The organism is Thermoprotei archaeon, assembly GCA_038881895.1.
Lineage (GTDB): Archaea > Thermoproteota > Thermoprotei > Gearchaeales > WAQG01 > JAVZOV01.
On record JAVZOV010000001.1, the window covers coordinates 346,029 to 461,371 of the forward strand.

At 35.8% G+C, this 115,343-nt stretch carries 107 protein-coding genes, 2 tRNA genes and 2 pseudogenes (1 of these 111 only partly in view); 54 read left to right on the top strand and 57 right to left on the bottom strand.

From position 1 onward, the window contains the following. Together QW128_01810 and QW128_01815 are read right to left on the bottom strand one after the other, a co-directional pair. Window positions 1-149, bottom strand: the beginning of a protein-coding gene (locus QW128_01810) for an IS607 family transposase (protein MEM3832323.1). 463 nt of this gene lie to the left of the window's left edge; only the first 149 of its 612 coding nucleotides appear in the window; it begins with the start codon at window positions 147-149; its stop codon lies beyond the left edge, outside the window. Window positions 150-229: 80 nt separating this feature from the next. Further along, window positions 230-305 (bottom strand) — tRNA-Gln (locus QW128_01815). Between the two features lie 195 nt (window positions 306-500). On the opposite strand from QW128_01815, the gene QW128_01820 reads away from it, so the two are divergent. After that, the gene (locus QW128_01820; GenBank protein ID MEM3832324.1) at window positions 501-1,367 is read left to right on the top strand and encodes an EamA family transporter; all 867 of its coding nucleotides are present in this window, start codon (window positions 501-503) and stop codon (window positions 1,365-1,367) included. A 122-nt stretch (window positions 1,368-1,489) separates the two neighbouring features. Continuing rightward, window positions 1,490-2,725: a threonine ammonia-lyase gene (gene ilvA, locus QW128_01825; protein ID MEM3832325.1), complete on the top strand. Its 1,236-nt coding sequence runs from the start codon at window positions 1,490-1,492 to the stop codon at window positions 2,723-2,725. Here ilvA and QW128_01830 read toward each other — a convergent pair. Next, on the bottom strand, window positions 2,722-2,958 hold the full coding sequence (locus QW128_01830) for an Lrp/AsnC ligand binding domain-containing protein (GenBank protein MEM3832326.1): 237 nt from the start codon (window positions 2,956-2,958) through the stop codon (window positions 2,722-2,724). The two genes, ilvA and QW128_01830, sit on opposite strands and share 4 nt — an antisense overlap. 305 nt (window positions 2,959-3,263) lie before the next feature. Beyond that, entirely contained in the window at window positions 3,264-3,485 is a 222-nt protein-coding gene (locus QW128_01835; protein MEM3832327.1) for a hypothetical protein, read from the bottom strand. 87 nt (window positions 3,486-3,572) lie between these two features. Here QW128_01835 and QW128_01840 point away from each other — a divergent pair, with 87 nt between their 5' ends. Together QW128_01840 and QW128_01845 are read left to right on the top strand one after the other, a co-directional pair. Continuing rightward, a complete protein-coding gene (locus QW128_01840; protein ID MEM3832328.1) occupies window positions 3,573-3,758 on the top strand; it encodes a helix-turn-helix domain-containing protein in 186 nt (61 codons plus the stop codon). Then, the gene (locus QW128_01845) at window positions 3,725-4,939 is read left to right on the top strand and encodes a transposase (GenBank protein ID MEM3832329.1); all 1,215 of its coding nucleotides are present in this window, start codon (window positions 3,725-3,727) and stop codon (window positions 4,937-4,939) included. The genes QW128_01840 and QW128_01845 overlap by 34 nt, the downstream gene beginning before the upstream one ends. Window positions 4,940-5,050: 111 nt before the next feature. Here QW128_01845 and QW128_01850 read toward each other — a convergent pair whose 3' ends face one another. After that, complete coding sequence (locus QW128_01850) at window positions 5,051-5,179, bottom strand: hypothetical protein (GenBank protein MEM3832330.1); 129 nt, start codon at window positions 5,177-5,179, stop codon at window positions 5,051-5,053. Window positions 5,180-5,606: 427 nt separating this feature from the next. Between QW128_01850 and QW128_01855 the strand changes: the two genes are divergently transcribed. The 3 genes from QW128_01855 to thiI all read left to right on the top strand — a co-directional run bounded on the left by QW128_01855 (window position 5,607) and on the right by thiI (window position 10,782). Further along, entirely contained in the window at window positions 5,607-8,180 is a 2,574-nt protein-coding gene (locus QW128_01855) for a hypothetical protein (protein ID MEM3832331.1), read from the top strand. Between the two features lie 100 nt (window positions 8,181-8,280). Continuing rightward, a complete protein-coding gene (locus QW128_01860) occupies window positions 8,281-9,504 on the top strand; it encodes a hypothetical protein (protein MEM3832332.1) in 1,224 nt (407 codons plus the stop codon). Window positions 9,505-9,582: 78 nt separating this feature from the next. Further along, entirely contained in the window at window positions 9,583-10,782 is a 1,200-nt protein-coding gene (thiI, locus tag QW128_01865) for a tRNA uracil 4-sulfurtransferase ThiI (protein MEM3832333.1), read from the top strand. 277 nt (window positions 10,783-11,059) lie between these two features. Here thiI and QW128_01870 read toward each other — a convergent pair whose 3' ends face one another. Beyond that, window positions 11,060-11,650, bottom strand: coding sequence for a GNAT family N-acetyltransferase (locus QW128_01870; GenBank protein MEM3832334.1), 591 nt, complete (start codon window positions 11,648-11,650; stop codon window positions 11,060-11,062). Between the two features lie 224 nt (window positions 11,651-11,874). On the opposite strand from QW128_01870, the gene QW128_01875 reads away from it, so the two are divergent. Then, window positions 11,875-12,780: a carbohydrate kinase family protein gene (locus QW128_01875; protein MEM3832335.1), complete on the top strand. Its 906-nt coding sequence runs from the start codon at window positions 11,875-11,877 to the stop codon at window positions 12,778-12,780. A gap of 14 nt (window positions 12,781-12,794) precedes the next feature. Here QW128_01875 and QW128_01880 read toward each other — a convergent pair whose 3' ends face one another. Together QW128_01880 and QW128_01885 are read right to left on the bottom strand one after the other, a co-directional pair. Then, window positions 12,795-13,373, bottom strand: coding sequence for a nucleoside-diphosphate kinase (locus QW128_01880; GenBank protein MEM3832336.1), 579 nt, complete (start codon window positions 13,371-13,373; stop codon window positions 12,795-12,797). Window positions 13,374-13,390: 17 nt separating this feature from the next. Further along, a complete protein-coding gene (locus tag QW128_01885) occupies window positions 13,391-14,119 on the bottom strand; it encodes an endonuclease (protein ID MEM3832337.1) in 729 nt (242 codons plus the stop codon). 136 nt (window positions 14,120-14,255) lie between these two features. Between QW128_01885 and QW128_01890 the strand changes: the two genes are divergently transcribed. Beyond that, window positions 14,256-15,296: a deoxyhypusine synthase gene (locus QW128_01890; protein ID MEM3832338.1), complete on the top strand. Its 1,041-nt coding sequence runs from the start codon at window positions 14,256-14,258 to the stop codon at window positions 15,294-15,296. A 253-nt stretch (window positions 15,297-15,549) separates the two neighbouring features. Here the strand turns inward: QW128_01890 and uppS are convergent, their stop codons facing one another. Continuing rightward, on the bottom strand, window positions 15,550-16,332 hold the full coding sequence (uppS, locus tag QW128_01895) for a polyprenyl diphosphate synthase (GenBank protein MEM3832339.1): 783 nt from the start codon (window positions 16,330-16,332) through the stop codon (window positions 15,550-15,552). 226 nt (window positions 16,333-16,558) lie between these two features. Between uppS and QW128_01900 the strand changes: the two genes are divergently transcribed. Together QW128_01900 and QW128_01905 are read left to right on the top strand one after the other, a co-directional pair. Beyond that, on the top strand, window positions 16,559-19,357 hold the full coding sequence (locus tag QW128_01900; protein MEM3832340.1) for a DEAD/DEAH box helicase: 2,799 nt from the start codon (window positions 16,559-16,561) through the stop codon (window positions 19,355-19,357). Window positions 19,358-19,385: 28 nt separating this feature from the next. Beyond that, window positions 19,386-20,198: a stage II sporulation protein M gene (locus QW128_01905; protein ID MEM3832341.1), complete on the top strand. Its 813-nt coding sequence runs from the start codon at window positions 19,386-19,388 to the stop codon at window positions 20,196-20,198. Here the strand turns inward: QW128_01905 and QW128_01910 are convergent. The 3 genes from QW128_01910 to QW128_01920 all read right to left on the bottom strand — a co-directional run bounded on the left by QW128_01910 (window position 20,178) and on the right by QW128_01920 (window position 22,843). Further along, window positions 20,178-20,867 (bottom strand): RDD family protein, encoded by a 690-nt coding sequence (locus QW128_01910; protein ID MEM3832342.1) that lies wholly within the window; start codon window positions 20,865-20,867, stop codon window positions 20,178-20,180. The two genes, QW128_01905 and QW128_01910, sit on opposite strands and share 21 nt — an antisense overlap. Window positions 20,868-20,902: 35 nt before the next feature. After that, on the bottom strand, window positions 20,903-21,727 hold the full coding sequence (locus QW128_01915; GenBank protein MEM3832343.1) for an Mrp/NBP35 family ATP-binding protein: 825 nt from the start codon (window positions 21,725-21,727) through the stop codon (window positions 20,903-20,905). Between the two features lie 99 nt (window positions 21,728-21,826). Further along, the gene (locus tag QW128_01920; protein MEM3832344.1) at window positions 21,827-22,843 is read right to left on the bottom strand and encodes a Gfo/Idh/MocA family oxidoreductase; all 1,017 of its coding nucleotides are present in this window, start codon (window positions 22,841-22,843) and stop codon (window positions 21,827-21,829) included. Window positions 22,844-22,930: 87 nt separating this feature from the next. On the opposite strand from QW128_01920, the gene QW128_01925 reads away from it, so the two are divergent. Both QW128_01925 and QW128_01930 read left to right on the top strand, forming a co-directional pair. Next, the gene (locus tag QW128_01925; protein MEM3832345.1) at window positions 22,931-23,737 is read left to right on the top strand and encodes a helix-turn-helix domain-containing protein; all 807 of its coding nucleotides are present in this window, start codon (window positions 22,931-22,933) and stop codon (window positions 23,735-23,737) included. Continuing rightward, window positions 23,734-24,816: a DUF354 domain-containing protein gene (locus QW128_01930; GenBank protein ID MEM3832346.1), complete on the top strand. Its 1,083-nt coding sequence runs from the start codon at window positions 23,734-23,736 to the stop codon at window positions 24,814-24,816. Before QW128_01925 ends, QW128_01930 begins: the two co-directional genes overlap by 4 nt. Before the next feature lie 87 nt (window positions 24,817-24,903). Here the strand turns inward: QW128_01930 and QW128_01935 are convergent, their stop codons facing one another. Beyond that, window positions 24,904-25,143 carry a hypothetical protein gene (locus tag QW128_01935; GenBank protein ID MEM3832347.1) on the bottom strand — a complete coding sequence of 80 codons (240 nt, stop codon included), beginning with the start codon at window positions 25,141-25,143 and terminating at the stop codon, window positions 24,904-24,906. Further along, on the bottom strand, window positions 25,144-26,145 hold the full coding sequence (locus QW128_01940) for a hypothetical protein (GenBank protein MEM3832348.1): 1,002 nt from the start codon (window positions 26,143-26,145) through the stop codon (window positions 25,144-25,146). It lies immediately after the preceding gene. A 121-nt stretch (window positions 26,146-26,266) separates the two neighbouring features. On the opposite strand from QW128_01940, the gene mptA reads away from it, so the two are divergent. After that, window positions 26,267-27,184 carry a GTP cyclohydrolase MptA gene (gene mptA / locus QW128_01945; protein MEM3832349.1) on the top strand — a complete coding sequence of 306 codons (918 nt, stop codon included), beginning with the start codon at window positions 26,267-26,269 and terminating at the stop codon, window positions 27,182-27,184. Here the strand turns inward: mptA and QW128_01950 are convergent. Together QW128_01950 and QW128_01955 are read right to left on the bottom strand one after the other, a co-directional pair. Further along, window positions 27,179-28,180: a hypothetical protein gene (locus QW128_01950; protein ID MEM3832350.1), complete on the bottom strand. Its 1,002-nt coding sequence runs from the start codon at window positions 28,178-28,180 to the stop codon at window positions 27,179-27,181. The genes mptA and QW128_01950 overlap by 6 nt on opposite strands. A gap of 158 nt (window positions 28,181-28,338) precedes the next feature. Continuing rightward, complete coding sequence (locus tag QW128_01955; GenBank protein MEM3832351.1) at window positions 28,339-29,955, bottom strand: dihydropteroate synthase-like protein; 1,617 nt, start codon at window positions 29,953-29,955, stop codon at window positions 28,339-28,341. Between the two features lie 99 nt (window positions 29,956-30,054). On the opposite strand from QW128_01955, the gene QW128_01960 reads away from it, so the two are divergent. After that, window positions 30,055-31,257 carry a radical SAM protein gene (locus QW128_01960; GenBank protein MEM3832352.1) on the top strand — a complete coding sequence of 401 codons (1,203 nt, stop codon included), beginning with the start codon at window positions 30,055-30,057 and terminating at the stop codon, window positions 31,255-31,257. A 426-nt stretch (window positions 31,258-31,683) separates the two neighbouring features. Here QW128_01960 and QW128_01965 read toward each other — a convergent pair whose 3' ends face one another. From QW128_01965 to glyS, 5 genes are all read right to left on the bottom strand, one after another. Then, entirely contained in the window at window positions 31,684-31,917 is a 234-nt protein-coding gene (locus QW128_01965; protein MEM3832353.1) for a hypothetical protein, read from the bottom strand. 66 nt (window positions 31,918-31,983) lie between these two features. Next, window positions 31,984-33,393, bottom strand: a complete 1,410-nt coding sequence (truD, locus tag QW128_01970) for a tRNA pseudouridine(13) synthase TruD (GenBank protein MEM3832354.1) — start codon at window positions 33,391-33,393, stop codon at window positions 31,984-31,986. A gap of 24 nt (window positions 33,394-33,417) precedes the next feature. Continuing rightward, window positions 33,418-34,101: an HAD family hydrolase gene (locus QW128_01975; GenBank protein MEM3832355.1), complete on the bottom strand. Its 684-nt coding sequence runs from the start codon at window positions 34,099-34,101 to the stop codon at window positions 33,418-33,420. Further along, window positions 34,098-35,132, bottom strand: coding sequence for an SIS domain-containing protein (locus QW128_01980; protein ID MEM3832356.1), 1,035 nt, complete (start codon window positions 35,130-35,132; stop codon window positions 34,098-34,100). Before QW128_01980 ends, QW128_01975 begins: the two co-directional genes overlap by 4 nt. 201 nt (window positions 35,133-35,333) lie before the next feature. After that, the gene (gene glyS / locus QW128_01985; protein MEM3832357.1) at window positions 35,334-37,058 is read right to left on the bottom strand and encodes a glycine--tRNA ligase; all 1,725 of its coding nucleotides are present in this window, start codon (window positions 37,056-37,058) and stop codon (window positions 35,334-35,336) included. Window positions 37,059-37,196: 138 nt separating this feature from the next. Here glyS and QW128_01990 point away from each other — a divergent pair, with 138 nt between their 5' ends. The 6 genes from QW128_01990 (at window position 37,197) to QW128_02015 (ending at window position 43,874) form a co-directional block, all read left to right on the top strand. Then, complete coding sequence (locus tag QW128_01990) at window positions 37,197-38,957, top strand: hypothetical protein (protein ID MEM3832358.1); 1,761 nt, start codon at window positions 37,197-37,199, stop codon at window positions 38,955-38,957. A gap of 14 nt (window positions 38,958-38,971) precedes the next feature. Next, window positions 38,972-39,859 carry an agmatinase gene (speB, locus tag QW128_01995; protein ID MEM3832359.1) on the top strand — a complete coding sequence of 296 codons (888 nt, stop codon included), beginning with the start codon at window positions 38,972-38,974 and terminating at the stop codon, window positions 39,857-39,859. Between the two features lie 380 nt (window positions 39,860-40,239). After that, the gene (locus QW128_02000; protein ID MEM3832360.1) at window positions 40,240-40,596 is read left to right on the top strand and encodes a hypothetical protein; all 357 of its coding nucleotides are present in this window, start codon (window positions 40,240-40,242) and stop codon (window positions 40,594-40,596) included. 125 nt (window positions 40,597-40,721) lie between these two features. After that, window positions 40,722-42,440, top strand: a complete 1,719-nt coding sequence (locus QW128_02005) for a radical SAM protein (GenBank protein ID MEM3832361.1) — start codon at window positions 40,722-40,724, stop codon at window positions 42,438-42,440. Between the two features lie 470 nt (window positions 42,441-42,910). Continuing rightward, window positions 42,911-43,543: an IS607 family transposase gene (locus QW128_02010; GenBank protein ID MEM3832362.1), complete on the top strand. Its 633-nt coding sequence runs from the start codon at window positions 42,911-42,913 to the stop codon at window positions 43,541-43,543. 257 nt (window positions 43,544-43,800) lie between these two features. Further along, window positions 43,801-43,874 (top strand) — tRNA-Ala (locus QW128_02015). A gap of 91 nt (window positions 43,875-43,965) precedes the next feature. On the opposite strand, the gene QW128_02020 is transcribed toward QW128_02015, so the two are convergent. Beyond that, on the bottom strand, window positions 43,966-45,072 hold the full coding sequence (locus QW128_02020) for a multicopper oxidase domain-containing protein (GenBank protein ID MEM3832363.1): 1,107 nt from the start codon (window positions 45,070-45,072) through the stop codon (window positions 43,966-43,968). A gap of 270 nt (window positions 45,073-45,342) precedes the next feature. Here QW128_02020 and QW128_02025 point away from each other — a divergent pair, with 270 nt between their 5' ends. Further along, a complete protein-coding gene (locus QW128_02025) occupies window positions 45,343-45,528 on the top strand; it encodes a helix-turn-helix domain-containing protein (protein MEM3832364.1) in 186 nt (61 codons plus the stop codon). Further along, on the top strand, window positions 45,495-46,649 hold the full coding sequence (locus QW128_02030; GenBank protein MEM3832365.1) for a transposase: 1,155 nt from the start codon (window positions 45,495-45,497) through the stop codon (window positions 46,647-46,649). Before QW128_02025 ends, QW128_02030 begins: the two co-directional genes overlap by 34 nt. Before the next feature lie 58 nt (window positions 46,650-46,707). Here the strand turns inward: QW128_02030 and QW128_02035 are convergent, their stop codons facing one another. From QW128_02035 to QW128_02055, 5 genes are all read right to left on the bottom strand, one after another. Next, a complete protein-coding gene (locus tag QW128_02035; GenBank protein MEM3832366.1) occupies window positions 46,708-47,118 on the bottom strand; it encodes a threonyl-tRNA synthetase editing domain-containing protein in 411 nt (136 codons plus the stop codon). A gap of 70 nt (window positions 47,119-47,188) precedes the next feature. Continuing rightward, window positions 47,189-48,133, bottom strand: coding sequence for a D-2-hydroxyacid dehydrogenase (locus QW128_02040; protein ID MEM3832367.1), 945 nt, complete (start codon window positions 48,131-48,133; stop codon window positions 47,189-47,191). An 82-nt stretch (window positions 48,134-48,215) separates the two neighbouring features. Beyond that, window positions 48,216-48,806: a hypothetical protein gene (locus QW128_02045; protein ID MEM3832368.1), complete on the bottom strand. Its 591-nt coding sequence runs from the start codon at window positions 48,804-48,806 to the stop codon at window positions 48,216-48,218. A gap of 396 nt (window positions 48,807-49,202) precedes the next feature. Then, window positions 49,203-49,475 (bottom strand): hypothetical protein, encoded by a 273-nt coding sequence (locus tag QW128_02050; protein MEM3832369.1) that lies wholly within the window; start codon window positions 49,473-49,475, stop codon window positions 49,203-49,205. 297 nt (window positions 49,476-49,772) lie between these two features. Continuing rightward, window positions 49,773-50,702, bottom strand: a complete 930-nt coding sequence (locus tag QW128_02055) for a thiamine-phosphate synthase family protein (protein ID MEM3832370.1) — start codon at window positions 50,700-50,702, stop codon at window positions 49,773-49,775. 106 nt (window positions 50,703-50,808) lie between these two features. Here QW128_02055 and QW128_02060 point away from each other — a divergent pair, with 106 nt between their 5' ends. The 4 genes from QW128_02060 to QW128_02075 are packed head-to-tail and all read left to right on the top strand — an operon-like array spanning window position 50,809 to window position 54,358. Continuing rightward, a complete protein-coding gene (locus QW128_02060) occupies window positions 50,809-52,173 on the top strand; it encodes a bifunctional hydroxymethylpyrimidine kinase/phosphomethylpyrimidine kinase (GenBank protein ID MEM3832371.1) in 1,365 nt (454 codons plus the stop codon). Window positions 52,174-52,178: 5 nt separating this feature from the next. Then, window positions 52,179-53,264, top strand: a complete 1,086-nt coding sequence (locus tag QW128_02065) for an AIR synthase family protein (protein MEM3832372.1) — start codon at window positions 52,179-52,181, stop codon at window positions 53,262-53,264. 4 nt (window positions 53,265-53,268) lie between these two features. Beyond that, the gene (thiW, locus tag QW128_02070; GenBank protein ID MEM3832373.1) at window positions 53,269-53,814 is read left to right on the top strand and encodes an energy coupling factor transporter S component ThiW; all 546 of its coding nucleotides are present in this window, start codon (window positions 53,269-53,271) and stop codon (window positions 53,812-53,814) included. Next, window positions 53,801-54,358: a hypothetical protein gene (locus QW128_02075; GenBank protein MEM3832374.1), complete on the top strand. Its 558-nt coding sequence runs from the start codon at window positions 53,801-53,803 to the stop codon at window positions 54,356-54,358. The genes thiW and QW128_02075 overlap by 14 nt, the downstream gene beginning before the upstream one ends. Window positions 54,359-54,430: 72 nt before the next feature. Here QW128_02075 and QW128_02080 read toward each other — a convergent pair whose 3' ends face one another. Beyond that, window positions 54,431-54,748: a hypothetical protein gene (locus QW128_02080; GenBank protein MEM3832375.1), complete on the bottom strand. Its 318-nt coding sequence runs from the start codon at window positions 54,746-54,748 to the stop codon at window positions 54,431-54,433. 192 nt (window positions 54,749-54,940) lie between these two features. Here QW128_02080 and QW128_02085 point away from each other — a divergent pair, with 192 nt between their 5' ends. From QW128_02085 to QW128_02105, 5 genes are all read left to right on the top strand, one after another. Then, complete coding sequence (locus QW128_02085) at window positions 54,941-55,612, top strand: isoprenylcysteine carboxylmethyltransferase family protein (protein MEM3832376.1); 672 nt, start codon at window positions 54,941-54,943, stop codon at window positions 55,610-55,612. Window positions 55,613-55,963: 351 nt separating this feature from the next. After that, on the top strand, window positions 55,964-56,872 hold the full coding sequence (locus QW128_02090; protein ID MEM3832377.1) for an ABC transporter ATP-binding protein: 909 nt from the start codon (window positions 55,964-55,966) through the stop codon (window positions 56,870-56,872). Beyond that, on the top strand, window positions 56,869-58,314 hold the full coding sequence (locus QW128_02095) for an ABC transporter permease subunit (GenBank protein MEM3832378.1): 1,446 nt from the start codon (window positions 56,869-56,871) through the stop codon (window positions 58,312-58,314). The genes QW128_02090 and QW128_02095 overlap by 4 nt, the downstream gene beginning before the upstream one ends. Before the next feature lie 134 nt (window positions 58,315-58,448). Beyond that, window positions 58,449-59,693 (top strand): ATP-binding protein, encoded by a 1,245-nt coding sequence (locus tag QW128_02100; GenBank protein ID MEM3832379.1) that lies wholly within the window; start codon window positions 58,449-58,451, stop codon window positions 59,691-59,693. Between the two features lie 133 nt (window positions 59,694-59,826). Then, window positions 59,827-61,671: an aldehyde ferredoxin oxidoreductase family protein gene (locus tag QW128_02105; GenBank protein ID MEM3832380.1), complete on the top strand. Its 1,845-nt coding sequence runs from the start codon at window positions 59,827-59,829 to the stop codon at window positions 61,669-61,671. A gap of 170 nt (window positions 61,672-61,841) precedes the next feature. Here QW128_02105 and QW128_02110 read toward each other — a convergent pair whose 3' ends face one another. Then, window positions 61,842-62,228, bottom strand: coding sequence for a hypothetical protein (locus tag QW128_02110; protein MEM3832381.1), 387 nt, complete (start codon window positions 62,226-62,228; stop codon window positions 61,842-61,844). A gap of 1 nt (window position 62,229) precedes the next feature. Continuing rightward, a complete protein-coding gene (locus QW128_02115; GenBank protein ID MEM3832382.1) occupies window positions 62,230-64,047 on the bottom strand; it encodes a GMC family oxidoreductase N-terminal domain-containing protein in 1,818 nt (605 codons plus the stop codon). 102 nt (window positions 64,048-64,149) lie between these two features. On the opposite strand from QW128_02115, the gene nucS reads away from it, so the two are divergent. Then, on the top strand, window positions 64,150-64,851 hold the full coding sequence (gene nucS / locus QW128_02120; GenBank protein MEM3832383.1) for an endonuclease NucS: 702 nt from the start codon (window positions 64,150-64,152) through the stop codon (window positions 64,849-64,851). A gap of 13 nt (window positions 64,852-64,864) precedes the next feature. Here nucS and QW128_02125 read toward each other — a convergent pair. Then, window positions 64,865-65,074: pseudogene (locus QW128_02125) on the bottom strand (hypothetical protein). A 497-nt stretch (window positions 65,075-65,571) separates the two neighbouring features. On the opposite strand from QW128_02125, the gene QW128_02130 reads away from it, so the two are divergent. Continuing rightward, complete coding sequence (locus QW128_02130; GenBank protein MEM3832384.1) at window positions 65,572-66,159, top strand: peroxiredoxin; 588 nt, start codon at window positions 65,572-65,574, stop codon at window positions 66,157-66,159. A gap of 55 nt (window positions 66,160-66,214) precedes the next feature. Here the strand turns inward: QW128_02130 and QW128_02135 are convergent, their stop codons facing one another. After that, complete coding sequence (locus QW128_02135; protein MEM3832385.1) at window positions 66,215-66,451, bottom strand: hypothetical protein; 237 nt, start codon at window positions 66,449-66,451, stop codon at window positions 66,215-66,217. Window positions 66,452-66,532: 81 nt separating this feature from the next. Here QW128_02135 and QW128_02140 point away from each other — a divergent pair, with 81 nt between their 5' ends. Together QW128_02140 and QW128_02145 are read left to right on the top strand one after the other, a co-directional pair. Next, window positions 66,533-66,697, top strand: coding sequence for a hypothetical protein (locus QW128_02140; GenBank protein MEM3832386.1), 165 nt, complete (start codon window positions 66,533-66,535; stop codon window positions 66,695-66,697). 139 nt (window positions 66,698-66,836) lie between these two features. Beyond that, window positions 66,837-67,283 carry an MBL fold metallo-hydrolase gene (locus QW128_02145; GenBank protein ID MEM3832387.1) on the top strand — a complete coding sequence of 149 codons (447 nt, stop codon included), beginning with the start codon at window positions 66,837-66,839 and terminating at the stop codon, window positions 67,281-67,283. A 154-nt stretch (window positions 67,284-67,437) separates the two neighbouring features. On the opposite strand, the gene QW128_02150 is transcribed toward QW128_02145, so the two are convergent. Beyond that, the gene (locus QW128_02150) at window positions 67,438-68,460 is read right to left on the bottom strand and encodes a zinc-dependent alcohol dehydrogenase family protein (GenBank protein MEM3832388.1); all 1,023 of its coding nucleotides are present in this window, start codon (window positions 68,458-68,460) and stop codon (window positions 67,438-67,440) included. 66 nt (window positions 68,461-68,526) lie between these two features. Between QW128_02150 and QW128_02155 the strand changes: the two genes are divergently transcribed. After that, window positions 68,527-70,104 (top strand): NAD(P)H-hydrate dehydratase, encoded by a 1,578-nt coding sequence (locus tag QW128_02155; GenBank protein MEM3832389.1) that lies wholly within the window; start codon window positions 68,527-68,529, stop codon window positions 70,102-70,104. Between the two features lie 170 nt (window positions 70,105-70,274). Here QW128_02155 and QW128_02160 read toward each other — a convergent pair whose 3' ends face one another. The 4 genes from QW128_02160 to QW128_02175 all read right to left on the bottom strand — a co-directional run bounded on the left by QW128_02160 (window position 70,275) and on the right by QW128_02175 (window position 74,629). Continuing rightward, window positions 70,275-71,567, bottom strand: a complete 1,293-nt coding sequence (locus QW128_02160) for a nodulation protein NfeD (GenBank protein MEM3832390.1) — start codon at window positions 71,565-71,567, stop codon at window positions 70,275-70,277. A 106-nt stretch (window positions 71,568-71,673) separates the two neighbouring features. Next, on the bottom strand, window positions 71,674-72,495 hold the full coding sequence (locus QW128_02165; protein ID MEM3832391.1) for a slipin family protein: 822 nt from the start codon (window positions 72,493-72,495) through the stop codon (window positions 71,674-71,676). A 345-nt stretch (window positions 72,496-72,840) separates the two neighbouring features. Then, window positions 72,841-74,043: a transposase gene (locus tag QW128_02170; GenBank protein ID MEM3832392.1), complete on the bottom strand. Its 1,203-nt coding sequence runs from the start codon at window positions 74,041-74,043 to the stop codon at window positions 72,841-72,843. Beyond that, window positions 74,021-74,629 (bottom strand): IS607 family transposase, encoded by a 609-nt coding sequence (locus tag QW128_02175; GenBank protein MEM3832393.1) that lies wholly within the window; start codon window positions 74,627-74,629, stop codon window positions 74,021-74,023. The genes QW128_02170 and QW128_02175 overlap by 23 nt, the downstream gene beginning before the upstream one ends. A gap of 136 nt (window positions 74,630-74,765) precedes the next feature. Between QW128_02175 and QW128_02180 the strand changes: the two genes are divergently transcribed. From QW128_02180 to QW128_02215, 8 genes are all read left to right on the top strand, one after another. Continuing rightward, window positions 74,766-75,635 (top strand): radical SAM protein, encoded by an 870-nt coding sequence (locus QW128_02180; GenBank protein MEM3832394.1) that lies wholly within the window; start codon window positions 74,766-74,768, stop codon window positions 75,633-75,635. Between the two features lie 260 nt (window positions 75,636-75,895). Then, window positions 75,896-76,048 carry a hypothetical protein gene (locus QW128_02185; protein ID MEM3832395.1) on the top strand — a complete coding sequence of 51 codons (153 nt, stop codon included), beginning with the start codon at window positions 75,896-75,898 and terminating at the stop codon, window positions 76,046-76,048. A gap of 690 nt (window positions 76,049-76,738) precedes the next feature. Then, a complete protein-coding gene (locus QW128_02190) occupies window positions 76,739-78,463 on the top strand; it encodes an alkaline phosphatase family protein (protein ID MEM3832396.1) in 1,725 nt (574 codons plus the stop codon). Window positions 78,464-78,590: 127 nt separating this feature from the next. Then, window positions 78,591-79,217: a superoxide dismutase gene (locus QW128_02195; GenBank protein ID MEM3832397.1), complete on the top strand. Its 627-nt coding sequence runs from the start codon at window positions 78,591-78,593 to the stop codon at window positions 79,215-79,217. A 261-nt stretch (window positions 79,218-79,478) separates the two neighbouring features. After that, complete coding sequence (locus QW128_02200) at window positions 79,479-80,951, top strand: DUF87 domain-containing protein (protein MEM3832398.1); 1,473 nt, start codon at window positions 79,479-79,481, stop codon at window positions 80,949-80,951. A 5-nt stretch (window positions 80,952-80,956) separates the two neighbouring features. Further along, window positions 80,957-82,141, top strand: coding sequence for a DNA double-strand break repair nuclease NurA (locus tag QW128_02205; protein MEM3832399.1), 1,185 nt, complete (start codon window positions 80,957-80,959; stop codon window positions 82,139-82,141). A gap of 302 nt (window positions 82,142-82,443) precedes the next feature. Further along, the gene (locus QW128_02210) at window positions 82,444-83,919 is read left to right on the top strand and encodes an Nramp family divalent metal transporter (GenBank protein ID MEM3832400.1); all 1,476 of its coding nucleotides are present in this window, start codon (window positions 82,444-82,446) and stop codon (window positions 83,917-83,919) included. A 98-nt stretch (window positions 83,920-84,017) separates the two neighbouring features. Beyond that, on the top strand, window positions 84,018-84,626 hold the full coding sequence (locus QW128_02215) for a VTT domain-containing protein (protein ID MEM3832401.1): 609 nt from the start codon (window positions 84,018-84,020) through the stop codon (window positions 84,624-84,626). A 53-nt stretch (window positions 84,627-84,679) separates the two neighbouring features. Here QW128_02215 and QW128_02220 read toward each other — a convergent pair whose 3' ends face one another. The 10 genes from QW128_02220 to QW128_02265 all read right to left on the bottom strand — a co-directional run bounded on the left by QW128_02220 (window position 84,680) and on the right by QW128_02265 (window position 94,427). Further along, window positions 84,680-85,783 (bottom strand): M28 family peptidase, encoded by a 1,104-nt coding sequence (locus QW128_02220; protein ID MEM3832402.1) that lies wholly within the window; start codon window positions 85,781-85,783, stop codon window positions 84,680-84,682. Between the two features lie 253 nt (window positions 85,784-86,036). Then, entirely contained in the window at window positions 86,037-86,741 is a 705-nt protein-coding gene (locus QW128_02225) for a fibrillarin-like rRNA/tRNA 2'-O-methyltransferase (GenBank protein ID MEM3832403.1), read from the bottom strand. 13 nt (window positions 86,742-86,754) lie between these two features. Then, window positions 86,755-87,987 carry a C/D box methylation guide ribonucleoprotein complex aNOP56 subunit gene (locus QW128_02230; GenBank protein MEM3832404.1) on the bottom strand — a complete coding sequence of 411 codons (1,233 nt, stop codon included), beginning with the start codon at window positions 87,985-87,987 and terminating at the stop codon, window positions 86,755-86,757. A gap of 95 nt (window positions 87,988-88,082) precedes the next feature. After that, window positions 88,083-88,847 (bottom strand): ABC transporter permease subunit, encoded by a 765-nt coding sequence (locus tag QW128_02235; GenBank protein ID MEM3832405.1) that lies wholly within the window; start codon window positions 88,845-88,847, stop codon window positions 88,083-88,085. Beyond that, window positions 88,822-89,544 (bottom strand): ABC transporter ATP-binding protein, encoded by a 723-nt coding sequence (locus QW128_02240; protein MEM3832406.1) that lies wholly within the window; start codon window positions 89,542-89,544, stop codon window positions 88,822-88,824. Before QW128_02240 ends, QW128_02235 begins: the two co-directional genes overlap by 26 nt. After that, window positions 89,541-90,506, bottom strand: a complete 966-nt coding sequence (locus tag QW128_02245; GenBank protein ID MEM3832407.1) for a MetQ/NlpA family ABC transporter substrate-binding protein — start codon at window positions 90,504-90,506, stop codon at window positions 89,541-89,543. Before QW128_02245 ends, QW128_02240 begins: the two co-directional genes overlap by 4 nt. A 194-nt stretch (window positions 90,507-90,700) precedes the next feature. Beyond that, a complete protein-coding gene (locus QW128_02250; GenBank protein MEM3832408.1) occupies window positions 90,701-91,477 on the bottom strand; it encodes a helix-turn-helix domain-containing protein in 777 nt (258 codons plus the stop codon). Window positions 91,478-91,488: 11 nt separating this feature from the next. After that, complete coding sequence (locus QW128_02255) at window positions 91,489-92,940, bottom strand: menaquinone biosynthesis decarboxylase (protein MEM3832409.1); 1,452 nt, start codon at window positions 92,938-92,940, stop codon at window positions 91,489-91,491. Window positions 92,941-93,171: 231 nt separating this feature from the next. Further along, a complete protein-coding gene (locus QW128_02260) occupies window positions 93,172-94,320 on the bottom strand; it encodes a transposase (protein ID MEM3832410.1) in 1,149 nt (382 codons plus the stop codon). Continuing rightward, window positions 94,302-94,427 carry an antitoxin VapB family protein gene (locus tag QW128_02265; GenBank protein MEM3832411.1) on the bottom strand — a complete coding sequence of 42 codons (126 nt, stop codon included), beginning with the start codon at window positions 94,425-94,427 and terminating at the stop codon, window positions 94,302-94,304. Before QW128_02265 ends, QW128_02260 begins: the two co-directional genes overlap by 19 nt. Before the next feature lie 230 nt (window positions 94,428-94,657). Between QW128_02265 and QW128_02270 the strand changes: the two genes are divergently transcribed. After that, window positions 94,658-95,815 carry a nucleotide sugar dehydrogenase gene (locus QW128_02270; protein ID MEM3832412.1) on the top strand — a complete coding sequence of 386 codons (1,158 nt, stop codon included), beginning with the start codon at window positions 94,658-94,660 and terminating at the stop codon, window positions 95,813-95,815. A gap of 559 nt (window positions 95,816-96,374) precedes the next feature. Then, entirely contained in the window at window positions 96,375-97,049 is a 675-nt protein-coding gene (locus QW128_02275) for a metal-dependent hydrolase (GenBank protein ID MEM3832413.1), read from the top strand. A gap of 407 nt (window positions 97,050-97,456) precedes the next feature. On the opposite strand, the gene QW128_02280 is transcribed toward QW128_02275, so the two are convergent. Together QW128_02280 and hypF are read right to left on the bottom strand one after the other, a co-directional pair. Then, the gene (locus QW128_02280; GenBank protein MEM3832414.1) at window positions 97,457-98,464 is read right to left on the bottom strand and encodes a transposase; all 1,008 of its coding nucleotides are present in this window, start codon (window positions 98,462-98,464) and stop codon (window positions 97,457-97,459) included. 299 nt (window positions 98,465-98,763) lie between these two features. Continuing rightward, window positions 98,764-100,986 carry a carbamoyltransferase HypF gene (gene hypF, locus QW128_02285; GenBank protein ID MEM3832415.1) on the bottom strand — a complete coding sequence of 741 codons (2,223 nt, stop codon included), beginning with the start codon at window positions 100,984-100,986 and terminating at the stop codon, window positions 98,764-98,766. 1,167 nt (window positions 100,987-102,153) lie between these two features. On the opposite strand from hypF, the gene QW128_02290 reads away from it, so the two are divergent. Continuing rightward, a complete protein-coding gene (locus tag QW128_02290) occupies window positions 102,154-102,492 on the top strand; it encodes a thiamine pyrophosphate-binding protein (GenBank protein MEM3832416.1) in 339 nt (112 codons plus the stop codon). On the opposite strand, the gene QW128_02295 is transcribed toward QW128_02290, so the two are convergent. Further along, a complete protein-coding gene (locus QW128_02295; protein ID MEM3832417.1) occupies window positions 102,489-103,676 on the bottom strand; it encodes a zinc ribbon domain-containing protein in 1,188 nt (395 codons plus the stop codon). The two genes, QW128_02290 and QW128_02295, sit on opposite strands and share 4 nt — an antisense overlap. A 49-nt stretch (window positions 103,677-103,725) precedes the next feature. Then, window positions 103,726-103,917 (bottom strand): annotated as a pseudogene (locus QW128_02300) (helix-turn-helix domain-containing protein). A 105-nt stretch (window positions 103,918-104,022) separates the two neighbouring features. Here QW128_02300 and QW128_02305 point away from each other — a divergent pair. Then, window positions 104,023-104,325, top strand: a complete 303-nt coding sequence (locus tag QW128_02305) for a thiamine pyrophosphate-dependent enzyme (GenBank protein ID MEM3832418.1) — start codon at window positions 104,023-104,025, stop codon at window positions 104,323-104,325. Window positions 104,326-104,349: 24 nt separating this feature from the next. On the opposite strand, the gene QW128_02310 is transcribed toward QW128_02305, so the two are convergent. The 5 genes from QW128_02310 to QW128_02330 all read right to left on the bottom strand — a co-directional run bounded on the left by QW128_02310 (window position 104,350) and on the right by QW128_02330 (window position 109,343). After that, on the bottom strand, window positions 104,350-104,625 hold the full coding sequence (locus QW128_02310; GenBank protein MEM3832419.1) for a hypothetical protein: 276 nt from the start codon (window positions 104,623-104,625) through the stop codon (window positions 104,350-104,352). A 152-nt stretch (window positions 104,626-104,777) separates the two neighbouring features. Further along, on the bottom strand, window positions 104,778-105,206 hold the full coding sequence (locus tag QW128_02315; GenBank protein ID MEM3832420.1) for an SCP2 sterol-binding domain-containing protein: 429 nt from the start codon (window positions 105,204-105,206) through the stop codon (window positions 104,778-104,780). Window position 105,207: 1 nt separating this feature from the next. Then, window positions 105,208-106,230: an alcohol dehydrogenase catalytic domain-containing protein gene (locus tag QW128_02320; GenBank protein MEM3832421.1), complete on the bottom strand. Its 1,023-nt coding sequence runs from the start codon at window positions 106,228-106,230 to the stop codon at window positions 105,208-105,210. Window positions 106,231-106,336: 106 nt separating this feature from the next. After that, the gene (locus QW128_02325; protein MEM3832422.1) at window positions 106,337-108,397 is read right to left on the bottom strand and encodes a dehydrogenase E1 component subunit alpha/beta; all 2,061 of its coding nucleotides are present in this window, start codon (window positions 108,395-108,397) and stop codon (window positions 106,337-106,339) included. Between the two features lie 196 nt (window positions 108,398-108,593). Next, window positions 108,594-109,343 carry a hypothetical protein gene (locus QW128_02330; GenBank protein MEM3832423.1) on the bottom strand — a complete coding sequence of 250 codons (750 nt, stop codon included), beginning with the start codon at window positions 109,341-109,343 and terminating at the stop codon, window positions 108,594-108,596. A gap of 207 nt (window positions 109,344-109,550) precedes the next feature. On the opposite strand from QW128_02330, the gene QW128_02335 reads away from it, so the two are divergent. The 5 genes from QW128_02335 to QW128_02355 all read left to right on the top strand — a co-directional run bounded on the left by QW128_02335 (window position 109,551) and on the right by QW128_02355 (window position 113,107). Continuing rightward, entirely contained in the window at window positions 109,551-110,087 is a 537-nt protein-coding gene (locus tag QW128_02335; GenBank protein MEM3832424.1) for a hypothetical protein, read from the top strand. Window positions 110,088-110,097: 10 nt separating this feature from the next. After that, a complete protein-coding gene (locus QW128_02340) occupies window positions 110,098-110,376 on the top strand; it encodes a winged helix-turn-helix domain-containing protein (protein MEM3832425.1) in 279 nt (92 codons plus the stop codon). Between the two features lie 141 nt (window positions 110,377-110,517). Then, window positions 110,518-111,552, top strand: coding sequence for a zinc-binding dehydrogenase (locus QW128_02345; protein MEM3832426.1), 1,035 nt, complete (start codon window positions 110,518-110,520; stop codon window positions 111,550-111,552). Next, window positions 111,553-112,176, top strand: coding sequence for a CPBP family intramembrane glutamic endopeptidase (locus tag QW128_02350; GenBank protein ID MEM3832427.1), 624 nt, complete (start codon window positions 111,553-111,555; stop codon window positions 112,174-112,176). 13 nt (window positions 112,177-112,189) lie between these two features. Beyond that, a complete protein-coding gene (locus QW128_02355; GenBank protein ID MEM3832428.1) occupies window positions 112,190-113,107 on the top strand; it encodes a prenyltransferase in 918 nt (305 codons plus the stop codon). 32 nt (window positions 113,108-113,139) lie between these two features. Here the strand turns inward: QW128_02355 and QW128_02360 are convergent, their stop codons facing one another. Then, complete coding sequence (locus QW128_02360) at window positions 113,140-115,113, bottom strand: metallophosphoesterase (GenBank protein MEM3832429.1); 1,974 nt, start codon at window positions 115,111-115,113, stop codon at window positions 113,140-113,142. Between the last annotated feature and the right edge of the window lie 230 nt (window positions 115,114-115,343).

Sequence of the window (115,343 nt, forward strand, 5' to 3'; positions counted from 1 at the left end):
TTTATTTCGCCTTCAGGTACTCTCCTCCTACCCCCAGGCGTCCTCATACACCTAATTAATCCTTGCTTATCCCAAATCTGAAGTCGTCTAACGCTAACACCAAGAATTCTACTGGCTTCCTTCATCGTATAATGCTTCTCTACACTCATCAAAATAAATATCCATGAACGTCTATAAAAATCTATCTATTTGGAAGCTGCTGTCCAACCCCTAAGATAAGAAAGTTTGTTGGTAGCCCGGGTGGGATTCGAACCCACGTCACCGGGTCCAGAGCCCGGGATCCTTGACCGCTAGACGACCGGGCTATTTATACATATTATTTTAGACTAAATAAACTCTACTACGATTACTCACATAAATCCGAAGGATCCTCCAACTTTAGCCAGAAGAGCGCCAAGATTTTATGCAGATCACTGATGAAAACCCTTATTAAGCTTTCCAACACTTTTCTTGAGCAAATCTTATATTTTCTTTTTGTAATATTTGTTGAGGTGATTTTGTTGGATCGTTATGCTTTGTTATTGCTTGTGACCTGTAATTTATTATGGGCTACCAATAATATTGTTGGTAGGCTACTTTCAGGTTATATGGATCCTTTTAGTATAACTGTTTTCAGATGGACTCTTGCCGCAATCTTTTATCCTTTAGTTTTTGGTCCCAGCATTGTGTTTAAATCTTTTAAGTATGCTGGTTTGAAGTCTATGGTTTTAGGTCTAGTGGGTTTTACGGGTTTTAATTTTGTGTTCTATTGGGCACTATCCATGACAAGCGCATCCCTTGTTGGTTTTGCGTATGGCATTACCCCTGTAATAATCATGGCCTTAAGTTTTGTTGTGGAATCCTTGAGACCCTCAAGACTCCAATTCACTGGCAGCTTATTATCTGTTCTTGGTGCCTTTTTACTATTTTATTGGAGAGGACTTAGGCTTGGTAGTTTTAACGATACGTTGGGGTTGATTGGCGGTGTCACCACTGGTTTTCTCTGGGCTCTATACACTGTCCTTCAGAATAAGTTTTATCCCAATTCTGATAGAGCGTCCCTCACGTATTCATCACTCATCCTCTCAATACCTTTTACGCTCTTGTTCTCATATCCATGGCTTTCAAATCTTAATTTGATTTCTATGAAACTAGGAGTTATTCTCGCTCTTTTCTGGATAGCCATTGCTCCCGGCGTACTGGGATACTATATGTGGAATAAAGCAACATCAATCATCGGTTCAAACGCTACTGCCCCATATTCAAATTTGCTCCCTCTATTTGTAGCTTTACTAGGTTATACTTTACTAAGAGAACCTTTAACATTGGGTGACGTAATCGGAGGAATTTTAATAGTAACCGGTTCGACCATAGCTGTGATCAAATAGTACCAAGATCTTGTCACACTCCATGGCTAATAATGTTTTTATGGACTTGCTCTACGTTATTGTAGCATGAATGCTTGCGATTAATTATTTAGGGAGGATTTTAATATTAAGTGTGATGCTTAATGAAATGGACTGATATTGGTAAGGAGGTTCAACGCGCTGAGGTTGTGCTTAAAAACATTGTTTATAAGACCCCGCTTGATAAGTCGAATACTTTAAGCAGAATGACCGGTGGTGAAGTATACTTAAAATTGGAGAACCTTCAAAAAACCGGTGCTTTCAAAGTACGTGGTGCATATTATAAGATTCATAAACTTAGCCCCGAAGAGAAAGCTAGGGGTGTTATTGCGGCATCTGCAGGTAATCATGCTCAAGGAGTCGCTTATGCCTCAACAATGGCAGGCATCAAATCCACGATCGTTATGCCGGTCACAACGCCCCCCTCAAAAATCAATGCCACGAAATCTTACGGTGCAGAAGTAGTGCTCCACGGCGCAATTTATGATGAATCTTATAGAAAAGCTTTGGAAATTGCTGACAAAACTGGTTCAGTGTTCATACATCCGTTCGATGATCCCTACGTAATAGCAGGCAATGGAACAATAGGATTAGAAATAATCCATGATCTACCAGACGTTGATGTGATAATTGTTCCAGTCGGTGGTGGAGGACTAATCTCAGGCATCGCATCAATAATCAAGAGCCTAAGGAAAAACGTGAAAATCATCGGAGTAGAACCGGAATCCGCACCAAAATTCACGGCATCACTAAAAGAAGGTCACGTTGTAGAAGTAAAGACAAAACAATCACTAGCCGATGGACTTCTCACAAAGAAACCGGGAAACTTGACATTCGAGATAGTTTCAGAAATAGTTGACGACATCGTTACCGTTAGCGAAGATGAAATAGCCATGAGCATGGTACTCCTCATGGAAAGAGCAAAAACAGTGACGGAAGGCGCGGGAGCGTCATCGGTCGCAGCACTGCTCAACAACAAAATAAACGTAAAGAGCAAGAAAGTCGTCGCTTTGATAAGCGGCGGAAACGCAGACCTGACAACACTCTACAAAGTTATAATGCGAGGACTCGCACAAATGAAACGAATCACAACAATCAAATGCATACTACCAGACATGCCCGGCACATTAAAAAACGTAGTGGAGATCATAGCATCGGAAAGAGGAAACATAATAGACATCTTCCACAGCAGAATAGACCCACAACTAGAACCCGTATCAGCAGAAGTCCAACTACTAATAGAAATACCAGAACCAGAAACAATAAACAGAATAGAAGAAAAAATACGCTCCCTAGGATACTCAGTAAGCCACCCCACAACCAAAACCAAAAATCACTAATACTTCTCAATAATCACCGACGTAGAAGTTTTTATAACACCAGACACAGAAGGAATATACTCTCTAATTATCCTCGAAAGCTCCGCAAAATCCTTAGCCTCAACCCTAACAACTATATCATACTCCCCCGTCACAGCAAAAACCTCCATCACATTAGGAAACCTCTTTATATCCATCCCAACCCTATCAATCTTACCAGGCTCCACACTCACAAACACAAAAGCCTCAACCATCCACCCCACCACATAAGAATACTACACACCAGATAATAGCATTAACGCTTACATCAAAACAACGACAAGAAAGCCTAAAACTTTTTCTGGGATGAACTGTTGAAATGTTTAAATATTCGATAATCGTATCCACGTTTGAGCGCATCACTAAGTTGTCCCTAAGCTACACGCTTCACTGGGTTTAACGATAGCTAAGTATACTTTTCTCGTTGACATCTACACCAATTAAGCCTGAAGTTTTTCTTTCTTCAATGCATTTCCTGAAAGTAACGTGGAGATAGTATTCATCATTTGACTTTACGAGCCTAGAGCCTTCCTGCAAAACTTGAAACCAAAGCAATGAGATCCTCTACAAGCTCTCGATAAGCATCTTTAGGCTCGTCACCGTTAGCAACTTCAATTTTTACATTATGAGAAGCGAAATAACGCTCCAAGTACTTGAAGCCGAATCTTGCAAGCCTATCCTTGAAAGCTATTATGATAATTCCTACCTTCCTTTTCTCAACCATGTCAAAAATTTTGTTCATGAACTCTCTATTTTCGTTAAGCCCGCCGTGGTCAGCAGTTTTGGAATAGATAGGTTTAAATATTTGTTTAACTCTATTAACTCTTTGATGAAAGAAGAACTACTTAGACCAAAGGATGTCGCAAAGATATTCGGTATCTCAGTTAAAACGCTCTGGAAGTGGCAGAGGAAAGGCATTATTAGAGCAGTTAGGCTCCCAACTGGTAAGCTCCGCTACCCGAGGAGCGAGGTTGAGAGATTATGGAAGCAATTAAAAGCTACAGGATCCCAGTAGAAGCTCCAAAAGATTTAATCGAAGAATACTTCAAAGCTAAGCGGAAGGCTTTAGATGTAATCTTCTCACACGTTAAAATTTCCAAGAAGGCTCACCTTAACTTGAAAGCTGAGGATAGGAGAGAGCTTAGGGATGAACTGCTACGAGAGTGGAGATACTCCAAACACTACGTTGATTCAGCAATGAACTCCGTTATCGGATTGATTAAGGGCTGGATAACATTATATAATAGGGGGAGGGCGAAGGAGCCTCCTGAGATAACTAAGAGGACAGTCTATATTAAAAGCACGCTCTTCAGCTTCAGAGATGGTATACTGAGGGTAAGCATTGAACCGAACAAACGTTATCTTGAGGTTGACTTGAGTGAGTGTTCGTGGATCCCAAGAGACTTTGATAAAGTCGGTGGACTACTTATGACTGAGAAGGAGTTGATAATTACAGTTAAGAAGAGGGTTGAGCTCAAGGCTGATGAGTGGGCATCATTTGACGTTAACTTAACGAACGTGACGGCGTTCATAGGTGGCGAGATCAAGCGCTATGACTTAAGAGAGCTCTACCACATCCACAGAACCTATGAAACTAAGCGGCAGAGGATACAAAAGTTATCTAAGATTAAGCCCAACACATCAAAGATGCTCCTCAAGAAGTACTCTAGACGTGAGGAGAATAGGGCTAAAGACTTCATGCACAAACTAACCACGCAGGTTGCAGGGGAGCTCAAGGAGAAGAACTGCGGAGCAATACTTGAAAACCTGAAAGGTGTAAAGGGGCGAATCCTCAACGGCTCAAGGAAAAATAACAGAAAGCTCTCAAAGTGGAACGCAAGGACGTTTCAGTTTATGCTTGAATACAAGCTTAAATGGCTTAATTTACCAACAAAATACGTTAACCCAGCCAACTCATCTAAAACCTGCCCAGCCTGCTCTGGAAGCATGGCTTCCTATCTGGGCAGGATAATGAAGTGCGAAGAATGCGGGTTAACAATGGATAGAGATGTTGTAGCGGTGTTGAACCTTCAGATGCGGGGAATTGGGTTCTCCCCGAGAGCCCTCAACGAATTAATCGAGAGGGAAGGGTTAAGTAGGAATAAAAGCAACAATTCACTATATTCCTACTTAACTCAGAACCCTGTTACATCCTCCAAGACTGCAATAACTTCACATCCGTTCGACCTTGCATAATCTGGTAAACTTTGCTTCTGCCTCTCTAAATCCCCTTTCTGTTCCTGATCATGAGAGGAAACTCTAGCATAAATCACAGCTTTTTAGACATGTTTGGTTTAACAATGCCCATCAAACGTTCAACTTCACTCTCAGGTATCCTTCTCCTATCACCAACAGTTCTAACAACTTTAACCTTACCTTGTCTATCCCATTTTCTAAGCGTATTAGGATGAATACCAGCAACCTCTCAATCGTCATGTAAATAAGTGTTAAGAAATGTTACATAAAGTTATCCATTCAGGAACTGCTGCGGAACCCTTAATTTATTAAAACAAAAACCAAAAGAACAATAAACCAACAAAAACCTTAAAACAAAAATCCTCCAACCCCAACCACGAAGAACACCAAAAACAAAAAGAGAAACACACAAACAACCATACAACCTTTAGAACACCAAACCAACCCCCAACATCCCCACAAAAAAACAAACCAAATCAAAAGATAAAACATTCCCCATAAAACAAGAAAAAACACACAAAACATACACAAAAACAGACAATCCATACATAAAAAATACATAAAACAACCAATGAACATAACATTCTAAAAAACCGAATCTCAAAAAAACCTAAATATTTATAAACCTGTACGCACAAGAAATTTTGCCTTAGAGGTGAAAAAACCTATGAAAACAAATAAGAAAATAACAAGCCAAATACTAACCACACTACTAATACTTATAACAATACTACCAGCACTCTCCACAACACTATCAAAAATACCAGTGCCAGTATACGCATCAACCGGAGCACCATTACTAGGAGTAGTTAATAACACATCATCTTTCCCAAGTCTGACTATATCAAACGTCACTATAGCTAGTTTTAATGTTTCACTGAAACTTGATAGTATCACCGCAGATAAAGTTGATAATAAACCTCTAACAAAAGCAAAATATTTCGCAATAATCTTTTATAGGAATACTAGTCTTGTCACGTTTTCAGGTGCACAATTTTCTCTTGTGATAAGCAAGGATGGTTACTCACAATTAAGTAGCGATGATAAAGTATACGCAGGTCCATTTAATGTTGCCGATTTAAACACAAACAAAACTATAATAGTTAACACGCCACTAGGATCTGAAAAATTTTACACGTATTATGGTACTGTTAGTGGTACTACTTACAAATTATTAATCGGTCCTATTTCAATCTTCGTGTCAAAAGATTACAAGTATATTAAAATCTTCGATGGCTCATCAACGTCCGTAGCTGTAAGCGCACAGATCGTAGACATTCTCTCAACATTGTTCATAACACCATCAAAAGGTGGTGCAGGAACACCAGTCACGGTAAAGGGCGTAGCATTCCCTCCAAACTCCATTATAGAACTAAACTATACGAGTCCCGATGCCATAAAAGGAAGGATAGCTTACGTCACAACTAATAGCAGCGGAATGTTCACTTACGGACCATTCCCAATAGCAGATTTGAAAGGAAAATTTGTGAGCAATTCCACCACCGTTCCATCTGATTCTATAACTATAGGAGCAAATGGAACAATGGCCACTGTTCCTTTCACTGAATATCAGAGAGCGTTCGTTAAATTCAGAAGTTGGGATCAAACAATGACTAGACAGATTGATTCCGCAACAACGCCATATTATGGCAATGGTACTGTTACTCACCTCAAAGCCCTAGTGTTTGGAAAGATTGTCGTTTCTGGTAAGTACTTCTATGCTAATAGTCCTGTGAAGTTATATGTAGGAACTACGCTCCTTGCGAGCGCAAACACTAATGGCACTGGTTTCTTTAACGTAACGTTCACAGTCCCAGAACTACCGAGTGGTCCTGCTATGGTTAAAGTCCTCGATGGTAATAATGTTCTATACTACTTTAATCTTACTATTCTACCAACGTTGATACTCTCACCGTATAAAGGCCCAGTCGGTACTACTGTCACAGCAACTGCGTACGGATTCCCAGCAAACAGTGCTATCTATCTGTATTGGGAGAATGTTACATATGGTACGCTAGAGTATAAGTGGCTTTTCAATGCGACCACAGGTGCTAATGGGAAATTCAACGTCACGGTAACGTTTACTGTGCCTCATACTTACGGTGGCCCTCACAGTGTGAACGCTACTAGTAGTTATCAAGGGACTAATTCAACAACACTTACAGGTGTTATTGCTAGTGCAGTGTTCACTGTTACGCCGAAGTTAAAAATAATGTCGGACGGTCTCAGTAATACTGGTGCTGTGCATACTATTGCTGGTTCTGGTCTTGATCCCACAGTGAAATTTGCTCTTCTGGTCGATAATTCTCTAATGAACGTTGTTAAGGCTAATGGTACTGGTGATCTTTTGGTCCCGTTCACTGATGCTGGTTTTAGGCCTGGTTTGCATGTTGTATCGGTGATGGATTGGAATGTGACGGGAAGTCCAAGCTTCTTTGCTAATGCAACGTTCTGGGTAACTCCTAGCGGTGATGTAATCTATGGTAGTTTAGTGGATATTCTTGCGCAGTTATCTAGTGCTAATGCTGTTTTGACTAGTGTTGCAGGTGACGTTGCTACTGTAAAGACTAATGTCGGTGCGATAAGCGTTAAGGTTGACAACTTAATGGCGCTGTTATCTAAAGTTAACGCCACTGTAACGAGCGTTGCAGGTGACGTTGCTACCATAAAGACTGACGTTGGAACTATAAAGGCTAATGTTAACGACTTAATGGCACTGTTATCTAGTGTTAACGCCACTGTAACTAGTGTTGCAGGTGACGTTGGTAGTGTGAAGGGTACTGTTGCTACTATAAATACTAGGGTTGGGACGATAATGAGTACTGTGAATGATGTTGCGTTCTTACTGAATGCTGTGAATGCTAAGGTTGTCTCCATCGATGGTTCTGTTGCCACTATAAAGACTGACGTTGGAACTATAAAGGCTACGCTGCCTGCCTTGAACGCTAGTATTGTTGCTGTTGGCAATAATGTCGTTGCTATAAAGACTAGCGTTGGGACGATACAGGGCACTGTGACTGATGTGAAGAACGGTGTTGCTACTATACAGACTGACGTTGGAACTATAAAGGCTGATGTGAGCAGTATAAAGGGTGGCGTGAGTGGTCTTAAGACAAGTGTTGATAATGTTGGTTCTGTTGCTAGCGGTGTAAGTTCTACTGCTCAAACTACGATGTGGCTTGTTGTAATAACGTTCTTAGTGTCTCTAGTGTCTCTAGTGTTCATATTTAGGAGAAGGTAAGAGAGTTGTTTTCTGTAAAAAATAAAAATTCTTTTTTTCCTTTTCCTTTTAACGTAAAGTTAATTAATGTAAGGGCAGTATTCGTTGTTTGGTGTTTGTTGTGAGGTTAGCTAGGTTTATCGGTTTGGTTTTGCTGGTTGTTCTTCTTGTTTCATTTGTTCCCGGTGTGTTTGGTTATTCCGATGTTGATGGTTTGATTGTTAGGGTTAATTATGTTCTTTCTCGCGTGAGGAACCTTGTTGTGAGTGGGAGGGTTGCTGGTGTTGCTGGCATTGATGTTGTTGATGTTATGCTTGAGAATGCTACTTCTCTGTATTTGAGGGGTGTTGGTTTTGTTATGAATGGTAGTTATGATTTGGGTTTGAGGTATTTGGTTGCTGCTTATGATTTGGGTTTGGAGGCGTGGAATTATAGTGTGAGGTTGGTTTATGATTATTTGAGTGTTAGGGTTGGTGTTGGTGTTTATTTGGTGAATGTGTTGAGTGTTTGGGTTGCTAATGCTTCTGTTGTGATGGAGGGTGTTGGTTTTGCTTCTGTTGTTCATAATCTTACTGTTGCTCGTGGTTATGTTGAGAGAGCCGTCGTTGAGTTTGGTCTGTTTTCTTTTTCCAATATGAACTCTAGTGATCATCTCGCTAGTGCTCTCTTGGATTTGGCTTATGGTTTTGGTGTTTTGAATTCTTTGGTTATTGTAACTCCTAGTATTGTTGGTGGTTTTGTTGATGGTTTGAGGTATAATGCGAGTGTTATCTTGAGTGGTTTTGAGTTTGATGTTGAGAAGGTTAGGGATTATGTGGGTCTTACGTTTTCTGGTGTTGATTCTTTGTTGGATGATGCTAGGAGGGAGTTTTCTGCTGGCGATGTTGCTTATAGGAGTGTTCGTGTGGGTAATGTTTCGACGTGGGGTAATTATATTGTTGCTGTTATGAAGTATCGTTCTGTGATTGGCCGTGTTAATGAGGGTGAGGTTTTGCTTAGGTCTTTGTTGGCTGAGAATGCTAGTAGTATGATCAGGAGCGTTAGGGCTGTTCTTGGTCGTGCTTATGCTGTTCCTGGTGTTTCGGTTTCTGATTTGGATGCTGTGAAGAATGAGTTGAATTTGTTGGAGGGTAGGTTGAGGTCTGCTGTGAGTATTGATGATTATATTGTTGTGATTCTTAGTGCTCGTAAGCTTGAGGATCGTGTGGATAAGATTGTTTTACAGGCTTCTCAGGTTGTGAAGACTGATATTGGTAATGTTGTTTTGTTTGCTTTGTCTGTTTTTGTTGTTGTTCTTATTTTATTAACTTTGGTTGTTGTTAGTTATAGGTTTAAGAAGTATTGAATGTGGTTTTTGGTTGTTTTGTGGGATGATTTCTGAGTGGGTAGGTTTATGTTTTAGTTGTTTTGTTTTTGTTATGGTATGTTTGATGTGATTACTGTGCATTATAGTGAGGTTGGGCTTAAGCGTGGTAGGCGTGGTTATTTTGAGCGTGTGTTGGTGAATAATCTTAGGAGGAGTCTTAGTGGATTATCTTATAAGTGTATTAGGCGTGTTCTGGGTAGGATTCTTGTGGAGGTTGATGGTAGTGATATTGGGTTATATCGTGATGTGGTTTCTAGGGTGTTTGGTGTTAGGTGGTTTGCGTTTGCTAGGTCTGTGGTTCCGAGGGATTTTGATGTGCTTGTGGATGCTGTTGTTGATGAACTTCGTTCTTTGTCGTTTTCTACTTTTAGGGTTGATGCTACGCGTGCTGATAAGAGTTTTCCTTATACTTCGATGGATGTTAATAGGATGGTTGGTTCTGTTGTTTCTGAGAGGCTTAAGGGTAAAGTTTCTATGGAGAATCCTGATGTGACTGTCTATATTGAGATTTTGGATGATCGTTTTCTTGTGTATTTTAGGAGGTTTGAGGGGCCTGGTGGTCTTCCTGTGGGTACTGGTGGTAGGGTTTTGCATTTGTTTTCTGGTGGTATTGATTCACCTGTTGCAGCGTGGCTCTTGATGAAGCGTGGTGTGTTGGTGGATTATGTTCATTTCTATGCTGTGAGGGATGCTGAAGAGTCCCGGGCTTCTAAGGTTGGTGAGTTATTGCGTTTTCTTACGTATTTTTCTTATAGGTCGAGGGTTTTTTATGTTCCGTTTCATATTTTTCATCTTGTTGCAGCTGCTCGTCTGGATCCTAGGATGGAGACTGTTGTTTTTCGAAGGTTTATGATGAGGGTTGCAGAGTTTTTAGCACGTAAGTATGGTTATGATGCTATCTCTACTGGTGAAAGCTTGGCGCAGGTTGCTTCTCAGACTATGCAGAACGTGGTCTCTATATCGTATGGGTTAGGTTTTCAGGTTCTCAGGCCTTTGTTAACGTACGATAAGGAGGAGATTATAAATTTGGCGAAGCGTATTGGTACATATGAGCTTTCGCTTAAGGAGTGTAAGGACGCGTGCTCTATTATTTCGCCACATCCCAGAACTAACGTAAAACCTGAGGAAGTGATCAATGCAGAAACTGAGATTGATATGGATCATTTGATAAAAAGGACCTTGAACGAAACTGTGATTGTTGAATATAAATTCTCTCATGGAGAAATTAGAGAACAAAAGTATGAACGCTTAGAGTGAAGTTTCGATAATAATTTCTTGTCTAATGTTTTTTAGTTTTGTATTTTTATTGTAGTGTTTTTGTTTTATCTGATTGAGTGAATCGGTGTTTGATGATATTTCTTGAATTGTTAATAAGGAGCAAGAGATTTTGAGGATGCGAAGGCTGAGAACTAAGCTTATGTTGATGAGAGTATTGGTTCTGTATCTAAAAAGTGGAATTGAGTTGTTGCAATTCTGATTGTTTAAATCGTTTTATAGTTTTGTTAATAATTAAGTGCAAATTTTTTGTGGTTTGTTATTCTTCGTATAGGTATGGGTATCCTGGGCAGAATTTGGTGCGGATTTTTTGTCCTTCTATGAATTGTGGCCATGTTGCTTCTTCTGATAATGGTTTGAAGAGTAGGTATGCGTTTATTTCGCGTCCTTCGAACTGTTGTTTTATTCCTGTGTATTTGATTCCTGTCGGTTTTGTGTCTGCTATCATGAATCCTAGTTTCATGAATTGGGAGACTTGTAGCCATGGGAGCCAGTCATCGAGCGCTACGAGCGAAATTCCTTGTGGGTTGTATTTTTTGTATTCGTTGATGCACATTTCTAATAATTTTTGTCCTATGTCTTGGTTTCTGTATTCTTTGCTGATCCACATGCAGTTTATGAAGATTGCTTGTTCGCCTTTTATGGGGAATGGTGCATGTTCTATTGGTACGCATTCTACCTGTGCTACTGGCGTTTCTTTGTCGAACGCCATGAATTTCCTGAACCATCTTTTTGATACTGTTCTCAGGTATGCTTTTCTGCTTTTTACATTTACTATTCCTGATTTTGGGAGACAGAAATATAGTAGTTCTCTATTTCCTTCTTTCACTAGGTTTTTTATCTTTATCATTGTATTACCATATTATAAGTCTGAAGTGAATAATTTAAATGTATTGTATCGTTTATGGGTTGTTAATTAGTTTGTTCTCATAATTATTTTTAGCGTAAAATTATATAATCATATTACAATAGTTATTTAATATTTTGTAGTATCGTGTTTGTTGCGATGATTATGAAGTGCTCGTTTTTGTTGGATGTTAGGTTTATATGTTAAAATGTTCTTTCTTTTGTGTGTTGCCTGAAGTAGTAACTGTAGGACATATTTTGATGGATATTCAGATTAGTGTGGATGATTTTGCTCAGCCTGATAGGGAGGGTGTTGTTAGAAGTATTAAGTATGGTGGTGGTGGGTCTGCTGCGAATGTGGCTGTTGGTACTTCTAGGTTAGGCATAAGGTCTGGTTATATTGGGAAGGTAGGTATGGATTCTTTTGGAAGTACGCTTCTTGAGGAGATCAGGCGTGATGGTGTTGATGTGAGTAGGGTTAAGATTGATTTTGATGGTTCTACTGGGTTTACGATAATAATTGTGAATAAGGATGGTCAGGTTGTTATGTATGGATTTGAGGGTGTTAGTGATAAGTTGATGCCTGATGAGCTCGATGTTCAGTATATAGGTTCTGCTGAGCATTTGCATATAACTGGTTTGCGTCTTAGTACTGCTGTAAAGGCTGCTAAGGTTGCTAAGAAGGCTGGTGTTGTTGTTTCGTTTGATCCTGGTCGTTTGGTGTCGATGATTGGTATGGAGAAGCTTAAGCCTTTGTTGAGGTTGTGTGATATTTTGCTTTTGAATTCTTTTGAGGCTGGGAGTCTTACTAATACTAGTGATCCTCGTGAGGCTGCGATTATACTGAATAAGGTTGTTCCTGTTGTTATTGTGAAGATGGGTGATAAGGGTGTTTATGTGAAGAATGGTGATAATGAGTTTTCTATTCCAGCTCATAAGGTTAAGGTTGTTGATACTACTGGTGCTGGTGACGCATTCTCTGCAGGGTTCATTACTGGTTTGTTGGAGGGGAAGGATTTGAGGGATTCTGTTAGTTTTGCGAATGCTGTTGCTGCTTTGAAGATAACTAAAATGGGTGCTCGCGCACTACCTACGAGAAGGGAAGTTGAGCAATTTATAAAGCATTTACAGTGAGTTTGGTTTTTGAGTTAACTGTATATGATTTCTTCATCTACTCTTTTGTATTCGTATAATTCGTTGTCGTTGAACCAGAATTTGATTTCACGTTCTGCTACTTCTTTAGAGTCTGATGCGTGGATTAAGTTTCTTAGGGGTCTTTTTCTTAGGTTCGCTAGTTCTGGGCTGTCTGTTGAATAATCGCCTCTTATTGTTCCTGGTGCTGCTTCATATGGTCTTGTTGCTCCTACAATTTTTCTAACTACTTCTATTGCTCTATTTCCTTCTAGTGCTATTGCTATGCAGGGACCTGATGCAAGGAATTCTGCTAACCATTCTTTGATGATTTTTCCTATGATTATCGGATCATCTGTTCCGAAATCTTTTTTTGGATCGATGCCCAGTTCCTTGTAAACTTTCAGGGATTTGTTTGCAACATTTATGAGCCATTCACTATCTGATGGATAGAAGTCTAATGCTTGCTCTTTTGTTGGTCTTACCATTTTTATTCCAATGATCTTCAATCCTGTTTTTTCGAACCTTGATATTATTTCTCCTATTAGACCACGTTTTACACCGTCAGGTTTTATCAATACTAATGTCCTTTCCATGGTTTAGGCTATTTATTTCAAGCATATATTTTTTTATGCTGAAACGCGTAATTGCACATCGATGATAGAGGACATTTTGTGCATAATGGCTTAGGATGACAATAATGATAACCTAATTCGCTCGTGAGTGCATGAAAGTTTTTGTAATTTGAGAGTGTGTGTAGGGATTTAAGGAGGAGTGTTTGCCATTCTTTATAGGAGAGTTTTTTATTTATTCCTAATACTCTACTTAATATTCTTTTTGTATAGTCACTAATTGGGATTGTGGGTATTTGACCTGCATAGAGCATGATGACATCCGCGGTCTCGTTGCCTATGCCATAAATATTAAGTAGGAGGTTTCTGATGTTCTGTGTTTTGAAGATGTTGTCCATTGATGAATACTTCTTAATAAGTTTTGCTAGCTCTATGATAGTTTTTGCTTTCCTTGCTGGAAATCCTGCTGATCTTATTATATTGGATAGCTGTTCAATATCTATACTGAGTATTTTTTCTGGTGTAGTGAGTTCATTTTTTCTTAGGTTTTCTAATGCCTTTGCTGTGTTTCTCCACGATGAACGTTGTATAAGTATTGCACCTATCATTATTTCCCATGATGAGTTTCCTGGCCATTCTATCTTTCCATCTTTTATGCTCCATTCGTCTTTATTCGTTAATAAGTTTGTCGATTCGTATAATTTATTGTAAATAGTGATGATTATGTCTTCTATGTCTTGGTTTGTTTGTCTCTTCTTTTCTCTACGCATGCTTTCTCACATCCTTCTATTTTAAAGGTGAAAAATTAGATTATTTTTATCTATTGATGAAATATTTTTCATTTTTTATACGTTTGCGCTGCGAAGAATTTAAAAGTGTGTAATTAAATTATAAGTGAGACTCAAAATGAAAAATCCGTATTTTCAAAAGAAGTTAAGAACAATTGAAGTGAAGGGTGGGAAGAGTATTTCGGAACTTTTGAGCGAGATGGCGCAGACTGGTTTTCAAGGTAGGAAGCTAGGTGAGGTTGTTGAAACGTGGGAATTGATGTTGAATGATAGTGTAACTATATTTATGGGACTTACGGGATCGTTAAGTACTACTGGACAATGGAGAATTATAAAGTGGTTGGTAGAGAATAGGTTTATAGATGTTTTGGTATCGACGGGAGCGAATATTTCTGAGGATATTTTAGAGGCTATGGGGGGGTCTTATTGGCAGGGTTCTCATTTGGTTGATGATAGAGAGCTTTTCAAGTACAATATTGATAGATTTTATGATGTGTACGCTGATGAAATGGAGTATAGAAAAATGGAAAGCTTGCTTACAGAGTTCACTGATGCCCTTGATGTGAATCATGTTTATTCTTCAAGGGAGTACTTGTATTTGTTAGGTAAGTGGCTTAATGAGAAGGGTATTGATAGTATTGTTGCAGCTGCTTACAGGAGTAATGTTCCAATTTTTAGTCCTGCGCTGGTCGATAGTGGTTATGGTATAGCTAATATCATGTTGAGATTTTCAAAGGGTAAGCGGGTTGTGCTAGATCAGATGAAGGATTTTGAGGAAATTGTGGAAATTGGTGCTAGAAGTAAAGAGAGTGGTGTTATTTATATTGGTGGGGGTGTTCCGAAGGATTTTATTCAGCTTATTGCTGTTGCTTTGAGACTTCGAGATCCTGATGATAAAGAGCATCCTCACAAGTATGCTATCCAAATAACTACAGATAGTCCTCAGTGGGGTGGTTTGTCTGGAGCTACTTTTGAGGAGGCAATAAGCTGGGGTAAAGAGTCTCCGCATGGAAGGAATACTGTATGTTATTGTGATGCGACTATTGCGTTACCTCTTGTGGTACATGCGTTAAGTGAAAGAGTTAAAAAGCGAAAGTATGTTCCAGATTTTTCATGGATCCAACTTTTAACACAGTCGGCGGGGAGTCCTCATCCGTAGGGGTGGGGATGAAGGCCGATAAGCTTATATTTTTTCTCGTTGTATTTATCGTTGTCTGCTTGGTTGGCAGACCTAGTAGGCATGGGACAGGCCGAAAGAGAAGCCTGCTGAGGGCAAGACCTCCGTAACCCACCTTCCACACGGGATTCCCGAAACGGTCTCACTTGCCGAGACCTCCGCTGTGGGTGTAGATCGAGTCTGTCCGTGGAAGCAGGAAGCCACCTGCGAAAGCTGGTGGTAGTTCACAGACTGCTTAACGTCCAAATCTTCTTTCTCTTTTTTGGTATGTTCTAATTGCTCTCCATAGATCAATCTTTCTGAAGTCAGGCCAGTATACATCCGTGAAATATAATTCGCTGTAAGCTGTCTGCCAGAGTAGGAAACCGGATAATCTCTCTTCTCCACTTGTCCTGATCACAAGATCTGGGTGTGGGTTTGGTAGATGTGATGTATAAAGTCTCTTTTCTATCTCAAATTCAGATATTTGTTCTATATTGAGTTTTCCTGTGAGCACGTCCATTGCTATATTACGGACTGCATCCACAATCTCTATTCTACCCCCGTAGGCTATCGCAATGTTTAAGAAGTGTTTGTCATATTTTTCTGTATTTCTTTCTAATTGTTCCAATTTTTCTCTTAAACTAGCTGGCAGTAATTCCTTTTTTCCTAAGATTTTTATGCGCACTTTGTTATCTCTTATATCTTTATTGTTTAATGCATCCACAACCTCCTCCTCTATAATTTTCATTAATTCTTTTACCTCATCAGGTGAGCGAAGAAAATTTTCTGTTGAGAAAACATATATGGTTACTGTTTTGATATTTAAGTCTAAACACCACCTAAGAAACTCTCTTGCTTTTTTTGCGCCATACCTATGTCCTAACCATGGAAACAAACTACGTCGCCGTGCCCATCTTCTGTTTCCATCCATTATCACTGCTATATGTTGTGGCATAGTGCCCTTTTTTATCTGATTATGAAGCCATACTTCATAGATTCTGTAAACTCCAAGTGCTCTTAAAATTTTTTCAAGCATGTTCTCTATACAGCTATCCGATTTTATCTATAAATAGTTTATTCGAATTTTTCACAAATTCATTCATGTAAAAATGTTCAATCAAACATTTCATCTACCTGTTATTAGATTAAGTGTGTTGATCCTCAACTGAGTTTTTAGGTTACTGTATATAGTTTTTACAGTTGTTAGTGTGTTCTTTAAAAAGATATAATAGGTGTTTTATCTTTTATAGTGGAGGTTGGCAGTGTCGGTTAATGGGTTTGAGGGTCTGAGTGAGGGTTTGAGAAGAATTATAGCTAGTTATGGTTATGAGAAAGCTACTGAGGTTCAGAAAAGGGCTATTCCTCTTATAGTTAAGGGTCGGAATGTTTTTGTTGTTGCGCCGACTGGGTCTGGTAAGACTGAAGCTGTGTTTTTCCCTCTCATAGATTTGGTTTTGAGGCTTGGTGGTGAGGGTATTAAGGCGTTGTATATAACTCCTATGCGTGCCTTGAATAGAGATATTTTGAGGAGGATGATGGATATTGCGTTGAGTGCTGGTCTTAAGGTTGCAGTGAGGCATGGTGATACGAAGCAGGCTGAACGTAGGGAGCAGGTTGAGAGTCCCCCGAATATTTTGATAACGACTCCTGAAATGTTGCAGGCTATGCTTGTTGCTAGGAATGTTAGGCCTTTGTTGAAGTGGGTTAAGATTGTTGTTGTTGATGAATTTCATGAGCTATTTTCTAGTAAGCGCGGTGCTCAGTTGGCTGTTGCGCTTGAGAGGTTGGTTGATGTTGCTGAGTATGATTTTCAAAGGATAGGTTTGTCTGCTACTGTAGGTGATCTGGAGGGAGCTGCTCGTATGCTTTTTGGTGTTGATCGTGATTTTATAGTTATAAATGTTGATGTGCCTAGGGAAATTGATGTAGTTATTGATTACGTGGGAGGTGAGGAGGATGTTGCTAAGGAGATTGTTAGGTTGTCGCGTGATAAGAATTCTATAATTCTCTTTACTAATACTAGGCAGATGGCTGAGCATATGACGTTTCAAATTTCTAATGTTGATCCTAGCTTACAAGTTTTGGTTCACCATGGTTCTTTAGATAGGACTGTTAGGGAGAACGCTGAAAAAATGTTAAGGGAGGGCAAGCTAAAGTTCGTTGTTAGTACAAGTTCGTTGGAATTGGGCATTGACATAGGGTCTGTTGATTACGTGATACAGTTTGGTTCTCCTAGGGATCCTACACGGTTGTTACAAAGGATTGGTAGGTCGATGCACAGGTTTGGTGAAACTGCCAAGGGTATGATAATGGTGACAAATGCTGATGAGATCTTTGAGACCATCTCCATATTTGATTTTGCTAAAAGAGGTTCCCTTACTTCACTTCCTGTGTACAGGGAAGCATTAGATGTGCTTGCTCATCAGCTTGTGGGATATGTTTTGGAGAGAGGAGGAGCATCATTACATGATTTTTTAAGAATGATAAGAAGAAGTTGGCCTTATAAAGATTTAAGTGTTGAGAGGCTTGTTGAAGTCTCGGAGTTTTTGGAGAAGATTAGAAAGATTAAGCTTTATATTAATGATGAATTGAGGGTGAAGAGCCGGGGTTCACTGACGATCTCGTATTATTATGAGAATCTCTCTACTATACCTGAAACGAAATTTTACGATGCAATAGATGTTGTTAGTAATCGAAGGATTGGTATGCTTGATGAGGAGTATACTAGAAATGCGCTTAATGAAAATGCTTTAATAATACTTGCAGGTCGCGTGTGGCGTGTGGTTGACGTTAACTCAGAAGATGAGCGTATCTTGTTAGAGCCTGTGGAGGAGATTGGCGATGCTCCTGTATGGTTTGGAGAGACTATACCTGTTCCACGTGAGATTGCTGAGTTAGCTGCGGAACTTAGGAAGAAAGTGATTGAGCATAAAATAAGTTTAAAGGATCTTGGCTATCCTCTCAGTGAGCGGTCTGCTAGGATGGTTTCTCAGTTGTTAGGTGAAGTTGCAGAGAAGAATTATCCTATACCTGATCCGAATTTAATTGTCATTGAACAGGTTGGTAATGTGTGCGTTCTTCATTCACCGTTTGGTACAAGGATAAACAGGGCTATTGCAATGATAATCAGGGGTATATTAAACAGAGAAGCCTTTTTAAGATCTCAGTATATTGCTGACTCTATGAAAATATTGTTTTATTCTAAAGCTCCGATTACGGCTGAGGTTATCAAGAATGCATTGCTTAGGTGGATTCCAATGTATATTAATGATAATCCGAAGTATTTGGAATATCTTTTGAAAGAGAGTAGCGAGTATGAACGCTTTCTTAAAGACGTGGCATTAAGGTTTGGTGTAATTTCAAAGAAGAGAATTAATGATGTCCCTAAGTTTGTGATTGTTGAGTTAGAGGGCACTCCGGTTTCAGAGGAGGCATTAAAAGAGTTAAGGGATCATTATACCGATTTCTATGGTGCGCTTGAGATATTCAAGCGCATAGGATCAGGTGTTACGAAAGTAGAGACGTTCAAAGCAAGCGACCCATCACCATTTTCAAGGGAGTTTTTTGAGAGTTTTAGTCTTGGAAGATTTGCTTTGAAGTTGGCCTCCGCTGATTCAATAGTTACTGTCGTTAAGGAGCGCATTGAATCAGAAAGAGTGAGACTTATTTGCACTTATTGTGGATGGCATTCCGTTGAAATTATTAAAAATTTATCTGATAAAATTTCCTGTCCTAGGTGTGGTTCTGTTATGATAGCCGTCACTGATCCAAATGATGTTATAGCTATAAAGATAGCGAATTTAATAAGTAAAAAGAACGTCGCAGTCTTGAAGCGAAATGATGAGCTATCTAAGATGTATAAAAAGCTTATTTTTTCTGCAGAACTTGTAGCGTCCTATGGCAAGAAGGCTGTTAAAGCTATGGCTGGTAGAGGTATTGGTCCTAAAACCGCTGCAAGAATATTGGGCATGGCTTCGGATGAGTCGGGATTGTATCGTTTAATATTGAGAGCAGAGATTGATTACGCTCGTACTAAAAGATATTGGTCGAATGAGAAATAGTTTATAAGTTAGCTTGTTTTATTAAGTAATGATGAAAGGTTTAGAGTTGTATAGAGATCACTTGTTTATGCTTAGGCAGGATTTAGATCGTGGTTTAATAAGTCAAGGTATTTATGATGAACTTGCAGAAGAGTTTTTTATTGCGTTGCGTCTTAATGGTTATGAACCGTTTAAGGTTAAGTCTTTGCGTGCGCGTTTTGTTGATTTTATCTTGTTTAAATATCCTAAATCGATATTCGATAATGCTGTTTTTATACTTTTATCGTTTTTCATCTATTTGCTTGGTTTTTTGTTTGGATCCTTGCGTCCTTTTAATCTTATTTTGAATACGAATAATACTGTGAGTGCCCAATACTCATCATTTGTTTTGTTCATACAAATATTTATGAACAACCTAAGGGTGCAGAGCATTTCGTTTGTTTTATCTCTTCTTGCTGACGTTCCTACTGTGTTCACTACATTTGCCAATGGTTTTATTTTAGGCTTGGTCTATTCTTATTATCCGCACGGTTTTTTGGAATTTTGGTCATTGATTTTACCTCATGGTGTGTTAGAGTTGACGGCTATGATAACATCGTTCGGAGCTTCCTTAGGGTTTGGTTATAGATTTCTTAAAAGTTTTTCTCTTTATGGGTCTCATGAAGCATTAAGAAAGGCAACGGACACAGCATTAAATGTTATGTTAGGTAGCAGTATTCTGCTGTTTGTTGCTGCGTTCATAGAGGCTTACTTTACCTCTAGTCCTCTAGATCCAGTCACTAAATTAATTTTTTCATTGATTATGTTCATGGTTATCGTATTTTATTTGGTTTATAGTTGGTTAAAAATCAAGAGGGTTTAAATTATACTTTGAACGTAGTTGTTCAAATTCAAGTATTCCTTCTTGATCAGCATTTTCAGAGATTACAGCATGAGATAGGAAAAATTCTAGGTCCATGAGTTCTTGGAGTCTTATTTTTACATCTGTGCGTCTGAAACTCTTTTTAGCTAACTCTTGAGCTATGTTGTTTCGCTGCATCTCTACTGCAATGAACATTTCTCTAGTAACGTGAAAGAATTTTATCTCTAATTTTTGCTTTTTTCCAACTACTATAGTAGATACTGCGATATCGCCTATTCGTTGCCACCATAAAAAAGCTGGTACATAAAGGAGCATTATATCCAAGAATCGAAAGATATTCCTGCCGAATGCTTTTGCAATATTCATTGGTTCATCGTTTGTGGAGATCACTTTTAATCCCAAAAGAAACTTACCCAATGTAAACCCTAACGTTCCTTCAGTTAATGTAGAATATATTATTAATATGATGAATGTATTTAAGAATAGTTGCAGGTACTCGTTTAAAAGGAACATTAGTGGTCTTGATGTTCTTGAAATAACCATGGCTATGGCGATCGATATAGCGAGGTCTATTAAGTGTGCCATTGCTCGTTTAAAATAAATAACAGTATTCAACGTGAGATGCGTTCTAATATTTTTTAGTGATCGTGATTTTTCTATTATTTTCATGTTTTGTTTTCATTTTATAAAATATGGTAGGTTGTTTATTTATTTGATTGTTCTAAGAATTGTTTTATTCTTTTGACGATTTCATTTAGTGCCTTACTTGCTGGTGCATCAGGATAACTTAGTGTAAATAGTTTCCCTTTATCTGATGCTTCTGCTATTCTAGGATCTAAAGGAATTTTACCTAGGAATGGTACTTTCATTCTTTTTGCTATTCTTTCTCCTCCCCCTTCCCCGAATATTTTGTATGTTTTTCCTGATTCTGGGCATGTGAAACCGCTCATGTTCTCTACAATACCTATTATTGGTATTTTTAGTGAAAATGCAAAGTTTACAGCCTTCTCAACTACTATTTGAGATACTTCTGAGGGTATTGTTACTATTATTGTACCGCTTGGTTTTCGAATTTCTTGTGCCACACTTAAAGGTTCATCTCCAGTCCCAGGCGGTAAATCAACAAGAAGATAATCTAACTCTCCCCAATCTAAATTCTCTACGAATTCCTGAATAGCTTTAGCTTTTAATGGGCCTCTCCAAACTACTGGTGTATCGTATGTGGGCAGTAAGAATGCAATAGAAATAACCTTTATATTATTCGGGCCAATCAAAGGCTTTAATGACTGCCCTGGATCTGGTGCTATAAGCCTCATATGATCGATACCTAGCATTTTAGGTACAGATGGGCCATGTATGTCTGCATCTAATATTCCGACTCGTGAGCCGTGTGATGCTAATATTGCTGCAGTATTAACGGTTATGAAAGACTTGCCAACGCCACCTTTACCACTCATCACTAAGATTGTATGTTTTATGTTAAGGAGTCCTTCTTCGGGACTTGCTACTTCAAATCCAAAGCCAGACAATTATTAACACCAATCTTTACAAAATGAAAGCTCTAGATTAATTTATTCTTATCAAGATAAAAAAATTGCGTTACTAATAGAATACTTGAATTAGTTATTCTATGATTCGTTAAGGAAGTTTTTGGCTAACAATTTTCTATTTTGAGATGGTATTACTGTATTAATTGTTTTATCTGGTATCATTTCTGGGATACCTGTTTTGGCAGATTTTAGTGCGCTATCTATTATGGACAAGGCGATTATTGCATCATCGAGCGTGACTAATGGTTTTTCTCCTTTTATCACGTTAATGAAATGTTGTAGTTCACGTTTTAGTGGTTCAGAGTATTCGATATATGGTTTGATTGTGCCTTCATTGTTTTCTATTGTTATTTCTTGGGTTATGTAATCGATTGTGATTATTCCTTCGCTCCCTGTCACCTTTAATGTTCTGATTTTTCTTGGTGTTAGCCAGTTGGTACTGATAAAACTGGTTATGTTGTCTTCTAAATTTAATATCATTAGCGCATAATCTTCATATGTTCCTTGTATTTTGCCTATAATGCTGTATACTGATTTTACTTGTTTATTGGTAATGTATCGTATAACGTCTATATCATGCATTCCAAGGTCATGGAGTACACCAACATCTTTTATGCGATCTGGTCTTCTGGATACACGTTCAGCAATAATAGTGATTATGTGCCCTATCTTACCTTTATCTATTAATTGTTTTAAATAATTCACTGCTGGGTTGAACCTTTCGATAAAACCTGGCATAGTTTTTATCTTTGAGTCTCTGGCTGCCTCTGATAATCGTAACGCTTTCATTAAATCTCCAGTAACAGGTTTTTCTATTAAAACGTTTATGCCCCTTTTAATGACACCCATCGCTATTTCGTAATGTGTTGATGTAGGTGTGCATATTGTCACAGCATCTACATCATGTTTGCTTAATGCTTCTTTATAGTCCTTAAAGAATTCTACATTAAAGCGTTTACCTATTTCCTCAGCTTTACTTACATCTATATCTGCGATAAAAACGAGCTCTGCATCATTGATTTCCTTTAAGACTCTTGCATGATTCCTTCCCCAAAAGCCTGACCCTATAACACCTATTTTTATAATTGTTCTCACCCAAAGAAAGAATATGCATGCTCACTTAAAAATGATTTTTTAGTAATGTTTTTTAACTTATAAGTAAAAAATAATAATGTGGAAAATATGGAAAATAGGATAATTCATCTCATGGAAACTATAGGGCTTACAGGTTATGAGGCGCGTGCATACAGGGCTTTAATAGAACACGGCAAATTGTCTGCAAATGAATTAAGCCATTCAACTGGAATACCTTTACAACGAGTGTATGGAGTGGTATTATCGTTAATGAATAAAGGGTTAGTAAAGGAATTGCCAGAGAAACCGAAAAAGTTCGATGCTGTGCCGCCAAATGAGGGGCTTGAAGAATATATAAAGAAATATATCAGATCACTGGAAGCTCACGTTGAGCACGTACGAGGCGCCTCCCAGGAGCTTTTAAAAGAAGTTAATACGTTATATAATTCATCTAGAATAAAGGTTGGATGGGAAACTTTGCTACAGAAACTTTCTGGGTTTAATGAAATGGAGGCTGTGACTGTAAAGGGCATTAATGATTCTAATGAAATGATCTCAATTTCCACGAACACATTTTCATGGTATCCTAAGGTTGAACGGTATCTAAGAAGTGCTCTAGATAAGGGAGTAGTTATTCGTGTGCTTCTTAATCCTTCAATAAGGAGATTGGCTGATCTAGATACGAGGTTTGATGAAAGAATTAGATTTAGGAGGAGTCCCATGCCTGCATTACCTTTCCGAGGAACCATATTTGATGATAGGATGGTAGTATTTCTTATGTTAATTCCTTCTGACGAGTCGCAAAAAATACGCCCGTTATTTTACCAGCCGCATGTTTCAGTAAATCGAGGCATAGTAAAAATATTTTCTGATACGTTTGAATATAATTGGGTTAGAGGTAAGAATGTAAAATGAAAATATGGATTGATATACTTACACCAAAATATGTGCTGTTCTTTAAACCGTTAGTACAAAGACTTAAAAAAAGTGGTCATGATGTACTTATCACATCTCGTGAATACAGAGAAACTGTGGAGTTGTTAAAAATAAAGAACATTGATGCAATAATTATCGGCAAGTATGGTGGAGAAACGCTGAAAGGAAAGCTAATAGCCAGCATTGAGCGTATGCGGGAAATGGTTAACATAGCTGAAGAGTTTAAACCTGATTTAGCATTATCTTCATGCTCACCAGATTTAACTAGAGTAGCTTTTGGATTAAATATACCCCACGTAGCTGTGAGTGAAGGTGTGAATTCGAAATATGTTATGAGACTCACGTTACCATTATCAAGACTTTTGCTTACACCTGCTTACATACCTATTGAAGAATGGCTTATTTATGGTATTTCAAGAAATAGAATTATCACTTATAAGGGTCTTGATGCGTTGGCATGGTTATCAGATTTTACACCTGATAATAAAATTCTCGATACACTTAACATTAAAAAAGATAAAAAGAAGCTCGTTTTGATAAGGCCTGAAGAAAGGTTTGCATCCTATCTTAGCGGTAAGACAAGTATAATGAAGAGAGAAACTGCTCAAATGTTACGAGAGCTTGCAAGGAAACGGGATGACACCCTTTTTGTTTTCTTGCCAAGGTATCAGGAGGACATCCCAATCCTTAAAGATCTTTATGGAGATTTCTCAATAATTTTAGACCGTGTTGTTGACGGAGCTAGTTTGCTCAGTGCTTCTGATGTATTTGTAGGTGGAGGAGGGACCATGAGCCAGGAGGCTGTTTTACTTGGGGTTCCCACCATTTCAGTATATCCAGATAGGTATCCCATTGGAGAGTACTTAATTTCAAAAGGTGTATTGACGCGCGTTGATATAAGTAAGCTACCTTCCATTCTTAACGAATATTTAGATGATCTTAATGAAATTAAGAGAGACACAAAGCGTAAAATAGAGATTCTTAAAAATGAGATGGAAAACCCTGTGGATGTGATATTAAATGTGATAGAAAATGAAGCTTGGCTGATGGAGACTTAATGTCTAATGTGCAGTCCTTCATTGTTTGGCAAGATCCTTAATGAGCCTCTAGTGAGGGGGAATGGATGAAAACCCATGACTGGAATTCTAGCCCTTATTTTTATAATTTTTTCGTAGCATTTTCCAAAAATATGATGATACTAGTTTAAACCATGCGAATAACCATAATCCTATTAGTGCGATGCCTATGAGTGGTCTAATATAAGGTAATAATGGTGATTTAGGGGTCTCATACAATAATAAGGTTAGTACAAAACTAACACCAATTAGCATAAGCCACGATATGAACGTTATAATCAGTAGATCTTTAGTAGCTTTAGCAATCATTTAAACACCCCATAAACGTATTGTTGTCAAGTAAGCTGTAATAATAGCTAGCATGCATGACAGTAATGAAAGTAGAAAGAGTGAATATGCTAGTTCTTTTTCATGTTCTGGGCCTCTCATAAGTAAAAGTCGTAGGAGTGATACTGCTGCTTTTGGATTATCTGTTGCTTCTAAAAGTCCGTCATCACGTAATCTTGTTGGTTTGTCTTTAATAGTTTTATGTTCAAATAATCTTCTTATACTGCCAAGAATATAAAAACTATTCATTATATGGGGCATTAGTGCTACTATTCCAACAATTTCGAGTCTTCCTGTTACCGCCAAGGCACCTATTAATCCTCCTATGAAGAAATCACCTGAATTACCTATGAACGTTTTTGCCGGATATTTATTGTAATAATAGAATGCTATGAGGCTCGCTATTGCAACAAATGACATTGTTTCTATGCCTCTTCCACCTAGTAATATTCCTGATACTGCTAGTGCTATAAAAACTGGGATTGTAGTTAGTGGTGTAGCACCGTTTATGACATCGAGCATATTCACTGCATTAGCTGGAACGGCTATAGAAAACGGTAATAGTAGTTGATAAATTATGAATAAGCGTGTTCCTGGTATGAATGGAATTGCTGGTCTAGGATTGTAGACTTCCATAGTATATATTGGTAAAAAGGCAAAAATCGTGAGTGCTGGTTTTAAAATTCCTCCTAGATCAAATAAATCATCTAATAAACCAATGATGCCTGCTATCAATGCAGTCAGTAATGATGCTATAATTATTGTTGATAGTTCATTAAGCATATACATTACAATCACTGAGATTGAGATACTTATAATTATGCTTATTCCACCCAATTCAGGAATTTCTGGTTTATTTAGCTTGTGCACATCTATTCCTGTCTTGCCAATTCTTTTCATGACATTCATAATTAGTGGTGTTAATAGAAATGTTAGTGTAAAGCTAACAATCGGTGGTAATATTATATTAATTTCATTGGCCATTCTATAGCACCTATTATTTTTAATTTAATGATTAACTATAAAATAAACTTTATGATTTCTGTAATAACGCAGTGTTCATGTATATATTGTTGAACTATTTCTATAGAGTGTGGTGATAAACATGCTTACTAGTGATGTGCAAAATAGTATACCTGATGTTACGATAAAAATTGACCGTGTTGGTGTAAAACGTGTTAGACGAATAGTATCTGTTAATACTCCTAAGGGTTTAATGAACTTTAATTGTGAACTTGAGGCTTACATAGATTTACCCGCAATGCAACGGGGTGTTCATATGTCAAGAAACATTGAAGCATTCATAGAAGCTATAGATGAGGCAAGAAACAACGGTGCATCATGTTTAGAAGAAATGGTTGAAAAAAGTGGTAAAAAATTGCTTGAGAAACACTCATATGCATCGCGAGCTGAGGTCATAGTTAATACATCATTCTTTTATGACGAGAATTTCTTAGGTATGAATACTCAGGAGGTTGCTGAAGTAAAAATAAAATCAAGTGTTGATCGTAATAATCACAAAACTAGGTGCGTTTCTGTAACTCTTGAGGGTATGACTGCATGTCCGTGCGCCCAAGCAACGTATAGTGAAATAGAGAAAACTGAAATAACACAGACACCTACACATACGCAAAGAGCACGATTAACGATCTCAGTAACAAATACGTTAAACGATAATGAAGATAAGATAGCTAGAATTGAGTGGCTTATAGATACTGCCCGCAACTCATTCTCTTCCCCAGTGGTTAGTCTTCTTAAAAGAATTGATGAGTATAAGTTAATAAAAAATGCAATACATAGGCCTAGATTTGCCGAAGATGCTGCTAGGTTTGCATTAATTAATATAGCGAAGAAACTCTACGAGGAGGGATTTCCGCTAAACACAGTAGTTCGTGTAGAACTCGAGAGCTTTGAGAGCATACATCCGCACAACGTATACGCGTTTAAAGAGGCAAGCCTTAAAGAGTTGATAGAGGAAAATAATTATAAAAACCACGTAAATTGTACAACCAACAATTCATAATTTTTGAATGTATAATCGATTGGGAATACTTTTAATCTTAGCTCCATGGTTTCTTGGCCTAGTGATCATTATCTTTGCATTAATATCCTTCTTCTCAAGTCTATGCTTAAGTTTGTTTAGTATCCTTTTAGCTAATTGATCATTATCAATAATACCATAAGCTGTTGGTCCCCAACTGCTTTGTCCTGCACCATAAGCTCCTAGTGATATAAGCGTCTTTACAATGAATTCCGTTTCTTCACAACAAAATATGCCTCCCTGAATTGGTTTAAAGTATTCACCCACCATGAATTGTATTTTGGTTAAAAACTTGCCAAAAAGTTTTGGATTATTCCACAATATTGCAGGAATTAAGCCTGTCAAGATGAGTCTAGAGATTTCTGATGAAATTGATGGCGGCATTGGTCTTGGGTTCATCATGATTATACGCTCATTATCTTCACTAAATCCTTTTTTATGAAGAGGTGTGGCTAATATGAATCGCCAGCTAGTTGGTATTTTTATTCTAGAGATGACCTTTGGTATATCATTACTACCGGTTACAGGTGGTATAATTTTATTCTCAGACAAGAATCGACCACTATCTATTATGAATCCACCGTCTTCAAATGATGCAATGCCTATACCAGATGCAAATCCTAATCCCACTAGACCCGCTAAATCCCTAACACTCATTCTCAGATTATAAAGTCTAGAGGCTGATACTCCTAATGCCAGTTTAAGTTGTGTTGTTGAACCGAACCCTACATGAGATGGAATCTCATCAAACACTCTTATTTTAAGTCCTCCAATATTCAATAGGCGTACTATCTGTTGACATATTGGAAGAACTCTATCACTTTTATCATTCTCTATTAATATGGAATCATGAACATCTACAGACATCATATAGGAGGGTTCTTTAAGGCTCATTCCAATACTTCCATATGCAGTATAAGAATTAATTGTATTAAAGAAGCCCAAATGTATTCTTGAACCTGTTTCTATTAATAACATTTTTGATCACAACTCTTTCTTAATAATAGAGGGATATGGGTACTCCAAAGAAGGATTAGCCTTAACCTTTCTAGGTTTATAGGATTATTGATTCTTGTCTTCAGTTTGATATCGGGTCTAGATTGCATTATCATACCTCCGAGCGTGAGTTGACATTATTAGAAAGCTGTTAAAGGGAGAGATTCATCCTGTACATAACTTTTGTTTAGTCGTAGAGCGGTTTCTGCTTTTTGTAGTTCCATTCCTATGTATGCTGCATGATCTAAGCGCGAAATTAATCCTAAGTCTATGATTTTTTTGGCTACTGCATCAGCTGTGGCGCCTTTTATCGTAATGCTTCCTTTTCTACCCTGATATACTGCTATTATCAACCCACGATCCCTGTCAAGTCCTATTTTAAAGAAACCTTGGGGATCTAGATTTGTATGTCCGAAACCATGCTCAGAGAAGATCTCAGTAGATGAATCAACGTTAATTGGTACGGTTTTATCCGATTTCTCTTTAAGTATTAAAAGGTTCACACCTAAGTCTTTAGGATATGTTCTTCTTACATGTGCTAGCGTAACCATTTTTGATGCTGTTACTACTTCCCTTGTGGATCCTTTTGCTTTATGACTTTTTTCAACTACAAGGACAGCTGAAACTCCAAGCTCGTATGCAAGAACTGTAAGGAGAGCATTAATACCAACACTATCAGCATCAATCATCTCGGTCACATTACTGATTCCTATCATCATTGGCAAGATTTTTCGTTTCTTTAATTCAATCGCAGTTTCCAGCCCTGTAAGTAAGCCTGGATTTATAGGCGGTTCTATTATCGGATCTATTATCACATTCTCTATTTTTTTCTCACGTGCTTTACTTAGAAGATAATCAATAAGCTTTAACCTTTCATCTACACTTCTGGGTACAAAATTTTCTTTCATGTTTGTAGGTATTAAAACAACAGCAACAGACCCAGGTATTGAGGATATATCAGATATGGTTCCAGCATCCAAATTAAGTATCATATCAGAACCAGCATTTATTCCAGCCTTGATCTCTGAAATTGCCATCGAATCTACAGCTATAGGCACATCGTAATTTTCCTTGATGAATCTTATTGTAGAGTATACTAGATCTGGCATTGGATTACTAGCATCAAAACCAACACTCACTATATCTGCACCTGCTTCGACTCTCTTAATGATTTCCTGAAGTAATTTGTTTCTATCATAAAGGTGGGCTTCAGTGATTTCAGATATAACCCTTATTGGTGGTGGTCGTAAAGGAATCTTTACTTTACCAGCTATTATAAACATTTGGTCAACTATGCTCTTCTCTATCATAGAGAATGTTTGAGAAATTTCATTAGATACTTCTCCTTCATATATCATATCGGCAGGTATTTCACCTGAAAGCTTTTCTATTTTCATAGTGCTCAATATTTTTGATATATCTGCGAAATGTTTGGGCCCTTTAACGCAGGGGATTCCCATTCTCTCCGAAATTATTGATGCCGATCCTCTTGCAAGACCAGGTATGATTACTATGTCATAATCCCTAACATTAGCTCTCAAAAGAGCTTCTGCAATATAATTTGTAGAAGCTAATGCAGCAACTGGCAAACGAAGAGTAAGAACGTCCACTTTATAACCAGTCAGTTTGCTAAGAATCTCAGCTTCTCTCCTAACATAACCCTCTGCTATAATACCCGTAACTAATAGCATCCTCATAATACTACCCACATATTCTAACAAATTACTTATTAATGAATTTTCAGCAATCATGAACATTTTATTCTACTCATTTTTAGATTTATGAATGAAGAAATCCTATTATGAAGATGTTTAAAAGCTAGGTTTAATTTTTAGTGGAAATTTTTAAATTATGAAGTGCTGGAAGTGGCCACACACACTAAGGTTTTTTATAGTGATGATTTCATAATTAGAATTAATCAGGGGTTTGTTTCTATTGATCGTAATATAAATGAGATAGCATCATTTGATTTGAATGGAAGGTTGATTTTATATGTAAATAAAGATGGAACATACAAGCGTTCTCTTGAAAATCGTTTTTATAAGGTTAAATGGATCGGAGAACAGAGATATGTTAAGGATGCTACGAGGGATGAAGGGAAGGATGTTGTAATTAATGCATATAGAATTGTTAGAGATGCATTAGATCATTTAAAAACTAATGATGAAGATGCGTTGAACATTTTGAAAGTAATTGCGTCCAGAGACTGGGAGTGGTTAGAAAAGGATGCTGAAAAATTTAGGCAGATATACAAGTGGTCAGTGTCACTAATACCACCTGACCAATATTTCTCTGTTTACTTAACGTTTACTGAAGGGTGTGCATGGAATAAATGCACGTTTTGCAAACTTTATAGAGATAGACCGTACCGTGTAAGGTCTATTGACGAATTTAAACAACATATAAATGATGTCAAAACATTTTTTGGAAGAGGGCTTGAAATTAGAAGAACGGTGTTTTTGGGAGATGCGAACGCTATCAACGTGAATCAAGAGACTCTTGTAGAGGCATTAAAAGAAATAAAAAAGGAACTTAATAGGCCTGTCTATTCTTTTGTGGATGCGTTCACCACGCCAAAGAGAAAAAATATAGATGATCTTATGGAATTAAAGAGAGAAGGTTTGAAAAGGTTATACGTAGGGTTAGAGAGTGGTAGCAAAAGAGTACTTTCTATACTCAATAAACCTATGGAAGTTGAGGATTTTGTAGATTTTGTAACTAGTCTTAAAGATGTCGGCCTTTCGATATCGATCATAGTAATAGCCGGTGTTGGGGGGAGAATGTTCTGGAACGAGCATGTGGACAAAACTGCTGAAGTTATAAGTAGAATACCACTAGATAAAAATGATTTGATTTACATTTCTCCGTTAGTAAAATATAGAGATATACCTTATGTGCGTATCGAGAAAGAATTAGGATTAGGTGAATTAAATGATGATGAGATTCTAATACAGACTAAAGAGTTAAGGAATAAAATCAGAGAAGTTTTTGAAAAAATAAATAACAGAGTATTTCCATCAACTATTGCAAGGTACGACCTAAAGGAATTCGTATACTAGATGATGTATTTAACTTTGATGGCGGGGAGTCTCCATCCGTAGGGGTGGGGATGAAGGCCGATAAGCTTATATTTTTTCTCGTTGTATTTATCATTGCTTGGTTGGCAGACCTAGTAGGCATGGAACAGGCCGAAAGAGACGCCTGCTGAGGGCAAGACCTCCGTAACCCACCTTCCACACAGGATTCCCGAAACGGTCTCACCTGCCGAGACCTCCGCTGTGGGTGAGTGGAGATCGAGTCTGTCCGTGGAAGCAGGAAGCCACCTGCGAAAGCTGGTGGTAGTTCACGAATACTCATCCTCTAAGAAATAATGTTTTTTCTAAAATTTTGGAAGCTTAAAGATTAAGGAACTAAGAACCTTAACCAACTTTAGTCGTAGAGAACATCAATATTTGTATCATTTATTCTGAATAAGTACTAGTGTTTTATTCTTCAGTTAAGATATCCATTATAACTCCTTGACCTAAACCGTCTGGATTCCCATTGAATTTTATTTTGATGAAGGACCCTGTTATTTCAACTACTTGTCCTTCCCATGTTTTATCTTTATAATCTTTATAAATAACTTTCTTGCCAACTAATTTTTCAAGATTTGTTTCCTCTGATGTCATGGCTAGGATACTATCATCCTCAAATGAGACTAATATTGCTGTAACCATTCTATCACCAAGCTTTTATTAGATAAAAATAATAAATATTTTTCTTAGGAATGTCTTGTCTCATGATCAATTTTTATTGATATTAATAATTCCTACGTAGGATAGGTGATTTTTAGGTTTCATAATTTCTCTAAGGAGGTTTGTAGCATAACTTCCTCTTTTTAGCCTGAACCTAATTGTCATTAATTTACGTCCATTGAAAATGTCATCATTGTATATTTTTACTATTGAAAAGTTTTCGATATTGATGAGTGGTTGCCTATATCCACCTGTTACGTATAGTTTTTTCTTTAAGGCTGGAACTTTAAAATCTTTGAGCCTTACTTTCTCTTCTGCTAAAATTTTATGTTGTATTTCTCCTTGTATTCCATCTGCAAGCTTAACAATGTAACCTGGAACTGTTATCACAAGGACTGCTTTTCCTAGTCTGATTAAATTGTTAGCTTCTGAAGTGCTGATTGTTTTATTTGCGATCAGAATCCTTGTAGATTGGTAACCATGGGAATCTGTTAATGCAATCAGGTCGCCATCAGTTGTCTCGATTAATGATAAACCGTTACGCACACGTTCGCTGAGAAATTTATTGAAAATATAAGATCCGTATGATTCAACAAAAAGTCTTAATAGGTTCTTTGGTAATCGTTCAAGAGCACCTACGTAGTCTTCAGGATGCTTTATTAAATATTTAAGAACAATTCTTTCAAAATGCAATTCTCTTGGCATCACTTTAAGCGTTTTTACGGGATCCATAGTCTCATCGAATGTTCTGCGCGCTTCAATGTGTGTTTTAGGCTCACCGATAACAGGAGAGCCTATAAATTTCATTACTGCGCTTTCGAAATCACTCTTGACTATGTATTTTCCGACTAGATGACTGGATGCTCTAGGTATTCCAAAGCGTTGATATCCATAAAAATTTGCAAGGCCTCCAAGCTCTTCTATTTCTTTAATAATACTGAAAATATGATTGGCTAAATCATGTTCAGAGCTACTATCAATATTTCTTATACAGACGGTAAACTGGTTACCGTATAACATTCCAGGTCTTAGAGGACCTAAACTGAAACCTGTCCATAGAATTTTAATTTTGCGTAAATTTATCTTTTGTAAATCGCTCGGGTTAATACCCTTGATTGTAAGTCCTTGTGTTATGACAGCTCTTCTGTCTTTAATGCCAGCGATACCTATCTGGGATGGTTTTACGTTAAGTTTTTTACAAAGTAATCTTATTGTTTCATGATGATCTAAGCCCCATCTTTCAATGATGGTAAACACATAAGGTCCTGTTGTGGGTGAAGGGGGTGGAGTGAAATCTCCTAATAGGCTTGAACGATAAACAATTCCTTGTTCATTTATCTCTTCGACGATGAAATCTTCTGTTTTGTACTTTATTATGCCTCCTATTCCTGGTGCTGATGATACATAAAATTCTATACCTAAACTCTTATCGAACTCTGGTACATTGAAGCTAATCATCGAAATACTGTCCTTATTTTTTATTTAAGGTAATTTGATTATATCTAACAGTTCTTTTATCGAATTGATTATGACAACATTCTGAGGTAGTTGTTTATTCTTATATCCGATCAAGCTTCTGGAGACGTAAACCGTACGTAGACCTATGTTTGCAGCAACAGAGATTTCTTCAGGAACGCCGGAAACAAATATTACATTGTTCTCAGTTATCTTTAAATTTTGAATAGTATTATGTAAAAACTCTGATGTGAAACCTTGCATTGTGTTTGGGTTCTCCTCTATAAATACTCCATGAAAAAGGTGATCTAACCCTAGCGCTATGAGCTTTTGCCATTGTTTCACGGGAGGCCCTGATGTCACTACATAAACTTTAATGTTCTCATCTCTTAATTTCAAAATGGTTTGTATAATGTCTGGATAAGGTTTTAAGTATGCAGAACTGACTTCCCTGTATGCTAAGACGCCTGCTGCAATAATTTTGGGATCATATTTTAATCCCAGTGTTTCAATAAGTAAATCAAAATGTTTAGGATGGTGATTTCCATACTTTTTTACTATTTCATTAAGTATGTTGTATGCGAATTCTGCTTCAATTGGTAATCCTTCTGCTATCATAGCTTTTACAGCACTCATTCTAGCCATGCTCATTTGGAGTGTTGTATCATAGAGCGTATCATCTAATCCAAACAACACAGACTGAACATTCATATTACCACCTTCTTAAGCTTCTCAGGTTTATCAGGGTTCAATCCACGTGCAATAGCTAGATAAAACGCAAACAACTGTACCGGAATTATTATCAATACTGGCATGAACAACTCCATAATTCTGGGCACTTGAAAATGAAAGTCTGAATTATTCAATTTATTTTCACCCACAGTTACAGTAAACACATTGAAGCTCTTAAACCTAGTGGCCAAATCCTCACCTTGAATAGCATCATCTGGAGTGCTTAACAACATGAAAATTGGTACTTTCGGACTTATTAATTGTATTGGCCCATGGAGGAATTCTCTCATAGCGTATCCCTCAGCAATAACACTGCACGTCTCTTTAATTTTAAGAGATGCCTCAAGCGCAGAAGGATACAACGCTCCACTGCCAAGAATAAAGAAGCCGTCAGATTCTTTTAATTGTAATGCTACTCTAAATGCCATATCCTCATTATCTTTTAATACTTGTGTCATGAGATCAGGAATTCTGAATAATTCCTCCTTCATATCTTTGTAGCGAGTTAGAAATCCTCTCACATTGGCCAATTCTAATGCAAGAAGGAATAGAGCAGCTAATTGTGAAACATAACTTTTTGTAGCCGCGATGGCTTTTTCTTCACCAGCATACAAAGGTATTACAACGTCTGATAATTTTGCCAACGTACTGGAAATATTGTTGGTCACACCAACAATAGTCATGTTCTTTTCTTTGACTTCTCTAACAGAATTTATCACGTCAATGCTCTCACCCGATTGACTAACTGCTATCACCACTGATCTTTTTATATTAGGAGATAACCATCTTAAAAACTCTGAAGCTGGTATGGCTGATGCATTAATATCACTTATCCTAAGCAAAGTATACTGAAAAGAGAGCGATGCATGATAACTTGTTCCACTTCCAATTATATACAAAATATTACCTAACTGTTCATTGATTTGAAAAGCAGTTTTTTTAATTAATTCATAATTCATACTAAGTGTTCTAGAAAATGCTATAGGATCTTCGTAGATCTCATTAATCATTTGATATTCATGTTTTCGTAATGATATAGTACAACACCAAACATATTCACTAAAACGTTTTATTTTAGTTTTACTAAAAATGTTAAAGCTTTCTACGAGGACAGCTTAAAGTAATTGATCCCAACTGGATTAGAAGATAATTCTTTTATGGACGCTTTCTTAATTTTGTTTTAGTTACAATATTAAGTATGAGAGATCTTTCTATGTTGCCTCTTTAAATATAGGTCCTAATTCTAGGAATTGTTTTTTGTTGTTAAGGTAATCATTGATTAATTTTACTAGATCTGATACATGAACTCTAACTTGAGCCCATGTATCTCTGTCACGTAAAGTGACTGTGTTATCCTGTAATGTCTGATAGTCGATAGTTATTGCTATTGGTATTCCAATTTCATCTGCTCTCGCATAAAGGCGTCCTATAAATTCAGTGTCATCATAAAGAGCATCAATGTTATCTGTTCTTAACAAATTGTAAATTTCTTTAGCTTTTGTGTCTAAGTTATCTCTTGTGACTAAAGGAAATACTGCAACTTTATAGGGTGCTATATGTTTTGGAATTTTTAAAACAACTCGTCCCTCAATTTCTGTGTAAGCGTTTTCGAGTGTAACATAAACTAGGCGTTCAGCACCAAAAGAAGGTTCGGCAACATGTGGTATGAATTCTTCAACATTAATTGTTTCTTCCTCTGTAAATATCTTTATCATATTTTTATCAAGTTTTATATTATCGATTTCTATAAAACCGTTTTTTTCAAGTGACTTTATTATTTCTTCTGGATTCATGGACTGAAGTTTATTATTAATTATTGGTGTTTTGTCTCTTAATATTTTTCCTACGATATCAGTTCTTAAAGTTATTTTATAGTGTTTGATAATTTTTGGTTCTTTAAGTCTTCTATATGCCTTTAAATTTTTACCACTAAATTCCATGTGAGATTTAAGATCATAATCAGTTCTATATGCATGTCCAGATACTTCTATCCATCCGAAATCTTTTAAATGAACCATCTGATCAAATGTTTGTGATGAGTAATGTGCACGTTCATTTGGAGATTTTTCTAGGAAAAGTTGTTTTTCTTTAGGAATTCCGAGACTCTCAACAAAATCTTGACTTATTGCAATGAAATACGCGTTCCATTCATTGATTATGATTTTTTCTTTAAGTGCCTCTTTTATGGCTATTTTTATTGGTTCTTTATGATTAACTAATAAGAGGTTAACTACTTTATCTTCTACATTATTAAGTAAGTGGCAACTTGGATTATTTGGATCATAGAAAAGTTCAAGTTCCATTATAGTGAATTCACGCATGCGTAATAATCCTTGTCGTGGAGATATTTCATTTCTCATTACCCTGCCTATTTGCGCAATACCAATTGGTAATTTTTGACCCATTAAGTCGTATATACGTTTAAAATTTATGAACATGCCCTGCGCAGCTTCAGGTCTACCATACACTATATTACCTGAATATGGTCCTACAGTAGTCTTCATAAGAAGATTGAATATTTGTACTGGGCCAAGAACGCCACCACACTCTGGGCACCTTATGTTTTTTTCTTTTATTATTTGATTAAGCGCCTCTGCAGATAACCCCTCCGCAGATATATTAGTTATCCCTTCGATTAAATGATCTGCCCTAAAGATTCTATTACAAGCTGCACATTCAACCATAAAATCTGTGAAATGATCTAGGTGTCCTGATGCTTTAAAAACTGTGTCCGGCATTATTACTGGTGTCTCTATTTCTATTATAAAATCCTGATGTTGCTCCACAAAAATTTTTCTCCAATGATTCTCAATATTTCTTTTTAACTTTATTCCCAATGGTCCAAAATCTATGTAACCTGCTAGTCCTCCGTATATCTCAAATGATTGCCAAAAGAACCCTCTGCGTTTCGCTAATTCCATTATTTTATCATACATTATTGCTCACCGTTATCTGGAATAAGCGTAATCTGTATTCTAATTTATAGTTAACCTTAACAATTCTGAAAGCATTATGCTTTAGATGATTAAAATAGTAAAGTTTATAAAAATACGCGTATGGATATTTTGATACATATGAGACTGGGAAAAGCTATAATACCTATAGCACTCATAATCATAGCAGCAATCCTAATAATTTATGGATTAACTCCACAACAAAAACCAACAGAGAAAATAGTTAATGTAAAATATACTGTTAGATTTTATGATAAAGCAGATCACATAGTCATGATACCATTAAATGTGACATTATACAAAGGTGCACAAGTGATTTCTAAACTTAATTCTAATAGTACTGGATGGTATAGTACAGAAAAAACAATCCCTCCTAACAATTACACATTAATAGTTAGGGTCGGAAATCTAACGCTTTATCAGAAAAATGTCAACCTGAACAACAATATTACTGAGAGCAAAGTAGTAATAGATGCATATCCACTGTACGTTAATCTATACCCAAAAATCGACAACAATACTGCGTACAACATTACTAACGTTGACGCAATAATTTACGCTATGAATGGAACACAGATACTTAAACAATCAATTAGTGAATCAAAACAAGCAAACGTAATAAACTTTCCTTTAGTGCCAGAAGGAAATTATGTACTCAAAGTTAATTGGTTAGGTATTAATATATACACAAGAAACGTAGTAATAAATAATTCCACTAACGTTAATGTGAACGTAACCGGACATTTGATAAGTTTCAAAGTGTATAACCAATATGGGGAACCTTTAAACAACGCTACGTTAGAACTCTATTATAACAATTCAAGAGTATTAACTGGTCGTACACTATCCACCAATAGTTATACAATTACTGCCGTGCTCCCAAAATTAAAATATAACATCAGCGTTTCTCTTTATGACCTCAAGACAGAAATAAAAGGCGACACATACGTAGATCTCAGAACTTTTACAGGCAAAATCTATAATGTCACAGTCTTAATGACTAAGAACATTGAACTGAAAATTCTTAATCCTGACGATTCCATTGCAAACGGTTTGAAGCTAATTGTGAGAAGTAATAACTCAAGTATTATTCCTCTCACTCTAATTAATAATATAACAAAGCTACCACCATTACCTAGTAATTCAAGAGTGGTTTTATTAGTTTATAGAGCAGACGCATTAGCTTTAAAAGCCACATTAACGGTGCCGCCACCCAGTAACAACACAATAATATTAACATACAAGATTAATGAAGTACCCCTTACGATTACTTTACGTGATATCAATAATGATGAGATTTCAAACTTTTCAGGGTCCATCTATTTGATTGACAAATTTAACAATAACAAGATAGTGTATAAAGGCTCGATGAGCATCTTACCGAGTAATTATTTAATAATAGTATTAGATAAGATGCCTGATGGAAATATAATCCCAGTATACACTGACAGTAAAATCATTAATATAACCACTAATCAATTAACGTTAATGCTACCAGTTAACATAAAATTAGATGTGTCGCTTCATGGATTTACGGGTAATATAGAATTAAAATATGTTGGAATAAATAATGACATAGTACCTTACAGATCAGTTAATAATACGAATAAGGCCTTGTTTATTTTGCCTACTGGTAAATACTTAATAGAAGTGTATAGTAATGGAAAGCTTGTGTACTCTAGGTATATTGTGTTGAGCAATGACGAAAGCTTAGTAGTGCAATTGATTTCACCGGGCATTATTTCATCAATCGATGTAGAGTTAATAAGAAGTGTCGTATTACTTGCGATTTTAGTGATGATAGGTTTCTTTTCGGTTAGGTTCTATAGACAATACAAAAAAATAAGAAAGAAAGAACAAAAAGAGAAGGTAAGTGTGTGATCGGTGAGAGGATTATGGGTTATGAATTTCTTGATCTTTATGTTTCACCAGTAAAACCTAATTTCTCAGGATTTGATGTGGATCGTGATAAGGCAAGATTCATTATAGTAGGTGTGCCTTTTGATAGTACAACGTCACAACGTCCTGGGGCACGTTTTGGTCCAAAAGCCATTAGAGAAGCATCAATTGGTTTAGAGGGATATAGTTTAAGAAATAATAAGTTTCCTGAAGATTTAATGATTCATGACGCTGGGGATCTTTCAGTCCTACACGGTGACTTACGTGAAACACAGAGAAGATTAGAAAATGTAATAAATGATATTAAATCAGAAAATAAAATACCCGTAGTAATTGGAGGAGAGCATAGCATAACACTAGCTCCTGTACGAGTATCTAAACCAGAAATTTTAATAGTATTTGATGCGCATCTAGATTTACGAAATGAATGGCCTCCAGGCGTTAAAAATAGCCATGCAACAGTGATGAGAAGAATATCTGAATACATTGGATTAAGTAGCATAATCTTTATCGGATCAAGAGCATACAGTAAAGAAGAATATGAACTAATAAAAAATAGAAAAGTATTAGTATTAGATCCAAAGTATTTGGAAAACAATTTCGAGGAAAGCATCCATGCAATCAAAGAAAGGATACACGCAACTAACAATATCTACATAAGTATTGACTTAGATGCATTAGATCCTAGTCAAGCACCCGGAGTCGGCGACCCTGAACCAGAAGGACTTTCATTAACTATGCTTCTTGATACATTAAATGAAATCACCAAAATAACTAAAAATATTAGCGGGATAGACCTGGTTGAACTATCACCACCATACGATCCAGGTTTTACAGCACACGTCGCGGCAAAAATATTATTCGAAGCACTCAGCAGTATTTAACTTTGACGGCGGGAAGTCTCCATCCGTAGGGGTGGGGATGAAGGCCGATAAGCTTATATTTTTTCTCGTTGTGTTTATCATTGTTTGCTTGGTTGTCAGACCTAGTAGGCATGGGACAGGCCGAAAGAGAAGCCTGCTGAGGGCAAGACCTCCGTAACCCACCTTCCACACGGGATTCCCGAAACGGTCTCGCCGAGACCTCCGCTGTGGGTGAGTGGAGATCGAGTCTGTCCGTGGAAGCAGGAAGCCACCTGCGAAAGCTAGTGGTAGTTCACTCCGATCTCTCCCAACTCTTTCCTTCTGTAAAAGTACCACAAAATATTATTTTGTGATTGATAATGCTTTAAATATTTTTTTACAAAAACAACATGGTGAGTGTATTGAATAGTAGTATTGTTATGTTATTTTTAATCGTAATGGGTAACATAATTAATGTAACCAATAATACAAATATTACCACGAATAGTTACAATAATTCTACTAATCCGTATGAATGGCTCGAGAATAAAGTTAATTCAATATTTTCTGAAGCTCAGAACTTAACAAAATTAATCCTTACTAGGGTTTTCTATTTTCTGCTTTTGATCGCTCGTCTAATTTATATAAGTTTGGCTTTAGGCGGTATTTTAGAATGGTTTACTGGAATCTCGCCCTATAAGGGTCGTAGAATGATTATTGGTGCTGCTGTAATAGCATTAGCTGTCGAATTTATTAATACGTTCATAACATCTTTATGAGAGAACGTGATATTTTTCGTAAATCTTAGAGAAAAAATCTTATTATAATTTTCCCTTCAAGAAATGAGTAAAGTATAAAAAGATTTATAAATATTTGTTTAACAAAACTGTAATAGGTGACATACATGGTAGAAGCCATAGCAGTTAAAAGGATAGATGAGCCAGTATATGACAAAAATACTGTAAAGATTGGAAAGAGAGTTATACCGATAGGTGGACCAAGACCTGAATTGCGACCTGGGGAGAAACTCATTAAAGTTACTCAAAGTATCTGTCCAGTATGTTATAGATTAATGCCAGCAATAGTGTTTGAAAAAGATAATAAAGTCATGATAAGAAAAGTATGTCCCGAACATGGTGAAACCGAAGATGTGTACTGGGGTGATGTAGAACTTTATAAGAAGGCGATGAAATGGGACATACTCGGTCGTGGAACTTACGAATACGTTGATGCAAAGGCTCCTTGTCCATTTACATGTGGTCTTTGTCCTATACATAGGAGTCACACAGCACTCGCGAATCTCGTTATAACTAATAGATGTAATATTTCGTGTTGGTATTGCTTTTATTATGCAGAAAAAGCTGGATATGTTTATGAACCATCACTTGATCAGATAAGATTTATGGTAAGACAATTAGCCAAGCAAGGTAAAGCGATGGTCATACAGATCACTGGTGGAGAGCCAACAATAAGAGAAGACCTGATAGACATCATAAGGATTTTACGGGAAGAAGGAGTAAAACACATACAATTAAACACAAACGGACTACGTTTTGCACAACCTGATGGCGCAGATTTTGCAAGAAAAGTCAGAGAAGCCGGCGTTAACACAGTTTATATGAGTTTCGATGGAGTAACACCCTCTACAAATCCAAAGAATCACTGGGAAATGCCGTACATATTAGATGCATTCCGCAAAGGTGGTTTAACTAGTGTAGTACTAGTTCCTACGATGATCAGAACAATAAACGATCATGATGCAGGGCTAATAGTCAAATTTGCTGCATTAAACATGGATGTTGTAAGGGGAGTGAACTTCCAACCAGTCAGTCTTACAGGTATGATGAGAAAGCAAGAAAGGGAAAGGTACAGAATAACAATACCTGATGTGATAATTAGAATTGAGGAACAAACAGATGGACAAATACATAGAGATTCTTGGTACCCAGTGCCGTGTACACTCACTTTATCGAGATTCATTGAAGCCTTGACAAATAAACCTCAGTTCGAAATGTCTAATCATCCTGCGTGTGGTATGGGTACTTACGTTTATGTAGAACGAAAGAATGGAGAGATCATAAGATATCTCCCGATTACAGAATTCATCGATATAAATGGATTCTTCGAATATTTGCAAGAGAAAACCGATGAACTAATTAAAGGTAAGAATAAGTACGTCACGTTAACAAAAATACTCTTTAACCTAAAGAAATTCATTAATGAAGAGAAACAACCTAAAGAATTTAACATTTGGAAGATATTATACGGCATTTTCGTAAGACATAATTATGAGGCTCTAGGAGAGTTTAATTATAAAATGTTATACCTAGGCATGATGCACTTCATGGATACCTATAATTATGATGTAGCAAGGATTATGAGATGCGACATACACTACTTAGCACCTGACGGTAGAGTAATACCATTCTGCACGTTTAATGTACTCCCAGATATCTACAGAGATTATATACAAGAGCAATACAAGATATCCTTCGAAGAATGGGCCGCAGAGAAAGGTTCATTAGATAGCATGAAATACAGACGTAACATTAAGGCTCTTCAAAGCTCAGACCTCTACAAAAAAACATATGAACCATTCCTACAACATGCAAAATCTGCATAAATATCCTTTAAATTGAACAAGTTTTTTAACAATCATATCTTATAGGTTTGCAAATAGTTCGATAAGAAAGCCTAGAACTTTAGTTCTAGGATGAATTATTGATAAGTTTAAATATTCTATGGTTGATATTTACGTTTGAGCGTGTCACAACCGAATAATTGCAATCAATGTAGGGGATAAGAATATAGCAACAAAAGTTGAATTGGTCGATGAAAAAGTAAAGAATCCTAAGTTTTATGGAAGAGAAGTTAGAGGAATTAGAAGACACCATGATTGGCTTAGGAGAAGACTTTGAAAAAGAAAACTTCTAAAAATGATTAAGAAGATTGGTTCTAAAGAGAAAAGGAAAGTTAACGATACCGTTGTGGGATTCATAGACTTTCGTCCCTTCCCCCTCACCTCTATTTCTAGGGGGTTCAGCAGCTCTCAAATAGATATATTTTTATAGACGTTCATAGTAACTTATCTCGATGAGCATAGAGAAGCATTATACGATGAAGGAAGCCAGTAGAATTCTTGGTGTTAGCGTTAGACGACTTCAGATTTGGGATAAGCAAGGATTAATTAGGTGTGTGAGGACGCCTGGGGGTAGGAGGAGAGTGCCTGAAAGCGAGTTGAAAAGGCTCCTTGGAATAAAGGAAGTCGATGTAAGCAAGAGAGCTGTGTTATATGCTAGAGTCTCCTCTCATGACCAAAAACAAAAAGGGGATTTAGAGAGACAGAGGCAAGCCTTGTTAGACTACGCAAAATCAAGGGGCTACGAAGTCGTTGCAATTTTGGAGGACGTAGCAAGCGGTCTTAATGAAAACAGGAAATCGCTAAGCAAGCTCTTCGATATGGTTGAGAGGAAAGAAATTGGAGTTATTGTTATCGGGTTTAAGGATAGGTTAACAAGGTTCGGTTTCAAGTATTTAGAGCGTTACTTCACTTCTCACAATGTTAGAATTGAGGTAGTCAATGATGAGGAGCCGAAAGATGTCTACCAAGAGCTTGTTGAGGATTTGATAGCCATAGTCTCGAGCTTTGCTGGGAAGCTCTACGGCTTGAAGAGCCGTAAATATGAGAAGGTGATGGAAGGCGTCAAACAGCTTATTGCTGACTGAGACGTGCAAGTTTAAGCTTGAGCCAAGAGAAGAACAGGTGGGCATACTTGAAGAGCTCTTCGAAAGTTACCATGTGATGGTTAAAGCATGCTTAGATAGAGCCCGTAATTCCAAGTGAGACAAGTTCTCCTAGATCGTGTCGGTTTGAGTGGAGGGCTTGTGAGATTAAAGAATCTCCCACTTTTAGTCGCGGAGAATATCAATTTATTTTAGTAAGATGCTTTAAGGTTATATTGCTGTGACAAATAAAATTACTTGGGCCGGTAGTTCAGCCTGGGAGAATGCCCGCTTCGCACGCGGGAGGTCGCGGGTTCAAATCCCGCCCGGTCCACTCTTTTGTTTAAAAGGTTTTAGTTTTATTTAAAGTATAAATAGTAGGAATGAAGACTTTATAGGCTTTAGTATTCTGATTGTTTAAGATATTATGTTTTCTTAACTTTTACCAGTATTGCTGTTGTTACTAATATTGCTACTAATGATAGTATAATACTTGCAGTAGATATTATTTCTGGAGTGCTAGGGCTTAGTGTTTGTAGTGTTGTTGTAGTGGTTGTAGTTTGTGAGGCCCATTGGATCACAGTGTATGGTGGTTTAAAAGATATTGTTTTGAGACCTTGTCCAGTATCTGGTGTAGTTTTTGTGAAATTAGTTATTGCGATAAAAGCGCCTGCGGCTCCTTTTGTGGCATGATTAAACGCATGATCAACGAAAGGATAGGTTCCAGGTTCTGGAAATACAAGATCTATTATGGCTCCCTGATCAGGTTCAAGACTCACTGACTGTAGTCCGTGGAATACGTTGTTTGGATTGCCATTATAATACACAGTGTCAAAAACAGTACCGATTACATGGAATGATAACCAAAGGTTTGGACCTACGTTCTCGACATAAAGCCTTACTGTCTTATTCACAGGGACTGGTAATGGTTGTTTTAGATATCGGAATGCATATCCATCGAAGGTTACATACATGGGATCTCCTGAGAGATAGTCTTGATTGTTCTTGTAAAACTCATTCTTTACTAATATGTATTCTGCTGCAGCTGGTGGTAAATTGGGTGGTTCTACTATTATTACACCTGCCATCCCGTTTGCGATATGTATACCGGTATTTGCAATACCGCCCGGAGCGCAATGATACATGAAAACTCCTGGATATTTTGCAACAAAGCTGAAGGTATAGGTTTCTCCGGGTTTAACAGGAATAAAATACTTACTTGGAGCCAAAAGTGCTGCATGAAAATCGATACCATGATTCATTGTTCCATTGTTAATTAGTGTAACTTCGATGGTATCGCCAAGTTTAACTTTTATGGGCGGTGCTGGCACAGTTCCATTGATAACATAAGCCTTGTATACGATGCTGTCATCTATGGCTATGTCTCTTTCATAAAGATAGAGAACAATCTTATGAACATTACTTGTGGTAGCTTGATATGCTGATGCTAATGGTGAGAGTATAGAAACTATTGGTAAACCTATTAAAACAAATAGCAGAAACATTAACAATAGAATTTTCAAGTTCATCATCTCACCATTTTGTTAAGTAATTACTTATATTAAAATGAATACCCTTATGTATAAGGGTACTTTATTGTATTTATGATTTAATGATAAAATTGTTGTATGAAGATTTAGCTAATGTAGAGAATAGCGCAATATTTGGAAATCTTACCTTCTTGTTTTAAAGGTTTGTTGTTCTTTTATCAGAAGAGTTTAAGGAAGTATTGTAAGATAGCCGTGGTCAACAGTTTTGGAATAGATAGGTTTAAATATTTGTTTAACTCTATTAACTCTTTGATGGAAGAAGAACTACTTAGACCAAAGGATGTCGCAAAGAAGTTCGGTATCTCAGTTAAAACTCTCTGGAAGTGGCAAAGGAAAGGCATTATTAGAGCAGTTAAACTTCCAACTGGTAAGCTCCGCTACCCAAGGAGCGAGGTTAAGAGATTATGGAGGCAGTTAAAAGCTACAGGATCCCAGTAGATGTTCCAAAAGATTTAATCGAAGAATACTTCAAAGTTAAGCGGAAGGCTTTAGACGCAATATTCTCGCACGTTAAAATTTCCGAGAAGGCTCACCTCGAACTCGATAAGAAGGATAGGAAAAGACTTAGGGATGAATTGCTACGGGAGTGGAAATACTCAAAGCATTACGTTGATTCAGCAATGAACTCCGTTATCGGATTGGTTAAGGGCTGGATAACCCTTTATAATAGGGGGAGGGCGAATGAGCCTCCTAAGATAACTAAGAGGACAGTATATATTAAGAGCACGCTTTTCAGTTTCAGAAACGGCATACTGAAGATAAGCGTAGAGCCTAGTAAGCGGTATCTTGAGGTTGACTTAAGAAAGTGTTCGTGGATTCCGAGAGACTTTGATAAAGTCGGTGGACTACTTATGACTGAAAGTGAGCTGATAATTACGGTTAAGAAGAGGGTTGAGCTCAAGGCTGATGAGTGGGCATCATTTGACGTTAACTTAACGAACGTGACGGCGTTCATAGGTGGCGAGATTAAGCGCTATGACTTAAGAGAGCTCTACCACATCCACAGAACCTATGAAACTAAGCGGCAGAGGATACAAAAGTTATCTAAGATTAAGCCTCTAACCTCAAAGAGACTATTAGAGAAATACTCTAAGCGTGAGGGGAGTAGAGCCAAGGACTTCATGCACAAGTTAACCACGCAGGTTGCGGGGGAGCTCAAGGAGAAGGACTGCGGAGCAATACTTGAAAACCTGAAAGGTATAAAGAGGCGAATCCTCAACAAGTCTAAAGACATGAACAGAAAGCTCTCAAAGTGGAGCGCAAGAGCATTCCAACTCATGCTTGAATACAAGCTTAAATGGCTTAACTTACCAGTAAAATACGTTAACCCAGCCAACTCATCTAAAACCTGCCCAGTCTGCCCAGGAAGCATGGCTTCCTATCTGGGCAGGATAATGAAGTGCGAAGAATGCGGGTTAACAATGGATAGAGATATCATAGCGGTGTTGAACCTTCAGATGCGGGGAATTGGGTTCTCCCCGAGAGCCCTCAACAAATTAATCGAGAGGGAAGGGTTAAGTAGGAATAAAAGCAACAATTCACCATGCATTCCTACTTAATCCAGAACCCGTAATATTTAATGGGTATTTAGGTGTTCATCTGACTGTCTGGTTGAAATTATATTGTTATGAGTCTTTCTGCTAGCGGATGTCCTTTTACTCTGATTTCAAATATTTTGTTCCATCCGAAGGGTGCTTGGTGAGATTCTATATTTTTTGATAATTCGTGGTGTAGTTTTTTAAGGATTGTTAGTGCTTCTGATGGTCTTTTTAGGTTGTTGCTGAGGTGTGCATAAGGATAAACGAGTACTCGTTTTGCACCAATTTCTTTTATAATTCTGTTTATCTCATTCATAGCGTTGGATAAGATTTCATCGGTGTCGTTGCTTTCCACGCATGTTAGAAGGAGTAATACTTCATCTATTTTGGTGGGTTTCTTTTCTACATCTTCAGCGGTTTTTATTTCTTTTGCAACAGGTTCATAATATACGTAATCACAGTGTAGTGCTAGAATTCTCAAGTCAGGCACCGTATGATTATTGTTTCTCTTTTAAATAAATTTTTTCATGCTGTAAAAATAATTAAGATATTTTTATACGTTAGTATTCCTTAATGAGGTCGACTTGGTTAAGTAGTTTTTCTCCGTTTTCTAATCTTGTTATATTTTCTGAGACTATGTTTGCAACACGTTCGAATGCTTTTTCGGTGATGCCTGATGTGTGTGGTGTTATTATAACATTATCCATTGAGAGTAGTGGGTTTGTTGGTTCTGGTGGTTCTTTTTCTAGAACATCTAGAAGTGCTCCTGCTATCCATTTTTCTTTTAGCGCTTTTATTAAAGCTTTTTCATCAATTATTGCACCCCGTGAAATGTTTACTAATACCGCGTTAGGTTTCATTGTTTTCAGTTCTTTTTCGCTTATTAGGTGATATGTTTCTTTTGTGAGCGGAAGTGCGATTACTACGTAATCTGACTCCTTAAGCACAAGATCTAGATCTTTCATGGATCCTAAAAAGTCTACAAAATCATCTTTTTGTTTTTGTAGTTCACGTTTTATGGTTAGAATTTTCATGCCTAAACTTTTTCCTCTTTTTGCTATTTCATGACCGATAGAACCATAACCTATTATACCGAGAACTTTACCTGTTATTTCTCCATGAAAAACTATCGTCCATTTTCCAGATTTTACGTGTTCGAATTGTTTAAGAAGTTTCAACTCCCAAGTCATTATAAGAGCGATAGCATGCTCAGCGACAGGTATACTGTAGGCTCCTCTTACATTGCATAACGGTATATTTGATTCTTTAACTACATCTAGATCTATTCTATCAACACCTGCACTGACGGCCTGTATTAGTTTTACTTTTTGTGCAGCTTTGATAATTTTACCTGGCACTGCCATTCCTATTATTACATCTGCATCAGGAGCGTATTTCATAGCTTCATCATAATCGTTTGCAAAAACTAGTTCATGGCCTCTTAGGGTTGTTTTTAACTTTTCTGTCAGTATATGATTTAATTTATGACATACAAGTATTTTCATAACTTTGTTTAGTAATTAGTTTGCGTAAATAAACTTATCTCTAAATTTAAATCTAATTTGATAAGAAATAACTGGATTCTGTTTAAGTTTTTTTGTCATCGGATTTCTTGGTTTTCTCTTTTGGTGCCTCATCTTTTTTTGTCTCTGGTTTTAGTGCATCTTCGGATAGTATTCGCGAATATCCATATGCAGAGACTGCCCTGCGTAGTTTATCTATTGCTTCTTCTCCCATTAGATATATTTGATGTAGGGATTCTCTAGATAGTGGTAGTTCGAATGTGACACCTTTTACATAAAAATATGACTTAAGACCTTTTACATATTCGCTGACTAATTTTAGGTTTAAGAAATTGTCATTTAATATTATCCGTATGAGCTCGTTATCGTTGTCAGGAAAGACCACTTTAATAGCATCTTCCCAAATACCTGCACTTGGTTCACCAAACCTTAAATGACTACCGCTTTCAAACGCAGTACAGTTAAAACGTGCTGATAATTTAGATGCAACACCGTCCGTAAAACCCAATACATCTGCAACAATAAATTTGATCCACCCTTTTTTAGTTTTGATTTCGAGATCCATATACTCTATAGGAGTTAACCCCATCTTGTCTAGCACACTAGCTAAAGTGTCCAGATCAACCTTATTATACTCAATACCTATCAAAGGCATTTTAACCAATTTATCTTATTTTAGAAAGTAATATATTTTTATCAGAAGAATTAATAAGAAGCTTTATTTCTGAAAGCTTAGTCCTTTAGTAGATGAATTGTTGATAAGCTTAATCAACTCTTGGTGTTTCTTAATTTAAGCGTGTCACTCAATAAATGGAGATAGAACACGTGTAAGCGGAATATCGTGCTTACCTCCATAGCAGGTGCCATCTTCAACAGTATGCATGACCGGTATGATGAAACACTAGATTGAAAACCGAGAATCCCCCGCCAAAGCGAGAGCATCAAAACTGGAGCTCCGCGTTTAAGGTGAAGGTTGTCAGAATTTTTCCAATGTTAGCATTGTTAACATAAATTATAATTAAGTGAAAGTCATAATATTATTTAAAAAACATTAAATTTCCTGATTTATGTTAGAATTATTAATGTAATTTTTATTCTTCTCTTGTAACCATTTTATAATTTTGTCTTTATTAATTTTTATTATTCCGTAATTATGTGTACCTAAGTTATTTAGTATTATTTTGTCTATAACTTTATAAGCTGTATTAGTACCTATGTTAAGTTTTGTTTTAACATCAATATAATTAAATTGTATAACGTTTTCTTTGACTAAATATTCTAGAAATTTTTTCAACAAATCTTCATAATTATATCGTCGCGTCATATACAATTATATAAATGCTTAACGTATAAATAAATTTTTCTATTTACAGCATATTAAAATCCTGATTTCCGTGTTTTAGTTTCATTGATACAAAAGTATATATATATGAATAATTAAATTACTTGTAAATTTGAAAGAGATCACAGAAAGCCTAGAACCTTAGTTCTGGGATGAATCACACGGGCAGGGAATGCGCAAGGTTTAATGCCATGAAAATATCATTTCTTAAAGTAAGATCAGGATAAATTTTGATGTTCAAATGTTTTGACTTTATTAGAGACTTAAATCATGAATAGTTCATCCTGCTTGTTGCATTTCTATTTCCTCTACTTTTTTTGCTATTTTCTTTATTTTTTCGATTAAGTTGATAGCATTTTTGTCAAAAATATATACTACTGATTCTATTCCAGCTCCACCAGGATCTATGATACCGTCTTCAATGTTTTCAAGTGTTTGTAAGAAGAGTTCTATACTGTCATATTTTGACCTGTTCATTGTTACGAATTGTAAACCTACTTGTTTCATAGCTTGTTCGATTGTTTTGTCATATTTTATGCATGTTGCAGCTCTAATTTCTGGGTTTATTTTTCTTGCTGCTAATAAAATTATACTCATGTGTCGTGATGCGCCGAACTCGGGTCTTGAGATTGCTGTTGCTCTTCCTTTCATAACTGTTATTCTTCCTGGAAACGCTGCCACATCGTTAATATCCTTAGGCTCTTTAATGCACATGACTATGTTTGTTCGTACTTCCGGTATTAAACGGTCGAATCGGGAGTACACAGATAGTGTGGATAGGGCTCTATTGAGTTCATTCAATACTTCCATTCTTTCTGTGGATCCTCCTCCTAGGTTTATGAATGCTCTATGGCATGCACTACATCCTATGAGACCTGGTAGTGCATTTCTGTGTATTCTGCAGATGTCACCTTCAACTCTCATGATCATGCAGTGTGAGCAAACTTGTTCAACGAAGGTTTCTGGGCTTATTTTATTGTTCGCTATTCCATCAGCAAGTGTGGTTGATAAACGTTCGAGAAGTTCGATTGAAATGCTAGTTTCTTCCTTAATTATTCTTTTATATTTAGATGCTGCCGTCACTGATATTTCAAGTTTTTTAGCAGCTTCGCCGATACTCCAGTTATATTTTTCAACTAGATTGCGCACTATACGTGCTCTTAATTGAGGTAAGTATGTTCTGCCTACATACTCACACGGAGGACGCATTATCCCACCTAGTATTATATATTACGACATGTTTATAAACATGTTTTATATAAAAAAATTGGTGTTGTATGACGCTATATAAAAAAAGATTTAGAGGTGATGGAATATTAACTCTCATAAAGTACCGGTTGCGTTAACCATTGCCGGTAGTGATTCTGGTGGAGGAGCAGGTATTCAAGCTGATTTAAAAACGTTTGCGGCCTTGGGAGTTCATGGAACCTCCGCTATTACAGCTATTACAGCGCAAAATACTTATTCCGTGATTGGCGTTCAAGAAATAAGTACAGAGATTATCGAAAAACAAATTGATGCTGTAGCGCAGGATATGGGTATTGATGCTGCGAAAACTGGAATGTTAAGCAGCACACCGATAATATTGGCTGTCTCTAAATCTGTTAGACGATATGCGTTTCCTTTGGTAGTTGATCCAGTAATGGTTGCCAAGAGTGGTGCTCAATTACTCAAGGATGATGCTATTGAGACACTCATTAAGGAATTAATACCATTGGCTACAGTGGTAACTCCTAATACACCAGAGGTTGAAAAACTAATTGGAATAAAGGTAAAAGATATAGATGATGCGAAAAAAGCTGCGAAAATGATTGTAAATAATTATGGGGCTAAAGCTTCAGTAGTAAAAGGTGGGCATTTGGACTGGGATGAAAGTGTTGATGTACTTTATTATGATGGAATATTTAAAGAGCTGAGAGCACCAAAAATCAATACGAAAAATACGCACGGGACTGGCTGTAGTTTTTCAGCTGCAATAGCTGCAGAGTTGGCTAAAGGAAACGATATAATAACTTCGGTTGAAATTGCAAAGCGTTTCATTACTAATGCAATATTTCATGGCCTATCAATTGGTAAAGGGCATGGCCCTGTAAATCCGATATCATGGTTATACGTTCCAGCTGAAAAATATAGAATAATTGAACAATTGAAAAATGCCATCATGATGCTTGAGAATGATGAAAAAGTAGCAAATCTAATACCGGAAGTACAAACAAACTTAGTTATGGCTCTTCCGTATCCTTATGCTAAAAGTATAAGTGACGTTGCTGGCATACCAGGAAGGATAGTAAGGATAGGTAATCGTGTTAAAGCATCGGCACCACCTGAGTTTGGTGCATCATCACATGTTGCACGCGCTGTCCTTAAAGCTATGGAATACGATAATAATATTAGAGCAGCGGCAAATATTAAATTTTCCGAGGAAATACTAGAAACTATAAAAAAGCTTGGTTTCACGATATCATTTTATGATCGAAGGGAAGAGCCGCCTGAAATAAAAATTAAAGAGGGCGCCACAATACCATGGGGAGTTGAACAAGCAATCAAAAGAGTTGGGAGAGTTCCAGATGCAATCTATGATCCTGGTGATTTGGGAAAAGAGCCTGCAATAAAAATATTCGGAAAAGATGTAATAGATGTTGTAAATAAGATGATCGCTATTGCTCATTATGTAAGGTGATGTTTATGGGTGAATTGCCTAAACTTGGGAAGTTACCGCCTGATATTTTTGATGAGATAATTTATCCAAACCTAGGATCAACTGACCTAAGTGTTATCGTTGGTCCTAGGCATGGTGTTGATTTTGGTGTTGTTGAGTTAAATGAAAGAGAGGTTTTGATTATAAAAAGTGACCCAATTTTTGTTGTTCCTGAATATGGTTGGGATAGGAGTGCCTGGTTTGCGGTACATATACTTGCTAGTGATGTATCTAATTCTGGGGTTGCACCAAGATATTTAGCCATAGATCTCAACCTTCCTCAATCCATGACTAGAGATGAATTTACCAAGTTATGGTTAGGTATTCATAAAGAATGTAAGAGATTGGGCGTGTCAGTAGTTACTGGTCATACTGGTAAGTATGCAGGGATTGATTATCCAATGATTGGTGGCGCTGCAATGTTTGCAATCGCTCCTAAAAATGGTTATGTTACGACTGAAATGGCTAAGCCTGGTGATAAAGTCATTATGACGAAAGGACCTGCTATTGAAGCTGCTGGAATATTGTCAGTAATGTTTCTAAGTTTCGTGGAAAAGCGATTTGGTAAGGATTTTGCCATGAAAGCTAGTAATATATTCTACTTACAAAGTGTTGTTGATGATGCTTTAACATTAGCGAAAGTGGGTTTAAGAACTGGTGTAACCTCTATGCATGATGCGACAGAATACGGTGTTTGGGGCGCATTACATGATATAGTAGAGGCAAGCAAAGTAGGAATAAAAATATACAAGGATAAGCTTTTCATAAGGGATGACGTCAAAAAAATTATAGATGCATTTTCACAACTAACAGGCGTAAAAGCGGATCCGTATGCTGCAATAAGTGAAGGGACATTAATAGCAACAATAAAGCCATCAAAAGTTAATGAGGCATTAGAATTGTTAAGAAATAAAGGTATCGATGCACAAGTTATTGGTGAAATTACCGACGATAAGGGTAAGGTAACCCTCGTTACTGATAATTATGAAGAAAAAATTTCGAGACCAGAGCAGGATCCTTTCTGGCCAATGTTCTTTAAGACTCTAGAAATCCTTGGTTCTCCTAAGAGGTGAGAAAATGTTTCTTCAAAATTCTAGAAAAAGAAGCATAGAAATTGCACTAGCTGCATTTTTTATAGCACTAGGGGTGGTGCTTTCACCATTCACTTGGTTTCAAGTAGGTCCAAGCAAAGCAAACCCCACGCAACACATGATAAATGTCATAGTTGGTATTATGTTAGGGCCTTTGTGGTCCATTGTAATAGCATTTTTTATTGGAATAATTAGGATAAGCCTAGGGACAGGAACGATATTTGCTATACCAGGTGGGTTACCTGGGGGGTTCATTGTAGGGTTATTCTACCACTATTTATTCAAGCGAATGTTTAAAGATCAAAAGAAGCTGATAGCGTCATTTACAGAACCAATAGGTACTGTTTTAATTGGTGCTACAGTCTCAATATACCTAGTTGCTCCATTAATTAACACTAGAATTTCTAATTTAATAATTTTCTACATGGGCTGGCTAGCAAGCTCAGCGACTGGATCCGTAATAGGGTTTATCATATTAACGGTTCTATACCGCACCGGTTATTCGAGGGAGAATATTCTTGGAAAACCTTAGGATCAGTGTTCATGATCTTTTGCACAAACGAACTCTAATAATAGGTGATATTGGAAAGGGAAAAACAAGAATTACTGCGCTGATCGTGAAACTCTTCATTGATATTGGTTTAAAAGAGAAGATCACAATAATTGATATGGCACCACCTCGCAGTGAAGCAATAGGGGGTAAAGTTTCTGAATATATAAATGTAAATTCTATCAGATATTTTCATGATGATAGAATAAGAGGACCTAGAATCTCTGCTAAAACATCAGAAGAACTTTTCTTAATAGCAGAAAAAAATAAAGATATTATAGAACAATTTTTAAACTATTATCTCAATGATCCAACAGAAATTTTAATAATGAACGACATCACAATTTATCTTCACAAAGGCTCTGTATCAAGAATTATCCAATGCATAAATAAATCTAAAACATTTATAGGCAATGCTTATAGTGGTGTTAAACTTTACAAAGAGCAATTTAGAGATTTTGATATAAATGAGTCAAACAAACTGTCTGAAATAATAAAGATAATGGACAATATAATAAAACTATGAACATTCAAACCTTATCTCTAAAAGTAAGACTTCTAGTTCTGACATCTCTGGGAGACTTTATTTCTAATTTGTTTACCCTTTTAATAGTCCGACCAATAATCCTATGATAAAGAGTACTGGTAATCCTACCACAATTGTACCTATTCTGTTGTAAAGTGTTCCTACATTTTGCATGAGGTAGTCTAAGACTGTTTTTGTAAGAGTTTCTGATGATGGTAATGGTAATGAAAGCCCTATAAACCCCGCTAACAGAATTCCAATTATGAAAAGTATTGCTGATGCGAGAGCTCTCTTTATTGCAATTCCGAATATTAAACCATCAACAAACGTGAGTAGCAAGAGAATTGCACCCCAATACGGTTCAAGCTCAGTAGGTATCATTTCACTCAAAAGTAAAGCAAAAACAAAAAATATAAAGCTATCGATTATGAACAGCGTTATTTTAACTTAGATGCATATGAAGAATCATATATTCATAAAAACCCTAGTAACTCGAAAAATTGCGCCATCTGTCGAAGAATTGGCGGTTTTTAGGTGAAGCAATAAATTTAAATAGGATATGTTGAATTTAGATATGTGGTAATGTTGGTAGTTGATGATATATTCAGTAGTACAGGATGGTATGGTAATTGGGGACTTGTTGTTGCATCGATTCTTTTAGCATCTTTTATATTTTTTGTGTTTATTGGATGGCCAAAGAGGTTGGATTGGAAATCCTTTGGTTTGACTGAAGCTTTTATAATTTCATTATTTACTGAAATGTTTGGCGTTCCGCTTACGATTTACATTATTTCATCTTTCTTAGGCGTTGATATTGCGCCTAGTGGTTTAACGGGACACTTGTGGGCTGTGTTTTTAAATCTTTATGGTGGTGTGAATCTTGAAGTCGGAGTTTTTATAGTGATGTTTGTGAGTATTATAATGATAGTTGCTGGGCTTATAATGATTATTGGTGGTTGGATTAGTATTTATAAGGGAAGAGATATGTTGGTTGTTAGTGGTTTTTATTCATATGTTAGACATCCTCAGTACTTGGGTTTGATGATTATATTAACTGGATTTATTGTGCAATGGCCGACGATCCTCACATTATTAATGTATCCTGTCTTATTGTTTCTGTATTATAAGCAGGCATTGAAAGAAGAAGCAGATCTTATTAGAAGGTTTGGAAATGTTTATCTTGTTTATGCATCAAAAACTCCTAGGTTTAATATTTTGAAGGGTTTGTTAGTGAAAAAGAATGCTGATGTTTAGTTCGTTTTTATTTCAGTTCTTTCCATTTTGTTATTTTTATTATCAATATTGTGAAGATTACTGCGATTAATGTCATCACGATAAAAGATATTATTGTTTTGCATTTTTGAACACTAAAATTTTTCTTAATCCTTAGTGGAAGTAAATAATGGTAGTGCCCGTTTATTCTAATGTCATCATTATGAGCGTGAGTTAATACCAATAGTACTTGTTGTAAAAGATCGGCTATTATTCATGTGCTCTTGCTTAGTGGTGTTGATGCTAAATCTTTTTAGTATTTCGTTTCCTCTGAATTCTAAAAAAGTAAAACAAAAAGTTTAAATGTTTGCCGATGTTGTTCATCTGAGTGGGATGGCAATACAATTAAATAATGTAGTAAAACATTTTGGTAACATTATAGCATTGAATGATGTTAGTTTTCATGTGAATAATGGTGAAGTTGTTGGATATGTTGGATTAAATGGTGCAGGTAAAACTACAACAATTAGGATCGTTGCAGGCGTCTTAAATCCTGATTCCGGTGATGCAATCATAGATGGTTACTCTGTTACAAAGGATAAGAAAATCGCATCGAAAAATTTAGGGTGGGTCCCAGAACTTCCTATATTTGAGCATGATGTTAATGCAGTAGATTATTTTACTTATTTAGCTGGGTACTATGGTATTAGTAGTAATGATGCAAAAAAGATTGCTAAAGAATTATTCAGGGAAGTAGGTCTTGAAGGTGTTGAGAATAAGAAACTCCAGCAATATTCTTTAGGTATGAAGAAAAGGTTTGCATTAGCAGTTTCACTGATTTCAAATCCAAATAACTTCGTATTCGATGAAGTGCTCAGCGGTCTAGATCCACAGGGTATTGCATTTTTTAGAGATTTAACACTTAAATTTAAGAGGGAGGGCAAAGCAGTCTTATTTTCTTCACACATACTCTCTGAGGTTGAGACAATAGCTGACAAAGTAATCTTTATACATAAAGGTAAGATTATTAGAGAAATGAGTATTGAAGACATTAGGAAGTATTCTCCGGTCGAATCTGTAAAACTAGTTCTTGATAAAATTGACGAAAAAGTAATAAGGGTATTATCGGATTTTGGAACTGTAGAAATTGAGGGAAGTTATATAGTGATTCATAATTTTAATGGTGACACGTCAAAACTTATACAGAAACTTGTAAGCGAAGGTTATAAAGTGTATGAAGTGAATAAAACATCTGGAAATCTAGAGAGCATATTCTTCCAAATAATAGGGATGAGAGCATGAGGACGGTTTTCTATGATTTCAAACGAGCTTTCTTCAGACGCTCGGTACTACTATTTATAATAATTTTTGCATTGGCCGGTGTAGGACTCTCTTACCTTGTCGCTAATTTGATAAATCCACAAACTGCAAGCATTAGTGTTATTGGTGTAGCTATTAATACAGAGAACAAGACAATGAAAATAATCGGAGCCGTGTTGGATAGAAATGGCAATGGCATACCAAATGCAGATGTTTACATATCAAACTTAAATAACAAAACAATCATAGCTTCTACATCAACTAACTCATCAGGATACTTTACATCCTCATTTGTACTGGGATTTCAAGGAATATTAGCACTGGACGTTAAATCAAGCATTGGTAACACATCTATCAGTATACCACAGTTTTCGTTCTCGGAAGCTTTTGTAAAACCATCATCCTTTACATATGGGTCATATTATTCGAACGTTAATTTTCCTTCCATAAGTGTTATACTTACAAATGTAGACAGATACGCTGGCACAGGAACTATAGTAATAGCTATGACGGGCCAATATGGATCAAAACCTAACTACGATGTATATTATACAACTATTGCTTTGGGTACTGAGATTCCCCCTAGAACTCCAATTTCACCATCAAACCTAACTTATAACTATCTGGGAAAAATCACAGATTACATATCTGTGTTTGATATCAATATAAATTCCTCCAATAATTTTCTTTACTTGAACTTTAAGAGGGGGAATTCATCGGTCTATGTTTCATTCATGTATTCATTAGTATCCCATGCTGAATCCGGAATAGTTTCATCAACAATTTCTTCGTTAAGTCCTTTTGCACAATTCTTTCCTATAATTTTTCTTTATTTAGTATACACAATGATTGCCAAACCTAGAAGTACTGGAGCATTAGAATTTTTATTAGCTAGACCGGTAACTAGAAGAGATATCTACATTAATAGATACATTGCTGGATTATTGACTGTGTTGGTGTCCTCAGGAATATTAATAATTGTAACATACGTTTCTATGAATATTCTTATAGGTAAAACCCTTGATGTTTATAACTTCTTAATACTTTATATAGGTATTTCTGGATCATTAATAGCATTCTTCTCATTAATGTACTGTATCTCGACATTCCTAAAATCTGCAGTATATCTGGGATTATCCATAGGGCTTTACATGCTTTTTTATGTATTTTGGGCTGTAGTAGCCATACTCTTTGCATTCAGTACAAAGTCTAATTACTTTGATATATTATATCTAATGTATTATTTTAATCCTAACGGATTGTATAACTTTATAACATACTTCATAGAAAACAATTATGGTCTTTTAACAATAAAAACTACAACGATTAACAATGTTGCAATAATCCTTTCATCATTAGTGTGGATCATAGCACCAGCAACTCTTGGGTACTTAAAATTTAAGAAAATAAACTTATCATCATGATTGTTTTTATATCATCAGCTTTATACGCTTATAGTGGGTTCTGCTCTAAAGTGTCAGAATTTGGTATGATTAAGCACTGAGAATAATAAATAATGTCAGAAAAATTTATAAGTCCAATTTTGCTAGAGATATTTATGGAATATTATCCAAGAAAACTAGAAGAAGAATTGGATAAATGGATTGAGAGGAAAGAGGTTTTAATAATTAAGGGTCCTAGACAGAGTGGCAAAACTACATTACTTTTGCATCTTAGGGAAAAATATGGTGGTGTGTACGTCACGTTTGAGGATGAAGACATGTTAAGAAGTTTTGAGGAGGCTCCAAAAGAATTTGTTCTGAGGTTTTTGCAAGAAGGTAAAGAAATTCTGTTTTTAGATGAGGCGCAATACAGTAGAAAAGTAGGGAAGAACATAAAATTGCTTTTTGATCTGTTTTCTGAGAAGCTTAAATTTGTTGTGACTGGGTCAGGTTCTTTTGACATAAAAGTTGAGGTTGGAAAATATTTGGTTGGAAGAGCTATATACTTTGAGCTTCTCCCATTAAGTTTTGAAGAATTTTTATTATGGAAAGCGAAGGATTTGCATAAAATTTTTCTCGAATTTAAGAATCAAGTAAAACTTTTTATTCTTAATGGTAAGAAGATAGAGGTCTCGCCGGTTTTTCAAAGGGAATTCAGTTCTCTACTCGAAGAATATATAATTTTTGGTGGATTCCCTGCAATAGTGAAGGAAAAAGATGAGAAAATAAAAGCTGAGCTATTGAAAAATTTAATGAGAACATACGTAGAAAAAGATGTTTTCTTCTTTTTAAACGTAAGGGAAATCGAAAAGTTCAGGAAACTCCTTAATTATCTCAGCTTAACCACAGGTTCTTTGCTTGAGTTATCCTCTTTAATGAAAGAGATAGGGATAGATTACAAGACATTAGAGAGTTATCTTTCCATACTACTCAATACTTACATAATTTCTTTTGTTTCACCATTTTACAGAAACCTTGTTACAGAGTTGAGAAAAGCAAAGAAAGTTTATTTCATAGACACTGGTTTAAGAAATTCCTTAATTAACAATTTCTTACCTTTAGCAAGCAGGACAGATAAAGGTATCTTGTTTGAAAATTTTATCTTTAATGAATTAAGAGGGCTAGGCTTTGATGTAAAATACTGGAGAACTAGTGGAAAAGCTGAGATGGACTTTATTATCGAATTACAGAATCAATTAATACCAGTTGAAGTGAAAAGTTTTGGTAAAATAAAAAGAGGTTTTCTAAGCTTCATTAATACATACAGGCCAAAGAGCGCCATTGTCTTTACTGAAAACGAATTTATGATAAAAAGGATTAACGACACAAATGTAGCATTTCTTCCCCACTTCCTTATTTAATTTTAAATAGCATAATGACGTGATCTTAAGTTGCGATTAATACAAACTTAATGAATATTCAGAAGTGATAAGAACTATTAAAATACGTGCAATAACTTTATTTTCTCCTTATGATATTATATAATGATATGTAATGGTTGATGGTCTTGCTGGTAAAGTTGCTGAGATTAATCTTTCTGAGAATGAAATTAAAATACTTCCAACAGATGAAAATATTATTCGTAAGTATCTTGGCGGTAAGGGTTTTTGTTTAGCGATACTCTATAATGAACTAAAAAAATTGGAAAAAAAGGGCATCAAATCTGTTGATCCTTTTGGTCCTGAGAATGTTGCAGTGATTGCTACTGGCCCTGCTACAGGTATCCCAGTTTTTCCAACACCTGGCAGGTTTCACGTAATGGCTCTTAGATCGCCTCTCACGGGTTCTGTTGCTAGTGCTAACTCTGGTGGAGATTTTGGCCCATATCTTAAATTTGCAGGCTACGATGCTCTTATCATAAAGGGTTCATCTGAAAAACCAATTTATATTTCAATCACTGATGGAGAGATTAATATTCATGATGCATCAAATTTATGGGGCAGGACTGTATCGGATGCAGATGGTACATTAAAGAGAAGCGTTGACGGAAGATTTGTAAGCATTCTTAGCATAGGTCCTGCTGGAGAGAATTTAGTTTTATTTGCAAGTCTGATGAATGGTTATAGATCTGCGGCACGTACTGGTATTGGTGCGATTATGGGTTCTAAGAAAATTAAAGCAATAATAGTATCATCATCTTCTGCTGGGCATATTAAGGTATTTGATCCTAAGAAGTTTAAAGAGTTCTCTAGGAAATCTTACGACAAACATAGAGAGAATTTAGTTACAAGCACTATACTAGGCATGTATGGTACTGCATCTGCCGTAAATTTGGTTAATCAAATGGGCATACTGACTTATAAAAACTTTCAATATGGCTATCACAGTAATGCTGAAAAAATTAGTGGAGAGATTGTAAGTGAAAAATATTTGCTAAGAAGATCAGCATGTTGGGGATGTATGATAGCATGCGGCCGTGTTACGCAAGTAAAATCAGGACCATACCAGATTCTTAAAACTGAAGGCCCCGAGTTTGAAACCATTGCACTCTTAGGAAGTGCAACTGGTGTTGATGATCTGGAGGCTATTATTAAAGCGAATCATTTGTGTAATGATTTAGGATTAGATACTATTTCTATGGGTTCTACAATCGCTACGGCCATGGAATTATACGAGAAAGGCTATATTAATAATGAGATCACAGACAACATCGAATTTAAGTTTGGTAACGCGAGTGCTGTAGTTGAAGCTGTGTGGAGAACAGCCTATAAAGCAGGGTTTGGTAAATATTTAGCATTAGGTTCTAAAAGACTTGCAGAACTTTTTAACGCTCCTGAATTATCTATGAGTGTGAAAGGTTTAGAAATTGCTGCTTACGATCCTCGCGGATCAAAAGGCATGGGACTTGGATATGCTACTTCAAACCGAGGAGGGTGTCACGTTACTGGTTATGTTTTTAACGCTGAGGCCTTGGGCATACCTGAGAAATTAGATCCATTAAGTATAGAAAGTAAGGCTAAATGGGTTAAGTGGTTCCAAGATTTTACTAGTGTAGTTAATTCTACTGCTAATTGCTTATTTTCAACGTACGCTCTGAGACCATCTGATTACGCAGAATTATTATCAGCTGTTACTGGTTTAAACTTTTCTGAGGAAGAATTAATGAGGATCGGTGAGCGAATTTATAATTTAGAAAGATTCATCATATCAAAATATGGTTTTACAGATAAGGATGACACATTACCAGTAAGGTTTTTAAAGGAACCCATGCCCGAAGGGACTGCGAAAGGTCATGTAGTGGAACTGGATGAAATGAAACGAGAGTATTATAAACTTAGAGGATGGATAAATGGTGTCCCTACTTTAGAAAAACTTAGAGAGCTAGAGATTGACGTTTAAAGAGAAATGTTCTTGGGATAAATAATAACGTATAGTTTCTCTAAAATGTTTCTGAACTGATATCTAACTTCTCAATTAGCAATGTACCATCGGAAAGCCCCTCACAAATAGAATATCGCATAACCATCAACTTTATGAATGCTAATGGTTTTATGATAATGTAACAGTAATTAAAGTTTATGAATTTTAACTATACTATAAAGAATTAATGCTATTAATGCTATTATGCCATCTGTTAAGACATTAAACATCAAAAAGTTAACATTGAAATGGATATACCAATAAAGACTTGAGAATGATGATACAAACTTACCAATAGCTAATGGTAACAACATATCTAAATACTTTTTGGGATTAATCGTAACTAGCAAAGCTAACACTGATACTGTTGCCATGAATGCTAAAGCTAAACTGTGCCAAAATGCTGAATCTGGTGAAATTAATCTTCCTGTGAATATCTCCGGTTTTAGAGCAAATAATACTCCTGTGTAGATGAAACCAAGGAAAGCGATTAATGAAAGCAATCTAATTATAAACCAAAATTTATCTCTTATCATATTATATCTCCTTAATGATTTTTTCACTTATTAAAAGGCTTAGTGCATTTATTGTTAATTGAGGATTTACATACGTGGTTGACGGAAGGACTGACGCATCTGCAATATGTAAGTTAGAGTATCCATACACTTTACCATTAAGATCAACAACGCCTATATCTTGATCTCCGCCTATTCGAGCAGTTGACATAGGATGATACGCGCTAAGTTTAAATGCTTTAGGTTTAGCATTTTTTAGAACATTTTTAATACTTAACATGTTACTTATACCGCTCAGCTTTTTAATTGGCAAAAATATTTTCACTGCACCAGCAGCAAACAATATTTCTGATGAAAGAATAATTCCTTCTTTTATTTTCTCTATATCCCGCTCTTTCACGTTATATGTAGCAATACCAGTTATACGTCGTCCAAATATGTTGCCTTCACTATCATCACTAGTTTGAACTCCTATGGATGCTAAAAACGGGTATTTGTCTAATTCAGAGAAGGATAAGCTTCCAGCACTATAACCTATTCCTGGCGGAGGAAATGTTGCTAAAAGAAGTGTATGAAATTCCCTTAACAAATTATCTACGCAATATGATTGCATAGTACCTCTCCAACCCTCTACACGATAATCCATAATAGCTGTTACGCCAGCAGCTGGATGTATATGAAGATGCTTTCCTATATTATCATTTTTTATACCCGAAATCCTCAATAACTTAGGAGTATTGACAGCTCCAGCTGAAACTATAATAACCTTAGCCTCAACAATAACGTGAGTATTATTAATGTTAACTAAAACACCCTGAGCTTTTCCATTATTAATGATTATTTTCTTAACTTCTGAAGAAGTAAAAACTGATGCTCCATGCTCTATAGCTTCTTTAAGAAACGTAAGCCTCATATCTAACTTTCCATTATATGGACAGCCAAACGCGCATTCTCCCATGCCATGACAGTTTCCAAGAGGCCTTCTCACTGGATAATGATTTAACCCTAGCTTCTCAGCACCCTTCATCATAACTAAAGCATTATTTCCGAGTAAGTGTCGTGGGATCGCTTTTACATTTAATTTACTTTCTATGACTTCATAGGCTAAATTCAACTCCTCATTTTTAATGTTAGCACCAGTCTCTTTTCTCCAATTTAGAAGAACCTCATCTGGAATACGAAATATTGTTCCGGAATTTAAAGTAACTGTGCCACCTAGTACACGTCCAAATGGAACATCTATTATCGGTGACCCCCACGTGAACGTCATTCCATTATTCCAATAATATTTTAACGCTCGATATACTGGGTGTTCATTTAGAAATTCTTCCCGCGTGGGTTCAGGACCAACTTCAAAAATAGCCACATTGTAACCTTTTCTAGCAAAATTCCATGCAGCTACAGCACCACCTGCACCACTACCAACTATTATTACATCATATTTTTTATTAAGAACCTTTAAAGGTATGGAGAGTGCTGGTGATGAAGCAATCTCATGCGATGGCGAAACATAAGGCTCTCTTCTATAATTTATTTTTATCGCATTTTCTTGATTTACATAATAAACTGCACCAAGAAAGAATTCTAAAAGGTTAATCATATCATAAGTAAAACTTTCACCTTTAATACTCGACAACCATTTCTTTTTCTCTTCATTATTCATCATACTAAACGTTTTAAATCTTGAAATGATTGGTGAAAAGTTTATAATCCAAGATGCCATCTTCAACATTTTTTTCGTTGATGAATTAAGATATGGCATAATTTCTTTATCAATAAAAAATGCAGGCCATTGCGTACCTAACTCTACTTCAGATAAAGCACTAATTACTCTATTCAAAATACCTCCATCTAAATCTCATCACCTAAATCTAAAATTAATGCAAGAGATTAAAAAGATATCCCAAAAGTTTATGTATTAGTTGATATTGCTTAAAATAAAATGAGTGATCTTTATATAATAGTAGATCAGCCTGAGCTTAGAGATGCAAGCAATTTAATAAACCAATATTGCAGAACACATGTTATTACAATTTTTGCGTATTGTAAAATTGACTATGAAGGACGAGCATCTTCATTAGCCAATTATGCTGATAGATTAATTTTAATTAAGCCTGACGGAGTTCTCATTATTCATGAACGGGAGAAACGCGAACCAATAAACTGGCAACCACCAGGTACTATTATTAGTGCTATGGCTATTGAGGATGAACTTGTGATCAAGGGCATTCGTAGAACTCCTTATGAAATACTTATTATTAAAATTCCATTAGTCTATACGATGACTATTATGAGAGTTGGAACAGGAGATTTTCGATTATGGGGTAGTGAATCAGAACTTGTCGAACGTGTCATTAAAAAACCCAATTTAATTGAAGAAGGTTTCATACCACTAGAACGTGAATATGAAACTCCATATGGAAAAATTGATCTATTAGGTAAAGACTCTAATGGAAATTACGTCATCCTAGAATTTAAAAGAGGCCAAGCCCAACTTCAAGCTGTTTCTCAACTTAAACGTTACGTAGATTATATGCGTGAAAAATCTAATCAAAATATCCGAGGCGGTATTGTAGCTCCTGGAATTACTAGCAACGCATACAAGTTATTAAAAAAACAAGGATTCTTCTACGTCAAAATTTAATTTGGTGATACTCTTACGAAGTTATAACCATGTCAGGTTCTAAGTTATGTACTTTGATAGACGTGCGTAACTTTTCCCTCTCTATCATCTCATCGAGTGCTTTCGTGAACCCAGTTCCCCACATCTGAAGGTTCAGCACAGCTACAACATCCCTATCCGTGATTAAACCGCAATCTTCACACCTAATCAGCCTGCCCCCATAGGAAGCCATGCTTCCTGAGCAGAGGGAGCAAGAGAACTTAGGACTTTGATTCTGAGCGAATCGCCAAGCTTATTAATGATGTTTTTAGTGGATCGTTCTTATACGCTTATAGTGGGTTCTGCTTTAACAGTGTCAGAACTTGGTATGATAAAGAGTTACCTAAAAGAACAGGTAATCCACCGTTGTGGGATTCATGGACTTTCGTCCCTTCCCCCTCAATTTCATAGAGGGCTTTCTGGGTCAACGAAAAATCCCCTCATCCTGTGCTATTCACCACATATTGGGCGTAAGCCCATTCGGTGCTCCGCTCATCAAATACGGAATGCACTAAACATCTATAAAAATCTATCTGTTCAGAGACTACCGAACTACCCAACTTTAGACATGAAAAATGCCAATTAGTTTTATTAAATATTCATCTATGGTTTTTAATTGAACTTATTTTTGAATACTAATCCCGTATATTTTCGGGATTAGTTTTATTACTTTGTTTTTTAGCATATCCTCGGTGAAGTAAAGTGATAGACGTAGGTGTTGTAGCACCTGAGTTTAAGAGTAGAGCTTATTTTCCAGATGAAAATAAAATTAAAGAAATAAAACTAAGCGATTACAGAGGAAAATGGGTAATATTAACGTTTCATCCTGGAGATTTCACATTTGTGTGTGCTACTGATTTAGAGGCTTTCCAAGTATATTATAATAAGTTTAAAGAAAATAATGGAGAAATTCTAGCAATAAGTACTGATTCAGTATTCTCACATAAAGTATGGTTTGACACAAGTCCAAGAGTCAGTAGAGTGAAATTTCCATTGGTTGAGGACATAAAGAAAGAAATTTCATCTTCCTATGGATTCCTAAACACAAATACAGGCATGACAAAGAGAGGTACAGTCATAATAAACCCAGAAGGAATCATAGAGTACGTCTCAGCATTTAATGATAGGTTAGGAAAAGATGTTCCTCACATCTATAGCGCTTTCATACATCTAAAATATCTCTACGAGCATCCAGCAAAACCAGAAGAATTTGACATAATAGGCGCAAATAAAGGAGAAGGCTTTCAAACAATAGCAATAAAAATACCTGACAGCATAGGTAAATTATAAAAATAAAAACTTTTTTTAACTTTGAGTTAGGGAACACTTATGATCCATTATAAAATTATTTGTAAAATATTCTGGGAAAAATAAAAGTATAATATGCAAAAGCCACTATGATTATGAAAATTATAGCTACTAGTATTAATACTGAGATAAGATATTGGAAGCTGTAATTATACATTTTAGGATTAAACAACTTATTGATGTCAAACGTACTACTTATCATAATAATACTTATCTCTATAATCAGAGTAACGATCATTATTATGAAAATTAATTTATAAATTCTAAAGCTCATCTAATAATTTTAGTAATAATTCAGTGATATAAAGTTTTATATAAGAGACCAAAAAGTCTTTTTGCTTTTACATTTATCGGCATGAGTAATGTTCTTCATGGTAAGATGTTTGGAATGACAGATGTTGAATATGTAGGTTTTAGACCTGAGGATGTTGAAATATCACGCACAAACGGTGATGTTGTAGGTTTTATAAGAAATATTCAATATCTTGGTTCCTATCAAATGATCGAAGTGGTGTTTTAAACCATGAGACCGTTGTTAAAGTTAGATTACATATAGATCAGCAAGTATTCGAGGGTGAAAAGATACATGTTAGCATTCCTCGGGATAAACTTTTGGAATTTAAGAATGGAGAACTGCTCAGTTGAGTTAGTGAGGTTCTATGATTAGGCTATACTTTATAGGTACTGGTGCTGGAGGTTCACCTGGTTCTTGTAGATGGAGAGCATCAACATTAGTTGATTTCGGTAATAAAATGTTATTAGTCGATTGCGGTGTTGGTTGTCATTACAGATTGTCGGATAAAGGATTATTAAACAGTATTGATGCAATCTATGTTACACATCTTCATATGGATCACTTTTTAGGTGTTCCTGAGTTATTATTTCAAGCCCATATAGAGGGTCGAAAGAAAGACATCGCAATATTTGCACCACTCGGCCTACGTGAAATAATAGCTCATGTTGGACCACATTTATTCACTGCTTTAAATTTTAAAATAAATGTTATAGAAATATATGATGAATTTTCATATGATTCAGGCTCCTTTAAGTTAGAAGTGTACGAGGCATGCCAGCTAATGCTCTCAATGCTAAAATTCTTATATTAAATCACATCGATGATCAATTTAATAAGAATCTTAAAAATGAGATTGGTAACATAAGAAATTATTTAAGGGTGAGCTAATCATCGCTGAAGACAACTATCTGTTAACAATATATTACATAGTATGAAGTAGTTAGAGTCATTAATTTATGAACTTATTAAAGTATTTTCAGCACTCCGCTTCCTTTGTATTCTCCATGCTTGAGCATGATTAATGCCTTGTTTGCTTCTTCTAGTTTGAATACATTAATTTCTGGTTTTATTGGAATTTTGCTGGCTAGAATTAGGAATTCTTCGATGTCTTTTCTTGTGATGTTCGCAACGCTTTTGATTTCCTTTTCATCCCATAGATGTGTTGCATAATCTAGCTCTGGTATGGGAGTCTCTTTTCTGATTAGATTTATAACAAGCCTCCCGCCTCTTTCTAGATTTCTTAGCGCCTCTTTTATGGGTAATCCTACAGGGGTTGTGTCTATGGCATAGTTAAGTTTTCTTGGTGGTGTGTCTCCGGTTTTTCCAACCCATTCAGCACCTGCTTTTCTAGCTAATTCGCTGGGTTCATCTCCAGCTCTTTTTGTAAAAACATAGACTCTGGAGTTTGGGAATTTGTACTTTATCACCTGATGTATGATGTGAGCTGAAGATCCGTATCCGTATAATCCTATAGTGTCTCCATCCTGCATTCCTGTTAGTTTTAAAGCTCTATATCCTATTGCTCCACCGCAAAGTAGTGGTGCTGCTTCAACATCGCTAAATATTTCAGGTATTGGATACGCAAAATCCTCATTAATTACCATGTATTCCGCATAACCTCCATCAGCATTATACCCTGTTCCTTTGAACTGGTAACATAAGTTCTCGTTTCCTTTTTTGCAGAAGTAACATTCACCACATGCATGATAAATCCATCCGATGCCCACTCTATCGTTAATTTTGTATTTAGATGCACCAGGTCCAAGTTCGTACACTCGACCTACTACCTGATGTCCTAATATGACAGGAAGCTTAGGTGGTTTTAGTCTTCCTTCAATCTCGTCAAGTTCCGTTCGACAAATTCCACATGCGTAAACTTTTATGAGAATTTGTTTAAAACCTGGTTGAGGAATGGGTACATCTTCTAATTTTAGTGGCTCCTCTTCTATTGGAGCTATTTTTTTAAGAACCATCGCCTTCATATTCATCACATTATTAGTAGTATAACATAATAGATTTAAATTTTTTGAAAATAAAATAGAAATGGTGAAAGAATGAAGGTATGTAGAGTTACCGAGATAAGAAAGTTAGATCGAGAAGCAATAGAAAAATATAATATTTCTGAGGAAATTTTGATGGAAAATGCTGGAAGATCTGTATGCTCTGTCATCTTAAGAGAGTTTGGTGTAAAGGATAAGAAGTTTGTTATTTTTTGTGGGCCGGGTAATAAGGGTGGGGATGGATTTGTAGTAGCCAGACATCTTCATTCTCATGGAGGAAAAGTAAAGGTTTTTATTTTTGAGAAAGAAAAATATGGTGAGTCAGCAAAAAAGAATTTCGAGAGAATAGAGAATCTTCCGATTGAAATTAGGGAGCTAAAGGATGTTGAGGATGTCAGAAGTGATGTAGAATGGGCAAATGCTATTATTGATGGGATGTTCGGTGTAGGTTTATCTAGGAATGTTGAAGGAGTTTATAAAGATGTCATTCAATTAATAAACAAAAGTGGAAAAAAAGTTTTTGCTATCGATATTCCCTCAGGAATCAATGGTGATACTGGTCAAGAGATGGGAATTTCCGTTAAAGCTGACTATACTGTAACCTTTGGATTACCAAAAGTTGGAAATTTACTATATCCAGGTTATGAAAAATGTGGAAAATTATATGTTGATTTTATTTCTTATCCTATTTCTCTTCAAGAACCCGAATGGATTAAAGTTGAAATATATGAACCTATTAAACTTCCAGAACGTGATCCGATGGCAACTAAATTCTCCTATGGACCGACCTTGTTTATAGCCGGTTCTAGATATTATTTTTGGGCTCCCATCGCTTCTGCATATTCTTTTCTAAAGGCTGGAGGAGGATATGCCTATCTAGCATCACCAAAGTCTGTCGTCCCTTTCCTTGCTGAGAGAGGAAGGGAAGTTGTCTTTCTTCCTCAACCGGAAACAGAGGAAGGAACTATTGCTTTAGAGGCTAAAGATGAAATTTTGAAATCAAATGCCTACAAACGAGCAAAAATAGTAGTAATAGGGCCTGGCCTCTCTACAAATGAAAAAACTAAGCAACTAGTAAAGGAATTAGTTAGTGAGATTGAAAAACCAGTATTAATTGATGGTGATGGAATAACTGCTGTTTCTGAAGATATAGAAGTTATTAAAAAGAGGAAATCAATTACTATTCTCACTCCTCATACTGGAGAAATGGAAAGAATTACCCAAATAAAGAGGGAAGAAATAGAGAAAAATAGAGTAGACATTTTGCAGAAAACTACAAAAGAGTTAAATTCAATCATAGTTTTAAAGGGGCCACACACTTTAGTCGGTTATCCTGATCAAAAAGTTTATATCGTTCTCAGTGGAAACGCTGGAATGGCAACTGCTGGAAGTGGTGATGTTTTAAATGGAACAATCTGTGCAATGTATGCCTTAGGATTAAACATTGATGAAGCCGTAAGAACCGGAGTCTTTATTCATGGACTTGCTGGAGATTTGGCTGCAAAAGAAAAAGGACAAGATGGAATAGTCGCCTCAGATATATTAGAATCTCTTCCATATGCTATAAAATACTATAAAGAAAATTTCGAAAAACTTCGTGAAAGTTTCTATAATAAGATACATATAGTATAAAACTAAAGAAGAATGTCCCTTAATTAAATGTTGACGCTGTCCTCAATGGCTCATCATAATTAACATCAGATGTCGATTATTTATTATTGGTGTCAATCATCTCCTGCTAAAGGAGGAGAGCATCAGTTATCTCTCTTATTGTACAATGAAGGTATTCATGAGTTTTAGGTCTATTTTTCGATTTTGCGTTTAACCATCAACGTAGGACCTCTTTTATCTATTACTATCACTTTTTCTCCTTTTTCTATTTTTTCTGTTGATTCTGCTATCCAATATTCTCCCTGGCAGAGTACGAACCCAGATTTCTCTGGTGATATGTCATCTAACGCAATACATTCTTGACCTATTATTCCGCTTATGTATAGTTTTGGTTTCATTCTTTTTGCTTGCAGTATTTTGTAGAAACTCACAGCAAAAAATATTGTTAACGGTGTTATTGATACTATCATATATAATCTCACGTGTTCATACCAGCCGCTATAGACTATCCATTTCTCGGGAGTTGTTGATAAGGGAAGCATTAGGACGCCTAGTACTATCATGATTATTCCTGTTACTCCAGTTAATGTAAATCCAGGGATTACGAAAAGTTCAATGAGCAAAAGTACTATCCCCATAGTTATTAAAATTATTGAAAGCGTATTAATACTGAAACCCATCCCCACTAGACTAATTAATATAAGGAGTATTCCGATTACTGAGACTGCGTGATGCGTTGATGCTAAACCAAATATTAATATGTACAAACCTAGCATGAAAGAGATATATGATATGATCGGGTCTTGTAATATTCGTACTATGGTATTTCTTATACCTGTATTAAATTTTATTATTTCAGTATTTGATGTTTCTAACATTATTTCTCCTTGAGCTGTTTTTACATTTCTCTTATTAATGTTTGATAAAAGTTCTTCAAGACTGTCTGCGACAGTATCTATTACATTATATTTTAGCGCTTCATCGGCTCCCAAGTTGAGATTTTTAATAACAAAGTCCTGAGCGGCTGTCTCATTTCTATTGCGTACTTTAGCTATTTCTTTAAAATATGTTGCTACCGCATTAATTATTTTTGTATCGTTAACTGGGCGACTTCCTGTTACTGGATCATAGTAAACTGGTTGTGCGGAGCCTATCACCGTGCCGTGCGTCATAGCAGCTATATGACTTGATAATAGTAATAATGAGCCAGCGGACCATCCTGTAGCTCCATGAGGATAGACGTAACCTATAACAGGAATTTTCGAATTTAAAATGAGCTCAACAATCTTCACCGTAGAATCTAAAGATCCCCCTGGCGTGTTTATTATTAACAATAAAGGAGCATTTAATGATGTGGCATAATTAATGGCATTGTCCAAATCTTCATAAGTACCTTCTGTTATTATACCCGATACTTCCATAAGTATTATAGGTTTCGATTGCGCACGCGCATTAATAGTACTTATCATTAGTATTAAAGACAAAATTATTAAAGTTAGAAACACATATCTAAGAAGTGCCGTATACCTGCTTCTAAGAAAGAACATTCCTATTCGATTTTAAGAATATTTTTGTTAAATTTAAATGTTTCTACATTGTTTGTTTCTCTTCTTTTTCTCTTTCTTTGTTGTGAAATGCCTTAGTAAAGGCTGCTATTTCTCCTGGTGTTGTAAATGTTTGTGACGTAACTACTATTAAGTTACGTTCCCTTGCTATTTCTGTTAGTGTTTGTAATTCTCGTAGCCTCATGGCCATAGCATGTTCTTCATATTGTTTTGCTGCTTCAGCCATGATTTTTGATGCTTGTAATTCACCCTCCGCCATGATAACTCTGGATCGTTTTTCTCGTTCAGCTTCAGCTTGTTTAGCCATTGCTCTTAACATTGCTTCAGGTAATGCAACATCTTTTATAGTAACCGCTGTAACCTTAATCCCCCACGGGTCAGTAACGACGTCTAATAATACTTGCAATCTTTTATTCAATTCTTCTCGTTTTGTGAGCAGTTCATCTAGTTCAACCTGACCTAAGACATCTCTTAGTGTAGTTTGTGCAAGAAGTTGGCATGCATAATTATAATCTGTAACTGTAGTTACAGCTTTTACAGGATCGAAAACTCTATAATATATAACAGCATCTACATCAACGCTTACATTATCCTTCGTAACAATTCTTTGTTTTGGAACATCAGCAACTAAAACCCTTAAATCAACTTTGAAGAATTTGTCAAAAATCGGTATTATGAAGAAGAGACCAGGCCCCTTCGCTCCTAGTAATCTTCCTAATCTAAATATAACGGCTCTCTCATATTCTTTCACAATTTTAATACTAGCTGAAAATATTATCAGTATTATAACAATTAAGAGTATTATAAACATTAATTCTAGTAGAGCTTCTGGTAGATCGAAAGGCATACTAAGAATAATATTCGTAAGTAATTAATAAACCTATCTACTATCACAATGATGATTTCTATCTCCAAGTGCAACTTTTAACAAATAAAACTTTATTAGTATTCTTATGATACTCTAAACGTATGCGATTTTTATGGTATTATGAGAAGCTATGGAAGAAAGAAAAAATGTGTAAAATTTGTGGATCTAAGTCTACTACAATAAGTGAGGTATTAGGAGTTTGCGGGGACTGCATTAAAAAATATCCTGATAAAGCTCTCAATATTGCAATGAAATCACATTCCTTAAGCAGGGATAGATTCAATCTTCCTAGAGAACCGCCAAGAAGTGCCAAAGGGTTCTGAACTAAGTATGGATACGTATAGAATCCATACTTAGTCCTTGAGCTTCAACGCTCTCGTCCTCCTCAGGGTTCATTGGAGGGCTCATCGAGCTCTGCTCCTTTCGGGGTGAACCCATGAATCCCCACATCCTAAGGAACGTTTTCCAAATGTTTATTGATGCATTCCTCTGTCTATCGATTACAAGTCCGCATTTTGGGCACTTGAAGACTGCTCCCCTTAGGTCTTTGTTGTAGTACCCGCATCTGGAGCAGGTCTTCGAGGTGCCCTTCGCCTTCACATATATGGTAGCATAACCGTTCCACGCAGATTTGTATTCCACGTACTTTTGCAGTTTGATGTAATTGTGCTTGCTGTTCTGCCTGTTCATGCTCCTACTCTTCGTCCTAGCAATCCTTTCCTTGAACCCCCTCAGGTCCTCGAAGACGTTTGTCCTGTTGGATAACTGTTTAGCCAGCTTGTGCAGCGCGTCGTCAACCCTGTTCCTCTCCCTCGAGCAGTACTTCTCCAGGAGCTTCTTCCTCGTTTTTCCGGGTAGCTTCTGGATGACCCTTCTCTTCAGCTCGTACGTTCTGTGGATAGTGTAGATTTCCTTCAAGCTTATCGAGTAATGCTTTTCACCATCAAAGCTGTCCAAGGTTAAGAGGTTCACGTCCCATGCTATTGGGTCTTTAATCTTTAGCTCCACCTCTCTTCTAACAGTAACTATGAACCTGTCCTGTTTAAGTATGAGTTCACCGAGCTCCAATCCCCTTATCCTATCCCAGCACCACGCCTTCCTCAAATCTATGGTTAAGTTTTCTTCGTAAGGTTTCACTGAAATCCTGAGAACCCCGTTCCTGTAACTGTAGAGGGTTTCCTTAACTCTAACGAACTTCCTCCTCAGTTCAGGCCTACTTCTTCCTGCCCGCCCACGAAGGTACCTCTTCCTCCACGATTCAAGTACGGAATAGGCCTGTTTTATCGCTGAGTCCACGTAATGCTTGGAGTAAACCCATCCTCTGAGGTGCTTGTCTCTAAGCTTTTTCCTAAAAGCCTTATCTTTCCTCAGAAACGGTATAAGCCTCTTCCCATTCCTATTCCATGCAATGTTCCTCCATAAATCTTCCAAGATAGAGTTTAAGACGCGCATGTAATCCTCTATAAGCTCACTTACCTCAAGGTTATATGGTATTGAGTACGCTTTAACTAACAAGCTTCCTGACACCTTCAACAACCTCCCTATACTTATGGCTTCTCATTCCGTAGAGCTTTCCAGCGAAATGAGCAACTATGGTGATTAAGTCTTCCACAAGCTCTTCATGAGGTGCCTTCTCTTCATGGTTTATTACTTCTATTTCTGTTCCGAAAGTTGTGAACATTTTCTTTAAAGTTTCAAAACCAAATCTCGTGAACCTGTCCTCGTAAGCGATTATCAGCTTGGATATTTTCCTTTCTGAAACCATATCTAAGAGTTTCAGGAAGTTTTTTCTGTTTTCGTTAAGTCCAGAACCAATATCCGTTAAAACTTGAATTTCACCGTAACCTTTCTCCTTAGCGTAACTTGAAATGAGCTGTTTCTGCCTTTCAAGGTCATCCTTTTGTGTTGAAGATGAAACCCTTGCATACCCTACAATAATTCTTTCCTCTCTTAAACCAAGGATGCGTTTTATTTCACTTTCAGGGATCCTCCTACGTCCTCCAAGGGTTCTGACACACCTAATCTTGCCCTGCCTATCCCATTGCTGAATGGTCCAGGTGGTGACTCCAAGAAGCTTCTTCGCCTCTTTGATTGTATAGAGCTTTTCGGACATCAATATTCTCCTATATCTACCAATATTTAAACACATCTATTCTGAAACTGCTGAAAGAGGCGTTAAATGCAGAGTTTGTGCTAATGAATGTTCAATACCTGATGGTGAACTTGGTTTTTGTGGCTTAACCGAGAACGTGAAAGGATTAATAAGATATAGGATTAAAGTTCCAGAGGAAGCTATTCTCGAATGGTATTATGATCCGCATCCAACCAATTGTGTTGCATGGTGGTTTTGTCCAGGAAGTACAGGACTCGGTTATCCTAAGTATGCTGTTAGACAAGGAACTGAAAAGGGTTATGCGAACCTTGCTGTTTTTTATGGAACCTGTAATTTAGATTGTTTATTTTGCCAAAATTGGTTTTATCGTGAGAACATTCGAAATCTTCACCCACGAGTTTCTATTTCAGAACTGATCAATCATATAACATATTATGTAACCTGTGTATGCTTTTTTGGTGGTGATCCATCACCTCAGATAATGCACGCATTAAATGTTTGTAAACTTATTAGAGAGAAATCTCTGAAAGAAAAAAGAATTATTAGAATATGCTGGGAAACTAATGGACTTATGAACAAAGTGTTTTTAAACTTAGCGTTAAAGTACTCCTTAGAAAGCGGTGGTATGATGAAATTCGACCTGAAAGCCTGGAATCCTGCATTGTATAGAAGTTTGTGCGGCGTGGATGGTACTGTTGTTTATGATAATTTTAAGTATGCCTCCAATTTTATAAAAGATAGACCTGAAGTCCCGTTATTAACAGCTAGTACTTTACTGGTACCAGGTTATATCGATGAGGATGAAATTAGAAATATCGCAAGGTTTATTGCAGACATTAACTCAGAAATACCGTACTCACTTTTAGCTTTCCATCCCGAATACATGCTAATAGATTTGCCACCAACTAGTAGAACTCATGCAGAAAGATGCGTGAAAGCTGCTAAGAATGAAGGATTAAAAAATGTTCATTTAGGTAATCCATGGATTTTAAGTGATTATTACTAACTAAACATCATTTCAAGAAGACAAGATTCGTCATATTCATATCAGCACTGCTTGAAACTTCTTCATCCTGAATTTAGTTTAATGAGAGCAGAAAGGTGAATAACATGGGATTTACAAAATAAATAAAAATATGGCAATAAAATATCACAGACTTAAAAGTAAAGCTGAAAATTTAAAAATATCTTTGACTGAAAATTTTAAAATCTGTAATGATAATAAATTAAATAAATAAATTTATATACTTCAGAAAAGCTTTAAAATTGGGTATAAAAATGAAAAAGGGCAGAAGCTATATAATACTCATGTACACTGAAATCATTAGCGAATTGTCCAAAGAAGAACTAGAAAAGGAAATAGAAAATGGCAAATTAAAAATAGAAAAACCTATAATAAAAGTGCTAGAAAAACCATAAACTATTCACCATACTTTCATGATCCTCACCTTAAAAGCGAGACTTCAACATAAAGGTTGAGAAGGAATCGAAACTCAGTTTAAACTTAAAGTGTGAATCTTCCAGTTACAAGCTCCTTTCGAGACATACTTTAATATCCTCGACTGAAACACCCTTAGTGCCATGTGGATCTCTATATTAATCTATTCTAAAGCTGCTAGCTACATTGAATCTCTCCATAACTAAGGTAAGTGGTTCTTGCATTTCAATCTTTAAGATCTTCCAAGTTCTGGATGTTATCAAAACAGAACTTGTTGTGAGTGTATTCTAAGTTATCTTTTTTTATTAATTAATTTAACTTGAGTAGTTTATTAAAAAATTTTGCAGTGAACTACCACCAGCTTTCGCAGGTGGCTTCCTGCTTCCACGGACAGACTCGATCTCCACTCACCCACAGCGGAGGTCTCGGCAGGTGAGACCGTTTCGGGAATCCCGTGTGGAAGGTGGGTTACGGAGGTCTTGCCCTCAGCAGTCTTCTCTTTCAGCCTGTCCCATGCCTACTAGGTCTGCCAACCAAGCAGACAATGATAAACACAACGAGAAAAAATATAAGCTTATCGGCCTTCATCCCCACACTTACGGATGAGGACTCCCCGCCGACTGTGTTAAATATAAATAGTTTGATTCGGATTGCTTTATAGGGGTTTATTGATGAGAAGGTCTGTAATTTTAGTGGTTTCTATGGTTCTGGTTCTTATCGTCACAGGTTTTGTGATTAACAATGTTGCAACTAAAATATGGAGTAGCTGGGTTAATTACGTGCCTCCTGTTGATATTAGAACTCGTTTACAATCCGATTATAATTATCCTAAAATAGCTGATTATGTAGTTATAATATTGGTGGATGGTGCTAGGCCGGATGTTGTTAATGATATTGGTTATGGTGGCTTTATATTTGTTAAGCATAATGGTGTTTTATTTTCCAATGCTTATGCACTACTTCCAACATATTCTGTTCCAGCTAGAGCTGCAATTTCAACAGGGCTGCCTCATGAGATTTCTGGTGTTTCATCTAATTGGTACAGTAAGGGTGTATTAAATGTTCCTAATATGTTTTCACTTGCTAAACGTTTTAGTTTAAAAACTGCAGCTGTAGGTGATAATTCTATAAAGATGCTCTTTGGAAACTACTTGGATACATTTGTTCAAATTCCTGAGATTCCTGGTCAAATGTATAATGCTACGAAAGAGGCAATAAAGATTATAAATGATGCTCAGCCACCTAATCTTTTATGGATTGGTTTTTCTGATATTGATGAAGTTGGTCACGAATATGGAGCATTAAGCGATCAATATAAGGAAGCTGTAAAAGGAAGCTCAAAAGCAATCATGGATATAATTAACGCTCTTAGCATGCGAGGCATTCTTGAAAGAACATTATTAATCATCCTTAGTGATCATGGCCATTTAAACACTGGTGGTCATGGAGGAGGCGAAATAGAGGTAAGGAGAATATATCTTTCTATGATGGGGCCGGGGGTTAAAAAGAGCATCATTATTAATCGAACTGTTTATTATACTAGCATTGCCTCAACTGTTACTTTTGCTTTAGGTCTTCCGCCTGAACTCGTATCGTATGAGTTACCCCTGTTTGATGGATTTGATGAGAGTATTAGGAAAGATCTCAATACGTACATGATTGATTTGACCATAAATTTTGCGTATCATTTGGAAGACCTTTTTGAGAAAGTTAAATTAAATAATTACGTACAAAATGTTACTAGAATTATAGATGAGCTTAAAAAGCTCAGATCTACTAGTTCTGATAATGTTATGTTGATATTGGATTATCACAATAAATTGGCTAGTATTTATGAAAATGGCAAAAGCGATCTACTTTCGAGGGATTTTGTGTTTAGAATCGGTGGATCATTTCTAATAGGATTAATTGCATGGTTACCTACTATAATTGTGCTTTATTTATCTAAAAGGATGTTTTGGAAGATTATAATTACAGGTCTTATTGGTGTAGCAGTTTTTTGGACATCGTTTATTTATGTGTTTAAGTTTCTACCAACAATGTCTTCAGTTAATTCATTGGATTTTTACATTACTTCTATAATGTGGTCAACACTATTATCTATTATTATGTCTTCGTTAGTAATGATAATAGTATTTAATGTTAAATATAAAAAGCATGCGATTTTATTTCTCTCACCATTGTTTGTCATTATGACCATATCTTCTATACCTATATTAATTATGAGCTCTATCTATGGTTTTACTGTTAAATTTCCATTTCCTGATTGGAGCGTTGCATATTTATATTACACAGCGCTTCTTAATGAAATGTTTTTGGCACTGTTTAGTGGTCTAATGCCAATAATAATATTTACTGGTTTAACATTTAAATCTAAAATCACAAAACAGATCTGAAGTAATATAAGAAATAATACATCTTGCTTTAGCTTTTAATAAATTTGATGCAATATTTTCTTATTAAATTTTCATGAGAATGTGATAAATTAATATTTCTCTTTAGTTTTGTATATCACGATAAGCCATGACGAATGGGATACATAAAACAAAAACATTTCCACTTGAAAAAGAAATACCTGGGATCTCCATAAAGACGAACCAGGAACATTATAAACTATATCAAGGCTATGTTAATAAGAGGAATGAAATCGAGGAAAAATTAAAGACTGCGGACAGGTCTAAGGCTGCAGCAACGTATTCTGAATATGGCGAGCTGAAACGACAGGAGACATTCAATGTAAACGGTATGATTTTCCATGAGATCTGGTTTAATACGATTTACGGCGGTGATGGCACACCTAAAGGTGAAATAGTAGAACAAATCAAAAAAGATTTTGGATCGTTTGAGGCGTGGGTTGAAGATTTCAAAGCTACTGCTATGGCTGCCCGAGGATGGGCTTGGTTAGTATATGATCTCAGTGATCACAGGCTCCATAATTACTTAATCGACCTACAGAATATAGGTTTTACTGCAATGTGCATACCCATCCTAGGTCTTGATGTCTTCGAACATGCATATTTTATAGATTACGGCACAAGTAGAAAACCATATGTCGACAATTTCTTTAAGATAATAAACTGGGACTACGTAAATAAACGATGGGACTTCGCTAAAAAAGTAGGAGAACTGTATAAACAATCCGGGCTATAATCTTTCTTTTTTATTTAAGCTCAATTTCTTATCTATATCAATTTTTAGGTATATAGTATAGTAATTTCCGAATAGATGAATTTATAATACATGTTCGTAAGTTGTTTGATGTTAAGAAGCATTATAAGAAAGTTAGTCAAGTACTCAGAGTTAATACTAAACAACAATTTATCCTCGATAGTGTATTTGTATGGTTAGGAAACTATGACATAGAAATATTTATTATCTTGATAATTGATAATATTATGATGGTGAAAAATTTTGAAACTTATTGGAAGAATTGCTGATGGTTCTACTGAAACGAAAAGCAGAGCAATTTTATTAAAAGATTTAGAAAATGAGATAGTCTCTGAAGAGTTAGTTATTATTAAGAATGGTGGGCATGATGATGATCAAATATTAGGTGTTTTTAGGGAAGGTTTAGGTAAGAATGAATTTTTAGATCATACGTCATATAGACCTGATATCGCTTACATGAAATATGGCGGTGAGCCTTCTGGTGCCAGAGAAGTGTATTCATTTTCTGTTCAACCTATAGGTATTATCACAAATAACGGTGTAGAACCGAATAGAAAGATAATAAAGCCTCGGTCACCTGTTTATTTGCTTGATGATAATGACAATCCATTTGAATTAATGAGCAAAGGTGTGGATGTTTTGTGGTTGGATGCATTTCTCGATAGACATGAAAAATGGAAAATACCTGTAAATAGGGCGTTCATACCTTACCATGTGGGAATCTATGGAAGTACTGGTAGTGGTAAATCTTGGTTTGCACGTTATGTACTCATACCTTTGTATATTAGAGCAGGTTATAAAGTATTAATACTTGATTGGAGCGGAACCGATTATGTACCTTATTATAAAAATTTAAAAAATGTTGAAATAATGAATATAACTGATATGTCGCTCGATGAAGAATCTGTTTTAAGTTATTTTAAAGAAAAAACGAACGGTTTTGCCGAGAATAATAACATTGAGGCCGCATTTGATGAATTTATAGTTAATTGGAGGGAAAAAGTTGAAAACGCAATCAAGAATGATCCAGAAAAAGCGCATGAAATATTATACAATGGCCTTAAAAATCATGTTGATAATTATATTAAAACTATAGAAGATAAGAGATGGCGAAACTACGCTATGAGGGCTGAAAATAGAGTTTTTCGCAGACTTAAGAATACAGATTTACATCCAGTAATGGGGACTATTAGTGTGGAAGAGTTTCTTAAAAAATTTGAAGAAGAGAAGCACATCCTTGTTGTAGATATGAGTGGTTTGCCAACTGAGGCTAAACTAAGTTTCTTTAGCACACTTGCTAATTATCTTTATAAATTGATGGAAAAAGGAGATAATGTAAATACTGCTTTAGTAATTGATGAAGCTCCGCAGTACGCTCCATGGTCACCTAGTGGCTTACAACAAAAAACCACAGAAACGATAAAGAATTTGGCTGCGTTAGGAAGGAAAAGAATGCTTAATTTAACGCTCATCGCTCAGGGTATTAAGGGTGAAATAGGCATAAACGCCTCTGTTAGAAGAAATCTTAACACGCACTTTTTTGGGCGAATTCATCCACTTGATGCTGGCGGTGAAGGTGGAGCTTCAGAATGGTTATCACCTTATGGTATTACACCTGATCACATGCTCCAACTTAATCCTGGTAAATTTTACTTTTCAGGTGCTATGAATCTGTCACCAGTACCATTACTCATAACTTATAAACCTCCAGAGTGAGAGTTATGGAGAAAGAAACAATAGAATGGATAAAATTACCCCAAGATCTTCAACATAAATTTTTTGAATTAGCTAGTGAAGAAGCTGAAGATTTGGCATCAAAGATATCAAACCTAAAAAATCAATTAGAGTCTTTGAGGAGTCTTATAGAACCTTACACACATACGTTGAATACAAATAACAAAGTTTTTACCATTGCTGCAGTGGACAGCTCAAGATCGCCGAGGTTAAGTGAACGTTTAGGTATTAGATATGGTTTGATTGCTGGAGGTATAGTGTTCTTAAAGGGAGCTGAAAAAAGAAATGAGGATTTCGGTGTAGGCGTTTTTAGAAGAAAACAAGCGCTATCTCAAGATAAAAGTAAGTACTATTTTGATATATTATCAACATATATTGAGAGGAAACTGGCATTAGAAGCACTTGATAAATGTGATTTATTAATATTAGATGGTAGTTTTTACGGGTTTATATATACTGTACAAAGAATGAAAAAAGTCGGACTCTATGGTGCAGAAGAGGAGAAGAAGGTTAAGGAAATATTGGATATTACTGAGAAGTTAAAGACAAGCGGAAAAGTCATTAGTGTTATAAAGAGGAGTCATACAAGAGCTTTAGGTGGATATTTGGCGCTCAAAGAAAAGAGTAGTAACATTTTCACAACAATAATAGATAAGTTAATACTTTCACACATCATGCACGAGAGAACAATGTTTAACTATCATGATCTAATCGGAGATTATCCTGTGCAATTATACACCCAAATCGCTTTTTTGATTTCAATAAGATCACATGAAAATAGACCTGAAGAAAACCTTATCGAAGAAGCCAAGGAAAAAGTTTACTCACCATTCAAGGCACTCAACATTCAGAAAAATATTATAGATGACATGAGAAGAGTCCAAGTAAAGTTTTATGGAGATTTGCCTCCTTGCGAAATAGAATTCCCCTCCTCAATACCTGTAGAGAAACTACTAGAATTCCTAGGACAAGAAAACATGTTTAACGATGCAACAAACTTACCTATAGCACTAGACCTTGTTGATAGTTTAGTAATGCTACCTGCAAAGTTTACAGAAGAATTCGTTTCTGAAGTAGAAGGTAGAATCCTAGAACATATGTCAAAATCCAAAGAATACCACAATACCATAAGATTATTCTTCACACTCCTCAACCCACAAAAAATCTATTAAAATTATGCCACAGTTATTTTTGATACTAAACATCTTATACTCCTAATATTATTATAAACAATTTTTGTGCATATGTTTTATTTAATAAATAATTACTACTGTTTTATTAATTAACCATAAATGACTTCATATCTAATATCAAGTATTCTAATAACTACTAGTTTATTAACATAAACTCAGAGTCATCATTATACTAAACAAGATTTTACTTTTATTCACACAGGATCCCTTGAGACTAAACAAAGATACCTATATAAACTTATATCAAAAAAATAAATACAAGAAATAAGCTCTTATTTTATATGGAGTCACAAAAAGTTAAGCTTGGTGTTGGACCTGAAGTTGAAGTTGATGAACTTCCAGATCCTCCTCAATTAAACTTACGAGGTGTTTTAAGAATAATAGGTCCTAGTGCAATTGTTTTAGGTGTTTCAATAGGAAGTGGAGAGTGGTTAATAGGTCCAAGTAGCACAATACTCTATGGTCCTTTTATACTTTGGATAGCCACAGTATCTATACTTCTCCAAACAATCCTAAATCTAGAAATGGTCAGATATACTATGTATTCTGGAGAACCTATTTTCAATGGTATGATGAGATTGCCACCAGGTAAAACATTTTGGGCTCCATTCTTAACAATTCTCTCAATATTGGAGAGAGCTTGGCCTGCATGGGCTTTTGCTGCTGCTACAGCTCTTACTGCTGCATTTATAGGAAAAATACCTGGTGATGCTGAAGCCTTCTTAGTTATGGTTAGCGGCATCATACTTTTGTTTATTTGTGTAGGATTAGTTTCGGTTGGTGGAGTTGTTGAAAGAGCACTCGAATTAGCTCAGTGGGTAATGATATTTTTGATAATAGGAATGCTGATAATAATAGATGCATTAGTAGTGCCTAGTAATGTAGCGTTAAATACGTTTATAGGATTCTTCACATTCGGTTACTTAGCACCAGGTGCTAGCATAATACTTCTTGGAGCGCTTGCTGGTTACGCAGGCGCGGGCGGATTAAATAATACCACTGTTAGTAACTATTATAGAGATAAAGGTTTTGCGATGGGAGCAAAAGTTGGAGCAATCCCAACATTAATTAAAGGTAAAAAAATTAGTGTGTCACCTACTGGAAAAGTTTTCAAAGTAACGGAAGAAAATCTCAGAAAATGGAGTGTATGGAGAAAACTCTCAATAATAGATATAGTTGGAATTTTCACTCTAGGTGCTTTCATAGGAATGTATCTTCCTAATGCTTTAGCATTGGCTTTAATTCCAAGCGGCACAAGACTTCCTGCTTGGGGGGTCGCTGCATATCAAGGCAACACTTTAGCAGCAAAATTTGGACCTATAGGATGGGCTGCTGCATTGTTAGCTGGTTTTTGGATACTTTTCAGTACACAATTGGGTAGTACTGATATGATAACAAGAACATTAGTTGATATGACATGGCAAGCAAGTGATAAGATTAGAAAATGGACTGGGAATGATATAAGAAAACTTTATTATATCATATTGACGGTAATAGTTTTGTGGGCTATTTTTGCTTTTGTCCTCACATACGGTTTCAAAATACAACCTTTAATTTGGATATTACTTGTTGCAAATATGTCAAATATAGTACTTGGCGTTACAGGTTTAGCAACAATATACATTAATTCTAAATGGTTACCTAAAGCTTTAAGACCCTCAATATTGATAAGAATTCTATTGTTAATAGGCGTTATCTTTTGGTTTACATTTGCGTTTTTAGCGATTGGAGTAACATTCTTTGGATTAAAAATTTAATAATTCTTATTTTTTTTAAGTTTTTGTTGCTTCTAAGTTAAATAAAATTAATGGTGAAAAAATAAATTACTGTTTCACGATAAGTGTAGTGAAGTGTAATGAATGAGAAGTTTATTATGATTAATTTGACAAGTTATCTCAAAAATGTGAAGGTTGGTTTCATAATAGTAATAGTTGTTATACTTTTTGTTATATTTTCGTTCTTTAAAAATTTTTGGCCTGTTAATTCTCAATTATTTTTAGACACTCGTACCTTTATTATAAACTATGGTCTCATAGGTGTTTTACTAGTGACAATAATAGGTGGCACAGTAATACCTTTAGGAAGCCCAGTATTAATAATGGGTGCGGCGCTCATTGGAATGTCTCTTTTCCCCCTCATCTTAGTTGCTTCTATAGGATCTACTATTGGTATGATCATTAATTACGCTTTAGCATATTATTTAGGAGGAGCCTACGTTGTAAAGAGAGTATCAGTTCAGAAACTCAATACAGCTATTAGATTATGGAATAAATATGGATGGGTTATCTACACTATATTTGGGATTATTCCATTTTTACCAGTGGAACTATTTTCGCTCATATGTGGTTTATTAAAAGTACGAATAGATATTTTCATTACCTTAACTTTCATAACAAGAATCATAATGAATACAATTTTAGTATTAATGGTAGTACATTTAGGTTGTAGATTTGTATCATGCTGATTAAATTGAAACCTTAGTATATCAAAAATGTTGTGATAATCATGTGAAAGAGATTATATCTTGTTCACAATTTCTAGAACAAAGTCTCTGGCTTTTATTAGGTTTTCTTCTTTTATATATTCTGCCTTGTCATTATACCAGTGATAGTTTTCTGGAATGCCTCTATTATCTAATGCTATGATGGTGATACAAGTAAAGCCTCTTCTAATCGCAGGTGTTGCGTCTGTAGGAAGCAAACTATAAACTACAGGCTCGATTTTAAATTTTTTACCAATTTCGTCTGCAATTTCTTTTAATCTTCCTTTACATTGGTATTTAATTATGATGCCTTCCTTTTTAGTATAATAGAGTCTACCCGCACCAATGTTATCTATATTTATTATGTAGAATCCTTTTAAGTGCTTTAACATGTTATACATCCCAATCATGCCTGCTTCTTCACTTCCAGTAGCAATAAACCAAATTTCTTTATCAGATGTTTTTAGCTTATCTATCAAATCTATTAAAACAGCAACTCCTGAAGCATTATCATTAGCTCCTGGAACATATTTATGAAATATTTCTCTGTGCATTAGAACTATTAGTGATACAAATAAAGGTATACTAATAATTAATAACCAATAAAATAAACCATTAAGGTATCCCGTAAAATATCCTACCAAAGCAAGCACATTGATAAGCGCTAACGATAGAAAATTTAACCTTATTGTTGTTTTTAAAGTTCCTACTCTCTTAGGATGGAATGAATATGATGCTTTTGTACTGTCATAATGTGCGATTATCGCTATTTTTTTCTCTTTTCCCTCGTTTAATATTCCTATAACATTTCTACTTTCTCTTCCAAGGATTGAAAGTGTCCTAGTTAAGATTGGAATATAAATTTCCTCCTCAAGTAAATTTAATATAAAAGAGATGAACATTAGGATAATACCTATGATGCTACTCATAACCGTTATTATAATTCCAAGTATTGCTAATGAATAAACTAATATGTATGTATATGAGAACGTTGGAATTGTTTTAAAAACAATAAATTTACTTTTTAATCCTTTTTCCTCAAAACTCTTTAATATATATTCCGCTGCTTTTCTCTCTTCTTTTGATCCAGCACCTCTAGGTCCTATTTCTTCGGATAACATTTTTATAATCGTTATCACGTTAGACTAATAGTTTTGAATATTTATAAACCTTTTATAGAAAACTTAAATATTTAACAAATATACAAAAAGTGTATGATTAAAGAGAGTTTTTCGTTGAAAACTTAATAATACAGTATTCAATGTGCAATTATGTAATAACAGAAACTTCAGTGAAGATTAGTGCTTTTCTCTAATTATTACAGGTCTTTCGAGGATACACAATAATAAACCGATGAGTTAGGAGGAAGATTATAATGAAGTAATTAGCGTTTTAAGATGATTTTCTTGAATATCTTGCAGTAATCATAGCGTGATCTTTATCGTATGGTTCTAAATGTATAGCGTCTATTATGTTGAATCCTCTTTGCTCGAGTATTTTCATTTCTTTTTTATAAGTTTCGCTGGGTTCTTTTGTGACATCAATGCTCATGGCTTTTATTGCTAACATGATTGAACCTCCATCAGCCAAGTATAGATCTGCATTATCTGCTAATGGTTTAGCTTGTTGTGGTTGTGCTATGTCACAATATATGATGTCAACTTCATCAAGAAGTGCACTATAATTATGTGGTTGTGTAGCATCCTGATAGATGGGTATTACATTACTTCTGTATTTTACAACTTTTTCAATCAACTCTCTAGCAACTCTAGGTGCGAATTCTACTGCATAAACGATACCCTGATCTCCCACTATATCAGATACATGGCTTACTGTCGTTCCTGTGGATGCACCAAGATAAAGAACCTTAGAACCTGGTTTAATCGGCATTAGGCTTACTTCCTTTAATATTGATGCCGCTAGCTTGCTTCTATAAGGATTCCACACTCTATATTCCTTATCCCCAATGTTTACCGTAATTTCACCATAAACTTTAATGCCAGGTGCAAAACTAATTGTAGCTAATCTTCGTATTCCATCTTCAAGTGTAATCCAATATATGCCAGAGAAGCGTTCGTGAGGTTCAACTGTCACCATTTTTCTCACCTACTTATCTTTTCTTTTTCCCTTTAAACTTTTGTGGGCGTTCTTTGATGCGCGGTTGTGTTTTTGTTTCTTTTTCAATTTTCTTAATTGGAGGAGCTGCTGCAGTTTTTTTAATGAGATTAATTTTTTGTTCGAGTTCCTTCTTTAAATGTTCGCTTACATCTCTTCCACTGAAGAAGTCTATTTTTGCTGCTATTGATAATTTTCCAGCTAGTGCCCTTGAAATTTTGCCACGTTGCCATTTTGGTGATGTGTGTACTATAATATATTGATATATTACTCCATGTTTTGGTGGTTTTGAACCGAATCTTAGTGCTCTAAATAATGCTTTCTCTGCGCCCAGAACTTGTATTGTGCTTGAGGGCATTTTTGCCAGTTTTTCTAATCCTCCAGCTAGTGCTATTAATCTGGCTCCTATCGTTGGTCCTACTAAACCTTTAATGTTTGGTGCTACCTCACTCATTGCATTATCGACATATTTTTCGAGCTCTGATCGCATCTCGTACATTCTAATAGCTTCTTCAGCAAGTTTTTTGATGGTTTCTAGATCTTCATCTGCTAGTTCTGCACCTACAGAGGTGTTTGCAGATTTTTCAAGCTTATCTATTAGGTCTGGTTTTAATCCTAGATTTTTTAATTTATCGCTATTATAATCCTCCCTATAAACGATATCACGCACGAGCTTTACATATAATTCGTTGTCCCGTATGATATTATTAATTTCTGGAAAATAAAGTCCGTACCATTCTTTTATCCTACCTACTATGTTATTGACAGTTTTATTAATTTCATCGATCGCATTTATAGCTTGAAGAATGCTTTGATCACGTTTTGATTGTGCTTTTCTGATTAAGATTCTGCTCATCTCTAATGTTATAGCTCGTTTAATTGAGAAGTATTCCTCCATTGTGTTTATCCATCCAGATTTGAGTGCTAAATCTTTAATCACTGAATTTAATCTTGCAATATTTCTATTGATTGAAAGTGAACCTTTAAACGAAAGCGCATTTGTTGCTTTTCCTAATGATTCATTTGGAATTACTAGATCATTTATATTATTTTTGGTTAACGTATCAAGAATTTGGGATAATTCTTCTATTGGCTCTCCTTCATTAAGTTTTAAAAGTTTTTCGGCGATTTCTTCAGGCTTACCTTTGAAAGTTTGATTTGCAATATTCTTCCCATCATCATCAAATGCATGTAAACCGAATATGCTCACTATTAGATTTGCTCGCACAGGTATAACCTCACTATTAACTATTACCCGGCATAAATAAAGTTATATCAAGTTTGCTCATGAGATGCGTTTTATTCCGAATTATGGTTACTAGCTTAGTGGTTAATCCACTTGCAGAACATATGTTCTAATACACTGAAGAATGTATAAAACAACATGCCTAACAATGCCATTATAACTATTGCTGAATACATTTCAATATAACTCACTCTTTGCCATGCATCTATTATTAAATATCCTAATCCATCGCTCGATGCAATTGATTCCACTATGAAGAGTACTGCAAATGCTGTACTTGATGCAATCTTTAAAGCTGTCAATAAGGATGGTAGAGTGCTTGGTAATGTTCCATATCTTATGAGTTCATATTTTTTAGCCCCCATCGCTAATAATAAGTCAACGTAATTTTTTGCCATACGCCTTGCGCTATCTCTTATCTGAATAAACAGTGGAAAAAATATAATTATTGATATCAATGCTACTTTACTAGCATTACCAAGTCCTAACCACAAAATTAAAATTGGTAAAAGGATAATATGTGGTATTGGATACAATAACATGATTAATGGTGTAAATAACGCATCTAACTTATTATAATAACCCAAAACAAGGCCTAAAAATAGAGCTACCGAAACTGCTACTATGATAGAAATGATGACCCTGAAGAGACTAGCTATTATATGTGGTATTATTTTTCCTGATGATATGGAATTAATAGTATAGCTTATCACGCTTAATGGATCAGGTAGAAAAATAATTCGTAAAGTTATTGATATAATCCACCATAATACTGCTATAGTAGTAAATGAGGTGAAATATGCTATTAACTTATACTTATTGATTGATAATTTGTCTGACATGCTTCACCACTTTATAATACTCATCTGTATCTCTATACTCATTCGTTCCTGTTCCTTTATTTTGTATTACAGCTTTAATTCTTCCAGGTCTCTCTGTGAATACGTATATTGTTTTTCCCATATAAACAGCCTCTTCAATGTTATGGGTTACTATTAGCATAGTAAACCTTAACTGTGACCACATCTTCATGACTATATCTTGCATTTGCTCCCTAGTTAATGCGTCAAGAGCAGAAAACGGTTCATCTAAAAGAAGAACTTGTGGTTCAATAACGAGTGCGCGTGCCAATGCTGCTCTTTGTTTCATTCCGCCGCTTAGTTGTGACGGATAATAATTACTAAAATCTTTAAGACCGACATGTGCTAATATCTCATCTACTTTTTTGGGATTTGCATTATTAGGATTATTAAATTTTAGCGCAAGCTGTACGTTCTGTCTTACTGTATACCATGGTAAAAGATTATTTTCCTGAAAAATTACTGCAACATCTTTTCTAGGACACTTTACCTGCTCTCCGCCAATCTCAATAACACCTTTATAATTTATTAAACCAGCTAGCGCTTTTATCAATGTCGTTTTTCCTGAACCACTGGGCCCAACTACAGCTACAGTTTCACCTTTCATTACATCAATGCTAATGCTACTTAAAGCTCTTAACGGACCATAATTAACGCTTAATTCTCGAACCCTTATCATCGTGCGTTCAACACCAATTCTGTATCAACAAAATCATTGTAATTAACAGTTTTAGTTATATAATTTTTTAACAAGAGCCAGTCCAAAACATCTTTGAAATTATCTTTCGGGTATACGCTAAGTTCTGTCCAGTATCCAATTCTGTAATAGGGTTTAAGTTCTTCAGGGAGCTTGATAAATGTTGTAATAAGGTCATTGTATTTGCTTGGATTTGAAATAATTAACTTTATTGCTTTATTTATTGCTTTTAAGAACTTTACCATAACCTCTCTATTATTTACTAACCAATTATTATTAGCAATTAGCACACTCATAGTAATTGATTTATTGTACGCTTTAGTTGATGCAAGAACATGAGCTCCTTTCATTATCGCTAAGCTTGCAAGCGGATCAGGTAATGTTACGGTCTCTATTTTTCCAGTCATAAGAAGTTGGTATCGTATTGGTATACTTGGAACATTGATAAACTCATAATTATTGGGATCTTCTCCAGACATCTGAATTAATCTGTATGTAACATATTCTATTATAGTTGTTTTCGATATGCCAATCTGCCTTATCTCATGCAATGTTTTGGTTGTAGAGTTAGGCGGTGAAAGTATATAGAATACGCTTTGATTCTGATATCCACCCCACAGTACTGATACAATTCTTATAGGGAGTCCCTGAGCAAATTGAATGGTGCTCGTGATGGGATCTGACACAGCTATTTGAATTTTACCGCTTTCCAGTGCAATATCACGATCTCTAGCAGACGTAAAGAGTGTAACATTAACGTTTAATCCCTCTTGCTCAAATAATTTTTCATTCTGGGCAATTATTATGGGCGCTGAATCCTCAATAGGAAGCACACCAATATTAATCTGTGTAACCCTGTTCACAAAAAGCACATCATTTACTATCATAATACTCACAATTATTGTAACAAAAATAAACAAAAATATGATTGCTTTTAGCTTCATATTACCACCAAATAATGGTAACGATGACCTATATTTAAATATTTATCAATATTGCTGAATTCATCTGCATAAGTTATAACCTCAAAGCAGCACTACAGAAGAATATTTAATGAACTTGTTTAATAATTAACTGGTGATTGGAGGAGAATTTTAGAAGATTTTTCACTATAAGTTAACTAAATAGTAGCTTAAGGTTAGTATTTGTCGGCCGAGAGCCAGCGTTCTTCGATGTAACTTTTTAGTGCTGATACAAAAACTTTATTTTTTATAACTATTGCAATTGCTTTTTCAGTAATGTTCTCTAACATGGGGTCTGGAACTCCCATCACGAAGATGTCATCATTGATAATCATCATATCAAACATGACATCGTTACTCTTTCTTAGCTCAACACCTAAGCTTGATGCTAACTCTATATCATCTTTATTAAGACTGATCTCACTGTGTAATAATGCTCTTATGTGGGGTAATCCTTTTCCGCTTAACTTAATTACTTGTTGCTTAAAAAACTCTTTTACTTCAATTGATTTTCTTATTAGAAGAATAACATTTTTAGCTTTTGAAAGCAGTTGCGAAAAATGTTCAACAATTACTGGGAGTCCTCTTAATATAATTATTTCTCCTTCATAAGAAGGCAAGAAGTATTTGCCGAAAATCTTTGAAAGTCTTTCAGTACTTTTTTTCATCAAATCTATTTTTTCTTCCAGCTCAGATTTGAGTTTCTTACTAGCTATTGAAAAGATAGTGTCTGGATTCAAAGGGGTGTATCCATCGTCAGCTCTAACTACAAACCCCTTATTTTCTAAACTTGCTAAAGTGTCGTATATTCTTGGCATAGGAACATTGGAGAGTTTAGAAATTTGTTTAGGCATTCTTGCACCTCTTATTAATGCTAGGTATACTTTGGATTCATACTTGTTTAATCCGAAAACTTCTCTTAAAATTGTTTCAGCCTCTTCTAATTCGTTCATGGCTATATCACCTACTCTATACCATATTCTTTCCATCGTTCATTAACAAGTTTAACAGTTTCAACGTCAGGTTCAACAGGTTCAGGCCATACTTTTCCACATTCTTCTGGCAGTTTTTTGGTGGCATCTATTCCAATCTTACCACCGATTCCAATTATGGTGGACGCTGGATCTAAAACATCAGTGACAGCATTATTAACAATTATCACGTCCCTAGCTGGATCAACATTAGTGGCTAGACTATAAATTACCTGATTTATATCATGTACGTTCACATCATGATCAACAACAATTATCATTTTCGTAAGAGAAAACTGCCCAAGACCCCAAAGTCCCATTATGGTTTTACGTGCATGACCAGGATACCGCTTTTTGATAGAAACAATACTTAAACCTTGAAATAATCCATACTCGGGCAGATTTATATCCACAATTTCAGGTAATAGTACTCTAATGATCGGGAGGAACACACGTTCAATAGCTTTACCGATCCAAGCATCCTCTAAAGGTGGTTTTCCAACAACAGTGACATAATATATCGGATCGTATCTCATAGTTATGGTTTCTAGATGGAATACTGGATATTGTTCAGGTGGTGTATAATAACCCATATGATCTCCAAACGGGCCTTCCATAACTAACTCATTAGTACTGACATACCCTTCAAGAACGAGTTCAGCTCTTGCGGGAACCGGAATATCAGAGTTTTCGGAATCCACAACTTCTAAGCCCTCACCACGAACAATGCCAGCAAAAAGCAGCTTATCGATAGGATAAGGCACAGGTGCAACACCAGAAAACATAGTGCCAGGGTCAGCTCCGATAACAATTGACACATCAATCCTCTCTTTACCTAACTCCTTCATTTTCTGATAAGCTAATGCCCCTCTTTTATGGATTTGCCAATGCATCGCAGCCCTCTTGCTATCAAGAACTTGCATTCTGTAAACACCCATGTTATTAATACCAGTTTCAGGGTCTCTAGTTATAACTAAAGGATAAGTAATATACTTACCACCATCTTTAGGCCAAATTTTTGGTATTGGTAAAAGATCAAACATAGCTTTTTCACCATCAATCTTTACATCTTTAACAGGACCAGATCTAACTTTCTTTGGTAAATACTTAGAAAAAGACAAAAATTCAGGTAATGTCTTGAGTTTATCTAACATCCCCATTGGTAAAGGTTGCATTAGTGGTTCAAGGAAACGCTTACCTATAATTTCTAGATCATTAACATCAAGAGCTTTCTTAACCATTTCAATACTACCAAACATATTACCAGCTATCCTCCAATTGGGATAATCCTTAATGTTTTCAAATAAAAGCATAGGCCCTCTCTTATACATCACACGTCTTAAAATCTCAGCTAACTCTAAATTAAGATCAACGCTAACTTTCACATGTTTAAGCAACCCTTCCCTTTCAAAACTACTTAACAAATCTCTAAGATCTTTATACATAATTTTCATTAAAACTTAATAACATATAAGTGTTTCTGATATACTCCTTTCAAGCATCAAATCTGCAAACTGAGATCAAACTAACATCCTTGACGGTGTTTCAAGGAGTAAAATAAGGTTTTCAGTTAACTGAATTATGCAAAAACGATTAAAACAAAAACTTACCAGCATTGTCCAAGAAATTATTTAGAGATTTTTATTTAGAAAATTGCAGAAAATTGAACCAAAAGATTATGTGCGAATGTGAACTACCCCTCGCTTTCGCAAGGGGCTTCCTGCTTCAACGATGAGGCTTGCTGGTATTTCTACCAGTAGAGGCTTCATCTTAGCAGGCGTCTTAGGGCTGTCCCAACCCCGCATTTTTATTCTATTCGCCGATATCCAATCCCTATAGGGATTTTCATAGCTTAGCCCTTCAGATGTACCTCTCGGGCTCACCTTCACCACCCGAACACCGGCGCTTTCAGCCTTGTATTCGAGCAGTTGAAGGAATTTTCCCCAAGAAGTATCCAATATTTTTTGGGCTAAGTTGTGGTTTCTAACCATATTTTTTATGTTTAGTTTTTCAACACAAATAACGTCATAGTTATCCACGTAGAATCTTGAAAGCTTGTGTAGGAAGTCGTTTCTCTGGTTTACGAGTTTCTCATAGGTTTTGGCAAGCTTTATTTTTTGTTTTTCTCGATTCTTTGAACCTTTCTTTTTCCTTGAAAGCCAATGCTGAAGAACTCTTATCCTTCTAAGTGTTTTCTCATAGAATCTCGGATTCTCTATTTGCCTTCCGTCACTGTCCGTGAGAAAGTGTTTTACTCCGACATCAATACCTACAACATTTTTAGGCTCTCTCTTGATAGATTCATTTTCCTTCTCTACGCATACGCAAGCAAACCATTTACCAGAACTATACTTTTTGATTACAACTTGCTTTATTTCTCCCTCAACTAATCTATGAGCCCTTATTGGAATATCCCCAATCTTTGACAAGCGTAAAATGTCAAACCTTTTTCCAGTCTTCACCAGTTTGAAGCCTGACTGGTTGTAGACGAACGTTTTATACCAACCTTTGCCCTTGAACCTCAACCGTCCAACTTTTTTGCCGTTCTTCTTTAGCTTTGACAATGTTTTTAGGTTTGAGTATAGCTGGTGGAGAACCATCTGCAAAACTTTTGAGTAGACCCTGTTCAACTCAGGTTTTTCCTTCTTCAGTTTAGGTAGCTGAGACTGAAGTTTAATTCTGCTTGGTATTTTATCCTTTCCATTCCATTGGGTTAAAAAGTAGTTATAGGTCTGTCTGCATATCTTCAGAGTTTCAAGTAACTTTTCTTCTTGGCTTTTGTTTGGGTAAAGCCTGAACTTGTAGGCTATTCGGATTTTTCCCATCTCTCAATCAACCTTTTTATCACATCTTCGTAAGTTTCCCTTGGATGAACCTTTAATCTATCAAGCTTCTCTTTCACTTCTTTAGACACGGCGATAGTAGATTTCATTATAATCCCTTATAATAGATTATAAAAGACTACATATAAACTTTTCAGCTTTCATCCCCACCCCTACGGATGGGGACTCCCCGCCGTCAAAGTTAAATATCATTCATTAAAGAAAATTAGTAGCAGGTAAATTTTAATAAAGATAGCTCTAAAACTCTTATGTTTAAAAAATCACAAAGTTTACTAACATTTATTTATGAACGATTACTGGCAAATATAAGGTGAATTAGATGAAAAAGCTAGCGGTCATCGGCGGCGGTTTTGTCGGAATGAACGTTGCTGTATTGGGAGCAAAACATGAGTTAGAAGTGACAGTGATCGATATAAACCCAAGAGTAGTTGACCAGATTAATAAAGGAATACCTCATATAAGAGAAAAATTCATACTTGAGAACTGGGAGAAAACGAAGAATAAAATATCGGCAACAACAGATTATTTAGCAATCAAGAATGTTGATTACATAATAATAGCAGTGCAAACATTAAAGAATGATGACTTAGATTTCACACCATTAATTAGTGTAGTTAACGAACTAGCAAAGCATTTACAACCATATACATTAATTTCCTCAGAGGTTACAATATTTCCTGCAGGAACAGAAAGATTAATAGTAAATCCCATTAAGGAAAAAACAGGTTTACAACCTGATAAAGAATTGTTAGTAGTACATGCACCAGAGCGCCTCAATCCAGACGATACTGTGCATAACATAGAAACAATACCAAGGATACTTGGTGGTATAGGACCGAACAGCACAAATCAAGGGTTTAAGTTATATGCGAAAACATTAAAGCTACAAGTAACGGTAGTAGATAATATAGAAATTGCAGAAGCAGCAAAATTATTAGAAAATGCTTTTCGGCTCATAAATATATCATTCATAAACGAGTTAAAGCAAGGATTTGATAAATTAGGAATAGACATAAGAAAAGTTATTAATGCAGCAGCAACAAAGCCCTTTGGTTATATGCCGTTTTATCCAAGCCCATATGCGGGTGGATCATGCATACCGAAAGATAGCTTACTCTTATTAAAAGAGATAAACTCCCAAATGCTAAGATATGCAATAGAGATAAACGAAAAACAACCAGAATACTACGTACAAAAAATAATACAAATCATAAAATCACAAAACGCTAAGAAAATACTATTTTACAGATATGGGTTTAAACCAAACTCAAAATACGCGATAAATAGCCCAATACTGAAAATTATACACACATTAAAAAACGTAAGCAATTATGAAATAAGAAAGTACGATCCACAAATATCGGAATACAATGATTTTACAAGCGAAATAGAAGCAATAAATTGGGCAGATATCATATTTACATGGGGTGATAAACCGAACACACAAAAACAAACATATTCAATAGAAAAATTATAGACAACGATTAATATCTCCGTTAAATGACGTGAAAATTTTATAAAAAAGGTGCTCAGAAAACCCACGTGCCTCAACTGTGGAATGAATGAACAAATTATCAAGACATGTGTATGTTTATACACGTTCTCCTGTGAGAGAACATCTCATTAAAATCTTAGTGTTTAAAATTTTTAAGAATGGGATGAGTGAGTGGTGAGCTCTCCGAACCAGAAGATGTGGTAAAGCTTAAAGCTCCAGGCGAACACTAGAAACTCCTCTCCTCAGTCATGGAGCATCTCACTGATAAGATAATGAAAAGCATTAACTTTTTAACATATCAAAACTATATAGTACTAGCGATGATGAAGATAAAAGAAAAATGATGCGTGATTAAAGGTTCCCGGTCTGAGCCATCTAATTGTTTAATACAACATCATTTTGGCTTGACTCTGGCTCTCATCCTAAAGGATAAAGTTTGTTGTCAAATTACTTTATTACTTTATATTTCTCTTGTATATATTCATGTTTCTAAGAAAAGTTTTTATTTTCTGAGTTACTTCTATTGGGTAAGGTGTGTATTATGGGTTATGTGCGTTGGTATGGTCACGCATCCTTTGAATTATCATTGGATTCAAAGAAAATATTAATTGATCCATGGGTTTCAAATCCGCTTTCCCCGGTAAAAGTTAAGGATATAGAATCAGTTGATTTAATAGTGATAACTCACGCCCATGATGATCACGTTGGTGACGTTTTGGAAATTTTAGAAAGAAATCCATCCGCTAAAGTTGTCTCAGTTTTTGAAATTGCTAATCATTTGTCTAATAAAGGTGCTAAGGGTGAGATGATTGGTGGTAATATTGGTGGACCAATTATTGTTAGCAATATTAAAATAGTGTTAGTCCCGGCCACTCACAGTTCTTCTGTCGGAGTCCCCACAGGTGCTGTGATTATTGGAAATGAGGCTACAATATATCATGCTGGTGATACAGGCTTAACTGCTGAAATGAGCTTTATTGGCGAGCTTTATAAACCAAAAATTGCTTTGCTTCCTATTGGGGGACATTTTACAATGGGTCCTATTGAAGCGGCCAAAGCTGTTGAATTAATAAAACCTGAAGTCGTAATACCTATGCATTACGGTACCTTCCCGGTTTTGTGGGGTAAACCTGAAGATTTCAAGAAATATGTTGAGGATCGAAGACTTACAACCAAAGTTGTAATACTTAAACCTGGTAACGAATACCATTTTTAAATTTTGCTAATAACTTTTAGAAACCTAGTTAAACTATTTTATTCTTTTGTGTTAGAACGAGGACCTTGTAAATTTTAATTTGATTATGATGTTAAAAAATACATACCCTAAGCATGCTTTTAATTTTTAATAACAATGACAGAAATCAGACATTTAAAAATGGAAGCAGATATTTGATAGCTTACTATTTAGGACGTAGCCGGTCAGAATATGTACAAACTTCGAAAGGAAGTATTAAATCTATTACAACTTTATTTAGTTCGCTCACTGGTATTATGCGAATCGTTCCTGAAAATATAAAGGAAGAAACTGTTATGATTGTTTGATTTGACACTCTCCGCGGCTGAAGCCGGGAGATTCTCGGTTCCTCAGGCTTAAGCCTTCATCATACCGAGTTCTGGGCTGTGTCAAACCAGCCCCTGCCATGGACATGTAGTCCATAGCCCGCTTAAGGATGTTCGTTGCCCCATTATAGTCTGCGTTGCATTGGATTCCGCAGTTTGGGCATTTGAAGAGGCCTCCGACTCGAAGCCCCCTAGTCCACATCTGTGACATGTTTTGGACGTGTTTCTTTCGCTTATCTTAACGACTTTGATTCCGCGCCATCTCGCCTTATACTCTATGAATTGGCTCAGCCTATAATATGGGAATCCGTTGTTGAGCTTTCTTTTGAAGGTCCTACCTCTGCCGTTTCGTCTTATGCCCTTGAGTTTTCCAAGAACTATCATGGAGTCGTTCGCCAAAGCTTCGTTTACTATGGCTCTGCTAATCTTATGCAGGATATCGCTAACCACTCTTCTCTCTTTACGCCCAATCTTCTTTATGGTTCTGTAGGCCCTCTTTAAAGCTAAAGACCTTCTAAGGTAGAAGAAGTGTCCCTTAACCCTCCTAAGCTCTCTCCCATAAAATTTTGGTTTTGGATTGCTTGAGTTGACTGTTGTGGCTATCCATCGTATCCCCATATCAACTGCTAGAGCTGATTTAGGGTTTCTCTCCTCCACTTCTTTTTCAACAGTTATGTGGACGAACCACTCACCTTTTCGCCTAACGATTTTAGCTTCTTTGCAAATCATGTCATCAGTTATTGGTTCATGGGTCTTTATAGGGACGTTTATTCCGTCTCTAACCCCATAAATTGGAATCTTGAGCCAATAAGGCGTCAACTTAGTGTCTGCTCTGTACACGTCCCTTCTAAGGATTAGCGGATATTCCTTTCCTTCCTTTGGCTTGCCAATCCGCCTCAGAAGTCTATCGGCTTGCTGCTTTGTAGCGGAATAAAGCGGAACAGACTTGTCTCCATGAAGGTATCTCTGAAAGTTCTCGTATTCACGCTTGAGAAGTTCTGCTTTACCCCTGCGTAGTTCAAGAACCTTTGCCTTAATGGTTTTCTTAGCCTTCATGAGCGACTCGCTCAAGAAAACATTGTTTAAGCGTTTATTTAAGCCTATCGACGATTCATCCCAGAACTAAAGTTCTGGGCTTTCTTGTCGCATTTTTGTAAAATATATTAGTTACAAAGTTATTGTCGATCTAAACCCATTTTGTTAAAGGATGTTGGGAGAGCACTCTTACAAGAATAAAAGAAAGGGATGTTCAATGTGCTGTTAGACAAAATTTTGCTAATTATTTTAAAGCGTATCTTAAGTGTATGAAAAATAATTTTGAATATATACCACAAGTGTGATATACTACAAAGAATTATTAAAATGATATATTATTCACGAAGGCTTAAATAATATGCTTGTCCTAATGCTATTCCTCCGTCACCTGCTGGTATTCGTCTAGGTGTGAGAATTGGTATTCCTTCTGAATTATCCATTATTCCTTTGAGAATGTATTCGTTTACTGCAGCGCCTCCTGAGACAAATACTACTTGTGGGTTAAGTTTAAGTGCTGCTTTTATTAGGGCTTCTCCTAACCTATATTGGATTGTGAGAGCTGTATCATTAATTCTCGCATTGTTATCAAGAAGCCATTTAAATATTTCTGTAGTATCTATTTCAATGCTTTTGACTGGTATTTCCATATCAAGTATTTTGCCTCCTCTTGCACTAGCTTCGAGTTTCATTGCTGGTTCGCCTTCATAACTTCTGTATTTACATATTCCCAAATAAGCAGAAGCAGCATCGAGAACACGTCCAGTACTAGATGTCATAAGATTGGGTTTTTTGCTCATTTTTTCTAGAATTAAGAACTCTTCATTTCTCAATTTAACGATTTTCTTTATCTCATCCCATTTCATAAATGTTGAAAGTATTAGCGCCAGCATTCTTTCCGGTCTAAGAGCATTTATGTCTCCCCCAACGTAAGGAACATATTTAAGGTGATATTCTCTAAAGTACTTTATTCCAGAGAACCTTATTATTTCACCACCCCATCCGTTACCGTCGTCACCATAACCTATACCGTCTATAGCTATGCCAACTCCTTCATCGTATCCATAATCAGCTGCAACGCTTAATACGTGAGCAAAATGATGCTGAACTTGAATAAAATCAGCTGAAAATTTTTCAGCAAATTTCATCGCAAGTATAGTACTTTGATATGTTGGATTTTTGTCTGCTAGAATAGCTCCTGGTTTTAAGGAATATGTTTTTATAAAGAAATTTAGGTATTTCTCTAACTCATATAAAGTTTCTAATTTGTCAGTATCTCCTATAAATTGTGTCATTACTATTTTATCATCAAAAGCCACAGCGCCAGCATTCTGAAGCTCTGCACCTACAGCAATGATAGGGTATTTTAATCTTCTTCTTATTTTTATCCACATCGGCGCATAACCTCTTCCTCTTCTTAGTAACATAATTTTGCCAGAAGAAACTCTTACAACACTATCATCAACTCTGTTCACTATTTTTCTATTATGATAAAGCACATAATCTACAATATTCCTAAGATGTTCTCGTATACACTCCTCTGAAATACACATCGGGAATTCATGCCTATTTCCACTAGTCATTATGAGAACATGGTGTGGCATTTCATTAAGTAACAAATAATGTAATGGTGTATAGTAAAGAAAAAAACCCTCTCTATCTAACCCTGGGGACACATATTTGGACAAAGAAAAATCATCTCTTTTTTTAAGAAGAACAATAGGTCTTTCCGAGGAAATTAACAAATCTCTCTCAATTTCTGATATAACTGCATATTTTTTAATGGTATCCAGATCAAGAGCCATCACAGCAAAAGGTTGTGTTAATCTGTTCTTTCTTTTCCTAAGTTCTAAAACAGCATCATCATTTAATGGATCCACAGCAATATGAAAACCACCTATACCCTTAACTGCCACTATCTTACCTTCTTTAATTAATTTTGCTGCAGTAATTATCGGATCACCATTAACTTCCTCACCATCAACAGTTTCAAGGAAAAGCTTTGGACCACATCTAGGACAACTAATACCTTGAGCATCAAACCTTCTTTCATTCCCTGAATCATAATATTCAGTTAAACAATCATCACATAATGGAAAATCATTCATTGATGTATTTTCTCTATCATAGGGTATCTCATAGATCATAGAAAATCTTGGACCACAATGAACACAACTATTAAAAGGATATTCATGCCTCCTATTACTCGGATCAAGGACTTCCTGCATGCATTCATCACAAACTGCTATATCCGGAGGTATTTGACTGGCCTCCATTATAACATTACCGCTCTTAAGTATCTTGAAATCATGAAAATCTTCAATATTCGTTTCCTCAACTTTTATACTCTCTACTTTAGCAGGATAAGGAAGTTTAAGGAAAAAGAGAGAAAAGAAACGAGAAACGGCATCTCGATTTCCTTGTATCCTAATTTCTACTTCACTCCCACCCAAATTCCTTACATAACCCTTCACATCACTTTTGACAGCAATCCTATAAACAAATGGCCTAAACCCAACACCCTGAACTAACCCTGTCACTAAAATCCTATACGAATCCATGACAAACTAATTATAAACACTTAATATTTATTCCTTATCCACAAAACATAATTAATACAAACAACTAGATAAACCCATAAATATAATAAGAATCATTAAATAATAATCAAAATAGTACTATAATGAGTTCTATAGACAGAAGTATTATTGTGTATTCCAATTTGTATAGCATTAAGTACAGAAATAGCTTTTAGTAAGAGAGTTATCCTTGATGTATCTTATAATACTAAATCCTAACACAGGGTTCTTAGTCTATAATAGCTTCGGTTATCGGGGACAGAAAGGATGGTTACAGGTTTTGTGAAACAGGTGCAAGAGCCCCTCAATGGGCTGTATTATTCGCGATTGCTAACAGTAGAAGAAGTACTTCAGTGTCTTCAACTGATTTCGGAACAGAAACATTAATTTATAATGCAGCTAGTAGTACCCACAGCATCTAACTATAGAGATATAACTTCAAGAAGCAATGGAAATTATGGTTCTGCATGTACGACAACAACTGGATACGATATTTGTTTCTGGTTTAGGCATTTTGCTAGCAAATAATTTAATACCCTATCTACAAACACATTAATTTTTTTATTTAATCAGGTATATTGCGAATTAAATCAAGAATTACATCTTTCTTAACTTTTGGTTTAAAATTTCTTCTGGAGAATATACTATGAGAATAAAACCATATTAGTAAGAGAACAAACAATTCTGGTAGTATAAAATACTATCACGCTCCTATACTTAAAGCTTCTGATATAAATGCATAACGTAATATGCTTTTCGGTTTATATCAGAAATGTTTTCAACTTCAAGGAAAATTAGAGTCGCTTGCAAGAATCTAGCATTTGATATGGCTAATTCTGTTTGCATGTACTACTGGCATTCAATTGGATAGTGTATTTATGGTGATTGGGATTGAAAACCTTTTCTATTTTAGCTAGTGATTAACCTCGGTACTATGATATATATCTATAAGTAGCACAATTGGTGTAATCTATTGGAAATATAAGCCTATCTCATGGAGTAAATCTACTATTTATTATTCATTGAATTATGCGATCACATAAAGCTTGAGAAATTCAGAACTTTTGGGATTCAGTGAAAAATTGAGGTTCATTGCTCATGATGAAGTTAATTATAAACCTTATATAGATTATATGTTCACTAAATATTATGGTGAAAATGGCAAGATTGTCTGGAGGAGAAGTTTTAAAGCGTTGTCTTCTTCAAGAAAACATAGAATATGTGTTTGGAGTACCTGGAGATCAACTTTACCCCTTTTTGGATGCTCTATACGAAGATGACAAGATTAAATTTATCACCACTCATCATGAATCTGCAGCGGCACATGCGGCTGACGCTTGGGCACGTTTGACTGGGAAGCCTGGTGTAGTTGCTGCTACCGTAGGTCCTGGCGCAGCAAACTTAATCGGAGGTGTTTATCCTGCATTTGCAGAAGGAATACCTATGATAATAATTACCGCACAAAATCAAACATGGGTTCTGAACTAAATATGGATATGTATGGATTCCATACTTAGTTCTTGAGCCTCATCCCTCTTGTCCTCCTCTGGGTTCATTGGAGGGCTCATCGAGCTCTGCTCCCTTCGGGGTGAACCCATGAATCCCCACATCCTAAGGAACGTTTTCCAAATGTTTATTGATGCATTCTTCTGCCTATCGATTATAAAACCGCACCTAGGGCACTTGAAGACCCCTCCTCTTAGGTCTTTATTATAATACCCGCATTTGGAGCAGGTCTTCGAGGTGCCCTTCGCATTCACATATATGGTAGCATAACCATTCCACGCAGATTTGTATTCCACGTACTTTTGCAGTTTGATGTAGTCGTGCTTGCTGTTCTGCCTGTTCATGCTCCTACTCTTCGTCCTAGCCACCCTCTCCTTGAACCCCCTCAGGTCCTCGAAGACGTTTGTCCTGCCTGAGAGCTGCTTGGCCAGCTTGTGCAGCGCGTCGTCAACCCTGTTCCTCTCCCTCGAGCGGTACTTCTCCAGGAGCCTCTTCCTCGTTTTTCCATGTAGCTTTTGGGTGACTCTTCTCTTCAGCTCGTAGATCCTGTGGATGGTGTAGATCTCCTTCAGGTCTATGGAACAGTGATCCCGGCCGTCGAAGCCGTCCAGGGATAGGAGGTTCGTGTCCCAGGCAATCGAATTTTCGACCTTCAGCCCCACCCTCTTCCTGACCGTCACCAGGAGCCTGTCCTGTTTGAGTATGAGTTCGCCGAGCTCCAATCCCCTTATCCTATCCCAGCACCACGTCTTCCTCAAATCTACGGTCACGCTTTCTTCGTAAGGTTTCACTGAAATCCTGAGAATTCCATCCCTGTAGCTGTAGAGGGTTTCCTTAACTCTAACGAACTTTCTCCTCAGTTCAGGCTTTCTTCTTCCAGCCCGCCCACGTAGATATCTTTTCCTCCACGATTCAAGCACGGAATAAGCCTGCTTTATCGCGGAGTCCACGTAATGCTTGGAGTAAAACCAACCTTTAAGGTACTTGTCCCTAAGCTCCTTCCTGAAGGTCTTGTCCTTCCTAGGAAACGGTATAAGCCTCTTACCCCTTCTTTCCCATGCTATGTTCCTCCATAAGTCATCCAAGATAGCGTTTAAGATGCGCATGTAGTCCTCTATGAGCTCACTTACCTCAAGGTTATGCGGTATCGAGTACGCTTTAACCAACAAGGTTCCTGACACCTTCAACAACCTCCCTATACTTATGGGACCTCATGCCTACGATAATTCTTTCCTCTCTTAAACCGAGGATTCGTTTTATTTCGCTCTCAGGGATCTTCTTGCGTCCTCCAAGTGTTCTAACACACCTAATCTTACCTTGTTTATCCCATTGCTGAATAGTCCAGGTGGTGACTCCAAGAAGCTTCTTCGCCTCCTTGATTGTATAGAGCTTTTCGGACATCAATATTCTCCTATATCTACCAATATTTAAACACATCTATTTTGAAACTGCTGAAAAAGGCGTCTTGGGTTGAAATTTGTATGTATAGTACTTAATGACAATGCGTAGGGAATGATTAAAGCTGGGCAAACATTATTTTATAAGAAACGATATGTAGGTGTTGATTTCAATGATACTAGATATGATAAAATTGCTGAAGCTATGGGTTGCTATGGTGAGCGAGTCATAGAACCTTCAGAAATTAGACAGGCTCTTGAAAGGGCAGTAAATTCTGGATTGCCAGCAGTATTGGATGTAAAAATTGATGGAAACATAATACCTCCCGACTTTGAATTATTAGCAGCTATTTGGTTAGAAGGCTGTGAAATACCTCCCAAGATTTCGAGTGAAGAAATTGTAATAGAAAAATCCTAACTTAAAAATAATTTATTTTTTTATTTAGATATTAGTTTTAAGAAATATGTGCCGTGATCTCCATAATATTATTGGAGCTGTTATTCCTAATGTCAAGGTGTATATGTTAATTAATGTTTCAAATTGCATTTCAATGCTTGAGGATAGTAATTCGTAAAGGTTATTTTGTATATTAAATGTTATATCCATGAGTGCTAAAAATACTAGTGCACTAGATGCAAGGAGAGCAAATATGAATCCCCAAATTTTTCTTTTGAGAATCCCAATACCCGCAATTAATGATGAAAACGCCATGTACATATCAGCAGGTATGAATGCCTGTTCAAATTTTATATACCATTCTTTTTCTATAACTTGTACAGTCCTGCTTGTGAGAAAGTTTATCCAATATGCTATCGTTACTAGACTCGTAAGTATAAAGAAAAAAGATAATATTTTTAAAGTATTAATGATTACTCACCTTTAAGATTATATCTTGAGTATTCTCCATGAAACTCTGTTGGTATTTTTCTTAAAATTTCGAGCCAGTATTCAGTTGCTTTTGATAACTTTAACAATTTCATTAAATTTCCTCTGACTTTAAGTTTTCTAGTTAAGAATGCTTTTGTAACACCTAAATTACCAAGTAGTATGTCAACCCAGACACCATATTTTCCAGATATTATAAAGTCTGTATTTTTCTCCCCAAGCCATATATTTGCTATTTTACCCTGTTCCACATTATATCCTAAAATAATGGTGTTATTAACACTCTTTTCAGGTTCTGCCTCAATAATGAATGTATAACTAGCGTTTTCTTCTTTGGCAAGTTCTAAATATTTTTGATCACTATTAGTTCTCTTTTTAACTTCCTCTAAATATTCTAAACTTCCGAACTCCATTCTATTCTCCTCCGGCGAGTTTTACTACTACTTTACCTTCTTTTGCAGGTCCTATTAAAACTTTAAATCCCTTTTCTAATAAATCTTCTAAAGAAATTATAGAGGTTATTATTTTATTTGCTGTAATATGATTATTAGCAAGCCATTCTATGGCTTTAGGATATTCATTAAATCCGCCGTATGATCCTTTAATAGTGAGCTCATTCACTACTAGGGTAAAGAAGTCTGACATCACAGGTTCTTCAGTTATACCAATTACAATAATCTCGCCTCCTTTTTTTACTAGCGTGAAATTTGCTTCTAGTGTTGATGGTGCTCCGGTAGTATCAAATACTATGTCTACACCTTCACCTTTTGTTTCTTTTTCAATGATAGCTGGTAGATTTTCTTTAGTAGGATCAATTACTGTATCAGCACCTAATTCCATGGCTAAGATCTTTCTCTTTTCGCTTATCTCTGTAATGAAAATTTCTCCAGCTCCTGATCTTTTTAACACCTCTAGTGTTACCAACCCTATTGGGCCAGCTCCTTGAATTAGGATTGAATTTCCAGGTTTAAATCCTGATAAATTAACTGCATGCAGTACATTAGATAAAGGATCAACCAGAGTAGCATGTAATAATGACAATTGATCTGGAAGTTTATACACAATGTGCTCAGGAAGTTTAACATATTCTGCTAACGCGCCATTTATAGTTATTCCAGTCATTTGTAGATCATCACATAGTGAAGGTTTACCTGATAAACAATATTTGCATCGGCCACATGGTATATAACCATTTGCTGTTACACGGTCTCCCTTTCTAAACCTTTTAACATCAACACCAACCTCCTCAACAATACCAGAAAATTCATGACCAATAATGAGCCCACTAACATAATTTCCTGTTTTAAACGCGGTAACGTCAGATCCACAAATTCCGCAATATGCAACTTTTATAAGAACTTCATTGGATTCTATTTCTGGTATTTCAACATCTTCAATCCTAATATCCTCTTTACCATAAAAAATTGCAGCTTTCATAGTATTCATAGGTTCTTAAATATTTATAAAGTTTTTCATAAATTGAATAGAATCTCTCCATTTTATACAAGATTATTTCATAAGTTACATTATGACTGTGCGTCTTTCATTTAAATATCATCTTTACTTTCTTAACAATTCTGTTCACGTCTGGTAAGATCTCTTTTTCTAATGGCTCAGAGAAAGGTATTGGAACATTTGGATTTGCAATTCGCATTATTGGAGCTTTTAGTTTATCATATAATTCTGGACTTTCAGCTATTATTGCTGAAATTTCTCCAGATAACCCATATGAAAGATAGTCCTCATCAACTATCAACACCCTTTTTGTTTTCTTAACTGATTCTAAAATAGTTTTTACATCAAGTGGTACTAAACTTCTTAAATCTATAACTTCTACGCTAATACCTTCGTTAGCGAGCTCGTTTGCAGCTTCAAGGGCTAAATGAACAGTATACGCAATACCTATAATTGTAATATCTGTACCTTCACGTGCGATTTTTGCTTTTCCAAGAGGTATCATATAAGGTTCTTCTGGCACATGAGTGAAAGATCCAGGTGGTAAAAAAGGAACACCATAAAGTAATTTATGCTCTAAAAATATGACTGGATTGTTACTTCTAATTGATGAGATTAGCATTCCTTTTGCATCAAAAGGATTCGACGGTGCTACAACATATAATCCTGGAATGTGCGCAAATACTGAGTATAAGACCTGAGAATGCTGTGCAGCATCACCGTAACCTCCCCCAATAGGTGCTCTTATCACCATAGGGATTTTTAATTGACCACCTGACATATATCTCAATTTAGCTAAGTGATTTAATATCTGATCCATTGCTACTAACGAAAAATCAACCATTTGCAGTTCAACAATAGGTCGTAAACCTGCAATAGCAGCACCAATTCCTAATCCCACAAATGCACTTTCGCTAATTGGAGTATCAAGAACTCTATTAGATCCAAATCTTTCCAAAAGATTTTGCGTGCACCAAAAAGCTCCGCCAAGCACACCAACATCCTCTCCTAGTAATATTACCCTATCATCCCTCATCATCTCTTCTTTTATTGCTTCATTTATTGCTTCATACATTCCCAACTGTCTTTTACCTTCTCTGGCATTATACTCATCTAATGTTCTTTCCTCAACATAAATATCGGTATAGGCACTATCGGCTGCTGGGAATGGAGATTCTATTGCAAAATTTATAGCATTTTTTATATGTCTTTGAATGCCCTCTTTTATAGTTTTCAACTCTTCATCGGTGGCTATTTTTTCATTTAATATTTTATTTTCGAGTTTTAATATTGGATCATTGCTAGCCCATATTCTTTTCTCTTCATCATTTCTATAAACCTCGCTATCAACGAGCTCAACATGTGGGCGCAAACGGTATGTTCTAACTTCTAATAATACGGGCTTCTTTTCATTTCTGACATAACTAATAACCTTTTTTGCAATAGCTTTTACTTGTAAAACATCATTACCATCTAATATTTCATAGTTTTTTATATTATAAGCAATCCCCCGCTGAGCATTATATTCAACAGAAGTGCTTTTTTCTTTTGCTAAGCTGAAACCATATTTATTATCTTCAACAACAAATATTATTGGTAAGCTCCATAAGCTTGCTAAATTTAAAGTTTCGTGAAAAACTCCTTGATTAGAAGCACCATCTCCTAAAAATACTACAGTAATAGAATCGCCTCCTAAATACTTAGATGCAAACGCTAATCCTGCACCGATGGGAATACCACCCCCCACAATTCCAGTTGTCAAAACTTTTTTACTTATATCGATTAAATGCATGTGTCCACCTTTACCTCTACATAATCCAGCTTCTTTTCCATAAATTTCAGCCACAATAAGTTTTGGATCAACACCCTTACTTAACACATGACCATGACTTCTATGAGTGCTAACTAAGTAATCAATATCTCTAAGTTCCGATACTATTCCTACTGCAACAGCTTCCTGACCAATAACTAGATGAAGTTCTCCTCTTATTTCTAAGTTTTCATAATGTCTTAAGAGCTCCTCTTCAAAAACCCTTATCATAACCATTTTTTTATAAAGATCCATTATCTCATCTTTTGAGAATTCAAATGTTCCAGTCTCTTCAATTAATTTCGGTTCAAAACTTAAAAACTTAAAACCTACCTTCATTTACTTAAACTGTAACGTTCAAAAGTATTTAAGCTTATTTGATTCTTATTTTCTCTTTTTATTCTTTTATCTTTTCATGAATGACTAAGGTGTAATAACTTTGTATAAATTTGGTAAAAGAGCTTAAAGATACATTTAAAACACCTGATTTTACTCGTTTTGATATAAAAAAAGTGTTTTATGTTTAAAAATCATTTTATTTTACGATTATTGTTCCGTACATGCCTGCCATTGCGTGTTGTGGAACAGCGCATATGTAATAGTAAGTTCCTGGTGTCGATGCTACAGTTTCTATGATCCATATTGGATAGAGATTATTCTGCGCTGGTGGTAATCCCATCATTGGCATTGGTGTAGTGGCTCCTGGAAACGCTAGGTAAGTGTGCATCATATGTATTTGTTGTGGATACGGTGGTGGCATTGTTACTATTGAAAAACTGTGTGGCATGTCTTCGTCAATATTTACGACTATTATTCTAAGCTTTGTTCCTTGGTTTATGATTATTGTTGGGTTTATTAATCCATAGATTTCAAATGAATACATGTGTTCTTCGGGGCCTGCCAGTACTAAGATCTCTGCATTACGTGAGTTTATTATTATCGTATTGTTTTCTTTGATTACCGTGATATAATCTGGAATCTTCGATTTTAGTGTATTAAGCTGGTCTTGGGTGATAGTTCTAAACATGTTTTGTTTTCCACATTGTGCATACATTCCTTGCATCATTCCCATTCCTTGCATCATTCTCTGCATGTTATTATAACTTTGTGGATATATTGAATTAGGGGGTTGCGTTGATCCTATCCATTGTTGATTACATACTTGCATCATTTCTTGTAGATTGGAGGGATTATATGGTGTACCATATTGTTGTGCCATTATGAATATTGGTACCACTAATGCTGCAACTACTAGTGCGAGACCAATCATCAATGCAGTCTTCATTTCCTTTCACCAAGTTATTCTAGATATTATTTTATATTTAAATACAGTTCACAGAGTGTATAGACTAGGTGTACATGTTAATTTATTGTGAGCATACTGCATTAAAAACAAACTTAAATAACACCTGTGTATATAATGAATACATGAACAAAAATACAATACATCATCATAACACGATTATAAATTGCACGAACAGAGGTGAATGTAATGATTGACGTTGTTGGTTTATTAACGATTATTTTGGAAGGTTTGGCTTTTTTCATAGCGTTGTTAATTGGTGCTAGATTTTTGAAAATTTATTGGACCGTGCCTGATGAACAGTTAGGCTTTCTTGGTATGGGCTTTATGTTAGTATCATTATCTTCATTTATATTTGCGTTAATACCATTAGTTGAAGAACCATTCTGGTTAATATATTTCTACCTAGCTGCAGCTCTCATGGATGCTTTTGGTTATATGATGATGGCTTTTTCGTATTTCTATAAGGGAATTAGTAAGAAATTTTACCAAATAATTCCGTTTGCTTTAGGTGCGCACTCGATTTCCCTATTTGCACTTGCAATATTATCTTATCATACACTACAACGTAAAAGTATCTTCACAGGTATTGGATTTATGATCCTTTTGGTTCAACATATAATGGATTTAAGTGGATTTTTACAATCATCACCAGATTTTCTTGTACTTTCAGAAATATTAAGGCCGTATGGACTACTGTTACTGTTAATTGGCTTACGAGAATGAGGGAAAGTAAATGCGAAAACAGTTAAGAAGTAGAGTTGGAATTGTAAGAGACGTGCTGAAGACTATTAACGAAGAAGGAAAGACCCCTATTACGAGAATTATGTATGGTTCTAGATTGCCTTATGATCGTCTCATCACAATGCTGGATTATCTGGTTAAAAAGGGATTAGTGAAAAAAATTGAGGATAATGAAAAAAAATATTATATACTAACAGAAAAAGGCATGAAATTATTAGATGAAATAGAACGGTTGCAAAAAATTTTAGATAAATTTGGTCTCGAAATATAACTTGTAGGTTAATTCTTTTGTCAATTTCCTTTTGATATGGCTAGGAGATTCTTATAATTATTTATTAGAGATGAGACATCATATTACTATTATACAGTGGTAATATTTATATACCAGGTCATTACTTTTTTTATGATAAATATGAAAGCCATCATTATCAGACGTCATGGTGGGCCCGAAGTTCTTGAATTAGGAAACGTTGAAGACCCAGTTCCAAACAGAGGTGAAGCTCTTGTGAGTATTTTGTATACTTCTGTGAATAGGATTGATACGCTCGTTAGGAATGGTTATCCTGGTGTTTTTATAAAATTTCCACATATACTTGGTAGTGATGTAGTTGGGTGTGTTGAGAAGATTGGTGATGATGTTACTAATGTGTCTGTGGGTGATATTGTAATTGTTAATCCTGTGATCGGTTGTGGTTATTGCAGAGCATGTTTAAGGGGGTTAGAGAATATGTGTCCTAAATGGAGAATGATAGGATTTCAGGTTGATGGTAGTTATGCAGAATACATAAAAGTTCCAGCCAGATCTTTAATACGAGTCGAGTCTAATTTAGATCTTGAGAAGTTAGGAACCGTACCTCTGGCGCTGCTAACTAGTTGGAGATCATTGGTTACACTAGGAAGTATTAAGCGTGATGATGTAGTATTTATTTGGGGTGGTAGTGGTGGTGTTGGAACGTTTTCTATTCAAATAGCAAAGTTTTTTGGTGCACGTGTTATAACAGTCACAGGTAAAGGGTGGAAGATTCAAAAAATAAAGGCATTGGGGGCTGATCTTGTGCTTAATTATAATTCGAATGATTTAGTTAATAAAGTTAAGGAATTCACAAACTATGATGGCGTTGATATAGTTATAGATTCAATAGGCTCCACATTATCAAGATCACTAGATTTAGATATTGTCAAAGTAGGAGGTAAGATAATTACTTTTGGTGTTAGGGATTCCGATTTACTACCAATTAATTGGAGAAAGATTTATTTAAAACACATTGAAATTATCGGCACACATACTGGAAATATATGGGAACTCATGGACGCTCTTCAATTAATAAAAAAGGGATACATACAGCCCATAGTACATAAAACCTTTAATCTAGAAGAAATAGCTGAAGCCCATCGACTTCTGGAAAACGGTGAGGTTTTCGGAAAAATAGCGATAAAGGTGGATTAAATGGATCAAAAGAATATTTTGCGCATGCTATTGTTTGTTATTCCTTTAGCTGCATGGCCACTAGTTTTCGTAGTTCTAAAAAATATCTTCTTATATTCAATGGGCTTGTCAACAACATTTCTTGGATTAGTGACTATATTATTCTTTAAGAACGATTTAATGCATCTTTTAATTAACGGGCAAGATCAAAAATCTAAATTAAAATCCATCTTCGCTGGTGTAGTATCATCTTTTGTCCTCTATATAATTTTCTTATTGGGTGGTAAGGTTAGTTACTATCTTGGTTTTGAAAATTTAGTCTTAAGCATATATAGCATGATTTTGGATACAAATAGAATAACTTTGAGCGCTGTATTAGTGATAATAGGCATGATGGAAGAGATTTATTGGAGAGGATTTATTCAAGGTATATTCATCAACAACGTAGAATATCCTTGGATTCTATCATCAATATATTACTCAATGATACACATAGTCACTTTTAACTATGTACTGGTTATAGCAGCATTAATAGTAGGACTAATCACAGGGTACATAGCTTATCGATTTGGTATCATACCATCAATAATTGCGCATATCATTTGGTTAGAACTGATTATCATCATTTTTCCTGTCTTACCATAGGGAAGCGATAGCAATGCCAAGCTCTTTTAATAGTTTTTGGAAGCTCATTATCAATGTAATATACATAGCTAGACCTTGGAGTTTCTTAATGACTATTGCATCAGTAACAATAGGAGTTACTTATGTTTACTATGAATTTAACATCTTTAATCTAGCTATTTATCTAATTACCTTAATAGGTGCTATTTCATTGCATGCTTATACAAATGTGATAAACGATTATTTTGATACACTTTACGGTGTAGATAAACCTGGTGCTCCAACTACTAGGTACAGGCCACATCCCATAATATCAGGTATTTTCAAACCACATCATATTCTTAGAATATCAATAGCATACCTTTTCATAGCAGCATTGACAGGGCTTTCTTTATACTTTTTAGGAAGACCATTGATCTTATTTTTAGGCTTAATTGGTGCATTAATATCATTAGAGTATACTGGACCGCCATTAAAATACAAATACAAGGGATTGGGAGAACTGGCCGTCTTCATAGTATGGGGACCATTAATGTTTTTAGGTTCCAATTACGCACAAACAGGACTAATTCTTTTTAAACCAGTCTTAATCTCATTCCCGATAGGACTGCTCGTAGCAGCTGTATTGCTAATCGATGAAATAAGAGATTACGAATATGATAAATTTTCAAATATAAAGACATTACCAATCATTATAGGACAACAGAATGCATTGAAATTATACTACATATTAACAACATTACCATTTATTTTAGTTACATCGTTCGTTATTATTAATATTTTGAAAGTGTCATCACTTATAATTTTTTTGACGCTTCCAAAACTAATAGATCTCATAAAACATTTTTCAAAACAAATTCCGGATGTCGCCGCTCCACAAACATCAAAATTTACTTTATTCTTCGCTACTTTCTACACAATCGGAATAATTCTTAGTAAGATATTCATCTAATTGACATTTTATAAAAAAAAAGTTTAAGTAGATTATTTACGTCTAACAATTATAACAAATAATATTATTCCTATTACAACAGCTATTATCATAATAGTTAATGGATTAATGACACTAACTGGACTGGTTGTTGTTAAGGTCTTTGTGGTAGTTGTCGTAGTCGTAGTTGGTGTAGTTGTGGTAGTTACAATTGTTGTTGTAGTGGTTGTCGTAGTGAGTGTAATGCTGAAGTTTATAGGTAGAATTAATGTTGCAGTATGATCTGCCGCATCAATAATATTTATTGTGATATTAACAACAGTTCCAGGTGGAAATCCTGGCAATCTTATCTTATAGTATGGTTGTTCATATATTGATTCAATAATGTTTTTCTTATTTTGATATGAGTATTCTGCATATACTCTTAATATGCCCCAACCTGTGTCGGATGCTTGTATGTATACTGATGTCGGAGAATTAGGTTCTGGTTGAAGTGGTAATGTGTATACTATTTTTCCTGTTGGCACATCGGTATCTTCGTATGGTGCTAATGTTATTCTTATACCACTTTTCGATGGAATGCTCATTTTTATTGCATAATAGTTTAATCCTGCGATGCTTATACTGCTTAACAATGTTGCTGAGGCATGTGATCCATAAGAATTGGTGTACATTTTGTAGTTTGATAATGGAACACTGCTATTTGAATTAAGTATTATTATGGAATTCAGATTAACATATGGTAGAGTATTAGTAATGTTAACTGTTACTGCTTCATTACCATATACAAGTTTCGCATCCAAATATCCTTGCGCCCATGTTTTATCTATAGGAATGCTGTTTGGGTATTGCTCAATTTTTCCCCATGGAGGCATGAAAGGTACAGTAACTCGACCTTCCTGGTCTATATCAATTATTCTAAAACCATTATACTCAGGTCTTCCCTCTCCTGTTGTTGTAGTGGTTATAAACCAATGCAATGACTTTGTTACTGTTGAGTTTATTACAACAATCCTATCTGTGTGTACATGACCTGCTAAGATTAATGTAATGTTAAAATCTTCTATGGTTTTAAGAAGAGCCTTTGCAATATCGGGATTGGCAGCCCAGCTGTAATATAACATTGATGTTGAAATATTTGATAATGATGTACTTAAATAACCTTGCACCCCAGTACTGAATAAAGGATGATGCATAAGGAGTATTTTAACTTTATTGCTACCATGCAATGTTAATACTTGTTGCATCCATTGCAGTGTATTGTAGGATGTAACCCCATTTTCACCTGTATCTATTCCTATTACAAGGAATTTCCCTATGTTTGTAAAGTATTGGCGGGGTCCTACATAATTATCATAGGCCGCTGTCTTAGCATCATGATTTCCAGGTATCGCAAAAATCGGTAATGTAGGCGCGAATAATGAAATTTGTCTAAAAGTTAGTTCTTGCCAATCAGCTGCAGTATCACTATCATCTCCAGTTATGAATGCCACAGTCGAATTAAACATTTGAGCACTAATGATTCCAGTAGTAAAGAGACCTATTGCTTCAGGGACGCCTATATGGACATCAGTAAAGTGAGCTATACGTAGTTTATCAGGCCACTTATCAAGAAGCCACACACTTTTTTCTTGAACATATTTTAGAACAGAAGTGCCTAAATGAAAGATTATCTGAAGCGTATAAAGCCCAGGCATTGCAGTATTAGGCACATTTAAGCTTAAAGTCCACAAACCACTTGATGAATTATAATAAGTACTGATAACGTAAAATATCGTATTTAAAGATATTAACGTATTATTTACCAGTTTAATGCCATATCCTTGTGCCGTCCAATTCAATGCATTTTGAGGAGCGTTTACCGTGACATTAAATGTGGATCCAATTAAAGCAACTGCAGGTGATAGTGGTGTTGGAAATACTATTGCTCTGTTCGGAGGTAATAATGTTTGCTCATGAACAGGTACTTGTGTTATAAACATTAAATTTAAGATCATTAATATAATGATCCATGCAGATGCTTTCAATTGAGACACCTCAAGAGAATTTGTCATTTTATGAATAAATAGGTATCGTAGATAGTTTTCGCAGATCAATATAGTTTTATTAATAGCATAATTTCAACTGCTAATTTATAATCAACTAGCCAGAAAACCTAGAACTAAAGTTCTAGAATGATACAAGGTTTAAACATTCTGAGGAGAAAATAGTCTAAGAAAACGCAGTGTTTGCGATGATGTGGGTCAAATATGAGAGC

What these genes read in the sequence shown, in the direction of transcription:
- QW128_02085 (MEM3832376.1), top strand. Translation starts at nt 54,941, where the DNA reads ATGTTGGTAGTTGATGATATATTCAGTAGTACAGGATGGTATGGTAAT.
- QW128_01940 (MEM3832348.1), bottom strand. Translation starts at nt 26,145, where the DNA reads ATGGCCAATGAAATTAATATAATATTACCACCGATTGTTAGCTTTACA.
- QW128_02270 (MEM3832412.1), top strand. Translation starts at nt 94,658, where the DNA reads ATGAAAAAGCTAGCGGTCATCGGCGGCGGTTTTGTCGGAATGAACGTT.
- nucS (MEM3832383.1), top strand. Translation starts at nt 64,150, where the DNA reads ATGAGTGATCTTTATATAATAGTAGATCAGCCTGAGCTTAGAGATGCA.
- QW128_01935 (MEM3832347.1), bottom strand. Translation starts at nt 25,143, where the DNA reads ATGATTGCTAAAGCTACTAAAGATCTACTGATTATAACGTTCATATCG.
- QW128_02210 (MEM3832400.1), top strand. Translation starts at nt 82,444, where the DNA reads ATGGAGTCACAAAAAGTTAAGCTTGGTGTTGGACCTGAAGTTGAAGTT.
- QW128_02195 (MEM3832397.1), top strand. Translation starts at nt 78,591, where the DNA reads ATGACGAATGGGATACATAAAACAAAAACATTTCCACTTGAAAAAGAA.
- QW128_02225 (MEM3832403.1), bottom strand. Translation starts at nt 86,741, where the DNA reads ATGGTGACAGTTGAACCTCACGAACGCTTCTCTGGCATATATTGGATT.
- QW128_02010 (MEM3832362.1), top strand. Translation starts at nt 42,911, where the DNA reads ATGAGCATAGAGAAGCATTATACGATGAAGGAAGCCAGTAGAATTCTT.
- QW128_02145 (MEM3832387.1), top strand. Translation starts at nt 66,837, where the DNA reads ATGATTAGGCTATACTTTATAGGTACTGGTGCTGGAGGTTCACCTGGT.
- QW128_02255 (MEM3832409.1), bottom strand. Translation starts at nt 92,940, where the DNA reads ATGTATAAAGATCTTAGAGATTTGTTAAGTAGTTTTGAAAGGGAAGGG.
- QW128_01905 (MEM3832341.1), top strand. Translation starts at nt 19,386, where the DNA reads ATGATGAAAGGTTTAGAGTTGTATAGAGATCACTTGTTTATGCTTAGG.
- QW128_01840 (MEM3832328.1), top strand. Translation starts at nt 3,573, where the DNA reads ATGAAAGAAGAACTACTTAGACCAAAGGATGTCGCAAAGATATTCGGT.
- QW128_01830 (MEM3832326.1), bottom strand. Translation starts at nt 2,958, where the DNA reads ATGGTTGAGGCTTTTGTGTTTGTGAGTGTGGAGCCTGGTAAGATTGAT.
- QW128_02350 (MEM3832427.1), top strand. Translation starts at nt 111,553, where the DNA reads ATGGATCAAAAGAATATTTTGCGCATGCTATTGTTTGTTATTCCTTTA.
- QW128_02290 (MEM3832416.1), top strand. Translation starts at nt 102,154, where the DNA reads ATGGTGAAAATGGCAAGATTGTCTGGAGGAGAAGTTTTAAAGCGTTGT.
- QW128_01925 (MEM3832345.1), top strand. Translation starts at nt 22,931, where the DNA reads ATGGAAAATAGGATAATTCATCTCATGGAAACTATAGGGCTTACAGGT.
- QW128_01955 (MEM3832351.1), bottom strand. Translation starts at nt 29,955, where the DNA reads ATGTTCATGATTGCTGAAAATTCATTAATAAGTAATTTGTTAGAATAT.
- QW128_02335 (MEM3832424.1), top strand. Translation starts at nt 109,551, where the DNA reads ATGATTGACGTTGTTGGTTTATTAACGATTATTTTGGAAGGTTTGGCT.
- QW128_02315 (MEM3832420.1), bottom strand. Translation starts at nt 105,206, where the DNA reads ATGGAGTTCGGAAGTTTAGAATATTTAGAGGAAGTTAAAAAGAGAACT.
- QW128_02100 (MEM3832379.1), top strand. Translation starts at nt 58,449, where the DNA reads ATGGAATATTATCCAAGAAAACTAGAAGAAGAATTGGATAAATGGATT.
- QW128_02205 (MEM3832399.1), top strand. Translation starts at nt 80,957, where the DNA reads ATGGAGAAAGAAACAATAGAATGGATAAAATTACCCCAAGATCTTCAA.
- QW128_02025 (MEM3832364.1), top strand. Translation starts at nt 45,343, where the DNA reads ATGGAAGAAGAACTACTTAGACCAAAGGATGTCGCAAAGAAGTTCGGT.
- mptA (MEM3832349.1), top strand. Translation starts at nt 26,267, where the DNA reads ATGCTTACTAGTGATGTGCAAAATAGTATACCTGATGTTACGATAAAA.
- QW128_02325 (MEM3832422.1), bottom strand. Translation starts at nt 108,397, where the DNA reads ATGAAGGTAGGTTTTAAGTTTTTAAGTTTTGAACCGAAATTAATTGAA.
- QW128_01890 (MEM3832338.1), top strand. Translation starts at nt 14,256, where the DNA reads ATGAAAAATCCGTATTTTCAAAAGAAGTTAAGAACAATTGAAGTGAAG.
- QW128_01910 (MEM3832342.1), bottom strand. Translation starts at nt 20,867, where the DNA reads ATGAAAATAATAGAAAAATCACGATCACTAAAAAATATTAGAACGCAT.
- QW128_02330 (MEM3832423.1), bottom strand. Translation starts at nt 109,343, where the DNA reads ATGAAGACTGCATTGATGATTGGTCTCGCACTAGTAGTTGCAGCATTA.
- QW128_02265 (MEM3832411.1), bottom strand. Translation starts at nt 94,427, where the DNA reads ATGAAATCTACTATCGCCGTGTCTAAAGAAGTGAAAGAGAAGCTTGAT.
- QW128_02065 (MEM3832372.1), top strand. Translation starts at nt 52,179, where the DNA reads ATGGGTGAATTGCCTAAACTTGGGAAGTTACCGCCTGATATTTTTGAT.
- QW128_02345 (MEM3832426.1), top strand. Translation starts at nt 110,518, where the DNA reads ATGAAAGCCATCATTATCAGACGTCATGGTGGGCCCGAAGTTCTTGAA.
- QW128_02045 (MEM3832368.1), bottom strand. Translation starts at nt 48,806, where the DNA reads ATGCCTTTGATAGGTATTGAGTATAATAAGGTTGATCTGGACACTTTA.
- QW128_02140 (MEM3832386.1), top strand. Translation starts at nt 66,533, where the DNA reads ATGAGTAATGTTCTTCATGGTAAGATGTTTGGAATGACAGATGTTGAA.
- QW128_02275 (MEM3832413.1), top strand. Translation starts at nt 96,375, where the DNA reads ATGGGTTATGTGCGTTGGTATGGTCACGCATCCTTTGAATTATCATTG.
- QW128_02250 (MEM3832408.1), bottom strand. Translation starts at nt 91,477, where the DNA reads ATGAACGAATTAGAAGAGGCTGAAACAATTTTAAGAGAAGTTTTCGGA.
- QW128_02245 (MEM3832407.1), bottom strand. Translation starts at nt 90,506, where the DNA reads ATGAAGCTAAAAGCAATCATATTTTTGTTTATTTTTGTTACAATAATT.
- speB (MEM3832359.1), top strand. Translation starts at nt 38,972, where the DNA reads ATGGGTTATGAATTTCTTGATCTTTATGTTTCACCAGTAAAACCTAAT.
- QW128_01880 (MEM3832336.1), bottom strand. Translation starts at nt 13,373, where the DNA reads ATGGAAAGGACATTAGTATTGATAAAACCTGACGGTGTAAAACGTGGT.
- QW128_02165 (MEM3832391.1), bottom strand. Translation starts at nt 72,495, where the DNA reads ATGCCTTTCGATCTACCAGAAGCTCTACTAGAATTAATGTTTATAATA.
- QW128_01850 (MEM3832330.1), bottom strand. Translation starts at nt 5,179, where the DNA reads ATGACGATTGAGAGGTTGCTGGTATTCATCCTAATACGCTTAGAAAAT.
- QW128_02030 (MEM3832365.1), top strand. Translation starts at nt 45,495, where the DNA reads ATGGAGGCAGTTAAAAGCTACAGGATCCCAGTAGATGTTCCAAAAGAT.
- QW128_02305 (MEM3832418.1), top strand. Translation starts at nt 104,023, where the DNA reads ATGATTAAAGCTGGGCAAACATTATTTTATAAGAAACGATATGTAGGT.
- QW128_02005 (MEM3832361.1), top strand. Translation starts at nt 40,722, where the DNA reads ATGGTAGAAGCCATAGCAGTTAAAAGGATAGATGAGCCAGTATATGAC.
- QW128_01845 (MEM3832329.1), top strand. Translation starts at nt 3,725, where the DNA reads ATGGAAGCAATTAAAAGCTACAGGATCCCAGTAGAAGCTCCAAAAGAT.
- QW128_02110 (MEM3832381.1), bottom strand. Translation starts at nt 62,228, where the DNA reads ATGATAAGAGATAAATTTTGGTTTATAATTAGATTGCTTTCATTAATC.
- hypF (MEM3832415.1), bottom strand. Translation starts at nt 100,986, where the DNA reads ATGGATTCGTATAGGATTTTAGTGACAGGGTTAGTTCAGGGTGTTGGG.
- QW128_02055 (MEM3832370.1), bottom strand. Translation starts at nt 50,702, where the DNA reads ATGCGTCCTCCGTGTGAGTATGTAGGCAGAACATACTTACCTCAATTA.
- QW128_01930 (MEM3832346.1), top strand. Translation starts at nt 23,734, where the DNA reads ATGAAAATATGGATTGATATACTTACACCAAAATATGTGCTGTTCTTT.
- QW128_02215 (MEM3832401.1), top strand. Translation starts at nt 84,018, where the DNA reads ATGAATGAGAAGTTTATTATGATTAATTTGACAAGTTATCTCAAAAAT.
- glyS (MEM3832357.1), bottom strand. Translation starts at nt 37,058, where the DNA reads ATGTATGATAAAATAATGGAATTAGCGAAACGCAGAGGGTTCTTTTGG.
- QW128_01990 (MEM3832358.1), top strand. Translation starts at nt 37,197, where the DNA reads ATGAGACTGGGAAAAGCTATAATACCTATAGCACTCATAATCATAGCA.
- QW128_02135 (MEM3832385.1), bottom strand. Translation starts at nt 66,451, where the DNA reads ATGAGCTTTAGAATTTATAAATTAATTTTCATAATAATGATCGTTACT.
- QW128_01835 (MEM3832327.1), bottom strand. Translation starts at nt 3,485, where the DNA reads ATGAACAAAATTTTTGACATGGTTGAGAAAAGGAAGGTAGGAATTATC.
- QW128_01870 (MEM3832334.1), bottom strand. Translation starts at nt 11,650, where the DNA reads ATGATAAAGATAAAAAACCTAGTGAAAGAAGGAAATAGAGAACTACTA.
- ilvA (MEM3832325.1), top strand. Translation starts at nt 1,490, where the DNA reads ATGAAATGGACTGATATTGGTAAGGAGGTTCAACGCGCTGAGGTTGTG.
- QW128_02175 (MEM3832393.1), bottom strand. Translation starts at nt 74,629, where the DNA reads ATGTCCGAAAAGCTCTATACAATCAAAGAGGCGAAGAAGCTTCTTGGA.
- uppS (MEM3832339.1), bottom strand. Translation starts at nt 16,332, where the DNA reads ATGCTTGAAAAAATTTTAAGAGCACTTGGAGTTTACAGAATCTATGAA.
- QW128_01980 (MEM3832356.1), bottom strand. Translation starts at nt 35,132, where the DNA reads ATGATTAATGAGATCTACGAAGATCCTATAGCATTTTCTAGAACACTT.
- QW128_01855 (MEM3832331.1), top strand. Translation starts at nt 5,607, where the DNA reads ATGAAAACAAATAAGAAAATAACAAGCCAAATACTAACCACACTACTA.
- QW128_02105 (MEM3832380.1), top strand. Translation starts at nt 59,827, where the DNA reads ATGGTTGATGGTCTTGCTGGTAAAGTTGCTGAGATTAATCTTTCTGAG.
- QW128_02150 (MEM3832388.1), bottom strand. Translation starts at nt 68,460, where the DNA reads ATGAATATGAAGGCGATGGTTCTTAAAAAAATAGCTCCAATAGAAGAG.
- QW128_02310 (MEM3832419.1), bottom strand. Translation starts at nt 104,625, where the DNA reads ATGTACATGGCGTTTTCATCATTAATTGCGGGTATTGGGATTCTCAAA.
- QW128_02355 (MEM3832428.1), top strand. Translation starts at nt 112,190, where the DNA reads ATGCCAAGCTCTTTTAATAGTTTTTGGAAGCTCATTATCAATGTAATA.
- QW128_02050 (MEM3832369.1), bottom strand. Translation starts at nt 49,475, where the DNA reads ATGACGCGACGATATAATTATGAAGATTTGTTGAAAAAATTTCTAGAA.
- QW128_02260 (MEM3832410.1), bottom strand. Translation starts at nt 94,320, where the DNA reads ATGGGAAAAATCCGAATAGCCTACAAGTTCAGGCTTTACCCAAACAAA.
- QW128_02320 (MEM3832421.1), bottom strand. Translation starts at nt 106,230, where the DNA reads ATGAAAGCTGCAATTTTTTATGGTAAAGAGGATATTAGGATTGAAGAT.
- QW128_01975 (MEM3832355.1), bottom strand. Translation starts at nt 34,101, where the DNA reads ATGAATGTTCAGTCTGTGTTGTTTGGATTAGATGATACGCTCTATGAT.
- QW128_02090 (MEM3832377.1), top strand. Translation starts at nt 55,964, where the DNA reads ATGGCAATACAATTAAATAATGTAGTAAAACATTTTGGTAACATTATA.
- QW128_02040 (MEM3832367.1), bottom strand. Translation starts at nt 48,133, where the DNA reads ATGAAAATACTTGTATGTCATAAATTAAATCATATACTGACAGAAAAG.
- truD (MEM3832354.1), bottom strand. Translation starts at nt 33,393, where the DNA reads ATGATTAGCTTCAATGTACCAGAGTTCGATAAGAGTTTAGGTATAGAA.
- QW128_02095 (MEM3832378.1), top strand. Translation starts at nt 56,869, where the DNA reads ATGAGGACGGTTTTCTATGATTTCAAACGAGCTTTCTTCAGACGCTCG.
- QW128_02155 (MEM3832389.1), top strand. Translation starts at nt 68,527, where the DNA reads ATGAAGGTATGTAGAGTTACCGAGATAAGAAAGTTAGATCGAGAAGCA.
- QW128_02240 (MEM3832406.1), bottom strand. Translation starts at nt 89,544, where the DNA reads ATGATAAGGGTTCGAGAATTAAGCGTTAATTATGGTCCGTTAAGAGCT.
- thiI (MEM3832333.1), top strand. Translation starts at nt 9,583, where the DNA reads ATGTTTGATGTGATTACTGTGCATTATAGTGAGGTTGGGCTTAAGCGT.
- QW128_01885 (MEM3832337.1), bottom strand. Translation starts at nt 14,119, where the DNA reads ATGCGTAGAGAAAAGAAGAGACAAACAAACCAAGACATAGAAGACATA.
- QW128_02190 (MEM3832396.1), top strand. Translation starts at nt 76,739, where the DNA reads ATGAGAAGGTCTGTAATTTTAGTGGTTTCTATGGTTCTGGTTCTTATC.
- QW128_02235 (MEM3832405.1), bottom strand. Translation starts at nt 88,847, where the DNA reads ATGTCAGACAAATTATCAATCAATAAGTATAAGTTAATAGCATATTTC.
- QW128_01965 (MEM3832353.1), bottom strand. Translation starts at nt 31,917, where the DNA reads ATGGTTACAGCAATATTAGTCTCATTTGAGGATGATAGTATCCTAGCC.
- thiW (MEM3832373.1), top strand. Translation starts at nt 53,269, where the DNA reads ATGTTTCTTCAAAATTCTAGAAAAAGAAGCATAGAAATTGCACTAGCT.
- QW128_02340 (MEM3832425.1), top strand. Translation starts at nt 110,098, where the DNA reads ATGCGAAAACAGTTAAGAAGTAGAGTTGGAATTGTAAGAGACGTGCTG.
- QW128_02020 (MEM3832363.1), bottom strand. Translation starts at nt 45,072, where the DNA reads ATGATGAACTTGAAAATTCTATTGTTAATGTTTCTGCTATTTGTTTTA.
- QW128_01950 (MEM3832350.1), bottom strand. Translation starts at nt 28,180, where the DNA reads ATGTTATTAATAGAAACAGGTTCAAGAATACATTTGGGCTTCTTTAAT.